This is a genomic window from Planctomycetia bacterium, from assembly GCA_015075745.1.
Lineage (GTDB): Bacteria > Planctomycetota > Phycisphaerae > UBA1845 > UTPLA1 > UTPLA1.
In genome coordinates, this window is record JABTTW010000001.1 from 1,211,098 (window position 1) to 1,326,440 (window position 115,343).

At 60.7% G+C, this 115,343-nt stretch carries 84 protein-coding genes and 1 pseudogene (2 of these 85 only partly in view); 47 read left to right on the top strand and 38 right to left on the bottom strand.

Annotation, left to right across the window (positions count from 1 at the left end; translation table 11 throughout):
- Positions 1 to 445: the 3' portion of a hypothetical protein gene (locus tag HS101_04800; protein MBE7505589.1), read on the top strand. The gene continues 365 nt to the left of window position 1, outside the view; only the last 445 of its 810 coding nucleotides appear in the window; its start codon lies beyond the left edge, outside the window; it ends in the stop codon at positions 443 to 445.
- Here the strand turns inward: HS101_04800 and HS101_04805 are convergent.
- Positions 431 to 658, bottom strand: a complete 228-nt coding sequence (locus HS101_04805; GenBank protein MBE7505590.1) for a hypothetical protein — start codon at positions 656 to 658, stop codon at positions 431 to 433. The two genes, HS101_04800 and HS101_04805, sit on opposite strands and share 15 nt — an antisense overlap.
- Positions 659 to 1,047: 389 nt before the next feature.
- Between HS101_04805 and hflX the strand changes: the two genes are divergently transcribed.
- From hflX to HS101_04825, 4 genes are all read left to right on the top strand, one after another.
- A complete protein-coding gene (gene hflX / locus HS101_04810) occupies positions 1,048 to 2,370 on the top strand; it encodes a GTPase HflX (protein ID MBE7505591.1) in 1,323 nt (440 codons plus the stop codon).
- A 245-nt stretch (positions 2,371 to 2,615) separates the two neighbouring features.
- Positions 2,616 to 3,317 (top strand): PilZ domain-containing protein, encoded by a 702-nt coding sequence (locus HS101_04815; GenBank protein ID MBE7505592.1) that lies wholly within the window; start codon positions 2,616 to 2,618, stop codon positions 3,315 to 3,317.
- Entirely contained in the window at positions 3,314 to 4,096 is a 783-nt protein-coding gene (locus HS101_04820; protein ID MBE7505593.1) for a PilZ domain-containing protein, read from the top strand. The genes HS101_04815 and HS101_04820 overlap by 4 nt, the downstream gene beginning before the upstream one ends.
- A gap of 407 nt (positions 4,097 to 4,503) precedes the next feature.
- Complete coding sequence (locus HS101_04825; GenBank protein MBE7505594.1) at positions 4,504 to 5,049, top strand: hypothetical protein; 546 nt, start codon at positions 4,504 to 4,506, stop codon at positions 5,047 to 5,049.
- A gap of 29 nt (positions 5,050 to 5,078) precedes the next feature.
- Here the strand turns inward: HS101_04825 and HS101_04830 are convergent, their stop codons facing one another.
- Both HS101_04830 and HS101_04835 read right to left on the bottom strand, forming a co-directional pair.
- A complete protein-coding gene (locus HS101_04830; protein MBE7505595.1) occupies positions 5,079 to 7,874 on the bottom strand; it encodes a protein kinase in 2,796 nt (931 codons plus the stop codon).
- Positions 7,871 to 8,455, bottom strand: a complete 585-nt coding sequence (locus HS101_04835) for a sigma-70 family RNA polymerase sigma factor (GenBank protein MBE7505596.1) — start codon at positions 8,453 to 8,455, stop codon at positions 7,871 to 7,873. The genes HS101_04830 and HS101_04835 overlap by 4 nt, the downstream gene beginning before the upstream one ends.
- Before the next feature lie 194 nt (positions 8,456 to 8,649).
- Between HS101_04835 and HS101_04840 the strand changes: the two genes are divergently transcribed.
- The gene (locus tag HS101_04840) at positions 8,650 to 8,934 is read left to right on the top strand and encodes a hypothetical protein (protein MBE7505597.1); all 285 of its coding nucleotides are present in this window, start codon (positions 8,650 to 8,652) and stop codon (positions 8,932 to 8,934) included.
- 108 nt (positions 8,935 to 9,042) lie between these two features.
- On the opposite strand, the gene HS101_04845 is transcribed toward HS101_04840, so the two are convergent.
- The 4 genes from HS101_04845 to HS101_04860 form a co-directional block, all read right to left on the bottom strand.
- Entirely contained in the window at positions 9,043 to 9,810 is a 768-nt protein-coding gene (locus tag HS101_04845) for an ABC transporter ATP-binding protein (protein MBE7505598.1), read from the bottom strand.
- A gap of 19 nt (positions 9,811 to 9,829) precedes the next feature.
- Positions 9,830 to 10,612: an ABC transporter permease gene (locus HS101_04850; GenBank protein ID MBE7505599.1), complete on the bottom strand. Its 783-nt coding sequence runs from the start codon at positions 10,610 to 10,612 to the stop codon at positions 9,830 to 9,832.
- 91 nt (positions 10,613 to 10,703) lie between these two features.
- Positions 10,704 to 13,121, bottom strand: coding sequence for a YfhO family protein (locus tag HS101_04855; GenBank protein MBE7505600.1), 2,418 nt, complete (start codon positions 13,119 to 13,121; stop codon positions 10,704 to 10,706).
- Positions 13,118 to 13,282 (bottom strand): DegT/DnrJ/EryC1/StrS family aminotransferase, encoded by a 165-nt coding sequence (locus tag HS101_04860; protein MBE7505601.1) that lies wholly within the window; start codon positions 13,280 to 13,282, stop codon positions 13,118 to 13,120. Before HS101_04860 ends, HS101_04855 begins: the two co-directional genes overlap by 4 nt.
- 402 nt (positions 13,283 to 13,684) lie before the next feature.
- On the opposite strand from HS101_04860, the gene HS101_04865 reads away from it, so the two are divergent.
- From HS101_04865 to hemL, 7 genes are read left to right on the top strand one after another with little or no spacing between them, the layout of a single operon-like run.
- Positions 13,685 to 14,401 carry a phosphoadenylyl-sulfate reductase gene (locus tag HS101_04865; GenBank protein ID MBE7505602.1) on the top strand — a complete coding sequence of 239 codons (717 nt, stop codon included), beginning with the start codon at positions 13,685 to 13,687 and terminating at the stop codon, positions 14,399 to 14,401.
- Between the two features lie 20 nt (positions 14,402 to 14,421).
- Positions 14,422 to 16,155: an NADPH-dependent assimilatory sulfite reductase hemoprotein subunit gene (locus HS101_04870; GenBank protein ID MBE7505603.1), complete on the top strand. Its 1,734-nt coding sequence runs from the start codon at positions 14,422 to 14,424 to the stop codon at positions 16,153 to 16,155.
- Positions 16,152 to 17,282, top strand: a complete 1,131-nt coding sequence (gene hemA, locus HS101_04875; GenBank protein MBE7505604.1) for a glutamyl-tRNA reductase — start codon at positions 16,152 to 16,154, stop codon at positions 17,280 to 17,282. The genes HS101_04870 and hemA overlap by 4 nt, the downstream gene beginning before the upstream one ends.
- The gene (gene hemC / locus HS101_04880; protein ID MBE7505605.1) at positions 17,279 to 18,946 is read left to right on the top strand and encodes a hydroxymethylbilane synthase; all 1,668 of its coding nucleotides are present in this window, start codon (positions 17,279 to 17,281) and stop codon (positions 18,944 to 18,946) included. The genes hemA and hemC overlap by 4 nt, the downstream gene beginning before the upstream one ends.
- Positions 18,943 to 20,481: a uroporphyrinogen-III C-methyltransferase gene (gene cobA / locus HS101_04885; GenBank protein MBE7505606.1), complete on the top strand. Its 1,539-nt coding sequence runs from the start codon at positions 18,943 to 18,945 to the stop codon at positions 20,479 to 20,481. Before hemC ends, cobA begins: the two co-directional genes overlap by 4 nt.
- Positions 20,478 to 21,461 (top strand): porphobilinogen synthase, encoded by a 984-nt coding sequence (gene hemB, locus HS101_04890; protein ID MBE7505607.1) that lies wholly within the window; start codon positions 20,478 to 20,480, stop codon positions 21,459 to 21,461. The genes cobA and hemB overlap by 4 nt, the downstream gene beginning before the upstream one ends.
- Positions 21,462 to 21,501: 40 nt before the next feature.
- Positions 21,502 to 22,785: a glutamate-1-semialdehyde 2,1-aminomutase gene (gene hemL / locus HS101_04895; GenBank protein ID MBE7505608.1), complete on the top strand. Its 1,284-nt coding sequence runs from the start codon at positions 21,502 to 21,504 to the stop codon at positions 22,783 to 22,785.
- On the opposite strand, the gene HS101_04900 is transcribed toward hemL, so the two are convergent.
- A complete protein-coding gene (locus HS101_04900) occupies positions 22,686 to 24,302 on the bottom strand; it encodes a hypothetical protein (GenBank protein MBE7505609.1) in 1,617 nt (538 codons plus the stop codon). The two genes, hemL and HS101_04900, sit on opposite strands and share 100 nt — an antisense overlap.
- 119 nt (positions 24,303 to 24,421) lie before the next feature.
- Between HS101_04900 and HS101_04905 the strand changes: the two genes are divergently transcribed.
- The 3 genes from HS101_04905 (at position 24,422) to HS101_04915 (ending at position 30,744) form a co-directional block, all read left to right on the top strand.
- Entirely contained in the window at positions 24,422 to 26,155 is a 1,734-nt protein-coding gene (locus tag HS101_04905) for a tetratricopeptide repeat protein (protein MBE7505610.1), read from the top strand.
- 150 nt (positions 26,156 to 26,305) lie between these two features.
- Positions 26,306 to 27,349 (top strand): hypothetical protein, encoded by a 1,044-nt coding sequence (locus tag HS101_04910; protein MBE7505611.1) that lies wholly within the window; start codon positions 26,306 to 26,308, stop codon positions 27,347 to 27,349.
- Positions 27,350 to 27,495: 146 nt separating this feature from the next.
- Positions 27,496 to 30,744, top strand: coding sequence for a hypothetical protein (locus tag HS101_04915; GenBank protein ID MBE7505612.1), 3,249 nt, complete (start codon positions 27,496 to 27,498; stop codon positions 30,742 to 30,744).
- Here the strand turns inward: HS101_04915 and HS101_04920 are convergent.
- Positions 30,714 to 32,351: an alkaline phosphatase D family protein gene (locus HS101_04920; protein MBE7505613.1), complete on the bottom strand. Its 1,638-nt coding sequence runs from the start codon at positions 32,349 to 32,351 to the stop codon at positions 30,714 to 30,716. The two genes, HS101_04915 and HS101_04920, sit on opposite strands and share 31 nt — an antisense overlap.
- 170 nt (positions 32,352 to 32,521) lie before the next feature.
- On the opposite strand from HS101_04920, the gene HS101_04925 reads away from it, so the two are divergent.
- The 3 genes from HS101_04925 to HS101_04935 all read left to right on the top strand — a co-directional run bounded on the left by HS101_04925 (position 32,522) and on the right by HS101_04935 (position 34,798).
- Complete coding sequence (locus tag HS101_04925; protein ID MBE7505614.1) at positions 32,522 to 32,851, top strand: co-chaperone GroES; 330 nt, start codon at positions 32,522 to 32,524, stop codon at positions 32,849 to 32,851.
- Between the two features lie 101 nt (positions 32,852 to 32,952).
- Entirely contained in the window at positions 32,953 to 33,927 is a 975-nt protein-coding gene (locus tag HS101_04930; GenBank protein MBE7505615.1) for a thermonuclease family protein, read from the top strand.
- 49 nt (positions 33,928 to 33,976) lie between these two features.
- Positions 33,977 to 34,798: a BtpA/SgcQ family protein gene (locus tag HS101_04935; GenBank protein MBE7505616.1), complete on the top strand. Its 822-nt coding sequence runs from the start codon at positions 33,977 to 33,979 to the stop codon at positions 34,796 to 34,798.
- A gap of 39 nt (positions 34,799 to 34,837) precedes the next feature.
- Here the strand turns inward: HS101_04935 and HS101_04940 are convergent, their stop codons facing one another.
- From HS101_04940 to HS101_04960, 5 genes are all read right to left on the bottom strand, one after another.
- Positions 34,838 to 36,115, bottom strand: a complete 1,278-nt coding sequence (locus HS101_04940) for a PQQ-like beta-propeller repeat protein (GenBank protein MBE7505617.1) — start codon at positions 36,113 to 36,115, stop codon at positions 34,838 to 34,840.
- Between the two features lie 60 nt (positions 36,116 to 36,175).
- Complete coding sequence (locus HS101_04945; GenBank protein MBE7505618.1) at positions 36,176 to 37,450, bottom strand: serine/threonine-protein phosphatase; 1,275 nt, start codon at positions 37,448 to 37,450, stop codon at positions 36,176 to 36,178.
- Positions 37,451 to 37,606: 156 nt separating this feature from the next.
- Positions 37,607 to 38,785 (bottom strand): acyl-CoA dehydrogenase family protein, encoded by a 1,179-nt coding sequence (locus HS101_04950; GenBank protein ID MBE7505619.1) that lies wholly within the window; start codon positions 38,783 to 38,785, stop codon positions 37,607 to 37,609.
- A 123-nt stretch (positions 38,786 to 38,908) separates the two neighbouring features.
- A complete protein-coding gene (locus HS101_04955; protein ID MBE7505620.1) occupies positions 38,909 to 40,060 on the bottom strand; it encodes an acyl-CoA dehydrogenase family protein in 1,152 nt (383 codons plus the stop codon).
- A gap of 272 nt (positions 40,061 to 40,332) precedes the next feature.
- Positions 40,333 to 41,265 carry an MBL fold metallo-hydrolase gene (locus HS101_04960; GenBank protein ID MBE7505621.1) on the bottom strand — a complete coding sequence of 311 codons (933 nt, stop codon included), beginning with the start codon at positions 41,263 to 41,265 and terminating at the stop codon, positions 40,333 to 40,335.
- 115 nt (positions 41,266 to 41,380) lie between these two features.
- Here HS101_04960 and HS101_04965 point away from each other — a divergent pair, with 115 nt between their 5' ends.
- The gene (locus HS101_04965) at positions 41,381 to 42,772 is read left to right on the top strand and encodes an MmgE/PrpD family protein (protein ID MBE7505622.1); all 1,392 of its coding nucleotides are present in this window, start codon (positions 41,381 to 41,383) and stop codon (positions 42,770 to 42,772) included.
- A gap of 530 nt (positions 42,773 to 43,302) precedes the next feature.
- Here HS101_04965 and HS101_04970 read toward each other — a convergent pair.
- The 7 genes from HS101_04970 to HS101_05000 form a co-directional block, all read right to left on the bottom strand.
- Entirely contained in the window at positions 43,303 to 44,640 is a 1,338-nt protein-coding gene (locus HS101_04970; GenBank protein ID MBE7505623.1) for a hypothetical protein, read from the bottom strand.
- A 438-nt stretch (positions 44,641 to 45,078) separates the two neighbouring features.
- Complete coding sequence (locus HS101_04975) at positions 45,079 to 46,872, bottom strand: hypothetical protein (protein ID MBE7505624.1); 1,794 nt, start codon at positions 46,870 to 46,872, stop codon at positions 45,079 to 45,081.
- Between the two features lie 730 nt (positions 46,873 to 47,602).
- Positions 47,603 to 48,112, bottom strand: a complete 510-nt coding sequence (locus HS101_04980) for a cytochrome c (protein ID MBE7505625.1) — start codon at positions 48,110 to 48,112, stop codon at positions 47,603 to 47,605.
- Positions 48,113 to 48,141: 29 nt separating this feature from the next.
- Complete coding sequence (locus HS101_04985) at positions 48,142 to 49,083, bottom strand: pyruvate synthase subunit beta (GenBank protein MBE7505626.1); 942 nt, start codon at positions 49,081 to 49,083, stop codon at positions 48,142 to 48,144.
- A complete protein-coding gene (gene porA, locus HS101_04990; GenBank protein ID MBE7505627.1) occupies positions 49,080 to 50,252 on the bottom strand; it encodes a pyruvate ferredoxin oxidoreductase in 1,173 nt (390 codons plus the stop codon). Before porA ends, HS101_04985 begins: the two co-directional genes overlap by 4 nt.
- Positions 50,253 to 50,299: 47 nt before the next feature.
- Complete coding sequence (locus tag HS101_04995; protein MBE7505628.1) at positions 50,300 to 52,510, bottom strand: 2-oxoacid:acceptor oxidoreductase family protein; 2,211 nt, start codon at positions 52,508 to 52,510, stop codon at positions 50,300 to 50,302.
- A gap of 554 nt (positions 52,511 to 53,064) precedes the next feature.
- Positions 53,065 to 54,264, bottom strand: a complete 1,200-nt coding sequence (locus HS101_05000) for a citrate/2-methylcitrate synthase (protein MBE7505629.1) — start codon at positions 54,262 to 54,264, stop codon at positions 53,065 to 53,067.
- Between the two features lie 294 nt (positions 54,265 to 54,558).
- On the opposite strand from HS101_05000, the gene sucC reads away from it, so the two are divergent.
- Positions 54,559 to 55,734, top strand: a complete 1,176-nt coding sequence (gene sucC / locus HS101_05005) for an ADP-forming succinate--CoA ligase subunit beta (GenBank protein ID MBE7505630.1) — start codon at positions 54,559 to 54,561, stop codon at positions 55,732 to 55,734.
- Between the two features lie 120 nt (positions 55,735 to 55,854).
- Here the strand turns inward: sucC and HS101_05010 are convergent, their stop codons facing one another.
- Positions 55,855 to 56,733 (bottom strand): class I SAM-dependent methyltransferase, encoded by an 879-nt coding sequence (locus tag HS101_05010; GenBank protein ID MBE7505631.1) that lies wholly within the window; start codon positions 56,731 to 56,733, stop codon positions 55,855 to 55,857.
- 484 nt (positions 56,734 to 57,217) lie between these two features.
- On the opposite strand from HS101_05010, the gene HS101_05015 reads away from it, so the two are divergent.
- Positions 57,218 to 59,914 carry an exo-alpha-sialidase gene (locus tag HS101_05015; protein ID MBE7505632.1) on the top strand — a complete coding sequence of 899 codons (2,697 nt, stop codon included), beginning with the start codon at positions 57,218 to 57,220 and terminating at the stop codon, positions 59,912 to 59,914.
- A 19-nt stretch (positions 59,915 to 59,933) separates the two neighbouring features.
- The gene (locus HS101_05020; GenBank protein ID MBE7505633.1) at positions 59,934 to 60,869 is read left to right on the top strand and encodes a hypothetical protein; all 936 of its coding nucleotides are present in this window, start codon (positions 59,934 to 59,936) and stop codon (positions 60,867 to 60,869) included.
- A 60-nt stretch (positions 60,870 to 60,929) separates the two neighbouring features.
- On the opposite strand, the gene HS101_05025 is transcribed toward HS101_05020, so the two are convergent.
- The 5 genes from HS101_05025 to HS101_05045 form a co-directional block, all read right to left on the bottom strand.
- Positions 60,930 to 62,237, bottom strand: coding sequence for a PQQ-like beta-propeller repeat protein (locus HS101_05025; protein MBE7505634.1), 1,308 nt, complete (start codon positions 62,235 to 62,237; stop codon positions 60,930 to 60,932).
- Between the two features lie 62 nt (positions 62,238 to 62,299).
- The gene (locus tag HS101_05030) at positions 62,300 to 64,150 is read right to left on the bottom strand and encodes a glycosyltransferase family 39 protein (protein ID MBE7505635.1); all 1,851 of its coding nucleotides are present in this window, start codon (positions 64,148 to 64,150) and stop codon (positions 62,300 to 62,302) included.
- A 177-nt stretch (positions 64,151 to 64,327) separates the two neighbouring features.
- The gene (gene aroF / locus HS101_05035) at positions 64,328 to 65,341 is read right to left on the bottom strand and encodes a 3-deoxy-7-phosphoheptulonate synthase (GenBank protein ID MBE7505636.1); all 1,014 of its coding nucleotides are present in this window, start codon (positions 65,339 to 65,341) and stop codon (positions 64,328 to 64,330) included.
- 64 nt (positions 65,342 to 65,405) lie between these two features.
- Positions 65,406 to 65,993, bottom strand: coding sequence for a hypothetical protein (locus HS101_05040; protein ID MBE7505637.1), 588 nt, complete (start codon positions 65,991 to 65,993; stop codon positions 65,406 to 65,408).
- A gap of 59 nt (positions 65,994 to 66,052) precedes the next feature.
- Positions 66,053 to 67,096, bottom strand: coding sequence for an LOG family protein (locus HS101_05045; protein MBE7505638.1), 1,044 nt, complete (start codon positions 67,094 to 67,096; stop codon positions 66,053 to 66,055).
- A 461-nt stretch (positions 67,097 to 67,557) separates the two neighbouring features.
- Between HS101_05045 and HS101_05050 the strand changes: the two genes are divergently transcribed.
- Both HS101_05050 and HS101_05055 read left to right on the top strand, forming a co-directional pair.
- Complete coding sequence (locus HS101_05050) at positions 67,558 to 70,335, top strand: hypothetical protein (GenBank protein MBE7505639.1); 2,778 nt, start codon at positions 67,558 to 67,560, stop codon at positions 70,333 to 70,335.
- Between the two features lie 1,382 nt (positions 70,336 to 71,717).
- Positions 71,718 to 73,037: pseudogene (locus HS101_05055) on the top strand (IS1380 family transposase).
- A 1,314-nt stretch (positions 73,038 to 74,351) separates the two neighbouring features.
- On the opposite strand, the gene HS101_05060 reads toward HS101_05055, so the two are convergent.
- The 4 genes from HS101_05060 to pyrR all read right to left on the bottom strand — a co-directional run bounded on the left by HS101_05060 (position 74,352) and on the right by pyrR (position 76,557).
- The gene (locus HS101_05060; GenBank protein ID MBE7505640.1) at positions 74,352 to 74,561 is read right to left on the bottom strand and encodes a DUF2283 domain-containing protein; all 210 of its coding nucleotides are present in this window, start codon (positions 74,559 to 74,561) and stop codon (positions 74,352 to 74,354) included.
- The gene (locus tag HS101_05065) at positions 74,543 to 74,857 is read right to left on the bottom strand and encodes a hypothetical protein (protein MBE7505641.1); all 315 of its coding nucleotides are present in this window, start codon (positions 74,855 to 74,857) and stop codon (positions 74,543 to 74,545) included. Before HS101_05065 ends, HS101_05060 begins: the two co-directional genes overlap by 19 nt.
- A 183-nt stretch (positions 74,858 to 75,040) precedes the next feature.
- Positions 75,041 to 76,039 (bottom strand): aspartate carbamoyltransferase catalytic subunit, encoded by a 999-nt coding sequence (locus HS101_05070; GenBank protein MBE7505642.1) that lies wholly within the window; start codon positions 76,037 to 76,039, stop codon positions 75,041 to 75,043.
- The gene (pyrR, locus tag HS101_05075) at positions 76,036 to 76,557 is read right to left on the bottom strand and encodes a bifunctional pyr operon transcriptional regulator/uracil phosphoribosyltransferase PyrR (GenBank protein MBE7505643.1); all 522 of its coding nucleotides are present in this window, start codon (positions 76,555 to 76,557) and stop codon (positions 76,036 to 76,038) included. Before pyrR ends, HS101_05070 begins: the two co-directional genes overlap by 4 nt.
- A 275-nt stretch (positions 76,558 to 76,832) precedes the next feature.
- On the opposite strand from pyrR, the gene HS101_05080 reads away from it, so the two are divergent.
- Both HS101_05080 and HS101_05085 read left to right on the top strand, forming a co-directional pair.
- Positions 76,833 to 78,023 (top strand): efflux RND transporter periplasmic adaptor subunit, encoded by a 1,191-nt coding sequence (locus HS101_05080; protein ID MBE7505644.1) that lies wholly within the window; start codon positions 76,833 to 76,835, stop codon positions 78,021 to 78,023.
- 58 nt (positions 78,024 to 78,081) lie between these two features.
- Positions 78,082 to 78,783, top strand: coding sequence for an ABC transporter ATP-binding protein (locus HS101_05085; GenBank protein ID MBE7505645.1), 702 nt, complete (start codon positions 78,082 to 78,084; stop codon positions 78,781 to 78,783).
- 196 nt (positions 78,784 to 78,979) lie between these two features.
- Here the strand turns inward: HS101_05085 and HS101_05090 are convergent, their stop codons facing one another.
- The gene (locus HS101_05090; protein MBE7505646.1) at positions 78,980 to 84,814 is read right to left on the bottom strand and encodes a hypothetical protein; all 5,835 of its coding nucleotides are present in this window, start codon (positions 84,812 to 84,814) and stop codon (positions 78,980 to 78,982) included.
- Between the two features lie 706 nt (positions 84,815 to 85,520).
- Between HS101_05090 and HS101_05095 the strand changes: the two genes are divergently transcribed.
- Both HS101_05095 and gspE read left to right on the top strand, forming a co-directional pair.
- Positions 85,521 to 86,186, top strand: a complete 666-nt coding sequence (locus HS101_05095; protein MBE7505647.1) for a hypothetical protein — start codon at positions 85,521 to 85,523, stop codon at positions 86,184 to 86,186.
- Between the two features lie 242 nt (positions 86,187 to 86,428).
- Positions 86,429 to 88,099, top strand: a complete 1,671-nt coding sequence (gene gspE / locus HS101_05100; protein MBE7505648.1) for a type II secretion system ATPase GspE — start codon at positions 86,429 to 86,431, stop codon at positions 88,097 to 88,099.
- Positions 88,100 to 88,154: 55 nt separating this feature from the next.
- Here the strand turns inward: gspE and HS101_05105 are convergent, their stop codons facing one another.
- The 4 genes from HS101_05105 to HS101_05120 form a co-directional block, all read right to left on the bottom strand.
- Positions 88,155 to 88,580 carry a nuclear transport factor 2 family protein gene (locus HS101_05105; protein MBE7505649.1) on the bottom strand — a complete coding sequence of 142 codons (426 nt, stop codon included), beginning with the start codon at positions 88,578 to 88,580 and terminating at the stop codon, positions 88,155 to 88,157.
- A 232-nt stretch (positions 88,581 to 88,812) separates the two neighbouring features.
- Positions 88,813 to 89,880, bottom strand: a complete 1,068-nt coding sequence (locus tag HS101_05110; protein ID MBE7505650.1) for a hypothetical protein — start codon at positions 89,878 to 89,880, stop codon at positions 88,813 to 88,815.
- 196 nt (positions 89,881 to 90,076) lie between these two features.
- Positions 90,077 to 90,589, bottom strand: coding sequence for a hypothetical protein (locus HS101_05115; protein MBE7505651.1), 513 nt, complete (start codon positions 90,587 to 90,589; stop codon positions 90,077 to 90,079).
- 137 nt (positions 90,590 to 90,726) lie between these two features.
- Positions 90,727 to 92,163, bottom strand: a complete 1,437-nt coding sequence (locus tag HS101_05120; GenBank protein ID MBE7505652.1) for an alginate export family protein — start codon at positions 92,161 to 92,163, stop codon at positions 90,727 to 90,729.
- Between the two features lie 580 nt (positions 92,164 to 92,743).
- Between HS101_05120 and HS101_05125 the strand changes: the two genes are divergently transcribed.
- From HS101_05125 to HS101_05150, 6 genes are all read left to right on the top strand, one after another.
- Entirely contained in the window at positions 92,744 to 93,988 is a 1,245-nt protein-coding gene (locus HS101_05125) for an endonuclease/exonuclease/phosphatase family protein (GenBank protein ID MBE7505653.1), read from the top strand.
- A 1,241-nt stretch (positions 93,989 to 95,229) separates the two neighbouring features.
- Positions 95,230 to 96,090: an acetyl-CoA carboxylase carboxyltransferase subunit beta gene (locus HS101_05130; protein ID MBE7505654.1), complete on the top strand. Its 861-nt coding sequence runs from the start codon at positions 95,230 to 95,232 to the stop codon at positions 96,088 to 96,090.
- 168 nt (positions 96,091 to 96,258) lie between these two features.
- Positions 96,259 to 97,122: a hypothetical protein gene (locus HS101_05135; protein MBE7505655.1), complete on the top strand. Its 864-nt coding sequence runs from the start codon at positions 96,259 to 96,261 to the stop codon at positions 97,120 to 97,122.
- A 1,388-nt stretch (positions 97,123 to 98,510) separates the two neighbouring features.
- Positions 98,511 to 101,918, top strand: coding sequence for a PD40 domain-containing protein (locus HS101_05140; GenBank protein ID MBE7505656.1), 3,408 nt, complete (start codon positions 98,511 to 98,513; stop codon positions 101,916 to 101,918).
- Between the two features lie 171 nt (positions 101,919 to 102,089).
- Positions 102,090 to 102,497: a hypothetical protein gene (locus HS101_05145; GenBank protein ID MBE7505657.1), complete on the top strand. Its 408-nt coding sequence runs from the start codon at positions 102,090 to 102,092 to the stop codon at positions 102,495 to 102,497.
- 202 nt (positions 102,498 to 102,699) lie between these two features.
- The gene (locus HS101_05150) at positions 102,700 to 103,053 is read left to right on the top strand and encodes a hypothetical protein (GenBank protein ID MBE7505658.1); all 354 of its coding nucleotides are present in this window, start codon (positions 102,700 to 102,702) and stop codon (positions 103,051 to 103,053) included.
- Positions 103,054 to 103,136: 83 nt separating this feature from the next.
- Here HS101_05150 and HS101_05155 read toward each other — a convergent pair whose 3' ends face one another.
- Both HS101_05155 and HS101_05160 read right to left on the bottom strand, forming a co-directional pair.
- Positions 103,137 to 103,484: a hypothetical protein gene (locus HS101_05155; GenBank protein ID MBE7505659.1), complete on the bottom strand. Its 348-nt coding sequence runs from the start codon at positions 103,482 to 103,484 to the stop codon at positions 103,137 to 103,139.
- A gap of 53 nt (positions 103,485 to 103,537) precedes the next feature.
- Complete coding sequence (locus HS101_05160; protein MBE7505660.1) at positions 103,538 to 104,131, bottom strand: HAD family hydrolase; 594 nt, start codon at positions 104,129 to 104,131, stop codon at positions 103,538 to 103,540.
- Positions 104,132 to 104,314: 183 nt separating this feature from the next.
- Here HS101_05160 and HS101_05165 point away from each other — a divergent pair, with 183 nt between their 5' ends.
- From HS101_05165 to HS101_05220, 12 genes are all read left to right on the top strand, one after another.
- Positions 104,315 to 105,649 (top strand): coproporphyrinogen III oxidase family protein, encoded by a 1,335-nt coding sequence (locus HS101_05165; protein ID MBE7505661.1) that lies wholly within the window; start codon positions 104,315 to 104,317, stop codon positions 105,647 to 105,649.
- Positions 105,646 to 106,224 (top strand): hypothetical protein, encoded by a 579-nt coding sequence (locus HS101_05170; protein MBE7505662.1) that lies wholly within the window; start codon positions 105,646 to 105,648, stop codon positions 106,222 to 106,224. Before HS101_05165 ends, HS101_05170 begins: the two co-directional genes overlap by 4 nt.
- Positions 106,206 to 107,477 (top strand): tryptophan 7-halogenase, encoded by a 1,272-nt coding sequence (locus HS101_05175; protein ID MBE7505663.1) that lies wholly within the window; start codon positions 106,206 to 106,208, stop codon positions 107,475 to 107,477. The genes HS101_05170 and HS101_05175 overlap by 19 nt, the downstream gene beginning before the upstream one ends.
- Positions 107,474 to 107,713 (top strand): hypothetical protein, encoded by a 240-nt coding sequence (locus tag HS101_05180; protein ID MBE7505664.1) that lies wholly within the window; start codon positions 107,474 to 107,476, stop codon positions 107,711 to 107,713. The genes HS101_05175 and HS101_05180 overlap by 4 nt, the downstream gene beginning before the upstream one ends.
- Positions 107,710 to 109,416, top strand: coding sequence for a sodium:solute symporter family protein (locus tag HS101_05185; GenBank protein ID MBE7505665.1), 1,707 nt, complete (start codon positions 107,710 to 107,712; stop codon positions 109,414 to 109,416). Before HS101_05180 ends, HS101_05185 begins: the two co-directional genes overlap by 4 nt.
- Complete coding sequence (locus HS101_05190; GenBank protein ID MBE7505666.1) at positions 109,406 to 109,825, top strand: acyl-CoA thioesterase; 420 nt, start codon at positions 109,406 to 109,408, stop codon at positions 109,823 to 109,825. Before HS101_05185 ends, HS101_05190 begins: the two co-directional genes overlap by 11 nt.
- A 42-nt stretch (positions 109,826 to 109,867) precedes the next feature.
- A complete protein-coding gene (locus tag HS101_05195; protein ID MBE7505667.1) occupies positions 109,868 to 110,332 on the top strand; it encodes a hypothetical protein in 465 nt (154 codons plus the stop codon).
- Positions 110,333 to 110,424: 92 nt separating this feature from the next.
- Complete coding sequence (locus HS101_05200) at positions 110,425 to 111,468, top strand: PQQ-binding-like beta-propeller repeat protein (GenBank protein ID MBE7505668.1); 1,044 nt, start codon at positions 110,425 to 110,427, stop codon at positions 111,466 to 111,468.
- 286 nt (positions 111,469 to 111,754) lie between these two features.
- On the top strand, positions 111,755 to 112,408 hold the full coding sequence (locus HS101_05205) for a PEP-CTERM sorting domain-containing protein (protein MBE7505669.1): 654 nt from the start codon (positions 111,755 to 111,757) through the stop codon (positions 112,406 to 112,408).
- Positions 112,409 to 112,529: 121 nt separating this feature from the next.
- Complete coding sequence (locus HS101_05210; GenBank protein MBE7505670.1) at positions 112,530 to 113,846, top strand: glycosyltransferase family 4 protein; 1,317 nt, start codon at positions 112,530 to 112,532, stop codon at positions 113,844 to 113,846.
- A gap of 10 nt (positions 113,847 to 113,856) precedes the next feature.
- On the top strand, positions 113,857 to 114,537 hold the full coding sequence (locus tag HS101_05215; protein MBE7505671.1) for an ABC transporter ATP-binding protein: 681 nt from the start codon (positions 113,857 to 113,859) through the stop codon (positions 114,535 to 114,537).
- Positions 114,534 to 115,343 carry the 5' end (the start) of an FtsX-like permease family protein gene (locus HS101_05220; protein ID MBE7505672.1) on the top strand. Its footprint extends 2,628 nt past the window's final position, so only the first 810 of its 3,438 coding nucleotides appear in the window; its start codon is at positions 114,534 to 114,536; the stop codon falls past the right edge of the window. Before HS101_05215 ends, HS101_05220 begins: the two co-directional genes overlap by 4 nt.

Sequence of the window (115,343 nt, forward strand, 5' to 3'; positions counted from 1 at the left end):
GTCGATCGGCGGCCTTAATCGGGCCTTGGCGGCGATGACCATCGTCCTGGGTTCGGGCCTTCTTGGGACGGCAACGGCCGCGATGCTGCTTGGCCACCGATATCTGACCGACACGGGGATGTCGATCAGCCCGCTCAAGCGGATGACACAACTATATCTGGGAATCCTGGCGGTACGCGGCGTCTGGATCGTCGCGGCGAGCTATCCATTATGGGCCGGGGCGTTTGTTCCGCGCGGCGGGTACATGTGGTTCTGGTTGATGATCAGCGTGCGATTCGGGAGCGGGCTTGTCGTCACGGGCGTTTTCGCCTGGATGATTCGGGACTGTGTCAATCGGCGGGCGACCCAATCGGCGACGGCCATCTTCTATCTCTCGATGATTTTCATTTTTCTCGGCGAATTGTCCGGCCAGTATCTGCTGCGCACTGAGTCACTCGCGATGTAGCCGCGCCGCCGGGATGGTATTGGCCGTGATGTTGCTGGACATCGTTCCCTCGGCGACGTTTCTTGGGATCGACGGGGCACTCCGCAACAGCCCGGCGCGGGACGTCACGTAGTTGTCCGCCGTGATCCTTCGGATGGTGAACTTAGAGGGATTCGTGCCGCCATTCTGTCGGGCGATCAGCTCTCGATTGATCCGATGCCGACTTCGGGGCAACGATATGCCGTCCGCCATCGTGAAGCGGTGGCACGTCGATCGCTGCCCGGGCCTCAATCGCGAAGTGGTCAGCCTCGCCTCAGATACCGCAGAGTGGCATGGAATCCACTTTCTCGTGCTGGCGACGCTGAACATTGCTACACTCTTAACATGCTGCAAGACAGCGAGGTTGGATTGAATCGTCCTTTTTCCCGACGGAATCCATGAAGACCTTGTTCAGGCGGGTTCGGCGTGGCTGGGGCCCGCATTGGTCCGCCGGTCGCGCTCAGGCGGCGAATTTCTCAGGTGCGAATTGACCCTTCGTCACCTGTTGCTGTAAGATAACTTTTAGCATGTTCGCCCGCATCTGAACCGGGGGACGGACGATTGCACAGGAATCCATTCAAACTTTGAAACAAGACAGACGCATAGAGACCGGCGTACAGGCAGAGCGAGCCGTGCTTGTGGGGTTGCTCGCGCGCGGACCACACGAAGGCGGCACGAAGTACGATCCGCTCGCGGAGCTCGCCGCGCTGTCTGAGGCGGCCGGGGCGGTTGTCGTCGGGCGCACGCTGCAGAAGAGATCGCGTCCATGTCCCGGCACCTATATCGGGAGCGGCAAGGTTCTCGAACTCGCCGAATACGTCAAGGAAAAGGACGCGGACATTGTCATCTTTGACAATGAGCTGACGCCCTCGCAGATCCGCGAGATCGAGAGAATCTGTGAACGTCGCGTGATTGACCGGACGGAACTCATCCTCGATATTTTCGCGAGCCGGGCACGCACGCATCAGGCCCGACTACAGGTCGAACTTGCCCAGCTTGAATACACGGCTCCTCGACTTCGGGGCATGTGGACCCACCTGGAGCGCATCGCCGGAGCGGGCGGCGGTACGGCGGCCGGCGCGGTCGGCGGCATCGGCACGCGCGGACCGGGCGAGCGACAGATCGAAATCGACCGTCGGATCGTGCAGAAGCGCGTCAGCTTTCTTCGGGATCAGATCGCCCATATCGATCGGCGGCGTGTGCGCGAAGTAAAATCGCGCGGCGACTACTTCACCGTGAGTCTGGTCGGCTACACCAATGCCGGCAAGAGCACGCTGATGAACGCGCTCACCGATGCGCGAACGGTGGTCGCCGACAAGCTCTTCGCGACGCTGGATACCAAGACGCGGCGGTGGGACCTGGGCGGCGGGCAGGTTGCCCTATTGTCTGACACGGTGGGGTTCGTGCGCGATCTGCCGCACAAGCTTGTCGCATCGTTTCGAGCGACGCTGGAGGAGGCGATTCACTCGGATCTGCTGCTGCACGTCGTAGACGCCGCCAGCCACGATGCGGAGAGTCAGATCGCGGCTGTCGAGTCGGTCCTCACCGAGCTGGGTTGCCAGGACATCCCCAGAATTAACGTGCTCAATAAGATCGATCTTGCCGGCGAGGAGTCCGCCCTGCATCTTCTGCGGCTGAGGCTGGAATCGGCAGTTGAGATTTCGGCCCACACGGGCGCCGGTCTCGATCGCCTCGGCGAGCGGATTCTGACCATGATGCGGCATCGATATGTGCGTGTCACCGTTGAGACCGAGGCTGCCAACGGCCGTCTGATCGCCTACATCAGCAAGCAGGGTCACATTCTCGGACGAGAGTATGACAGCGATCTCCTGAGGCTCGACTGCCGCCTGCCTATTCCCGAGCTTCCCCGCGTGGTTCAATTGGGCGGTCAGGTCGTCTCAGAATAGCGCCCCGTCGAACTTGCAAACCACGTTCCCAGCCGCGACCTTCCCGGGCTAATCAGTAGAAGATCAAGTGGGCGGCGGTATGGGCCGAGTAATGATCGCCGCCATCTCTCCCCTTCAGTCAATAGAGACTGCTTTCCGGCGGCAATGAACATCCGTTCGTTGGCCTTATCTCTACGGGCTAAAGAGATGTCGGCACGGGCGGACAATTGATCTTGGGCAGGCCCGACATACAGGGGATCAGTCAGATGAAGGCGAAAATTGTGCTGGATTACGATGCGTCCTTTCGGATCGTTGAAACAGCGATACGTACCCAGGCACAGCTCGTCCTGAGCTTTGCAGAATACCCAGAGCACACGCTTAATGGGTTTCTCATTTCGGGAGACCAAAGCGCCCTGCTGATGGAGCTGACCGGCCGGCCGACCCTGAATCTCAATGACCTGGTCAACTTGCCGTGTCAGGTGCGGCTTTACAGCGATCAGCGATATCAATTCGCATCCGAGGTGACGGGGGCGCCGCAGTGGGGCGAAACGCGGTCGGTATCACTGGTCCGACCGATGGCGCTGTCGGTCATGGATCGTCGGCGGTTTCTGCGTGCGGAGCTTGCCCCGTCGGCCGAAGTATCCGTCGAGTGGACCGATGGCAATGGAACTCACCGCCAGTCGGCGACTCTGCTCAACGTCAGCGCGGACGGAATGGCCGTCAAGATGGACAACAGCGGCTCGCAACAGCTTCATCCGGAGACCCGACTGATCACGGTCTTTTCCTTGCCGGGTCAAAGCAGGCCGTTTCATATGCAGGGGACGCTGGCCAATAAGACGCCTGCCACAGACGACTGTTCGATCGTCGGAATTCAGTTTTCGCGGACACCCAATCAGACTCCGCAACTCGATGCATTGAGACAATTGCTCAGCCGACAACCGGGGCCGGATGTGGAAGTGCATGCATGAGCGACGGGACGATCCTTGATGCGCCATCGGTCATGGCGTCGCTGACCTGGGCGGCGCAGCGGCAGTCCCCGGTCAGCGTTTCGCTGATGACCGAGGGAGGCTGGCATAGCCTTCGATCCAACCTGCTTCGATACGATCCGCAGCAGGGCATTTTGCAAATCATCTATCCCATTGCGCTCACGACGATGGCTCCGCCCGAGATGAATGTCGGCCAGGAGCTGGGTATTTCCCTTCGTCGCGGTCATAAGAAGTGTGTCTTTGTGTGTCGCATCGTCCTTCGGCGTCTCGACAGGACCGACGATGACAAGCCGGTGGACACGCTGCTGCTTCGCGCGCCGGAGGAGGTCCGCGAGCTTCAGCGCCGCGTCTATCAACGCGTCATCATTCCGCGGGAGCGCGTGATTCCCTGCAAGCTGTGGCAAAACGGGCTGCCCAATCGCGAGGCGATGGCCTGGCCTTTGTGCACCGGCCACCTTGCAAATGTTTCGCTTGGGGGCGTCCTGCTGGACATCGCCGGCGATCAGAACCCTCGGCTTAGCGTCGGCGATCTGGTCGGCGTGGAAATCAAGCCTCAATCAGAGGCTAAGACTCTTCAAGTCGAGGCGATGTATCGGCATTGCCTTGTCTCCGGGCCCATGCGGATCGGTCTGGGTTTGCAGTTCATCGGTCTGGAGCATGATCGCCCCGGGCGATCGAGCATCAGCGAGCTCGCGGACTTTGTGAAGTGGGCAAGGCGGCTGAGCAACCCGGACCATTCGCCTCGATTGGACGACGAATAGTACGCCCATCGCGCAAGGTCTGCCGACGTATCGGTGCAATCTGCCGAACCCCCATCGCATCGCGGCGCGAATACAAAGAATGACTCTTGAAATGCGCGCAAAAAAAGAGGATCCGAGCTCGCCGTTACTCGGATCCTCCAAGCCAGGCTGTCCCGCCTAACAGCGGAAGACCCACAGCCTCGCGTTCTATATCGGCACCGGTCCGAGTGCGCTTGAACGGTCCCGAAAACTTCTCGACATTGTGTAATGCAATTGTGTTTTACCGCACTGAATCCGACTTGCAGCGTACGAAGGGGTCCGATAGCTTGCGCAGCATGCGCGAATCCTGCGTAGAATCGGCGCGTGTTGCGACTCTGTCGCCCTGTGCGCGTATCAACAAGCCGTCGTCCGTGTTCGCGATTATTCGGATGACGTGCTGCTTGTGGATCATCACCCAGCACTGTGCGTGTGAGGACGACCTTCCCGCCGTGCCGGAGGAAGCACCGCCGGCCCCCATCTCGCTGGACGTCGAGCACATGGGAGTTTTCAAGGCGGACCGGGAGATTGCCTTTACGAACATGGTGCTGGTGTGGCAACCGGACCCGGCGCAATCGGGACGCTCGGCGATCTCACTGACGAGCGAGCGGCCGATGCCGGACCGATCGCGCGTTTTGTTCGGTAGCTTTGTCGCTGCGTCGTCGTTGGAACGCTTGAAAGAAGAGAGCGCGGACTTTGTCGGCGGCTCGCGGTTGAATCTGCACGGCAACGGCGTCTTCTCGCCGCTGGCCGCATATCAACCGCGTTTGGCTCGATTGGAAATAAAGCGAATCGAATCGGGGAACATCAGCGGGACCATTCACGGCGAGTTTCAATGTTTTCGATTGATGCAGCCATCCACGAAGCCGACCACGGTTGAGGGGGTGTTCGAATTCTCCGCGAAGCTTCTTGACCGAACGGCGCCGGCCCGGCCTTAAGCCAGACGCGGTAAGCCAGCCAAAAACGACTAAGGCGCGGGGTCAGACGCCTTGGAGAGGGTAAGCGCCTCTTCGCATTTGGCATTGTCCCTGGCGAGTTCGTCAAATACGGACAACTCCGACTCGGCGAGAAAGCCCAACTTCTTGCATTCCTCAAATGCCGTAATGCTTTTTCGCAGATGATCGGCGGTCTGCTGCCAATATCTCCGACTCTCTGCGGGCGTATGCGACTCATTCTCGGCCAAGATGGCCGAGGCCTTCGCGATCCCCTGAAAATTGATCGCCCGATTGCGGACGATGATGGCATCGACATTGTCTGAGCCGAGTAATTCCTCGTCGTGTTCGAGCGCTTCGCGATAGAGCTCGATGGCGTCATGCGGACGATCGGTCTCCAGCATCAGGGTCGCGTAGTTGGTCAGCACGACGGCGAGATCGCCGCGCGCCAGGCCGCTCGCCGGATCCTGTCGGTGGAGTCGGCGTGCAATGTCGATGGCTTTCTTGAAGTCCGCATCCGCCTCTTCGTTGCGCTTCATCTCGGATTCGACGACGGCCAGGGCCGCGGCCCCGACGTACACGTCGCGCAGGGCCTGGGCATCGACCTTATCCGCCGCCGCCAGCTCTTCCGACAGGACGAGCGACTTACGCATGTAATCGAGGGCCTCGTCCATTCGGCCCATGTTCTTCAAGGTGCGCGCGATGCCGTCATAGGCGACGGCGATACCGCGAGTTGTGCGGATGTTGTCCGGTTCGGCGGCCGCAAGCGATTCGCAAACCGACAGAATCTCCTTGAAATACCCGAGCGCCTCTTCATCGCGACCCAGCCGCGAATGCAGACGCGCCAGCTTGCTCAGGCTGACCGGCACGTCGAAGGGATATTTCTTTCGCCCTTCCTCTGTAGCCACGATGGCCCGGGCTTGTTTCAGCGATTTCTCCAGAAAGGGAAATGCCTTTTCCGGATGGGCCTGCTGAGAGAGCGCCTCGCCCAGTCGTCCGTAGGCAAATGAGACGTCGCGCCGGGCTTGTATTTCGTCGGGGCGATCCTTGAGCAGATCTTCTGATCGCTTCAGCGCCTCCCGATAAGTCTCGGTGGCCAACTGAATGTCGCCTTTGACCGAGTATGCATCCGCTATGCGGTTCATGGCGATGACGGCGTTTCGGCGATCGACGACCGAATCGGCGCCGCTTGCCCGGGCGGCGTCGTCATAAAGCGATTGCGCCTTCCTATAGCTGGCGAGCGCGCCGTCGATGTCGCCAAGATGAGCGCCGCCTGATCCTCCCTGAATGTCTCCAAGGGTCAAATATGCGACGCCCAACTCCCTCAGCAGGCCGGGTTCCTGTCCGGCGGAGCGGTGCAGTCCGTCGAGGTACTTCAGTGCGGTGGTCACGAGGAGCTGTCGGGCCGGCGTCGCCCCGGGGAGGTCCGCAATTTTGTCGTGGATGTCAAAGATAAACGCATGGGCCAATCCGCGGAGATCATCGAATCGCTCCCGAGCCAGCGCCTCAGCCGCAACCGCCTTGTCACGCTGCTCCTGTGCGATCTGAGCCTCGGCCCGGGCATGTTCCCACAACCGATTGACGTTGCCATACATGAACAGCAAGGCAATTGTGGACCCGCTGACCAGAATCATGAACGCCGCGACCACGCCAATCGCCAGCCGATGTCTGCGCATGGTCTTGCGCAAAACATACCACCCGCTGTCGCGCTTGGCGTCGATCGGCTCCCCTGCGAGGTAGTGCCGAACGTCGCGCGCCAGTTCGCCGGCGCTTTGATAGCGGCGGTCTCGATCCTTGGCCAGCGCTTTGAGGACGATCGTCTCGACCTCCTGATCTATCGGGCAACCCCCGCGGCCGGACCGATCCGCGAGAACGCCGGTGTCCGCTGTCCAGGCGCGGTTGGGTGGCTTGGGGTCCGTCCGCGTGATGTGATGCAGCACATCCACCATCTCACCGACGACCGGGTATGGGTAAGTGCCGGTCAGCATTTCATAAAGCACGACTCCGAGGGCATACACGTCCGTTCGAACGTCCACCTCTTCCGTTTTGCCGCGCGTTTGTTCCGGCGACATATAGGGAAGGGTGCCGAGGACCTGTCCGGACATGGAGACGGCATGATCGACGCCTCCGGCCACGGCCTTGGCGAGGCCGAAGTCGAGAATCTTTGGATTGTCCTCGGCGTCGACGACGATATTTAGCGGCTTGATGTCGCGGTGGATGACTCCCTTTTGGTGGGCGAAGCTGACGGCCTCCGCAATGCGTGCGAACAGGTCCAGCGACTCCCTTAGCGAGGGCCTTTTTGCGCTGACATATTCCTGCAGGCGGTAGCCGGAAACGTAATCCATCACGTAATACTGGCGTTGATCCGAGGTAAGACCCGAATCGAAGATCGCCACAATGCTGGGATGCTTGAGACTGGCGACCAACTCAACCTCGCGATCAAACCTCCGCCGAGAGGCCTGCGATGCGTAGGGGCCCTCCAGCAGAACCTTGATGGCCACGCGCCGCTTGGTGGATTGCTGCACTGCCTGATAAACGATGCCCTGCCCGCCGTGGTGTATCTCTCGAATAATCTGATAGCCTGGAATCAAATCTTTCGGGAGCGGTCCTGGAATGGGCTGATCGTTACCCGATCGGGCGTAGTCTCCCGGTGTGAAGTTCAGCTCGCGAACGCGATCGGCCAGCTTGTCATATTTCTCCCGGAGCGCTTGCACGCGCCCGGCACATGCTTCGCAACCTGCCAGGTGTGCCTCCAGTATGCGTTCCTGCTCGGCGTCGAGATCGCCTCCGTGGTACAGGTTCAGCGCGCTGTCAGTGGGACAACTGCTCATCTCGCCTCTTCGGCCCCGTCGGTGAGCTCGGCCATTCGCTCGGCGAGCCGCTTGGTAATTCGGTACTTGGCCTTGTGAACCTGGTTGGCATTTACGCCGAGTTCTTTGCAGACATCTTCGACATCCCGCTCCTCGATCACATAGAGATGGAATGCCCGAAAGGTCGCTTCCTCGACCTCGGTCCGCACCATACGGAGGGCGTGCTTGAGATGCTCATCCATCCACACCTGATCGAACAACTCTTCGGGATTTGCGTCTTTTGCCTCGGCCACGCGGAAGACCTGGCTCTCGGCAGGGCGCTCATGACAATCTCGCAGCAGGTTGCGAACGCGATTGTTCACGAGGGTCCGCAGCCAACCTTTGAAGCGGCCCTTCTTGGGGTCGTACTCGAAGCCCTCAATGTGCTGGCCGATTGCGGTCATGCAGTGCTGGACCACGTCCTCTGCCTGGCTGTGGTCGAGTCCGCGCATCAGGGCGAACCGGTAGAGCATCGGTCGATAGATGTGGTCGAACTCCTCCCAGGCCGACTGGTCGCGGCGATCACGAATTCGAAGGAGCAGACTGGCACGTGTCGTGTTCATGATGGGCCCATGCCTGGCTCACATTCTATCGCACAGAGCTCTGCAGATCACGGTCTCAATAGAACTAATGGCGCGCAATAAAGAAAAAAGTGATTTGCGAGGCAGAATCCCGGCCGTGCCGGGTACCTGAATTAACCGGCCCGGAGCGATCCGGGTGGAACGAAGTAAACAATCCTCGCAGGGAGTCGATAGTCATGAATGCTCGAAAGAATGGCAAGAATCTGGTTGTCCGCATCGCCAAGTCGTGTTTGTCCGTCGTGCTCGGCGGTGCAGTCATGGTCGGCAGCGTCGGCTGCGATGAGAAACAATTGATGGACCTGGCCCGCGATCTGATCAGCGGCAGCCTGCAAGGTGGTGAAGGCGGTCAGCCGCCCTCGCTCACACCGCCGGGGGACGATCCGACAGACTCGGGATTTCCCGGAACCGGATGGGAGGACGACTGGGGATCCGGTGATTCGTACGATTGCGGATGTTTCTGAGAATGAATTAACGCAAAAAGACGCGGAGGCCCCGGTCAGGATCAGCCGGGGCTTTCGCTTTTTTTTAGGGCAAGCTGAGGATTGACCAAGATCTTCTGCGAACTATGACTATTCGCTGTCGGCCGGTTGGCCAGCGCTGATGGAGGCCAAGTACGCGGCAATGACCTCTTTGGGCGGACCGTCCATGGCGGCATGTCCGTCACGAATCCAGATGGCGCGGTTGCAGAATTGCTCAATGAGCTCCATCGAGTGCGAGACCATGATGACGATCTTGGTGCGCTCAATGAGCGATCGCATTCGGGCGAGGGCCTTTTCCTGAAAGCCGGCGTCGCCGCCGTTGAAGACTTCGTCGAGCAGGAGGATGTCTGGAGAAACCTCGGTCGCGGTGGTGAAGGCCAGGCGCATGGCCATGCCGGTCGAATAATACTTGACGGGTGAATCCGCGAATTTCTGCAACTCGGCAAAATCGAGAATGCTCTCGACACGGCGCGTCATTTCCTTGCGGTCGATGCCGAGAATGGCACCCGCCTGAAGGATATTTTCCCGGCCGGTGAGTTCGCCGTTGAAGCCGAAGCCAACGGTGAAGAGCGGAATCAGGAATCCCTCCTGCTCGACTCGGCCGCTGGTCGGTCGATAGATGCCGGAAAGTACGCGGAGAAGCGTGCTCTTACCGGCGCCGTTGCGGCCCACAATGCCGACTCGGTCGCCGGGCGAGAAGTTGAGCGAGACATCCTTGAGCGCCCAGAACTCAGTGACACCGTTGTCCTGGGACTTTCCGCGCAGCCAATGGATGACCGTTTCCTTGATATTCGGATGACGGTTCCGATAGAGCCGGAAACGAAGGCTGATGTTGTCGGCGCGGATGTATGGATTCATTCGAGATGGGGCCTGCCGGTTATAGGCGGAAAATCACATCGTCCTCGACTCGGAAAAACACGGACAGTCCGACGACAAAGCTCGCCGTGGCAACGACGGTGGCAGTGAGCAAGACAGTCGAAGATGGCCAGACGCCCCGCGCAATCGGGGCGTCGAAAAGTTCCAGCATGTGATACATGGGATTTAGCGCGAAGTACTTCTGGTACTTGTCGGGAATGGCTTCAAAGGGGATCAGGATCGGCGTCAGATAGAACCATGCTCGCATGAACACCGCTATGAGGTGCTCGGCGTCGCGGAAATAGACCACGGCAACCGAAGCCATCGCGCCGAGACCCACCAGCATGATCAGAAGTAGCAGGATCGCATAAGGAAGGAGGGCCAACGGCGGTCCAGGCTTCATGCCGAGAAACAGAGCGATCGGCAATAAAGCAACAAGGGCCAGGAGCAACTCAACAAAAGCGAACAGGATGGTCCGCATTGGGAAAATGAGCTTGGGAAAGCGGTACTGGCGAATGTAGTTCTCGGATTGCAGGATCGAACGACACCCGCCCTCGATCGAGAGCGAGACACAGGTCCACGGCAGCAGCGTCGCAAGGAGATGCAGGGTGTACTGGCCCTTGGTGCCGGCGAAGAGGGTCGCAAAAGCGGCGGATATGACCACGAGCATGAGGAGCGGGTTGAGCAGCGACCAGAGGAAACCGAGGACGGAGCGGCGGTACTTCACCTTGATATCTTCAAGGAGAAAGTTCTTGACGATGGTCCTGGCGCGAATGATTTCGTGAAGTCGACCCGCAAGGGTCATGGTCCATGCTCCTCGCGGCTGACATCTTCGCCGCGAAACGCATGATTCGCCAGGGGCGAGAGAGTGTCAAGCCACGCAACGCGCAAGGGCGTCAGGCGGCCGAGCGTCGGGCGCCGCGAATCAGATCTCGGCAACTGATGGCACCCCACGCCACGAGCAGGAAGAATCCACCGGCGTATGTGGCCCAGCAGCCGATGGCCAACGAGCGCGGCGCGTATTCGATCATGACCTCGTGCGCCCCGGGCGAAATGGGAATCGCCTGGAATGCAAAGTTCGCGCGACTGATGGGTTCGACGACGCCGTCAATTGTTGCCCGCCATCCGGGCCAGTAGGCGTTGGAGATGAAAAGCCATCGCGGCTTGTCCGTGGCGACGGAGAGCTTGATGCGGTCGCCCTTGTAGTCGTTGATGCTCACGACACGCGTGCCGTCGAACGGCGCGGCCCCTGCAGCAGGCGCGGACGTGGTTTGAGGCTCGACCGAGTCGAAAAAGTGCACGACCTTGGAGGGATCGAAGTCTTCGGCGATGACGGCGCGGAGGACGTCGCCCTCGCGCTCGTGCGTCACCGCTTTATCAACGAGAAACGCGCGGGGAAGGGGGTCGGGGAGTTCGTAGTAAATGGCTTCGCCGATACTCCTCGTCGAGACGGGCCGCGGCGCACCGGGTAGCGTGAACTGTTCCCACGAACGGTTATCTATAACGTATCGCACGCCGAACAGTTTGTATGCCGGGAGATCGAAGCGCCTGCGCAGCGCCGCGGCGGATCCAGCGTTGTGAAACCGCGGATAATCGCCGGGCCGGATGTGACGAAGGCTAAACAGCTTCTCGAACTGGGGGGCAAAGTTGCTGGCGAGTCCCTGAAGGACGTAAGCGTTTTGGGGGACCATGTCGCCTGAATCCCAGCCCCATAACCCCTCAGCGGTTTCACTGTAAAGCGAAAGAAATCCCGCGAGCGGGTGGCCGCCGAGCTTGGGTGAGTAGAGATCGTAGCGGTAGGGTCCGCCGGCGCTCATCGGCTCGGTAGACTTAACGGCAAGTGCTCGCCGCCGCGTCGCATCAAGGCTGCGGCTGTCGGTGTTAACGCCCGGGATGTTGGAGTTGGTCGTGGCAAGTTCGATGAAGAAAACCAGGAGCAAGAGAATGCCTGCAAACTTTCGACGGATGCTGCCGACCCGATGCGCGGCGGCCAGCGCGCCGACGGCGAACGCCGCGAGGAGGAATGCGGCGGCAAGCGTGGACTGCGTGCGAATCAATGCGACTGCCTGCTCGGTTCCGAAGGCTGCCTGTAAGACGACGAGGATACCGAGCAGCGCCGCGACGATGATCGCGTGCCGACGCCAGCGAGCGGGCAGGTCAGGCTCCGTCGATTGCAGGATGCGACCGACTCCCAGAGCGACCAGCGGCAGCAGCGCGAGCTGTGTCACGCCCCAGGCATTCATCACACCGCGAATCAGCTTGTAGCCGGGCAGGGTGCGCGAAGCCCAACGGCCGATGAAAGTCGATGACTGAAACCCGAGGACGAAGAAAATCGCAGCAACGCAGATGAGCACGATGGGCCATGCCCGATAGCGACCGCGAACAGCGAATGTGGCAAGGAGAAGCGGTACGACGCCGATGAACATGGTCTGGTCGAGCGTGGGATCGCCGAGGTAGCCCATTTGCGGGAAGAGAATCTGTCCGACGCCGCGAAGGTCGAGGGGATAGAACCACTCATCGTAGCTGCCGCGAATGTATTGGCCGCCTGCTTCCAGGGCCGGGAGAATGACTGCGGCGGAGATGATGACGTAGCCTGCGCCGAGGATCGCTATGCGGGCTAAAGTTTGCCCGAGAATCATTCGCCAGTTGCCGCGAGAAAGCAGTGCTCGCAGGACGATGAGCGTTGAGGTGCCGATGACGGCGAAGTAAACGATGTATGAACCGGCGAGACCGCAAACGCCCAGCAAAATTCCCGCAGCAAGGGTGTGCCGCAACCAGTCTCGGCGATAGCTACGGATGAGGCTCGTAAAGATCCACGGAAACCATGCGAACTGAAACACAATCGTCGAGTGCTGCAGATGGCCGCAGAGATAGCCGCAGCCGAAGAAGAAGACGCCTCCGAAGACGGACGAGAAGCGGTCGCAGCCAAATGAGCGAGCCAGTCGGTATGCGCCGATGGCGCCGAATAGGATGTGGGCCAGCGTGTACCAGACGAATCGCTTGATGGAAAATGCGTCGCCGCCGACGTAGAGCAATTTGTGAAACGGATAATAGAGTCCGGTCTCGGGGATGGCGCAGTGGCTCATGCCTCCCCAGAACTGCGGCAGCCAGAGTGGGGTTTCGCCGTTCGCATTGAAGAGTGCATTGCGGGAAAGCATGGCATAGTGCGGGCCCTGAAAGTCGTAGGGAAAGGCCCGGGCGGCGATCATGTAGGGTGAGTAGAAGCTCACAAACAGGAGCAGCAGGACGAGCATGGGCCAGACATGTCGCCACGGCCCGCGATTCGAAGCAGAAAACGCGGCAGGCCCGGTCACGATTGACGTCCTCCTGTCATCAGGACCTGTCGGGTATCACTGATGACGAACTCGACTTCTTCATCCGTCATCTCAGGAAACATGGGAAGACTGATACAGCGATCGGCCATGCGCTCGCTGATGGGGAAGTCGGCGTCGGGTTTTGATTCGCGATGGGGCATGGGACCGGTAATGGCGGGCGAGGTGCGATCGAGCGTTGGCGATATCGCCTCGGGACTCACGGAAAGTAGTTTGCGGGCAGGGCCGCCCGGCCGCAAGTGATCCCAGCGGAGCGAGGCAACCGCAGTCGTTTTCTTGACCCCTGCGTGACGAATGACTACGATAGGTCGATCATGAATGCACGGCTATCGCCTATGAATGTTTGCGGTCAATCTGACTCAGCCGTGCCGATGATCTGCGCCCGTTGCTGCTGCTGTTGTTGTTGTATTAAGTGTCTGGGAGGAGCCTCCTGACGGCAGCAGTGCACCGCTGAATTGACAAGCGATTCGCAATGACTGACGGCCCTCAGGATAGTTCCTGAAAGGGCCGTTTTTATTTGGCTCAAGCAGGCGGGAGTTTGCACCGTGGGATTACCAGTGCTACCGAATGATGGCAAGCCGGCGCGGCTCGGTGAAGCGAGCGGTCCGCAGGAGCTTGTCGCCTGGAGCCTTCGCCATTTCGCGGGCAGACGGATGGAAATGAGCACCAGCTTCGGCATGGAGGGCTGCGTGCTGATCGACATGTATGCCCGAAGCGGGCAGCCGCTGACAGTTTTTTATCTCGACACGATGTTCTTTTTCCCGGAGACCTATCAACTGCGCGATCGGATGATTGAGCGATATCCGAACCTGACTTTCGTGAATCGCGGAACGACACTGACGCCGGAGGAGCAGGAAAAAAAGCACGGCCCGGAATTGTGGAAGACTCAGCCCGATCTCTGCTGCAAGATTCGCAAGGTCGATCCGATGCACGGCGCCTTGGACGGGGTGGACGTTTGGATCACGGCGCTGCGACGGAGTCAATCCGAGACCCGGGCGAACATTCGCGTGCTGGAATGGGACTGGAAGTATCAGGTGCTCAAGTTGAGCCCGCTGGCGGCATGGAGTCGCAAGGATGTCTGGAACTACATCAGGGAGAACGGCGTTCCGTACAACGAGCTTAACGAAAAGGGGTACCCGACGGTGGGGTGTACACACTGTACGATCCCGGTCGAGAATCTGATGATCGGAGATTACAGCCGCGACGGTCGTTGGGCGGGTTCGGCGAAGAAGGAGTGCGGGCTGCACGGTGAAGGCATCTGACGACGGATGGAGAGAGTCTCATGGCTGAAGAAGGCGCCAAGAAGGAATCGAGGGTCGAAGGTTATAAACGCGACAGCCGCCGTCTGCGCGGAACAATCAAGGAAACGCTTGCCGGGCCGGCGACGCACTTCGAAGACGCCGACGCCAATCTGCTGAAGTTCCACGGGTCCTATCAGCAGGATGATCGGGATGCACGGCGGAGCCTGCGCGACAGCGGTCAGGGCAAGGCCTACATGTTCATGGTGCGCCTGGCGATACCGGGCGGGGTCGTTTCCCCTGACCAGTATTTGAAGCTGGATGAGCTGGCGGACGTCTGCGGCAACGGCTCGTTGCGCGTCACCTCACGTCAGGGTTTCCAGTTTCACGGCGTGTTGAAGGAAAAGCTCAAGGAGACGATTGCCGGAGTTAATCGCATTCTTCTGACGACGATCTCTGCGTGCGGAGACGTAGAGCGAAACGTGATGGCGTGTCCCGCGCCATTGGCGGACCAGCCGCACGCCCTGTTGCGACAGACGGCGCGCGATATCGCCGTGCAACTGCGACCGGCCAGCCGGGCGTATTACGAAATCTGGCTGGACGAGGACGAACTCGTCAACACGCAGGAAGATGAGCCTTTTTACGGCGACGCCTACCTGCCTCGGAAATTCAAGACGGCGATCTCGCTGGACACGGACAATTGCGTGGATATCTACAACAACGACTGCGGACTCATCGCCATCGTCGAGAACGACAGCATCGCGGGATTCAATCTCGTCGCCGGCGGCGGCATGGGCATGACGCACGGCAAGGCGGATACGATCGCTCGACTGGCCGAGCCGATCGGCTTCGTTGAGCCGGCGAATTCCGTTGAGGCGGTGAAAACAGTTGCGGCGATCTTTCGTGACTCGGGTAATCGAGCGGATCGACGACATGCACGCCTGAAGTATCTGCTGCAGGATCGCGGCGTCGATTGGTTCATGGAGGAATTTCGTAGGCGAGTATCGTTTCAACTGGCGCCGTCCCGGGCACTTCCGCCGCCCAGCTATCACGACCATCTGGGAAAGCACGCACAAGGCGACGGCAAGTTCTTCTACGGACTGTTTATTGAGAACGGGCGGATTGCGGACCGCGACACCGAGCGTATGCGCTCGGCGCTGCGAGCGATCGTGCGTAACTATCGCCCGGGCCTTCGGCTCACGGCGAGTCAGAACGTCCTGCTGACAGATCTCAGTGAGCAGGCAATCGCGGGAGTTGAAAAGACGCTCCGAGATCATGGGGTGCGACTCGTTGAGGAGTTGTCCGCGGCACGGCGATACTCCCTGGCCTGTCCGGCGCTTCCCACGTGCGGCCTGGCCGTGTCCGAGTCGGAGCGGCTCATGCCGACGCTTATCGATCGCTTCGAGGCGGAACTGGCGTCGCTTGGCCTGCGCGACGAGCCGCTCACGCTTCGCATGACGGGCTGCCCCAACGGCTGCGCGCGGCCCTACACGGCGGATATCTCGTTCGTGGGTCACCGGCCGGATGTGTATAACGTGTTCGTCGGTGGAGGGATGCCGGGAGACCGCGTGGCGGATCTCTTCGCCGAGGATGTCGCAACGGGAGATCTCTTATCCACGTTGCGGCCGCTACTTACGCGATGGTCAAAAGAGCGGCAGCCAAACGAAAGCCTAAGCGATTTCTACCAACGGCTAGCCGGTGTCACATCCCGTCGACAATTCATTACCGGCAGAGAGACGCCGACAGCGGGCGGATTGTCTCTGACGGTGCTGCCATGATTGAACGATTGCTCTACCTCGGTGCGACGCACAAGACGGCGGCGCTGGCCGTGCGTGAGCGACTGGCACCGGGGCTGGATCGCATCCCCCTGCTGCTTGCCGGCGTGCGGCGACACGTCGATGAGGCCGTGATCGTTAATACTTGCGGTCGCTTCGAGTTGTACGCGGTTGCTGGTGATCGTGCGCGGCACGAATGGCTAAGTTGGCTTGCTAGTGCAATGGATCAACCCTCCACGTCATTGGCGACTACGTTACATGCTCGCACGGGAATGGACGCGGCGGCACATGTCCTTCGCGTCGCGGCGGGATTTGAGTCTCGCATCACGGGAGAGGATCAGATCCTCGGTCAGGTGCGTTCGGCATTCGTGACCGCGACGCAAGCGGGCTCGATTGGGCCGATGCTGTCCGCCCTGTTTCGGGCGGCGATTCATGCAGGCCGGCGCGTGCGATTCGAAACTGGCTTGGGCGGCGGCGCACGGTCTTTTGCGGGACTCGCGGTTGAGACCTTGTCGGCTCACTTTCGCGACCCGGCATCGATCAAAGTGCTGGTGATCGGCAGCGGAAGTCTGGCGCACGATGTGGCCGAGAGATGCCGCCGAGCGGGGGTTCGAGAGTTTCACTTCGTGAGTCGTCACATTGATCGAGCGCGGCTGATGGCGGCAGAGTATGGCGGAATCGCCCTTTCGCTTGACCGACTTGCGGAATCGGATATCGCGGTCGATTCGGTGATAGCGTGCGCAGGCGCGCGACAGGCGTTGGTCAGGACGAATCTGGCCGAAAGGCTTGCCGCCGGGCGACGGGATAAGGAGCATCCGCTCTTGATGATCGACCTCGGCGTGCCGCGCAATATCGACGAACATGCAGGCGCGATCTCGGGCATCTTGCTGCGCGATCTGGACATGCTGGGCGGGGTGACGAGTGCACACGCGGAAGAAGTCGCGCAGGCTGAGGCGATTCTCGTTGAGGAACTGCGGCGCTTTCGATACTGGCTCGCCGGCCGCAGCGCCGCGCCGAGAATCGTCCGTATGCTCGCCAGCGCGGAAGGACTTGCGGCGGATGCCGCACGGCAACTACGTCGCGATCTACACGGTCCGATCATTCGTTTGAAGGAGGAGGCCGCGGCGTGAAGCGACGGGCGCTGATTCTGGCCGCACACGGCAGTCGGCACGAGCCGGCTGCGAACGCAATGCTGCGCGCGTGGGCGGAGGAGATCAGGCGCCGAGGGGGATTTGACGATGTCATCGCGGCGTTTCATCAAGGAGAGCCCCGATTTTGCGAAGTGCTTGATACGATTGAGTCGGACGAAGTTGTCGTCGTGCCGGTGTTGACCAGCCAGGGTTTTTACTGTGACGAGTTTTTGCCGAAGGAGTTGAGTAAGAACGCGCGTTACGCCGGCTTGCGATTGACGATCACGCCGCCCGTCGGCGTACATCCGGATAGCCAGGCGCTCGTTGCCAGACGGCTGGATGAACTCGCGAGGCGGTTCGATGCTGATCCAGCGAACTCATCCGTCGCGATTGTGGGGCATGGGACGAAGCGAAATCCGAAGAGCAGGGTCGCCACGGAGGAGCTTGTCGAGGCGATTCGGCGCACCAGCCAATTCGCCGACGTCGCCGCCTTCTTCCTCGACGAGGAGCCGGGCATTGAGCAAATCCCGACTCGGCTGAGACATCAGTCGATTCTCGTCGAGCCCTTCCTGATCAGCGGCGGGCATCATGCAAATCGAGACATTCCCGAGAGGCTGGGGATCGAGCCGGCGGGCAAACTTCCGTGCGCGGCGCGCCTCGCCGATCGCACGATTGTTGTCGATTCATCCGTGGGAACAGATATTCGCCTAATTGAAGTGATTGAGTCACTGGCGCGTCAAGCAATTCAATCGCCCCCGCTTCGACTGGGGACACGCGGCAGCCGGCTGGCACGCTGGCAGGCGCAGTGCGTGGCTGATCTGCTTCGCGCGCGCGGGACGCAGGTGGAGATTGTCGATATCTCCACGCTGGGAGACCGCATACAGGATCGGCCGATCGACGAACTGGGCTGCGATGACCCGTTCTCGGCTGACATCGAGGCGGCACTCGATGCTGGTGAAATCGATTTCGCGGTTCATAGCATGAAAGACCTTCCGGTGGATCGTGCGATCGACGAATTCGGGCGGTTGGGCGTTGCCGCGGTTCTGCCGCGCGGGGAAGTGACGGAGTCGCTCGTTTCAGGTGATCGCAGGACGCTGCGCGAATTGCCGTCTGGCGCGGTCATCGGAACAAGCAGTCCGCGGCGGGCGGCGCAGCTCTTGGCACAGAGGCCCGACCTGGTGGTCAAACCGATTCGCGGGGCAGTGGATGACCGGGTCCGGCAGGTGATGGCCGGGCGGTTTGACGCGGCGATCCTGGCAACGGCGGGACTGGCGCGGCTTGGGCTGCTCAGCGATGCCTGCGAGGAATTCTCACTTGAGACGTTCGTGCCCGCTCCGGCGCAAGGGGCGATGGCGATTCAAGCGCGCCGCGACGATGCCGAAGCCTGGCGGCTGTGCGCGGCATTGGACGACGCGGCAACGAGAATGGCGGTGACGGCGGAACTGACATTTCTTCGGCCTTATGAACATGATGGCGAATGGGTTGCAGCCGCCCACGCAACTATTGAAGCCGAGTGCGTGACACTTCGGGCGAGGCTATTGTCGCACGATGGGCAGCGAGTTGAGGATGTGCGCGTGAATGCTATTGATCCGCTTGAGGCCGCCGCAGAGGCGCTGCGACTATTGGCGCTGAGAGTCACCCAGCCGGAGGAGTTGCTGCGATGAGCACCGCTCGCGGCATGGTGTATCTCGTCGGCGCTGGTCCGGGTGACCCCGGGCTCATTACCGCGCACGGCTTGGCGCTGCTTCGCCGGGCGGATGTCATCATTCATGACAGACTCATTCCGCATGAACTCTTGGTCGAAGCCCGCGCCGACGCCATTGTCATCGACGCGGGAAAGGCGCCGGGCAATCACAAATTGACGCAGGACGAGATCAATCAACTGATCGTCGAACATGCCGAGTCCGGCAAGAGTGTTGTCCGGCTCAAGGGCGGCGACCCGTTGGTATTCGGCAGGGGATACGAGGAGTATCTCGCGTGCCGCCAGGCGGGGATCGAGAGCGAGATCGTGCCGGGCGTTTCAAGTGCGATTGCAGCGCCGGCAGCGGTGGGCATCCCGATCACATTTCGCGGCCTGGCCCGGAACTTCATCGTGGTGACAGCACAGACGGGGACATCGGACGGCGAGGAGAGTCTAGATTACGACGCCATGGCGAAGATGGACACGATTGTCGTGCTGATGGGTCGGTCGATGATCCGAAACCTTGTCAGCGGGCTGATTGCCGCGGGCAAGAGTCCGGCAACGCCGGCGGCCTGCATTCAGGAGGCCACAACGCCGCGACAGCTCGTTGTTTCCGGCACGCTGGCCGACATTTGTGATCGCGCGGACGCCGTGGGAATTGCCGCGCCGATGGTCATGGTTGTCGGGCAGGTTGCGCAATATGCCGTTATGCAGGGCGGATTCGAATCGTTCGGCATTGGTGAGCGTAGCGAAGCATTGCCGCTTGCGGGCCTTCGTGTCGTCGTAACCGGCTCGCAGTCGTTGAATAGGCGACTGGCGAGCATGCTATCAAGCCGGGGGGCATCGGTGATCGACTGCCCGTTGATTCGCATTCGATATACCTGCGACGCGGTGCAGCGGGATCGCTGCTTTGGAATGCTGCCGGAGTTTGATTGGGTCGTCTTTGCATCGGTTCATGGCGTGCGAGGGTTTGTGCGCGCCATGCGCCTCAGCGGGCGAGATCTTCGGCTGCTGGGGCGCGCGAAGATTGCCGCCGTCGGCAACGCGACGGCGAGGGCCTTGCGACGGGCAGGCCTGAATCCGGATCGCGTGCCGACGGAGCAGACCGCGTCACGGCTCGTATCCGAGCTTCGTGATGACGTAAGAGGCCGGCGCGTGCTTTTGCCGTGTGGCAATGTATCGCGGGATGAACTGCCAGTCGGCCTTTCAAATGCCGGGGCGATTATCGATCGACTCGTGGTCTACGAAAACACGCACGTCGTGACGCCCAAGGCACGCATTGAAAGACTGCGAGAGGGCTTTGACTCCATCATCTTCGGCAGTCCATCGTCCGTCGAGCGATTTGCAGCGTTGAAGATTGAGCTCGACCGCGCCGTTGTTGCGTGCATTGGGCCGACGACGGCTGAGGCCCTGCAATCCATCGGTCGAACACCTGATATCGTGCCGCGAGACTACTCCGTCGAAGGAGTGATCGAGGCCATGACTGAATACTTCCAGCTACAGAAGGTGGTGTCGTGAGCGATCAGCCAATTCACCGATTTCGTCGTTTGCGTAATAAGCCTGCGATGCGGGACATGATGCGTGAGACGACGCTGTCCATGAACGATTTCGTTTATCCCCTGTTTATCGCCGAGCGATCGCAGGATGTCGGGCCGGTCACCTCGATGCCGGGCGTCGTCAGGCACTCGCTGGATGGCCTCGATCGGGAAATCGAGCAGATCGCATCGCGACAGATACGATCCGTGCTGCTCTTCGGCATTCCAGCGAACAAGGATGATCGCGGCAGCGGTGCATATTGGCAGGACGGCATCATTCCGCGCGCGGTCGATCGAATTAAGAGGTTACGGGAAGACCTGATCGTCATCGCTGATGTGTGCCTCTGTGAATACACCGACCACGGACATTGCGGCATTGTTCACGGTGAGCAGATCGAAAATGACGAGACTTTAGAATTGTTAGCCTCGGCGGCGATTGTTTACGCCGAAGCCGGCGCGGATGTGGTCGCGCCCAGCGCCATGATGGATGGACAGGTGTCCGCCATTCGCGCGGCACTCGACAGGTCGGGCCATGATGATACCGCGATACTGTCGTACGCCGTGAAATACGCGTCGGCGCTCTACGGACCCTTTCGCGACGCGGCGGCGTGCGCGCCGAAGTTCGGCGACCGGCGGAGCCATCAGATGGACCCGGCCAACATGCGCGAGGCGCTGGCGGAAGCGGAAGCAGACGCGGTCGAGGGCGCGGACATGCTCATGGTCAAACCGGCCGGGGCCTACCTCGACGTGATTGCCGCGGTCAAGGAAAGACTGCCCCGCTTGCCGCTGGCGGCGTATCAGGTGAGCGGCGAGTACAGCATGATCAAGGCGGCGGCGGCCAATGGCTGGATTGACGAACGCCGAGTCGTGCTCGAAACGCTGACCGCCATCAAGCGGGCCGGCGCGGACATTGTCATCAGCTACTTCGCCAAAGACGTCGCGGACTATCTTGCGGATCGTTAGCCGCTCGCGTCGCAGACCCAGGCCCATTACCCTCTTGCGAATGTCTCATTCCGAAGAACTATTCCGTCGCGCAGTTGGGCTCATGCCCGGAGGAGTCAACTCCCCGGTTCGTGCGTTCAAGAGTGTCGGCGGGACGCCCCGATTCATCGTCTCCGCGCGCGGCTGCCGACTGACGGACGTCGATGGTCGGCAATACATCGACTACATCGGTTCCTGGGGGCCGATGATCCTCGGGCACGCTCATCCGGAGGTGACGGAGGCGCTCGCTCAGTGCCTGGCAAATGGCACCAGTTATGGCGCACCGTGCCCGGCGGAGGTGGAATTGGCCGAGGAGATATGCCGGCGCATGCCGTCGATCGAGCGCATCCGGTTCGTGAACTCGGGCACCGAAGCGGTCATGAGCGCCATTCGCCTGGCTCGGGCGGCGACGGGTCGCACGCACATCGTGAAGTTCGAGGGGTGCTATCACGGTCATGCGGACTCACTACTCGTCAAGGCGGGCTCCGGCGTGGCGACATTCGCTTTGCCGGATTCACCGGGCGTTACGAGTGCCTGCGCCGAGACGACATTGATTGCGCCGTTTAATGATCTGGCCGCCGTTGAAGAACTCTTCGAGACATTCCCCGAGAAAATCGCCGCGGTCATCGTTGAGCCGATCGCCGGCAACATGGGTGTCGTGCCGCCGGCATCGGGCTTTCTCGACGGACTGGGAAAAATTACAAGCTCCGACGGGGCGCTGCTCATTTTCGACGAGGTGATGACGGGGTTTCGCGTTGCGGCAGGTGGGGCTCAGAGCATTTACGAAGTCAGACCGGACCTCACGACTATGGGCAAGATCATCGGCGGCGGCCTGCCGGTTGGGGCGTACGGTGGACGTGCGGATTTGATGGACATGATCGCACCGGCTGGACCGGTTTATCAGGCGGGCACGCTTTCTGGCAATCCCCTGGCGATGACCGCGGGACTGACGACACTGCGGCAACTCGATCAGGCCGCATACGCGACACTCGATGCGAGGTCAGCAGAACTTCAGCAGGGACTTGAATCCCTGTTGCAGGAGCACAGTGTGCCCGGCGTCGTGCAGCGTGCGGGCTCGATGCTGACGTTGTTCTTTTCCGATCAACCGGTTCGTAACTTCCACGATGCGAAGTCGTGTGAACACCGCCGCTTCGCTGCATTCTTCCACGAAATGCTGGAGCGGGGCGTACACTTGCCGCCCAGCGGCTATGAGGCATGGTTCGTGTCGTTGGCGCACGACTCGGCGGCCATTGCCGAGACGCTTTCCGCCGCGCGCGAGGGATTGCGCAAAATTGCGGCGGGATAGGCGGCTTTCATTTCCCTCTCGAGTACCGTTCCCCGGCGGATGAAGACATATCGCGCGGCAACATTCGCACCGCTTCGCCATGTTGGCTCATCCAACCAGGCGTACTCGAGCTGGAACTGACCGTCCGGCAACACGTCCCGCCAGCCGCTCAATACGTTGGTCATGAGGAAGTCGGGTCGATGTGACAGGACATATTTCATGTCCCATTTGCCGAAGGTCGGCTTCGACTCACCATTTCGGGCGATGTAGGCGTCGGTGAGGCCAGCCATATCGATGATGCGCACGGCCGGAGCGTAGTAACCCAACCTGCCGAGTACGTCAGTGGCGGCGAGCAGGTCCGGCTGCCGCGAACATTCAAGAAGTTTCGCCAATTCGAAGTCCGGTCGCACCGACGGCACGGGAAGGTTTCGCTGATATGAAAACAGTGGAGTCGTCAACACCAGTCCGACGACAGTCGCGGTGACGATGGTTGACCTCATCGGCGGCAAGGACGTGCTGGCCCGTTTGACGGCGAGCACCGCGCCCCAGCAGGCGAGGATGACAAGGATCGGTAAATACGGCGTAAGGAGCCGGTAGGACGCCATCCAGTCGCCAAAGTTGTAAACCGCTACGGCGCAACCCTGCAATGAAACGAGGGTCAAGAGCATCGCCGCCGATCGGCGTGATCGGGCGAGCAGAAGCGGCAGGATGCAAAGCAGGGTTGCCAAACCCAGGGTTGATGCGAAAAATCCGGCCACGTAAGCCATTCCCGATTTGTTCAGCACCAGCCCCGGCATCTCAATGATCGACGCGCTCCTGAGCTGCGCGAACATCGCACTCTTGGCCAGGACGCTGTTCGGCGTCCACGCGCCGTAGTAGCAAAGGCGAAATGTCAGTAATCCCATCAGTGCCAAAAGCGCCGGCGTTATCAGTCGGACCCAGACAGCCGGCCGCGACCTGTCACGTCGACTCCGCGACAGGGCCAGGCAGACAGCAGCGACAAACATAAGCGCGAATCCCTCGGGTCGTGTCATGCCTGCAACGGCGATTACCAGCGACGCGGAAAGATAGCGACGACCGATGAAGAGCGCCGCCGCCGCGGTGAGACAGAGACTGAATAGACCGGTCTCAAGCCCCGAAAGCGCCGAGCTGCAAAATGCCGTGGCTGTCGAAAGAAGGAGCCCGGCCGCCGCGCAGGCAGCCCATGACTTGGTAAGGCGCCAGGTCTGCCACGCAGTTAGAATGACACATCCCAGACATGCCGTCGCGCCAAGTGAGCGCGTCCATGCGACGGGGTCGGCCCGAAGGAGCATGCCAAGGGCGGTCAGCCAGACCCAAAGCGGGTTCGAATAGCCCTCCACATGCTCGCCGACATTAAAAACGAGGCCGTTGCCGCTAATCCACTGGAGCGCGTAGCGATACGAGATGAATGCGTCATCGACCACGATTCTCGGCAGACGGAGAATGTGCAGCGCCGACAGCAGACACATGCCGACCAGCGCAAAACCCAGGAATCGACCGCGATGTGTGCGCATCATCTTTTTTATTCGGATACCGGCGCGGCGGACCTAAGCCTTGAACCCGTCTGGATTAGCGGACCGGCGCCGGGCCGTGAGGGACGTTGGACAGCCCGCGATCGTCGTGGAAGAATGCGGGCGTGTCGAAGAAGTCCGAAAAACGTCGATCGCCGGAAGCACCAAAGAGGGCCCGTAATACGCTGCGGGGGGGTGATCCGATTTCGCTGCCTCCGATCAGAACAACGGCCTTCCGGCAGTTCAGCGTTTCGCTGCTCATCGCGGCGGCGGCCGTCATCTGCTATTGGAACACGCGCGAGTACGAATTCGTCCGGTGGGATGACACCGGTTACGTGATCGGTAACCCCCTGGTGACCGGTGACGGTGGACTCAAGTCCATCTGGCTCGATGTTTTCAGAGACAAGCCGGTCAAGCTGTACTACCCGCTTGTGTGGACGTCGTACTGGATCGAGTATCAGTTCTTCCGGGATTCACCGGCCGGCTATCACATCGTGCAAATGGTATTGCACGCACTTGCATCCGTCGCCGTTTTTCTGGCGATTGTCTCGCTGGGGGCGCCGCTCCTGGCTGCGGCGACCGCCGGGCTCCTATTCGCCGTCCACCCGATCAACGTTGCGTCCGTCGCATGGATAGCCGAGAGAAAAAACACGCTCTCCGCGATTTTCTTCTGGGGCTCGCTGCTCGCTTATGTTCAATTTCGGCGTAGCGGGGGAATCTGGCGATACATCGCGGCGATTTTGGCGTTCCAGTTCTCGTTGTTCGCCAAGACGGCCTGCGTTGTGCTTGCGCCGATCCTTCTCGTGACCGACCGGCTGCTTGATGGGAAGTGGACGGCAAGGGCAATCGCCAGAACCGCGCCATTCTTCGGCCTGGCACTGACGATGGGACTGCTGACCGCGAGCGCTGAATCGCAAAACCGAAAGAGCGGAGAGCCGTTGGAGTGGTTGCTGCGCCCTTTCGTCGCCGCCGCGTCGCTGGTTCATTACATCGTTAAGACGATCGTCCCACTCGACCTGGTACCCGTTTATCAACGATGGCCCGCTTCGCTTTCCGAGCCCAGGTATTGGATCACCTCTGCAGGCGTTGCCGTGGCATGCGGGCTCGTCTGGAAGTTCAGGCGAAGACTCGCGCCGCTTGCATGGTGGAGCATCGCCGTCTTTCTTCTGGCCCTAGGGCCGGCATTGGGGCTGATTCAATTCAACTTCCTGCAGTTCTCATTTGTCTCCGATCACTTCGTTTACTTCGGCCTACCCGGCCTGTTGCTCATCGCGGGACTCTTGCTTGAGTACGCTGCGGGCACGACCGCCTCGCCCGGAACCGACTCGTCTCACCCGACTTGGCTTCAAAGTCCCGGAATTCGGCGCCGCGCGGCATGGATGATGCTCTTTACGATCGCAGCCATACTCGGCTGGCTCACAATCCGACAGAATCGCATCTGGAAAGACCCTGAGTCGTTCTGGACTTACACGCTCGATCATAACCCCGACTGCGTCGCCGGCGCCTTTAACCTCGGGAACCACTATTACCAGAAGAATGACTACGAGGCGGCGATGCCGCGCTACGCCCAGGCCGCCAAGATCGATCCCGAAATGATCATTTATCAACGAGCATGCGCGCGGTGCAGCCGGCAACTCGGTCGGGTGGATGAGGCGATCACTTACTATGCGAGGACCATCGAGAACCACACCAAAAAAAACTCGCGCGGCATTAACGACCGAATCGAGTTTGCCAATTACCTGCTCGCGCTGAACAGGGTTGCCGATGCACAGCGAGAGTTTGAGGCCGTGCTCAGGATTCAGCCGAACAATCAGGCCGCAGCGCAAGGGCTGGACCAGGCAAGGTCGCGGCAACGATAGTGCCCCTCGCGCCTGATTCACTCGCCCCCTGTTTCCCGCGTAATTGCCGCCTTGGCATTCTTTTTTTTGATGCCGCGTTAGCCGAAGCTTCCTGGTTCAGATATAATGCGTGGCGGGCAAGCCGAATCCGCATTCCGACAGAGGTCGACCATGTTTAATCGCGCGCGCCCTGCGACCCTCATAGTGCTCTTAGCCGCCGCGCTCGTAGCGGTTACTCAAGCCGTCACGAATGGCGACGATTCGGCGGGCCTGCGGACCCGCTCGGGGCGCCGCCCCATTTTTCTTTGGCCACCGGAGAAAAGTACAGAACAAAAAACCGAGCTTGGGGTCCCGATCACCCTCGGCAACTGGACCTATCGCGCTTTTCGCGCGGGAACGGCCCGTGACGGCGTGCCGTGGGAACTGATCGTCACCCCCGCTGGAAGTGGCGAAAGCGAGTGGAAAAAGGGCCAGGCCCTTGCACCATTGCCCGGCCTGTCCGCCGAGCGAAGCGGAGCCGACAAGCCGCTTAAGGACGAAAATGCGATTCCCGTGATCGAAATGCCCGACATCCTCTGGAAGAAATGGATGTCACGTGAGTTGCACGATGTCGTTGGCATCCATTTTCACGAACTTGTCACCGACGACCATGCCCGCATTCTCTTTACTTTGCACAAGGTTCCGCCCGATCTGCCGGACGGCACGGCGCCTGAGTCGGAGATATACGGTACGCGCATCGAGGCCACCCTGCTGGCGCCGGTTCAATTCAATCTCGATCAGACCGTCGTTGCCCGAGCCGATCCCCTCGACAAGAACCGTGTCGTGAGTCGCGGTGAACATGAACTCGGTCATGCTCAGCTGTCGCAGTCGGTGATCGTTGCCGTCATCAGCGGTCCACAGGACTGGGACCCCACGCGCTGCATCGGCCGACGATCGCGCATCGAGTATTACTGGAAGCGCGAGCAGATCGGTCGCTCGTGGAGCGGGTATCGCGACAGAACGAGGAAGATTCTGGCGCTACGCACGTCGATCGTTCTGGTGCCGCCAACCCGCTGGTCGATGATGCTGCCGATTCCACCGGAGCGGGTCACGCAGAAGCACATTCAGTCGTTCAACGACAGTATCGTTTCGGTGGCCCGGCAATTCGCCGAAGCCGATCGCCTGGCCCAGGAGAGATTCCACGCCGAGCACGGGGCGTTCGAAGCGGCCCCGTAAAGAGTTAGATACTTTTCAATACGGGTTTTCTGAGTTTGGGAATGGGCCGAATTCCCGCTACAATGGGTCAATAAATCGTTTTTCCTACGCAAACCGGGGGGCGGCTTGGTAACCAGCCGATGAGCCGATTGTTGAGGGGCCCTGCCATGACCCGAGCGAGTATCAAGTTCGCAGTTTTCCTAGTTGTCGCCCTGGCCTTCGGCTTCGTCGAAGCACCGTTGGGGGCCGCACCGACGGCCGTCGAGCATACGCCCGGCGCTCAGGCGTTTTCCCAAGCGCCGGACGTTACGCAGCGCGAGCCGGAAACGCCCCGTGAGGCCGACGCGGTTGATGTCTATTTTCGAGTCTCGTTTCAATTCGCCTACGACCGCGTGGCGATCTACTGGACCAACGACGGCAGCGAACCGGGCGGCAGCTTCGGCGTGGGCACGGTCGGCACTCTGGTTCTCAGCAACACAGGCGGTCAGGTCACCTTCGTCACCAATGAGAGCACGATGGAAGGTACGCGCGACTGGTGGAAGGCGACATTGCCGATGTCCGCGCGCGAGTATGCGCAGAATATCAAATATCGCATCAGCGCCTGGGACACCGGCGGCGGCGGTGAGGTCTTCGCCAATGGCGGCGCAAGCTACTCATACGTCAACAAGCTTGCATGGCCCGGCGCGGGGGCAGGCTCGCCAAACCCCGGCCTAGGGTATCCACCGGTCTACTTCTGGAAGGAAGAGGCCATGGTCGGCAACAACTACATCAACCTGATGCTCGACCAGAACGGCACGATCTTCGACATCTTCTATCCCGGCGCGGGGGCATGGCTCGGCGTGGCGACTAAGAACGAGGGCTATGCCGGCGGCAACGACACCTTCCCACCGTTCACCAGCGGCCGCGGGCAGATGCACGTCAATCAGGTGATGTGTGGTATCCGTGTGGATGGTCTGACGTACTGGATGAGCAACGAGAGCGGCCTCGGCTACGACAATGTCGCACAGGCATACAACCCTGACTCAAACACGGTGATCTCGTCCTCTCGGCTTCACGGCGGGGGCAACAACATCGCCGTTCAGCAGTACGACTTCTGTCCCAAGGGCATCACCTTTCCGAACGATCTCGACGGCAATCCAAATCGCGGGTTGTATGTGAAGCGGATGATTCTGACCAACAACGGCCCCTCGACGAAGGTGATTAACTTATACGCCTATGGCGACTTCGCGATCAACGGCGGCGACGGCTCGGACGCGATGTATCAGGACGGGGGCGCGGCGCATGGCGCGATGGTCGCATTTGACAACGCAGGCGGCTCGGCGATCAGTCGCGGAGAATACAATCCGCGCTTTGCACCGGACGACTACCCGAAAAATGTCTCAGTCTTCCTCGGCACGGCCCTGAAGAAGTGCGCCGGCGTTGGCGATTCCGCCGGCACCCCGGCGACCGATTCGTGGCGCGACACAAGCGCCGACAACGGCCAGGGCTGGATCGGCATGCAGCTCACGCTGGACCCTGGGGTTCCTGTCGAAGTCGATATGTGCATCGCGGGCGGCTTCAAGCAAGGGCTGTTCGCGGACGTTGGCGATCGACAGATTCGCCCTGCGCTGGATTGGTTCTTTGCGAACTCGATGTCGAGCGTGATGGGTGACACCGACGCCTATTGGCAAAGCTGGCTTAACGAAGGCGTGCTACTGGATACGCCGGACACGACTTATGACGAACTATTCAAGCGCGGGCTCCTGGCAACAGCGCTGCACCTCGACGGTGTGAGCGGCGCTGTGGCGGCGGGCTATCACAACGGTGCGTATCCATTCTGCTGGCCGCGCGACGCGGTCTACGCGGCGGTCTGTCTGGCCCGTGTGGGACATCTGCCCGAGGCGGACAAGGTTTATCAGTGGATGCGTGACGTGGCCTATCGCGACAACGAATCGTGGGGCAAGGGATTCTGGAAGCAGAAATACACCATGGACGGCCATGTCGTCTGGCCCTCGCCGCAGATCGACGAAACGGCGGTCTTTCCATGGGGTGTTTATTACCAGTACTTGATCACCGGCGATCTGGCGTTTCTGAGCAGTCACTATGACGAAGTGCGCGACGCCGCGTTTACATGCAGCACGAGTCCGGGAGATGCGGGTCTGCATGCATTGCTGAATTACAACGCGACGGAGCGGCTGATGTGGAGCAACAACGTCTGGGAGGATCAATACGGGTTCTTTATCTACTCGAATGCCAACGTGGTGCGCGGCTTACTGGATGCGGCAGCCATTGCCGGAGCGTTGGGGAACAATGCCGACTCGCTGGATTTCGGCAATCGCGCGGACACGATCCGTAGCGGACTGACCGACAAGCTCAACGCCAATGCCGAGGTGACCGACATTTCGCAACTGGGCATCGTCTATCCGTTCAATATCTTCGGGGCGACCTCGTCACAGGCCGCCAATTACATCGACCGCGTGAACGGCGTGGCGAATGACACAACCGGCAACAGCCACCCGCTCGTCAATTTCAATGACGACTACGGCTGGTTGAATCTCATCAATCGCTATTGGGGAGATTCATATTGGGGCGACGGGAGCCCTGCGTCACCGTGGGGAGCCGGCCCGTGGTTCCTGAGTACGCTGTGGTACGGACTCTACTACGCGGAGCGCGCCGACCATACCGGCGACAAGGCCGACATCGACAATCACAAGTTCCGCATCGATCTGTGCATTGACGAGCTGGGCCCGATCGGCTTCGGCGCGGAGCAGATGGCGCCGGCGTGCAACCCGTGCACCTGCCCGAACTGCGGAAGTCTCCTGTATCCGGGGCAGACGGATTTCGTATTGCAGACGGCATGGCCAAACGCCTGGGAGTCGATGTCGACGTTTGTCGATGCGTTGATGGCCTTTCTGGACTACAAGCCGATGGCGCCGACGGACAGCTTCATCATCGAGCCGAACCTGCCGACCGGCTGGAACACAATGACGTTTAGCGGGCTGCGACTGAAGGACAAGCGATTTAACGTACGATGTGACGAGGAGCAGGGGCTCAACACGCACACGCTGACCAATGTAACCGGCGGTACGCTTCACTATACGACGCAGCTTCGCGTGCCGACGTCGGCCAACGTCTTTGCAGTAACGGCCGATTGCCAGTACGTCGCCGCGGTTCTTCATCCAGCCAGCGGACGATTGCAGATCAGCGGCACGATGAACGCCGGGCCGGGCAGCGACACCGTCATTCGGGCTTACTATGGGCTGCGCGGCGATTTTGATCTGAACGCGGCGGTGGACATGGCCGACCTGCCAGTATTTGTGAATGTGCTGCTGGGGCTCGACCCGGACTGCGCGAACAATCCCATCGCGGACATGGACGGGGATTTTCTCAACGACGGAGGCGATATTCAGCCGTTCATCGACGCCCTTCTGCCATAGCGGCGAACGGTGCAAAGCGGGATAACCGCCATCGCGCAGATGGGAAGCAGGAATCCCTGGCCGCAGAGGTTTGCCTGCGCATCCGGCAAGACAGCCGTGTGCAGTGTTTGAGGTTGCGGCGACGGGGCGGATGAGTCCGGTTCGATGCCGCGCCAAGTCACGTTCACTGCGTCGGCGGAAACATCGATGACCGCGTAGCCGAACTTGTTCGGCTCGACAAAGCGCAGCCCGTTCATTTCGATGATCTTGTTTCGCAGAAAATCGAATCCGAGCCCGAACAGCAGCGTTCCCCGAAACTCCGCCCCACTGACGCCGGCGAAGCCAGCGATGAAATCGCCGATCTCATTTTGCAGCGTATCGGTCGCGATGGGCCCGGCGATGATTTCAGGCACCTTGAAGCACGGCGAGAATTCCTGGCGGATGGTGTTGCGCAGGAAGTAGGTGACATCCGGGTTGTACACGCTGGCATGAATGTCCGCCGACATGAGGACGACGCCGGTGATGCCGTTAACGTCAATATAACGGAGCAGGTCGTATCGCTCGGCGACATAGCCGTCCCAGCGGTCATACGGGATGAACAGAAGCGATGTAAACGGGACGGAGCTAAGCACGAATTTCCAGGTAGCAGTCGAGTTCTTCAGCCCATTCTTGAGCCACGCCAATTGCTCTGCGCCAAGCATGGATCGGGCAGGATCCGCCAGGCGAGTGATCGTCTCGATCTCCAGCGTCGGCAACAAAAACGCCCGGGGATCGGGCCCACCACCCTCGCGGCCTACGTCGCGCGAGCGGTACTGTCGACAGTCAAGGATGAAGAACTCGGCGAGCGAGCCGTAGCGCACGGAGCGATAGATGCGTGATTCGTCACCGGCGACGTCTTGCGGACGGATGGGCATGTAGTCGAAGAACGCGCGATAGCCGGCCTGTCGCTGCGCCTCGGTGATATGTGCCTCGAGGTCGCCCCCGTCATAGTCGTTCGCTACTTCGTGGTCGTCCCACTGAACATAGGCGGCGCTGGAGCCGAGGAGGGTCTGCAGGAACGGGTCATTGCGATTTTGAAGGTGCTTGGCGCGATAGCCCTCCAGATCAGACGCTCTCGGGATGCCGCCCGCGACTCCGTCAGCGTAGGCCGTGTCGCCCGCCCAGAACCAGATGTCCGGCTGCTCCTGGGCAGCCTTGCCGAGGACCTCAAATGGCTGATGAGCGGCGTTGGAATCACCGGTATAGACGAATCGAAACGGGCGTGCCGCGTCGGCGGCCGGCACCGTGCGAAAGGAACCGAGCGGGCTTACCGCTGCGGTCGCCAGATCGACAAACCGGTAAAAGTACAGGGTCGCCGGTGTAAGACCATCGACATCGACCTTGACCGTGCCGTCGCTGTCGGGCGATCCGGTGACACTGACAGATTGGAGAATTATCGAGAATGCCTGGTCAGAGGCGATCTCGAGCCGAACCTCGCCGGGCGGAGTCGCGCGTGTCCAGATCATCGCCGTCGTGTCCGTCACATCGCCGGATGCGACGCCCTGAGCGAAAGGGCTCTGTGCCTCGGAGGGCGAAACGAGACCGACAAGGGCAAGGAGAGTCAGGACGGCGGTAAGGGCGTTTTTCAAGGTTTCTGTCCCGTTTTCAGTGGTGTTGCCGATTGTAACTGGAGGATGGATTGCGGCCAATTGACTGCCGCAGTCGCCCGGACCCTCGCTGTAAAAGCAGCGGGAGAGCCGCTATGATCTAAGAAGTGGAGCGACTCAATCAGAGACCTCCCATTCCACGAGAGCAAATTATGAGCCGCGAAGAGGCCAAAACGCGAACACCGAAGCTGGAGACTGTGGAGCCGATCGGCAAGCGCGTCCTCATTCGCAAGGATGCCGACAAGAAGCAGACCAAGGGCGGTATCCAGCTTCCGGACAACATTGAGATTCCGACGATCACCGGGCGGGTCGTGGCCGTGTCCACCCAGGTGGACAACGACGAGGACTTTCCGCTGAAGCAGTACGACAAGGTACTGTTCAATCCGAAGCACGCAATTCCGGTGGATTTTGAGGGCGACAATCAACTCTTCGTCGTCCCGGTAGAGGATGTCGTCGCCGTCTTTCGCAAGGCAGGCGCCTGATTCTGCCCCTGCCCAGAGTGCCCCCCCGAGTTACACCTTCAATCAACTGCCTGGTCACGGTTACAATGCTCCCTTGAACTACTTGTTCGAGGGAGGCGGCAATGACCATTCGCAAGTACGCCGTTTCTGGCCGGAGACCTTCTCGGCTTGTTGTCATTCTGATCGCCTTTGGGCTGACAGCGTCGGCAACCGCAGTCGCGTCGGCCGCGGTGATGGGCGCGAAGAAGAGTAAGGTCTACCACACTCAACCGGATCGCTGCGGCGCGGCGAAGACCATCGCCTCGGGTAATCGCGTCTTATTCAAGTCCGTGCAAGAGGCGGAGACCGAGGGGCGAAGACAGTGCAAATCGTGCGCGCGGATTGAAGAGAAGTTAAAAGAGGAGGCGTCGAAGCCGAAGGAGCCGGAGACGCCCCCCGGTGATGACAAAAAGTCAGAGCCGCGGAAGACTGATGCGGAATCCGGCAAGGGCAACGAGGCCGGCGGAAAACAAAGTCAACCGGCAGGCGACGAAAATGCCGAATCGGGCATTGTAGAGACCGTGAAAGTTTCGCGCGTTCTGCCCGGTGCAACGCTGGAACTGGAGGGCGGCGAGCGCGTGCGACTGACGGGGATCGGCGCTCCGATTAACGGGCAGCCAACCGCGCGAGAGACCCAGAAAAAACTTGAAAAGCTGGTGAAGGGTCGAAAGGTGACGGTCGTATGGGCCGCCGAGGACGAATCCATTCGCGATCGGTACGGCCGTCGCGCGGCGTATGCAGCAATTGGATCCGACCGGGAAGACATCGGCGGGACGCTGATCCAAGAAGGCCTCGCATGGGTCGATCGCTCATCGGACTTCTCACAACTGAGTGAGTACTTGCGACGCGAGGACGACGCGGCCTGGGGGCAGCGCGGCGTCTGGAAGCGTCTAAAGGGGAGCCATGGCACGGCCAAGGTGATCGTCGGCAAGTTTACGCGAGAGTATCATTCGCCGTATTGCCCCCATGCGACGCTGCTGACTGAACCGGCGACAATCAGCGTCAACGAAGCGAAGGGGCGCCGCTTGGCCCCGTGTGAGTTCTGGCGGCCGGAATAGTCAAAGGTCTCGCGATCTGTCGCGACGAATCAATGGCAGTAAGGATGACATGGCGAAATTAAGTCGATCACGCAGGACGGGCGAGACGCTCGACATTTCCAAATTGAGGCTCATCGGGATGGTTCATCTGCCCCCCCTGCCCGGCTCTGCGGGGTCGAAACTGAGCATGTCGGCAATCATCGACCGGGCAGTCATTGAGGCGCGGCAATTAGGCAAAGCAGGATTCGACGCGGTCATCGTTGAGAACTTCGGCGACGTGCCCTTTGCGGCGGACCGCGTTCCGGAAGAGACAATCGCCGCGATGAGCATTGTCATCGCCCAGGTTGTGCAGACGTGCGGCGTGCCGGTGGGCGTCAACGTGCTTCGTAATGACGCACTATCAGCCTTGGCCATCATAGCGACGACGGGGGCAGCCTTCGTCCGCGTGAATGTGCTTTCCGGCGCTTACGCCACAGATCAGGGCATCATTACGGGAAAGGCCAATGAGGTGCTGCGGAAGCGAGCGGCGATCGCCCCGCATGTCGGCATCGCCGCGGATGTGCATGTCAAACACGCGACACCGATTAGCCAGCCGGATATCACCCTGGCCGCCGAGGAGACGGCCCATCGGGCGGGCGCGGACGTGCTGATCGTCAGCGGAACCGGCACCGGCAAGGCAACCGATCTTGCCGCCGTACGCCGAGTCAAGGAGGCCGTCCCGAAGACGCCGCTATGGATCGGCTCGGGCGTGACTGCCGAGACGGTTTGTGACTATTTGGACATCGCGGACGGGTTGATCGTCGGAACGGCTCTGAAGCGCGGCGGGCAGACAACGGCAGCGCTGGATGAGAAGCGGATTCGCGAATTCGTCCGCGCCGCGAAGCGCGTATAGACTGCCTTTAGGCAAGACGATCACCGTGGCCGCCGAGGATTACTCCTCCCCGCCTGCTTTCGCCGCGCCTTCGATGCGAAGATCAAGGCAAACCACCGTGGTGTGATCGCGGGCATACAGTAAACCGTCCACGAAGACCGGTACGGTCCAGCATCGCTCGCCTTGTCGCTGCTTGGTCACTGTCTGCCACAGCGAGCGCGTGTTTCCCTCAAAGATGCTCGCCGTGGAGATCGGCTCAAAGCCCACAGGCGAAGCCTCGGCAACTTGCAATTCACCCGATTCACGGAGCAGGAACAGGTACCGCCCCACCGCGAGCATGGGACCGTGGACGATGCGCCGCTTGAGCCATTCCACCTTGCCGGTGGCGAAGTCCACGCATTTGAGGCCCGTCTCGTCACAGGTATAGATTTTTCCGTCGATCAGAATCGGCGTCTGGAATTTGTTTCGTAGCTTGAGGCTCTTCCAGAGTTCTTCGGCGGCGAGATTGTCTCCATCTTTCCGCAGCTTAAAGAGCGCCGCGCCGTAGCCATAGCCGGAGCTGATAAGCAGTCGGCCGTCGTGAAAGATCGGCCCGGCAACGTTGACGCCTGAGTGTGAAGGCCAGGGCAGCCGCAGGACCAACCGGCCGGTATCTCGCTCAGCAATGAGAATGCTCTCCGCCATAAACCCGCAGATGTAGCGCTTGCCCTCGAAATCGAATGGATATGGTGTGGCGTATCCCGCCGGGTCGTCCCCGCAGGTCCACACGAGTTTGCCGGTCGTCTTGTCCACCGCTCGAAGCGAGCCGTCCTTGCCGCCGGCCGTGAAGATCGCGAGATGGCCGTCGATCAGAACCGAGCCGGAATAACCCCAGTGCGGCTTGCCGTGCAGCTCGTACTCCCAGACTGTCTCGCCCGTCGCAGCATCGAAGCAGAACACCCGGGCGTGCGACCCCATCATGTAAACGCGATGGTCGCTCACGGTCGGCGTCGCGCGAGGGCCGTGGAGATTCGGATCGGGATCGGTCATCTCCGGCTCAAAGGGACGCTCCCAGATCACCGCGCCGGTGACCGTGTCGAGACAGATGACGGTCTGCTGCTTGTCCCTTGTCCCGCCGGTGTAGAGCCGGCTGCCGACGATGGCGAATGAACTGAAGCCCGGTCCGACTTCGCGGGACCACAACTTCGGCGGTCCTTCACTGGGCCAGGTCTTCAGGAAGTTGGTAGCCGGGGCCGCACCGTCGTATCGCGGCCCGCGAAGGTGCGGCCAATCTCCGGCGTTGAGACTCGCGGAAGGAGTGGCAATAGCAAGCAGGCATGCCCAAATCGGCGTTCGCATGGCGAACATCGTATGAGTGAGGAAAAACCCGGTCAAACGGCGGGCGACTTCGCCCCGACCCTAGTGCGTGCCGACGATGTCGAGAATCACCATCGACGCGTCGTCCGCCTCAGAAAGTCCGCCGGGCAGGGTGTCGAGTATCTCCGTGAGCTCGGCTCGAAGCTCGTCCGGGTCGCCTACCAACTTGGCTGCGACATTCGGCTGGAGGCATGGCATCGCGGGCATGGGCGGGCGCTGCTCGATCAGGATCGACTCTAGACCGTCGCTGTAGAGAACAATTCGCTGGCCGGGCTTGAGCATGATGGATTCATCCGTGAACTGCTGGCCGGCGCAGAGACCGAGCAGGCTGCCGTCACCATGCAATTCGCCGATGAGCCCGGAACGGTCGATGAGCATGGGCGGCGGATGACCGGCGACGGAGTAATCGAGTCGCAGTGTCTTGCAGTTGATGATGCCGTACCAGCCGGTGATGAACTGCGAATCGGGCAGGCCCTGTGCGGCGAGTTGATCGTTCAGTGCGCTGAGCACCTCGGACGGCCTGGCAATCACATAGTCATTGCCATCGATACGCTTGGGCTGGATAGCATGCTTGATGTACATGGTCAGCAGCCCGGCGGCGACACCGTGCCCGACGGCATCGGCAAGATAGAAACCGTAATGATTCTCGTCGAGCCGAAAGATGTCGAAGATGTCTCCGCTGACCCATGTGCAGGGCCTGAAGAATGTCGAAAATCGCAGCGGCCCCGCGGCAACAAGATCGCGCGGCATGAAGTCGCGCTGCAGCCGCGAGGCCAGGCGAAGCTCGCGGTCGATGGCGTCGAAATGCTTGTGCAGGCTTGTATGCAGGCGATGCATGCCGCTGACTTCGCGGGCGAATGCCTGAAGTGCGGGCTGAAACTGCGTGACCGCGAGGATGGCGCCGCGGAGGACGTCCATTCCCGAGTCCACGGGCAGGCAGACGAAGCCGACACCGACATTGGCAAAGCGGTCAGGACGCGCGGTAAGGACAATGACTCCGATTTGAAGCTCGCCCAGGGCCGCGAAGCACTCGCTGAGGCGCTTGCGATCGCCTGTCGATTCCGCTTGTTTCGCTTCGCCTGCGTCGATCCAGATGGCGACATCGAAACCGGGAAGCGACCAACCGGCGGGAATCTCAGCCGGAAGTTCGACCAATCGGGCAGCGCAAAATTCGCTCGCCGCCGACAACCGGCCCGCGACAACTTGCGCCGACGTCCGATCACCCAAAACGGCGATCCGGTATATCGGACTCCGCAGCAGACGGTCCGCTGATTGACCGGCCGTCGTGACTACTCGAGTGGTTGTCGTGGTTGCCATTTGACTTTCAGCCGATAAGTACCGCCGCGCAATCGATGCTGCGTTGTTACTTCGGCTGGGATGAATGGCAGGTTCACTTAGCGAATTGAAGCGTCCCGCGATGGGGACTCGGCGTGCCGGGTTTGCCGGCCGGCCACGTCCGAAGGCGGATAGCGATTAGACCTCCGCGACCCGCTCGGGGTGGGCCGCCAGCGTCTCGCCGATGGTCATGCGCTGCATCTCGCTGGTGCCCTCGTAGATCTCGGTAATCTTGGCATCGCGGAGGTACCGCTCGACTTCACTCTCGCGGCAGTAGCCCATGCCGCCGAAGATCTGAATCGCCTGATTGGCGCAGAAGCTGGCCGTCTCGGCGGCGAAAAGCTTGGCCATCGCAGGAATGTGCAGCGAGTGGCCCGCCTGTCCCTTGACCCAGCAGCCCTTATAGATCAGGGCTCGACTGGCGGCGATGCGTACGGCCATGTCGGCGACCTTCCACTGAATCGCCTGAAACTCCGAAATGCTCTTGCCGAATTGGCGGCGCTCCAGGGCATACTTCGCCGAGCGATCGAGCGCAGCCTGGGCAATACCAAGGGCCTGAGCGGCGATGCCGAGTCTGCCGCCGTCGATGGCGGTGAGGGCAATCTTGAGGCCGTGGCCGCGCTCGCCGAGCAGGTTCTCGGCGGGGACCTTGCAATTCTCGAAAACGAGCTCGGTCGTGCTGCTGCCGCGGATGCCGAGCTTGTCTTCGTGCTTGCCGACGGTCAGACCGGGTGTGTTCTTGGGGACGATGAAACAACTTGAATTGCGCCGGTCCCCATCCTCTGTACGGACGAAGAGAAGGACGATGTCAGCTTCCGAGCCATTCGTCACCCAGAGCTTCGTGCCGTTCACAACCCACTCGTTGCCCTTGAGGACGGCGCGACATTTGATCGAACCGGCGTCGGAGCCGCTGCCTGCTTCGGAAAGGGAGAAGCAATTGAGCCACTCGCCGGATGCCATGCGCGGCAGCCACTTCTTCTTTTGGGCTTCAGTGCCGAACTTAAGTATCGGGTCGATGACGAGGGAGTTCTGAACGCTGTTGATGACGCCGACGGAAGCATCGGCGTAAGACAGTTCTTCGACAACGATGGCCGACGCAAGCGCGTCCATGCCGGCGCCGCCGTACTCCTCGGGGACGCAGATGCCTTGATATCCCATTTCGCCAAGCTGCTTGATAACCTCGTGGGGAAACTCGCCCTTGATATCGCGCGCCATCGCGCCCGGCGCGATGACGTTTCGGGCAAAGTCGCGAATGCTGTCTCGCAACATGCGATGGTCTTCATCCAACTCGTACCCGAATGCGATGACGTCTTCCATGGTCGCGGCGTCTTCCTTCATCATGTTGCGGCCTTCAGAGGTATATGTTCGTTTCCGGTATTCGCAGTCGAACCGCCCTTTGTCGCGGCTTGGTTATTCAGATCGAGCAACACTTCGGCCTGGTTAGGCGCTGAGGCGTTTGAACTCCGCGCGGGCAATGAGCATTCGCTGCACTTCGCTGGAACCCTCGCCGATCTCGCAAAGCTTGTTATCGCGGAGCAGTCGCTCGACGCAGACATCCTTGGTATAGCCGGCGCCGCCGAAAATCTGAATGGCATCCCAACCGACCCGGCTGGCCATCTCAGAAGCGAACAGCTTGGCGATGGAGGACAACTCCTTGTCCGGGCGGCCGGCGTCATGGGTGCAGGCGGCCTGACGAACGAGCAGTCGAGCGGCCTCAATCTGAGTTTCCATGTCGGCGAGCTTGAACTGAATCGCCTGGTGGCTATGAAGCGGCACGCCAAAGCTCTTTCGCTCGGCGGCGTAGCGCACGGCCTCCTCCAGGCAGCCTCGCGCGAGACCGACCGAGAGGGAGCCGATGGTGACGCGACCGCGATCGAGAACGCGCAGGGCGTCGATGTATCCCTCGTTCAGCTCACCGCACAGATTCTCGGCGGGGATTTCGCAGTTCTCGAAATTCACCGGTACCGTGTCGCTGGCACGCATGCCCATCTTGTCTTCAGGCTCGCCGATGATCAGGCCGGGCGTTCCCTTCTCAACGAGGAAGGCGGAAATCGTCCGGGCCCCGCGCTCGGGTTTCGTCCGGGCAGTGACGACGAAAACGTCGGCGCGCTTGCCATTGGTAATCCAGAACTTGCGACCGTTGATGACCCAGCCGGCAGAGGTTTTCTCGGCGCGGGTGGTCATGGCCTCGGCATCGGTGCCGCATTCCGGCTCGCTGAGACACCAGGCGCCGATCGCCTCGGCGGAGGCCAGCTTGGGGAGCCACTTCTGCTTCTGCTTATCGTTGGCGGCAAGGCGAATGTGCGTCGAACAAAGGCCGCTGTGCGCCGCGATGAAAAGGGCGGTCCCGCCGCACCACCGGGAGATTTCCTCGACGACAACCGTCATGCCGAGAAGGCCCTGACCTGAGCCGCCGTACTCCTCTGGGAAGGAAACGCCGAGGAAGCCGACCTTACCCATCTCACGGGTGACCTCATCCGGCAGCCACTTTTCCGCGTCCCATTTTCTGGCGTGGGGCGCGATCTTTTCCGCGGCGAACTTACGCGTGAGATCGCGAAATGTCGTCAATTCGTCCGAAAGCGTGAAATTCATGTCGTCCTGCTCACAAGATAGAAATTCTGCAGCCGGGATCAGGCATCGAACCCGACAAATCCTCCTCCGATATGTCCTATCGGGTGAGGTTTGCATAATAAGGTTCGCCGCAAGGTGGGTCAAACGGGGCGACTCAATGGAACTTGCGATGGGACAGATGATTAGAGCGAATATGGAGCAGCCCGCGACGGCTTCTCTACCGCGAGTTCAGGGTTTGTGAATTTGATTCTCGCCTCAAAGAAAAAACGTATTACCTGCACTGATTTTGAGGGTTATCGCTCGTAAAGCCGAAATCCCTTTCCGCGAATCTTTTCCGCTCGCCATGAAACCGTGTCGGGATCCTGCCCCAACAGGATCGTCCAATCGCCATCAGACGTCTCTTCGAGCAGAGATTCCTTGTTGACCATGTTTTCGTAGGGCAGGAGGTCATACGCCATGTTGTAACGCAGGCCGGCGTGGGCGCTCGTCGGTATGAGATCCGCCGGAAGAATCGCCCGCTTGCCGCCGCCCTCAAGGATTACCCCCTGCTGATGCCGCGTGTGGCCGGGAAGAATGCGCGTCGAAATGCCTTCGGCGATCTGCGCGTCGCCGGACAACAACGTGAGAAGGCCCGACTGTTCCAGCGGCTCGAGATTCTCCCGCCGATATGTGCCGGTCATAACGGCATGGCCCTCGACTGCGTCGTCCCACTCGCCGCGCTGAACGAAATACCGAGCTTTCGGAAACGTCGGCTGCCAGCCGCCCTGACCATCGGACATGGTACCGCCACCTGCATGATCGAAATGAAGGTGCGTGAGTATCACAATGTCGATCGACTCTCGATCCACCCCGGCCGCGGTCAGCGAGTCGAGCAGCCAATGCGACCCAAAGCTGAAAAACCCATGCTCCTTTTCCGCGTATTTGGCGTTCTCGCCGCAGCCCGTCTCGATGAGAATTCGGGCACCGGACGTCTCGACAAGCATACAGCTCGTCGCCAGCGGAATCCGGTTCTGCTCATCAACCTGAACGGCTCGGGCCCACACCGGCTTGGGGATAATGCCGAACATGGCCCCGCCGTCCAGCGAAAAGGTGCTCCCATCCAGGACGCGTATCGTCAGGTCACCGAGATGAAGCGTCGGCGGCGTCGGGGTCGGTCCCTGTCTGGCGGCAAGCGGCATAACCGCGAGTCTAATCCCGCCGCGCCAATCGAGCCACCGAAAACGCATCGGCCGATCGCTTCGCGGAATCCGGCCGCCGTCGATATAATCCGCCGCTCACGGCTCCGGCACGCGCCGGGCATTCACGCTGAGAGTGACCAGGAAAACCACACGGAATCACATCATGCTGCTGGCTGAAAAACTCGCTCACTGGACAAACAAGCTCAAATACACCGACCTGACCAAGGACGCGATCCACGAAACAAAGCGGCGCTTCATCGACTCATTGGGCACTGCCCTGGGGGCCTACGGGTCGAAGCCGGCAACGATCACGCGAGCAACGGCGACCGCCGTGCCCTACCCGAAGGGCGGTTCCGCCATCGTCGGCACGATGGCGCGTACGACGCCCGATCTCGCCGCGCTGTGCAACGGGGCACACATCCGCTACCTGGACTATAACGACACATACCTTTCGAAGGAGCCGGCCCATCCTTCAGATAACATCGCGGCCACACTCGCCGTGGCACAGGCCGCAAACCGCCCCGGCAAGGACCTCATCCTCGCAACCGTCATCGCATATGAAATCCAGTGCCGGCTCTGCGATGCCGCCTCACTTCGGGCTCACGGCTGGGATCACGTCACCTATGGGGCATTCAGCTCGACGCTGGGCGCATCCAAGCTATGGGGACTCACTCCCGATCAGATGGTCCACGCACAAGGGCTGGCCGGCGTCTGCAACATCGCAACGCGCCAGACGCGGACCGGTCAGATTTCCATGTGGAAGGCGTGCGCTTTCTCCAACGCCGCTCGAAACGCGGTCTTCGCTGCAAACCTCGCGCGGCAGGGTTTCACCGGACCCAATGAGATCTTCGAGGGGCCCAAGGGCGTATTCAAGATGCTGACGCGCTGCAAGTTCGACGTGGCACTGGGCTCGAAGAGCGCCGGCTACATGATCAACAAGACTTACATCAAGTACTGGCCCGCGGAGTACCACGCCCAGAGTTCTATCGACGCCGCACAGCAGATTCGCAAGGCGTTCATGGCCGACGGGTACAGTTGGAAAGACATCCGCAAAATGGACATGGAGTCATTCGAAGCGGCGGTGTCGATCATCGGCAGCGAACCGGAGAAATGGCGACCGACGAGCCGGGAAACTGCCGACCACAGCATGGGATACATGACCGTAGCCGCGCTGATCGACGGAGATGTCACCCGCGATACCTTCTCCCCGAAGAAGTTCACCAACAAGAAGTACCTGGACTTGCTCGACAACACGACCATCGTCGAGGCGAGTGACCTTAACAAGGGCTACCCCGACGGAATACCGAACCGGCTGAAAGTTCGCATGGCCGATGGGAAGGTTTACGAGAAGACGGTAAAGTACCCGCGCGGCCACGCCGGCAACCCCATGTCCGACGACGAGGTCGAGACGAAGTTCCACACACTCGCCGAGGGCGTCATCCCCACCAAGCTGCAAAACCAGTTGCTTTCTCAGTTGTGGTCGCTGGACAAGGCCCGCGACGTACGAAAGCTCTGGAATTTCAAAGTGTCCGGCAAAGGAGTTCGAGCACACTGATCGAAGGAATCACGCCGTTAATCATGCACAGGCCGGGTAGGAGCCGGGCATACGAACCCACGCGGTAAATCCGGGATCAACAATCACACAAAATAGACGACGGCCGTTGAAGCTCTCACTTCAACGGCCGTCTGTCGTATATCGATCTGGACTTGAGTCGATTCTTCTCTAACTAGAGCGGCTTGCGCATCTGCGTAGCGTCCGGCGCCTCTGCCGGACGTGAATCGCAAGGAACATTTCCTGATATACAACGCTGCATCAACGCGCAATCTGCCATAGATTGTTTTTTTATTCGGTCGTCTCGGTCCTGGGGGTCGCCGCTGTGATAAGAGGCGTCATGAAATCCGATGTTTGACATGCCGATACACTCGGGAGCGGAAACGGAGAAGAACCGGCCGCTGCGGCCGGAGTTCATGTTGTAGCGGGCATACTCATAATGCCATGTCCCGTTTCCCAAGTCTGTGACACGGCGGCCGAGTGTCATGCGACCGTCGCCTGGGAAGTCGATGTACGTGAGGGTGACGGAGGCACTAACAGCCGCTGTTCAGCAGGCAGTCACCGAAATTGGGGACATCGTCCAAGTTAATAATGCCATCGCGAACGGCCTCGACGTCGCCGGCGCACAATTCCTGAAAGGACGGACCACCGAAGAGCAGCCGGTCAACAAAGATCTTGATGTCCAAGCCATCCACCACGGCGTCGCCGTTCAGGTCGCCATTGATGCAGGGATACGGCGTGACGGTCTGTGCTGTCGCCGTCGAAGTCGTACCCGGCTTGAAATAGCCAAGCGTCACCGTCCCCTTGCCGGCCCAGGGCGCGACATCGGCATCAAAACGGAAATTGTAAAGCGTGCCCCAGCGAAGCGCATTGGCATTGGCGTTGACCGAAAAATCCTCGGTCGACCAGGTCACGCTCGAATTTGCGACGACCGGCGGCCAATCGGTGCCGTCGTAGTTGACGTTTCCGGGGCCGTCGCCGTCGTGGTAATCCACATCGCGAAACTCAATGTTTGTAATGTTGGCATCGGGACGAATGGGAATGGAAACTGATCCGATGGACCGGTCGGAATTGAGATTCTGTACGGCGTATTCGTAGTGGTAGATTCCCCCGCCGAGGTTCGTGGCTTGTGCGGCAACGATCACCATAGCGGTCAGCCCCCCGTCTTCCTGGGTAACAATGTCTACCTCGCTGACGGTGGGGTCGGTATCCTTCCAGGCCCTGATACCGGCTTGCTCTCTCTGGGTCGAACCGATCGCGGTAAAGCTCCAGGCGGTACCGCTGCCGGTCACCGAAAGGGGTCGATAAGAGGCGTTGTTATTCTTGTGACCCGCTGAGGCATCGTCGGCGGCGATATACTGTCCCTCACCAAAATAGCGCGTCGCATTCACATCGCCCGAGCCGTTAGAAACTTCAAGGTCAACGATCTTTGCCTGGCAGCGGCGAGCGACCGGGCCGGAAAAGCCCGGGTTGGCCACGGGGTGGATATGAACACCGGTCGTCGGATTGACCTGCCACTTAGGGCCCAGACTGCCCTGTCCGCCGTTGCGACCGGACGCATAAGGGTCTGAACAGCCGACCCCAAGGGCGTTGCCGCTGGTTCCGGAGCAAGAGGCACAACAAACATGGTCGCTCAAAGCGTAGAATCCGTGCTTGAGCCAGCTCTGTCCAAGCTGCTCAAAGCGGCGGGATCCATTGACCAGTTTCATTCGAAAGATGTTCTGACCGATCACCGGGTGCATGTTGCTCGGCTGGTCAATCCAATTGAGATTGACGTTGCCCAGGTTGCAGGAGGTGGTGCCCATCGAGAATGCCTCGATCCCGCTCGCGCTGTTGTAGTTCGAGACGGAGTCGTGGGATAGGACACCCACGACGACATCGGGGCCAATGGACTGTGTGGGTGATCCCGGACAACCGGAGCCCAAAGCCGGGCGAGGTTGAAGAACGACCATTGCAGCGATAACAACACACGAAAGTAAGAACGATCGAGTAACCGGCTGGGACATTCTGCGCCTTTCTTTTGAAGAGATGTGCTCAAGCTTGCTTGAGCGACGAGCCATGGCGGAGTCGACCACGCAGCGAACATATCCATCGGAATGATGGATCGGTTGGCACATGCGCAGTGGTTTGTTTGGACCTCCCGCCGCTAAAAAATTAACTCGCAGTGTTCCAGTGTACCATGCCGATATTTCCCCATCAAGCATTTTTGACGAATCTGAGTGGCAATTCTCGGACCCCGAGCGGCGCGAATTAGGCGATAGCACACAGTATGCGCGGAAAAAATAATCCTTGCGGATAATTTCGGCCGTTCAACGCGTCGAATTTCGGACTACGCTGGTCCGAGCAGTGGAATATGCCGAAACGGCGCAGTGGATCGCGCCGAACCGTCGCTGGCTTTCTCCGCAGAGGATCGTCTCAACCTTCACTTCAGGACCGAGTTCCTGGGTGAGCCGCTCAACGGCGATTTGGTCATATTCCTCGAAAAACCCGCCCGAGCCGGGCATCAGGAAACTCACCGCTGTTTGAATTCCGTTGATGTGGTTAAGGCCACGATTCTCTTCGGCCAGACTTGGTATAGGCACGATCTTAAAGCGGACATCCTCCAACTTCTTCAGAAGTGCTCGGCGTGCCGCGTCTCGCCTGCGGATGGCCGAGAGGTATTCATCGAATTGGGCATCGCCCGTCGAATTGCCGGCCGGTCGCGATTCCGCTTCGGCGAGATCCATGGCCAGTAGAAAGGTCTGAAAGTTACCCACCCCGGAGTCAACTGTACCGGCGCTGAAATAGTCGCAGAGCGCCTCAGGGTACTGGCCCATCCTGACCGCAGCCGCATTCAGCCGCGGTCTGGCGATCGCGAGAAACCCCGACAAGCGGCCCGCCTCCAGGTGCGCGATGCATTGGGCGAACTGCTCGTCACTCAAGACCTTTGCCGCGTACAGGGCCTTGGTGCTGATTCGCAGAATTGTGCGAACGGCCGCACCGGTGTCGTTGACAAAGGCGGTGAGTCCGTCTTTGCGAGCACGAACCGACAATTCATAATCGATGTGATATGAAACAGCCGGCAGAACGACGACAGCATCGGCGTCGAATTCCACTTTGAACGCGTCAATCACCTGATCCGCCGTCAGTCCCAGCGCGAAATTACGAAACACCTCGGCCTCGCCGATGAGCAGGTATCGCCAACCCATCTGCGGATCGGCGACCAGCATGAGATTCCCGCCCTGGAACAGCAGGGGCGATTGAACGATTGTGTGGCCGGACGCCTTCAGCCCTCCCCATAAATGGCTCTCGCCCGGGGCAAAGATACTGCCTTCTTCGCCACGGCTGGCAAATCGCGGAACGATGGTCGCGGGCTCGGGGGCGGATTCATCCGTCGATTGGTAGAGACCAGGTTTCCCGTTGTCCTGGGCCCATTCAGAAACGTCGAATGGCTCGGCAATCACAGTGAGCTGATCGAGGCGCTTAAGCGGCCATAGCCGGGCAAAACCAAGCATCAACTTGAGTTGGTCCTTTTCGATGCTGACGACGAAGCGCGCATCCGGTACGGCACTGGACAACTGACGAGCGATGTCGAGCGAACTGCCGTCTCCCACTCCCCGCCAATAGTCGCCGCGCGCCAGTTGAAGCCGAAAAAGGGCGATCTCGCCCTCACCGGACTCCGTCGCCGCCCGGAATCGCTGTTCACCCTTGTAGAATTGGAATGGAAGATTCTGAACCTCGTCTCCGATCTGATCGGCAGTTCGCCGTGACATCAGAAGGCCAAGAACATAGCGGACGATCGTGTAGTCATCATCCGGCCCCGCACCGGGAATCGGAAAGTACCTCAGCAGATCAACCGGCATTCCCACCTGCCTCAAAACGGCAAGGTCCTCCGCTTCTCCGCGGCTCAGATTCGCCGGACCGATGATGGCCAGGACGTGCGTAAGCGTCTTTAAGAGTCCGTCGCGTGCAAGACGCGTGGTGACATGGTCCGCCGCCGCCCGCAGATACGGCGCCGAATCTTCCGCCGGAAGCGCATAGGGCCAGGCAGGGCCGGCATCATCCACGACGGCGCGATAGCCAAGGAGCGAAGGCCGAGCCTCGGGAATACTTGACCAATACACGCTGGCTGCCCCTGATGGCGCGTGGTGAACGATCTTGATTTCTGCATCGACGGGAAGCCGAGAGTCCTGGCCTGCAACTGCCGGAGAACCTGCATGAAGCGGGGCGACACTCAGGAACATCGGTATAGCTATGCAGACCAGGCTAACGCATGCGGCGAGTGTACTGATTCGAAGGCCCCCGGCATCAAACCGGGAAATCGGATGGTAACGAACGCGTGCAGTCATGATCCCGCCTTTCCCCGTCGTGCCAGAAGGATGCCGGAGAAGACAATGATCGCCACCGCGATCCAGATAGGCAGGTAAGAGACGGCGGGGGATCGCCGAACATGCGACGGTTGAGTTGTTCCGCGGGGTACGGCCGTCGAATCCCGGACTGGGATGCCGTCTTTGGTCTCGCGGACGACAATTCGGAATTGCGTTTCAAACGCCGAGCGGATCATTCGGTCGGCAACGCGATGCAAGTACTCATCGGGCAGGTTTAAGACATCCAGCGTGTGGTTGCCAACGGGCCGAGAACGCAACTCTTCTACAACCCTGGAGGCAAACGGTGTAGGCGATGGGCCCGGTTGTCCGGCGGCGACGCAGGGCATCCATAGGGATAACAGCAAGACCAGATATAGCCAACGTCTCATCACAACTCCGCAAGGCGCGGCATCATACCACGCCGATCGGAAGACTATCCGGTCAGTAGTCGGCAGGAAAGGGCGAGAGGGGCCCGGGTCAAACTCAATCAGCGAACAGTCGAGGCAAGAATCGGGCCGCGAAACGATGCGTGGCAGGCATTACAAGTGGCGATGATCTCGCTCAGCTTGGTACCAACGGCTGCGGTATCATTTCTCTGGGAAACCTCGACCAGGTCAAAACATTGACGTTCCATCCTGGCTGCGAGGCGATCGAAGACGCGGCGACTCTCATCGTTCATTTCATTGTTCTTGAAAAGGTGTGGAATCAATCGGGCATCCTTCGATAGAGCGGCCGCAAGCCGCGACACCCGTTCCATGTTCTCGGGCATCTCACCCATATCGGCGCGATGTGCACGGCGGTCCAAATTAAGCTCGCAAAGCTCTTCCATGACCGCGCGGAGCCGCTCGCTGTTGACGACGTGCAGACCGTGCTCGTCGTCTGCGGGGACCAGGGAAACGGTCGGCGCGGAAGAGCCGTCGGAACACGTTCCAATTCCGAGAAAGGCGATGGCGATAAACGGTATCAGGCACTTACATGTAGTATGCGGATTTTTCATGGCGTATGAAAACTCAGAAAGCTTCAATCTCAAACGAGCCGGTCTCCCACGTTGTTCTCCGTCAGACCATCCTTATTATCGGCAGGAAACATCTTTGCCATCGCGTCAAGATGCGTCCACTGGAGGTCGATTTCGCGCCTGATGCCCGCCAGATCCATCGACGAACGCGTGTACCTTGTTTGACGCATCGCATACTCTTCAAGCGGTACTCCGTCGGGTCGAGCGTTGATACGGTAGCGCAAACCATCGAAGATTTCATAAAGGGGGAAAAGTCCGCATCCCACCGCGTGGCGGACGAGGTCAACGCTCTCTTCGGCTTCCGACTTCCAACCGGTAGGGCAGGGCGAGAGCATCACCATAAACCGGAATCCTCGCACTCGGCGGGCGAACCTCACCTTCCGAAGGAAGTCGTCCCGATGGGCGACGGAAAGGGTAGCGGCGTACGGTATGCGGTGGGCGGCCATGATCGACATGATGTCCTTTTTACGCTCGCCCTTTCCGAAGGGTGACGTGGTGGTGGCGATGCCCATTGGGGTAGCGCTACTTCGCTGGCCGCCCGTGTTTCCATATATCTCGTTATCATAGCAGATGTAGATGATGTCCTCGTTACGCTCGGCCGCTGCGGAGAGGGTGGCGATCCCAATGTCGAAAGTGCCGCCGTCGCCCGCCCAGCAAATGACGGGAGCATCTTCGTCGCACAGCCGCTGCACTGTGCTCAGGCCGGTAGCCACCGCGGGACTGCTCGCAAAGGTCGTTGCGACGACGGGGGCGCCGTAAGCACTGCCCGGAAACGCGCCGGCGGTAACGATTCCACAGCACGCTGGAATTGCCATAATGGGCTTCTCACCGCCCAGTCCCTGGTCGAGAAGCTGCAGGCCGAGGGACATCCCGCAGCCGGCGCAATTGGTGTTCCCGCAGCGAAGAAGATGTTCGCCTTGGATTTGCAGGCTTCCTGTCAACGTCTGGGTCATACAGTCGCCTCCTCCCAGATCGGTTCTGTTTCCGATCTGCGGGCTTCCAGGTCGTCGATGATTCCCTCGATGATCTCCGGTGTAACGTCGCCGCCCCCAAGACCGACGATGTAATCCTGCAGAATGACGTCCCGGGGACCTCGAAGGCTCGCGGCCGCTTCCTGCCAGAAGATTCCGCCGGAGCCGGGAGAGTGGTTCCGATCCAACACGCCAATGCGCTTAGCCGTCGTGACCGCGGCCCTGAGTTCTTTGCGCGGGAATGGTCTGAACTGCTTTACTTTAATCATTCCGACGCGTCGGCCGCGCTCGCGCTGCCGGGGGATAACGCGCCGCAGAGTGCGGGCCATCGTATTGCACGCAACGACGATCGTATCGGCGTCATCAGTTTGAAGGGTCGTCAGGGGGCCATCCGGACGGCGCCCGAAGACCTTTTCGAATTCGTCAATGGCCTGGTTGAGAACTTCGGGAACGCGTTCCATCGCGATCTGAATCTCGCGACGATGGTGCGCTGTTTCTCGCGGCCAGGTAAGCCCGCCGACGGTGACCGCCTTTCCGGGGTGCAGATAATGCGGCACCTTGCAGGCGGGAAGATATCGATCGACCTGCTCCTGCGTAGGCAGTTCAACGACCATTTGAGTGTGGGAAATGATGAATCCATCCATCGCGACCATGACCGGGAGGAGCACGCGAGGATCTTCCGCCACGCGAAAGGCGAGGAGAATGGTGTCGACGAGGTCCTGATGGGATTCGGTGTAGAACTGAATCCATGCCGCATCACGAAGAGCGAGGCTGTCGCCCTGATCCACCCAGATATTCCATGGCGGACCGAGTGTGCGGTTGACGGCGATGAGCACAATGGGGAGGCGATAATAGCCGGCGGCGAAAATGTTCTCTGTCATGTATGCCAGCCCGTTGGCGCTGGATGCGGTGAACGAGCGGGCGCCGCCCAGGGAGGCGCCGATGCAAACGCCCATGGCGGAGTGTTCCGATTCCACCGGAACGACGCGACCTTTGGTGAACGCAAAACTACTGAGATACTCAATGATCTCGGTCTGTGGCGTGATGGGGTATGCGCCGGCACAGCAGCCCCGTGCCGCGCGATTAGCCTCCCCTGCAAGCGCCAGTGTCTGACCCGCAGCGTTATTGCCTGTTACAAGTGCTCTAGCCATTCGGCACCTTCATTTGGTCGCATGAGCGGAGTGACGCGATCGTTGCGTTAAAGTTCCGCCATATAGATCACACCGCGCGGACACTGCGTCGCGCAGATGCCGCAGCCTTTGCAGTAGTCGTAGTCAAAAAGATATCCGTCGCCGTCCCGGCGGAGGATCCCCTCGGGGCAATACTCCACGCATCGATCGCAACCGTTGCAGACGCCGCAACTCATGCAACGGGCCGCCTCGAGCATTGCGTCGGGCTTGTTGTCTTCGTACCCCAGGCGGACTTCTGAAAACGTATGCCGTCGTGTCGTGGCAGATAGATGCCGGCTACGGTAGGCGGGGACCCGGGAGAAAACATGCATGTGCATGGCATCCGGTCCCGCCACCCCTACCGACTCGGCCGCCCCCACGGTTTCGTCGGAAAGCGTGCGATGAATGTGCTGTGCGGCGCGACGCCCGTTACCAATGGCCGCGGCGACGGTACCGTCATTCGTCGCAAAGTCGCCGCCGACAAAGATAGGCGAACCCGAAAGACCAAGCAGACGCGTGCGATCGGAGATCTCCGCTCCCTCGGGCAAAATTGAAAGATCGGAGGACTGACCGAGCGCAAGAATGATACGGTCACAAGGCAGCTCGAACTCGTTGCCCTCCGCGACTTCCGGAATCGGCTGACGACGACCGCTCTTATCCGGTGGGCCAAGCGTCATTCGTCGGCAGGAAAGAAGCATGGAATCTCTGACTTCACGAAGCCGAACGGGCGCGACCAGTTCACGCAGGGTGACGCCCTCTTCGAGAGCCTCGTCGATTTCCTCGCGGATCGCAGGCATCTCCCGCCGGCTTCGTCGATAAACAACCTCCACCGCCGAGGCGCCGACGCGCAGCGCCGAACGTGCTGCATCGATAGCGGTGTTTCCGCCGCCGATGACAATCACGCGCTCGCCTCGCAGGGCCACTTTGTCATGCTTGATGCGATCGAGAAAGTCGATGCCCTCAATAACCCGGCGGGAATTTGCAGGACCCAGATCGAGAGATCGAATCTGCTGCAGGCCGGTGGCCACGAATACGGCATCGTACTGTCGCGATAAATCCATGAGGCGCGCGCGGTCGACCTGCGCTTTAACGTGAAGATTCACGCCATGCTGCACGACGTAGTCGATCTCCGCATCAAGCACTTCCGGCGGCAGGCGATATGAAGGAATGCCGTAGCGAAGGAGACCCCCGGCCTCTTCAGCACCGTCAAACGCGTCCACGCGGTAGCCGAGCTTCGCCAGATGATACGCCGCGCTGAGCCCGGCGGGTCCGGTACCGATCACCGCGACTCGGTGCACACGCCACGGCCTCGACGGTTTCGGGCGAGTCCCCTTGTCGGCGGCCGCCCGCTCAAGGTCTCGAATCTGCACGGGCTCATCGAAGATCGCACGATTGCACGAATCGATGCAGGGCGCGGGGCAGACTCTGCCGCAGACTGCCGGAAGCGGTGTGGTCTGCAACAGCGTCGAGAGTGCCTCGTCGTAGTCGCCGCGCCGCAGGCAGCGAACCAAGGACTGAATGTCGTTTCCCGCTGGGCATGCATGCGAGCAGGGCGAAAGCAACTCATGTCGGTGCGGTTGGCGGTTCGCCCACGATCCCGTACGGATGGCCGACTGCTCGCCCACGTGTTCGTCGAGCAAGTCGATGGGCGGCGGCTTTTGAGGTGCCCGGCGTGTTTCAATGGGCGTGCCCGGAAGCTCTATTCCGCAGATCGCGTCAAATGCCTCGCGGGCCGCGCCGACATTCGCCCCGTCAAAGCGCAGATCGCCCAGTGAATCGGCAACCGACTCCCACGGCTCGCCGAGGATTCTCAGAACGGCGCCCAGCATGGTCGTGTTCACGATCGGGACCGACTTGGTTCCGAGCTTGTGCTTGATGGCGATGCCCGTGGCATCGATGGAGGCCACGTGTCGCCCCGCGAATTCCGGACCGAGGCTCTCTGGGTCTTCAGGGGTGTTAAGGATGATCCAGCCGTCCGGTTTGAGACCCGTGAGAATCGACGGGCTGATGAGTGTGCGATCGAGGACGATGACGTGATCGGGCGTTCGAACCTGATTGTGATTGACTATTTCGTACTCGTCGACCCGGACATAGGCCTGAAGCGGCGCCCCTGATCTTTCCGCTGCATAAACCCCAAAGGCCTGGGCAAACTGTCCCCGAAGGAAATAGGACGTGGCGATGAGCTTTGCCAGCGTGACGCCGCCCTGCCCGCCACGGCCGTAGATGGTCATTTCGATCATGCTGCACCACCGATTGGGTTGGTATCTCCGCCCCGCGCCGCCCAGGAGAAGCCTCCCCAGTGAGAGTAAGCAATGCGACGCGGGGGGCCGACACTTGGAGACACGGCAAACGGCATGCCGCTGAGGCTCCATATCGTGCCTAAAGGCCGAGCATTCGTCCCGATGCGATCCTCTCCACCCTGAAAACGGGCGGTTCAGAAATCCTCAGGGCGGGCAGACCCGTGATTTCGCGGGGTCGGATGCTGAACTTCCCTCAACGCATGGAGAATTGAGGGCAGAAACGGCTGCGGAGGGGGTACCTGAAATGACACGTGATTTTGCAGTCCGGCCGGTTTTTGAATTCGTGCCAATAAACAGGAGACAACAAACGGGAGATTGCCATGAGCGCCAGACGAATTCGACAAATCCGAAGGGCAAGCCAAAGGCGGTCGGACAACCGAAACGGACTCGGCGTAAGCGAACTCTTTACGGCCCCGCCGAAGGACGCACGGGTAATTCTCGAGGTCCGGGATCCGCGATTTAAGAGGTATCTGCTTGGATATTAAGCCGCGTTGTTACCGCTGGTCGATCGGAACGACCTTCAGGTCCGTCGGACCGTCGTACACCGCACGCGGCCGGAAGATGCGGTTCTCCGGCAAATATTCCAGCACACGGGCAGCCCATCCGGCAGTGCGGGACACGGCGAAGATCACTGGGAAAAGCGGGGTCGGGAAGCCCAGCGCGTGATAGACGATGCCGCTGTAGTAGTCCACGTTTGGATAAATCGGCTTGCCCTTGGCCTTCATCTCGCCCAGAAACAGATTCTCAACCTCGACCGCCGTTCGGTACAGCGACTCCATGCCCTTTTCTTTACAAAGCGCCTCGGCGTGCTTCTTGAGAACGAGCGCCCGCGGGTCATACGCCTTGTACACCCGGTGCCCAAAGCCGATGACCTTTTGACCTTTTGCGATTCGATCGGCGACCCAGGCGGCGGCCTTCTCGGGCCCGCCGATGGCTTTCAGATCATCCAACGCTGCCTCGTTTGCCCCGCCGTGCAGCGGCCCGCGGAGTGAGCCGATCGCCGCCGCGATCGTAGAGTACATATCCGCCAACGAGCTGTGGACGACCATCGCGGTGAACGTCGAGGCGTTCATGCCGTGATCCGCCTGAAGAATCAGGCAGATGTCCATGAGCTTCTCGGTGACCGCGGTCGGGCGCTCTCCGGACATCTGATAAAGATAATTCGCGGTGAACGACAGCGAAGGATCGGGCTGGATGATCGGCAGCCCCCTGCGCGCTCGGGCAATCGCGGCGCCGATGCTCCGCGTGCGTGCCATGATTCGAATGGCAATCTCGGTCTCCATCTCGACGGCGTCCGCGGCATTCGACACGCTATGCGTAACAACAAGCGAGTCCTTATCGAGACAGGCAAGAGCGGCAACCGCTGCCTGTAGTACATTCATCGGATGCGCGTCGCGCGGCATGGACTCAATAAACTTGATGATGACATCGGGCAGATCGCCGCTCTTGGCGAGACGCTCACGAAAACCGGCGAACTCCTTCTTATTAGGCAGCTTGCCGAAGATGAGGAGATAGGCGACTTCATCAAATGCGCAATGATCGCTGAGGTCGGCAATGTCGTAGCCGCGATAGTTGAGGTGACCGGCCTCGCCATCCACGTAGCCGACCTTGCTGACGTTGGTGATGGCGCCTTCGAGCCCTCGACCCAACTCAATCGTGCAGGGGAACTCAACTCGGCCAAGGAACTTCGGCATCTGGCTAACCTCTGTTTCGGAGGGATCTCATCGCTGCAATCTCGCACACAGTATAGTGCCTTTACGCAAGTCGCAAAACACACGGCCATTTCGGGGCGATGCAGCCTTCTCCAACCCGCCCCGGCGACGATCGGCGCAGTTTGCAAACAGCAAGCAGCTCCGCTTCTCCGGAGCCCGACGGCTTTTTGCAACACCGGGCCACGCCGTCTAGGATATCGGCTTTCCATGGCCGGCTGATTTGCTTGTGCCGGCCACAGACCTTCGCACGAGTACCGACCATCTGGAGTGACCACCATGAAAGTCCACGAATATCAGGCGCGACAGCTTCTCGCGGCCGCTGGGGCGCCGGTCCCCAGGTTTGAAGTCATCGACTCACCCGATCAGGCATCGTCAGCCATCAAGGCGCTGGGGGGCGGCAAGCTGGTCGTCAAAGCACAAGTCCATGCCGGCGGACGAGGCAAGGCCGGCTACGTCATCCTCTCCGACAACCAGGCCGAGATCGAAAAAAATTGCGCGCGGATGCTCGCCGAGCCCATGGTCTCCAAGCAGACCGGGCCGCAAGGCGTCAAGGTGCGAAAGATCCTCCTGGCCCCGGCCGTCGAGATCGAGAAAGAGTACTACGTCGGCATGGTGCTCGATCGGGCCAAAGGCTGCCCGGTCATGATGGTGTCGAAGGAAGGCGGCGTGGAGATCGAAGAGGTCGCCGCCAAGAACCCGGACGCCATCGTCAAGGAATGGCTGCACCCGCTCCTGGGCTTGCAGCCGTATCAACTCCGGCGGCTCACGACCGCCCTGGGACTCGAGGGCGACCACGCCAAACAGGCGGCACGGACGATGGACGTGCTCGCTCGAATCTACCTGGAGAAGGACTGCACATTGGCGGAGATCAACCCACTGGTCCTGACCAAGGGGACCAACGGAAAGCCCGGCGAGATTCAGGCGATCGACGCGAAGTTCAGCTTCGACGACAGCGCCCTCTTTCGTCACGCGGACATCGCGGAGCTCTTCGATCCGACCGAGGAGAACCCGAACGAGATCAGGGCCTCGAAGCACAACCTGAACTACATCGCCCTCGACGGAAACATCGGCTGCCTGGTTAACGGCGCCGGTCTGGCGATGGCCACCATGGACATCATCAAGCTCCACGGCGGAGACCCGGCGAACTTCCTGGACGTGGGCGGTAGCGTCACCAAGGACGGCGCCATCGAGGCATTCCGCATCATCCTGAGCGACGAAAAGGTAAAGGGCATCCTCGTCAACATCTTCGGCGGCATCGCCAAGTGCGACGTCATCGCCGACGCCCTCATCCACGCGGCTCGGGAAATCGGCTTCAAGATTCCCGTCGTCGTGCGGCTCGAAGGCACCAACGTCGACAAGGCCCGGGCAATGCTCAAAGAGGCGGCGATCCCGCAGCTCATACCCGCGGCCGACCTAACCGACGCGGCGAAAAAAGTCTGCGCGGCGGTCTAAACTTGTCTTTTCTGTTGAACCCCGACGACTCCCGTTGCAAATAGGCGACAAGTGCTTTGCCGACGATTATCGCAGCTCTTGGGCCGCAGATACGGATCGTCACCGTGTCGAGTTTCCAAGTTACCGAACTCGGCGCAGTTGAGGATTCCGATCGTCTATCCGCCGCAGTATCACATACACCATCGCAGAAAAATATCGACCCACGATGGGAACCTTGGTCACTAGGTCGGAAATCAACCCAAGTGGCTGATGCCTTCTTAGTTGCGGATTCACGTTGATGAAGTCTATCCTGAGACCTGCTTGGCGAATGTAACGGAGCCATTCGCTGTATTTCATCTTGTTCAATCCGCCCACAATATCTTCAAGCCGCTCTGCCGGGTCTGTCGGCCGAAAGCACTCCCGCCTCAGCCGCATCAAGGCCTCTTCAGAAAAGATCAACCCCCGCCAGGGAATGGGAATTCGGAAAAACGCATTCAGATGATCGCCCCTTGGGGCCTGAAACGGCTCGAAACTGAGTAACGCTGCGCCGCCCGGCTTCATCAAGCCCGGCAAACTGGCCAGCAGCCGGTCCGGTTCGTTGACATGCTCCATGAAGCCGAGACCAAAGAGGATGTCGAACTTTCGATCGGTCTTCCACTGATTCACGTCGGCACAGTAGAACTCCGGGCGATTACCACTGAGGAGCCGCTCGGCAACGATTTTCGCCTCATCAACCTGTCGTGGCACCACTTCGACGCCGACGACATCTCGCACGCCGGCATCAGCCAGGGCGATCGAGAGTCGCCCCATCCCACATCCGACATCCAGATAACTGAGATTGGGGTCAACCTTCAGCTTTCCGTCAAAGTACGTGTGGATGACTTTTTGCAGGTGCGCCCTGGCATCCGCAAGTGTATACGAGGACTGCGCCGCACGTTCGTTCAGTTCGGCCTCAGTCGCACGGTTACGCGTATGCGTGAAGGGCTTCAATAAGAAGTAGTCAATGGTCTGACCAAACATTTTGATACTCTGCTGGGAATCCCGGTCGCGGCGATTATAGCATATTTTTTTTTGTCCAATAGATGCCTGATGCCGGCGATTGATGCCCTATCGACTCGCCTTCATACTTCGATCTTGAAACGCTCAAGTGCAAAGCCTCATGCAATGTACACCACGAACTGCGACTTCTGTCACCAACCGATTTCCATCACACCTCCATCTTCATTGCCTCCCGAGTCGCTCGACTGCTGCAAGGGTGCCGCTTCGTTGCCGTGGCCACCCAGGTTCGTGGCAAGACCGGGAAAGTCAACTGGATGCTTGCTCACTTGGGCATCGCGCTGCGACTTTCATGGCTGATTTGCATTGCCCGGGCCGTTTTGGCTACGATAGGATCATGCAGGGGTGGGGCAATCCGTCGTCACTTGATCCTGACTTGACGCAGCTCCCGTCGAATAACATTCCGTTCTGCTCGTGCGCTCCACGAGAACGAAAGGACACCGCTTCCATGAGTTCAAGACGCCTTGCCGGCTTCGCATTGATCGTTGCCTGTCTCATCCTGTCTCCGGTCGCCTCGAAAGCCCAACCCGCCGCTTCCATCAAGGCCGGTCCGTCGCCTCACAAGGAGCAATTCGGCGATCCCTACCTCCCTCCGGATACCTCACCCGGCGCTCCGCGCGCCACCACACCGCGAGCACCCGCAGGAAGTGTCCAGGTCAACACAAACGCAATGGGACTGAACATCCCGAACGACGCGGCCAACGAGCCCTCGTTAGCGATTGACCCGTCTGACCCGAACCGGATCGTGATCGGCTGGCGACAGTTCGACAACATCGCCTCAAATTTCCGGCAGGCGGGCTGGGCCTATTCAAACGATGCCGGTGCGACTTGGACGTTTCCCGGTGTCCTGCAGCCCGGCGTGTTCCGCAGCGACCCCATCCTGGGAGCGGATGCTTTCGGCCGGTTCTTCTACAACAGTCTGCAACAGAATTTCTGCATTGATGTCTGGCGCTCGCTCGATGGCGGTGTGACCTGGCCGATTCATCCCGATGCCGTCGGTGGTGACAAAGCCTGGATGGACGTCGACCAGCGAGATTACGGCTACGGCGCGGGCCATCTCTATCAGGCCTGGAGCACCGGCGCGAGCTGTTCGGGGCCCGGCACCTTCACCCGATCCACAAACGGCGGCCTCTCCTGGGAACCAACCCTTTCAACGCCGCTCCCGTCGGTCTTCGGAACCGTGGCCGTCGGACCCGACGGCGAACTCTACATCGGCGGCGTGGACGGACCGTTTTTCTTTAATCCGGACTTTGTCGTACTCCGCTCGTCCAATGCCAAAAACCCCAACGTGACGCCGACCTTCGACGTGGTCGTCACCGGTAACTTCCTCGGCGGCGCGCAGATCGGCGGCGGCGGCCCCAATCCCGACGGCCTCCTGGGTCAGACATGGATCGCCGTGAACAAAACCGCCGGACCCAATCGCGGCCACGTCTACATGCTCGCCTCGGTCCAACCCGCCGGCGGCGATCCGCTCGACGTACGCTTCACGCGCAGCACCGACGGCGGCCAAACCTGGAGCCCGTCAATTCGCGTCAACGATGACCCCACCAACAACGGGGCCTATCAATGGTTCGGCACCATGTCGGTCGCCCCCAATGGACGCATCGATGCGATCTGGAATGACACGCGCGATGACCCGTCGAACCAGTTGTCTCGAGTGTACTACTCCTACTCGACCGACGAGGGTGTCACCTGGACGCCCAATCAGGCCATGACGCCGCAGTTCGACTCCATGGTCGGCTTCCCGAATCAAAATAAAATCGGCGACTACTACGATATGGAGTCCGATCTGACGGGTGCGAGCCTCGCATATTCAGCGACGTTCAATGGAGAGCAGGACGTCTATTTCATGCGGATCACGGTGGACGACTGTAATACCAACGGCATCAGCGACGTCGACGACATCGCCAACATGACCAGCGAAGACTGCAACGCCAACGGCGTGCCCGATGAATGCGAAAATGACTGCAACACCAACGGGATCGCCGACGCCTGCGACATCGCAGCCATGACCAGCGAAGATTGCGACCTGAACGGCCATCCGGACGAGTGCGAAGTCGGCGGCCTTCTTGACTGCAACACCAACGGCAATTCAGACCTGTGCGACATTTACACCGGCGTAAGCCAGGATTGCAACGGAAACCAGATCCCCGACGAATGCGACATCGCGGCCATGGTCTCCGAAGATTGCAACACCAACGGCATCCCCGACGAGTGCGAGCCGCCCGACGATTGCAACACCAACGGCATCGCGGACATTTGCGACCTCGCCCAGGGCACGAGCTTCGACTGCGACAATGACGGCATCCCGAATGAGTGCCAGCTTGACGGAACGCATGTCCTCTTCTCTGAAAACTTCACGTCGGGGCTCCCTGTGGGATGGACGGCGACAGGGCTCTGGCACACGACGGCGGCTTGCCCGAGAGCCGAGCCGTGCGAAGCCTCGCCGTGGGCGTATTACGGCATCGACGCCGCCTGTAACTTCAGCACCGGTGCGACAACAGCCGGCGTCCTCACCGCGCCGCCGATCGCCATCCCCGCCAACGCATTGCAGGCCACGTTGTACTACTGCTCGGCCTACGGCGGCCAAAGCGGCAATTCAAACGCCAGCGGCATGGACTGGGCCTGGATCGCCGCTAACGGCATCGAGGTGGATGACGTCAGTGCCGGACTCTCGCAGCTCACCTGGGAAACTCGTGCGGTCGATCTCTCCGCATTTGCCGGACAGAACGTAACGCTCACGTTCAATTTCGATTCGCGCGGCGCGTTCCTTAACACCTTCCTCGGTTGGCAGTTCGACGGACTCCGGCTGGAAGCGGTGCTTCAGGGTTCCTTGGACTGCGACGACAACATCGTGCCGGACCTCTGCGAAATTCAGAACGACCCCACATTGGACTGCAACAACAACGGTGTACTGGATGTCTGCGAAGGTCCTGTTGTATGCGTCTGCCAGGGCCTGCTCGGCGATGTCGACGGCGATTCCAACCGCGATGGACTTGACATCGGCCCGTTCACGGCGTGCTATCTGGCCGGCGTGCCGACGACGCCGAGCTGCGGCTGTGCCGACATGGACGCCAACGGAGTTGTGGATGATCTGGACGTCGATCTCTTTGTGGATTGCCTCCTCGGGCTGGGTTGCCCGTGAGTCGCGGAGACTCACTCGAATGACGCCGCGATCGGTTTGTTTCGCCGTTGCCCTCTGGGCGTGCATCATCGCTGCGCCGGTGCAGGCGGCTGATCCGACCACCCAGCCAACGAGCACGACCGCACTCCCGAAGGGATTTAAGCCGCACGTCACGAGTGTCCCAGGCGGCAAGGTCGACTGGGCGAGCGGCCACCTGCTCGTCGAAGGCATCGGCAAAGCGCGCGGAACCGACGAACAACAACAGCAAATGGCGGAGCGCGCGGCCACCGTCGTCGCGGCACGAAACGCGCTCGCCCTCGCCGCAGGCATTCAGATCAACCGGTACGGTCGCTTCTCCGACGTCCGCGACGGCACGGTTCAAATTGAGGGACTGCTCAAGGGGCATTTGGCGGTCGACGTAAATTGGGACCCCGCCGCGAAGCCGCCGAGTTGCACGATCACGCTGAGCGTTCCCTTATGGGGAATCAAGGGCCTCTCAGCGACCGTGTTTGAAGAGGAGCGGCAACGGGCACGCTCAAGCGCTCATATGCCGATCGCCGGTTCTCAAGGCACGAAAGCGAGCGATGACGAGTACTTGCTCATCGACTGCCGCGGGACACACATTGAACCGTGCCTGTTCCCGATCATCATCAATTCCGACGGCAGAGTGCTGTACGACGCATCGGTTCGCCGGCAATACCACGGCGGCATCCTGCAGACCGTTCGCTATGTGGAACTCGATGACCAAACAGCGTCAGGTGCGACATCGCGCCCGGCCCTTGATACCGGCGATCACCTTCATGTCTTCAAATCGCAGGCACTCAAACGGTCGAGCAAGACCGACATCGTCCTGGGCCGGGGAGACGTCTTGCGCATCGCAGATGATGCCCGGCTTTCTGAATTGCTTCGCGACGGTCAGGTGCTTGTGCTGCTTGATCCGGCAGCCGCGGCACAAGCAATATCGCCGACGCGCTAATCTGCGTTCGCAGATCTGATTCCCCGCTCACCCTTAATACGCTGACCCCGACCTTGCGCGCTACTTCTGCGACAAGTCCGCGCAGACGATTTCCTCGTCATTTCTCGCAAACACATGCCGATCGGCGAAGGCCGGATGCGACCAGCAAACGCCGCCGCGTCTTGAAGGAAGCTGGTCCCGCGTCGGCTTGATCAGCTTGGCACGACTGACTTCCTTGAAGCCCTGCGGCGACAGGCGGCTGATGATGAGTTCGCCCTTTTCATTGAACATCCACACATCGTCGCCATGTTCGACAAAATGAATCGTCGCCCATCGATCGTGTGGTACGGCCTCGGCGCTTTCCCAGACCCGATCGCCGGTAAGCAAATCGAGACAGCGCAATTCGCCGTAACTATCGACCCCGTAGATGTACTCCCCCTTCAGATATGGCGTGGAGTTAATCGAGTGCAGCGCATCGGTCTTCTGCTCGCTCTCGCCCGCTCGCTTCCAGACCAGTTCAGCCGTCGGTTCCTTCTTTCCAAGCCGAATCAACATGGAACCATCAAAAAAGTTCGACACGAAAATATAATCGCCACGGTGAACGGGCGTCGCAATCCCGATGACCATCCGCGTCGGCGGGAACGGAATACTCCAGTACAACGAGCCGTCCGCGGGATTCAAGCCGACGACATTCGCACCGGTATAGCAGACCAGCACGCGCCGCCCGGCCTGCTCGATGATGATCGGCGCGGAATACGATGCAGGATCCTTCAAGGCGTGCCACACCTCTTTCCCGCTTTTTCGATCAAATGCGACGATGTCGTACTCGCCCTCGCCCCCGATCTGCAGAATGACGAGGTCCCTCTCAATCAACGGCGCGCACGCCAGCCCCCAGATCGGCATGCGAACTTTGTACTCCGCCAAAACATCCTTTTGCCAGTGAATCTTCCCGCTTGCGGCATCGAAACAGAAGAAGTTCCCCATGGCCCCCAACACATAGGCCCGGCCGTCGTGGACGGTCACCGACGCGCGCGGACCGGCGTCGTAGCCGATGTCCTTGTAAACGCAGTCGTAATCGTGGCTCCAGATGGTCTTGCCCGTCTTGGCATCGAAACAATGCACGCGCTCAACCTGCTTGGGCTCGATCAGGCGATCGGTGACATAGACTCGCCCATCGGCCACGGTCGGCCCACAGTATCCGCCGCCGATCTTTGCCCGCCAGGCGATGTCGAGCTGGGGCTTGTCGAAGCGCGTAACTACTCCCGACTCGCGCCAGACCCCGTCGCGTCCCGGCCCGCGCCACTGTGGCCAGTCGTCCGCGAAGGTCGCCGTGGAATTTGTCGGAACTGCAGCGGCTAAGGCCAATAGGACAATGGCGGTCGATCGCATAATGGCTTCTCCGTCGTGTTATGGCCCTTCAGTTGAATGTAGCGGCTCTCTCCAGCCCGAGATCATAGCCGGTGACGAGGTAGTTGGCACCACATGCTTGCATACAAAGGGCGCCGCCCAAAGTGATGCACGGGATTACCATCGCGACACTTCTCAACAGCGGATAACGATGGATCTACGTTCTCGTTCGTGATGACCAGCCAATCCTCGCCGTCCTCGCCGATCTCACCGCGATCGAGGCTGAAAAGAATCCGCGACGGCGGGCGCATGATACTCATAAGCAATTGGTAGTCCTCGCGCTGCATCACCATGTAAACCGTTGTCGACCCTCTTAGCAGATCTAAAATACGCGCCGCCACCATCATGCGAAGATCGTCTCCATCAGCGCGGTCGCGGTGCTCGGCAATGAGACGATACGGATCAACCACCTGCCGCAGTTCGCGGCCGCCATAGAAGGTCACTCTCCCGTCCGGCCGGTTACTCGCCCAGTAAAGCGGCGTGGCGTCGTCGATGCCGGCGGCATGGAGCTTCTTGACCAGGGCCAGTGGATCGTCGATGTTGGACAATTGCGGCCCCATCAGACACCAGGTGACGGCAAACGCCACCAGCGACGTCAGGCCGATCCCCACAAGACTTCGCCGGCGAAGGCCGCGGACGAACCATGTCGCCGACAACGACAGACCGATCAGGATCGCGATGCAGATCACGATTCCCTGCAGAGGAGCCGGGCCGTGCCATTCTTCGGGGTACATCTTCGGCAGAAGAAACCACCCGACAATCGGGATCGACGCGATGATCGACAAGATCGCCGCAAGGATGCCCCACATCAGTCGCGCATTGAACTTCTCCGTCCTGAAGAACAGCCGCTCAAGCACGACAGCCAGCAACAGCGAGCAGCCCGGCACAATCGGAAGGATGTAATAGGGCTTCTTGAAGCTCATCATCGTCGCAAACAAGAACGGGACGACGACCCAGCACCATGCGTAGATCAGTGGCCTGCGATGTCCCGAGTATTTCCGAAGGAATGGCGCTGCGATCGCCTCCGGAAGCGACAGACACCACGGAAGCAGCATCCCAAACAGGATCGGGAAGTAGTAATGCAGCTTGCCCCACTTGCATCCCGGATAGCTCCCCCTGGCTCGATCGAGAAACTCATAGTCCCAGAGCCGCCACGCATAAGGCTCCCTCCCGGCAACGAAGATCATCCACGGCAGGAACACTAACAAAAACAGCGGAATGCCCCACCAAAGACCGTGACGGCGCAGTGACATCAAAAAACGCGACCCAAATTCCCTGATCCCCTTCATCAATGCCGGCCCTATGGTCGCCGGTCCGCCCGCGGCCACAAGCCGAATACTTCGCTGGGCCCACCACCAGAACGCGATGGGCAGGCAAACCATGGCCATCGGCATCGGCCCTTTCGCCAGCATGGCCAATCCCAGCGCGATATAAAAGCGAATCAGATGCGACCGCCCTTCTCTCGGGCTCTCGGCCGTCTGCGAGTACCAGAACTCCGCAAAGGCCCACGTGCACAACAGTGTCAGCATCGCCTCGGCCGTGGCGTTGACGCTGAACAGAAGCATGCCGAACGAGGTCGCAGTGACGAAGGCGGCGATGTCCGCCGTGCGAGTGTCGAACATCCTTCGCGCAAGCCGTCGGACAATCAGGATGGTCAGTACGGTTGCCGCGAACGAGGGCAGCCGCGCAGTCACATCTGTGACGGCGTGTCCAGTCATCGAATCCGTTGGAAAAAACTCCGACAGTGTCGCCACCGTCCAGGCGGGCAGCGGCGGCTTCACCAGAAATGGCGTGTCCAGGTAATGAGGTACGAGCCAATGATTTGAATCGACGATCTGCCGGGCAGTCTGCGCGACGATGACCTCGTGATCCGCGAGATGCGGCCCTTCAGTCAAGAGGACCGCTCCGAGAGCGAGGAAAGCCGCGAGACCGATCAACATCGTTGACGGTGCAAAAAGGCGGCTATCCGCCAAGTCAGCATTCTGAGTCGAAAACGTCAGCGAGATATCTCCGGAATGGAGAGGAAGTTCCCTGGATGATCGGATCACTAGACACGTGGGGTGTTGTTGAGGTTAGCGCCGCTTCGCGCGCCATTCCGCCAGCTCCGCCATTTCGACGGCAAGCTGCCGGTAAACCTCAAAGGAAAGGGCCTGCTGGCCGTCGGAAAGGGCCTTGTCGGGCTGTGGATGAGTTTCGACCATGATGCCGTCGGCGCCAGCGATGACTGAGGCACGAGCGAGCGGCGGTACCGCCCAACTGATGCCCACACCGTGCGAAGGATCGGCGATGACCGGAAGGTGGGTGTAATGTTTGATTAGGACGACGGCCGACAGATCAAACGTATTTCGGGTCATCGTCTCAAATGTACGAATGCCACGCTCGCAAAGGATGACCTGATAGTTCCCCAGAGCGAGAAGGTACTCAGCCGCCATGAACAATTCCTGCAGCGTGGCGCTGATGCCGCGCTTGAGCAGGACCGGCTTGCGGATCCGGCCCGCGGCCTCAAGCAGCGAGAAATTCTGCATGTTCCGCGCACCGATCTGGAGAACGTCGGCCACCTCGGCGACTGCGTCCAGTGTCTCGCTGTCCTTGACCTCGGTCACGATGCGCAAGTCGAAGTTCTTCTTCACCTCGGCGAGAAGCTGAAGGCCCTCCTCCTTCAATCCCTGGAAGGCATAAGGCGAAGTGCGCGGCTTGAACGCCCCGCCGCGAAAAAACCTCGCGCCGCTGGCGGCGACAAGCTCCGCCGTCTTGAAGACCTGATCGCGCGACTCCACCGAGCATGGGCCCGCCATCACGGCCAATGAACCATCGCCCACTTTCGCGCCGCGCACGTCCACAATCGTGGCTTCCGGCTTGACCTCCCAACTGACCAGCTTGTACGGCTTTGAAACCGGCACGCATTCCCCGACGCCGGGCAGTAGTAGGAATTGCTCCGCGGATACCGCCCCCTGGTTGCCGGTAATACCGATCGCCGTTCGGATCGAGCCGGGTATCTCGTGCGGCTTGTAACCCAACTCCTCAATCCGTTGACAAACGGCTTTGATCTGGGCGGGGGTCGCGGATTTTTCCATCACGATCAGCATGGTGTTCTACCAGTCGGCCCGGCCGCCCGATGCCTGCCGCCATAAACGAGTTTCGATTCGTTGATCATTTTTGGGATGGCGCCGTTGACGGCTCTTCTCGGCTAAGGCGTCGCGCATAGCCCTCAATGTGCTCCCAGAGCGATCGCTCCTTATCGTCGGACTGGTCAAGGTCGTGTCGATTCTCCAACTCGTCCTTAACCTTCCCGATCGGCCAGTGGCAGTATCTTAGTCGGTAGGCGGCAAGCACCGCATTGGATCGCTGCTTGCCCGCAGCGCAGTGAAAAAATACCGGCCAGTTCGCCTCATCCGCGACCGCCGCGGCGGCCCGATCCATGGAAACATAGTCGCCGCGGCCGTTGCCCGGCATCGGAAACCGATACATTTTCAGGCCGAGCCGCTTGGCCTCGGCAAGCATGGCCGCCTCGTTCTCACGATCGGTCGGACCCGTGAGACTGACGATGGTCCGAACGCCCTTGACCCGGCTCAGATACTCGATATCCCCGACGTCGGGAAAGCCGCCGCGGTAGATCTTGCCGGACTCGACTTCGACAAAACGCCGCGGAATGTTGCGCAGCTCCAACAGATGCGGCATGGCGATGGTCGCGGCCGGCGGAACGATCAAAAGCAGAATGAGCAGGATGGTTCGTCGCATGATTCGCGATCGGCGATCGCTCGTTGCCGGGCGACGCCGCCAGGTTTCTCCGCGCCGCCTCAGTGCGCCGCCGCGATGGAGGGCGTCCCCACGGTGTTGATGTAGTTGATCATCTGACGCAGGCGACCGTGTGATCGCCGGTTGAAGTTCATCACCAGGCGTGGCTTCTCCGGGACATCATCGCCCTCTTCCGGCAGCGGACCGGTCAGCTCGATGGACCCGCTGCTGATGATGTCGGAGAACTGCTCCTGAATATGCAGGATTGCTTCCTTCGGAAGCGATTCGTTCAGCCGAATAATTAGCGTGTCTCGCACATACCGGTAGGAGTGAAATCGCCGGTAAAACGTCAGAATCTCCTGAACCGCCACCTCGACGTCGTCCGTCACCTTGATCAGGTTCATATCCTCGGCGCTGATCATGCCGGTGTGGAGGAGTTCGGCCTTCACGTACGTCCGCCAGTGTTGCCAGTAGGTTCCGCCCGGCGCGTCCACCATCACGATGGGAACCAGGTTCGCCTTGCCGGTCTGCACCAGCGTCAGCACCTCAAAGCCTTCGTCCTGCGTACCGAAGCCCCCGGGAAACAGGACGACGGCCTTGGCTTCCTTCGTGAACATCAGTTTTCGCGTGAAGAAATACTTGAAGTTCACCAGCTTCTTGTCGTCGGCGATGATCTCGTTTGTCTTCTGCTCGAAGGGCAACCGAATCGCCACGCCGAAGCTCGCTTCGACGCCCGCGCCGCCGTGGCCGGCCTTCATGATGCCGTCGCCAGCCCCGGTGATGACCATCCAGTTCGACTCGCGCATCCGCTGGGCGAATTGAATCGCCTGCAGATACTCCGGCGCGTCTTCCTTGGTCCGCGCCGAGCCGAAGATGGATACCTTGGGAATATCTTCGTACGGAGCAAAGGTCTTGAATCCGTACCGCAACTCGGCAAGGGCCTTGTCCACCAGCTTCACGTCGGCACGGCTCGTCGCGTCGCGCGACATCCGGCAGACCGTCTTGATCATGCTGGCGTAAAGGTCGGAATCGAGGCCCGGCGCGTACTTGCGGACGAATTCCTCAATCGCCGCGTCACGGGCCGCCCTCTCCTCGGTCGTCAACATGCTGGGCTCACTGGGCGGGGGAACTTTGGCTTCGTTAATCACTTCAACTCACCTCAATGCATTCTCTTTTTCGCAAACCGAGCGAGTATAACCGCACTGGGCCGAAGGGCCAAAGGCCTCGTCGCCGTCACGAGCAGGATGCACATGATCGCCTCCCCGGTAAAGCCACGCGCAAATTGAATCGGACAATGACCTTACAGCGAATCCCTCGGTCGGGGTCGGTTAGCCACCATGACACGTTATCGGATGAGACGGAATTCGCAATGTGTTCACCTCGTCTTGGCCTGGGCTGTGACCGGCTCGGCTACGGGTCACCGGTCCGACATCCGCCGAGGGTTCATTTCTTGGGGGGTGCTCGTTTGACGCACCGGCCGATGTCGGGGCGCTCGCGGGTGTCCCCGGTGCGGAGGCAGTAGTACGATGTCTCGAAACCGTCGTCACTGTTACGGGAGAAACGGCACATGCAAAAGACGCTTCTCGTTCGATTCGCGGCTTTCAGTCTCGTCCTCGGTTTGTCCGGCTGCACGGAGCCGCAATACGCCGTCGCCGAACCGGCGGAGACAACCGTCATCGTCACGCGGAACACGACGCCCGTCGATCAGACGCCCGACCCGAATCGCCTGCTTAAGGCCAGCGATCTCAAATCGCTTTCCTGGCGAAGCATCGGCCCGGCGAATATGAGCGGGCGTGTCGCGGCGATCGCGCAGATGCCGGGCAGCAGCAAGTCGTTCTTCGTTGGCTTCGGCACCGGCGGGCTGTTCAAGACGGACAACCACGGCACGACATTCGCGGCGCTCTTCGAGAAGGAGGCGACCGCTTCCATCGGGTCCGTCGCAGTGTGCAAGGCGGCATCCGACGAGGGCAAAGACGGCGAAGATGAGAAGCTCATCGTGTGGGTCGGAACCGGCGAAGGGAACGGGCGCAACTCGTCGTCGTGGGGGGCGGGCGTCTATCGCTCGACCGATGGCGGCGGGACGTGGGAGTGCGTCGGGCTGAAGGACTCGCACGATATTCCGCAGCTCGCGGTGGATCCGCGGAATCCCGACGTCTGCTACGTCGCGGCGCTGGGTCATCTGTGGGGACCCAACGAGGAGCGCGGCGTCTATAAGACCGACGACGCGGGCAAGACGTGGAAGCCGATGTTGCAGATTGATGAGAACACCGGCGCTTGCGATGTGCGCATCGATCCGCAGAGCCCGGACACGGTTTATGCGGCGATGTACATGCGGCGGCGGACTGCGTGGAGCATGATGAGCGGTGGGCCGGAGGGCGGCATCTACAAGTCGACCGACGCCGGAGCGACGTGGAAGAAGCTGGGCGGCGGGTTGCCGCCGCAGACGGGTCGCATCGGGCTCGACATCTATCTGAAGAACCCGAAGGTGCTCTACGCCGTGGTCGAGTCCGACGTCGGGGGATCGGGCGTCGACATCTTTGACAATCGCCAGACTTCGGGCGGGCTCTTTCGCAGCGAGGACGGCGGGGATAATTGGACGCGGGTCAGCGAACTCAACTTCCGGCCGTTCTACTTCTCCAAGGTGCGCGTCGATCCGGTCGACGATAACCGCGTGTACATGCTCGGCTGGGGCCTGGCGATCAGCGATGACGGCGGGCGTAACTTTCGCGCGGGCGGGGCGAAGTTGCCGCACGGGGATATGCACGAACTGGTCGTCGATCCTGCGGACAACGAGCACCTGCTCATGGGAACGGACGGCGGCATCTACACCTCCTTTGACCGGGCGAAGACCTGGGTCTTCCACAACAACATCGCCGCGGGCGAGTTTTACAACATCGCCTTCGACATGAGCGACCCCTACCGCGTCGGCGGCGGCCTGCAGGACAACTGCACCTGGATCGGCCCGAGTGCAACCATCATGTCATCCGGCTCCAGCGAAGTGGCCGCGGCCGAGGGCGTGACCGAGGGCGGCATCACCAACTCGGATTGGCGGCTGCTGTGGGGTGGCGACGGCTATCACGTCGCGTTTGACCCGACCGACAAGAACATTGTCTATGGCGAATGGCAGGGCGGCGAGGTCGGCCGTATCCATCTCGACACCGGATTCCGCAAGCGGATCAAGCCTTCGCCGAAGGAGGGGCAGGAGCGATTCCGCTTCAACTGGAACAGCCCCTTTTTCATCTCGCCGCACAACCCCACGACGCTTTATCTCGGCGGCAATCACGTCTTCAAGCTGACGGACCGCGGCGATCGGTGGGAGAAGATCAGCCCGGACCTTTCGACGCGGGATATTGAGAAGATCATGACGGTGGGCAGCGAGGCGGAGACGCACGGGACGGTGGTGTCGCTGGCGGAGTCGCCGCTGGCGGCGGGCGTGCTCTGGGCCGGGACGGACGACGGACGCGTTCATGTGACGCAGGACGACGGCGGATCGTGGCAGGATGTCACGCCGCCGCAGACCGAGGGCATGTACGTTTCGAGAATCGAGGCCTCGCACCACGACCGCGACACCGCCTATGTCTCGATCGACGGGCATCGCAGCAATCGGTTCTTCCCGGTGCTGATGGTGACGACCGACGCGGGCAAGACGTGGACGCAGATCACCGGCGAGGGCGATGGGGCGCTGCCGGCGGATGAGGTCGTCAAGGTGGTCCGCGAGGATCGCAAGAACGCCGACGTGCTTTACATCGGCACCGAGCGGGCGATGTTCGTCAGCATCGATCGCGGGGGGCACTGGGTGAAGCTGAACGCCGACAGCCTGCCGACGGTGGCGGTCGATGACATCCAGCAGCATCCGCGGGAGATGGACCTGATCGCCGGGACGCATGGCCGATCGATCTATATTCTCGACGATGCCACGCCGCTGTCGCAGCTTACGCCGGACATCGTTCGCAGCGAGTTTCACCTGTTCGAGAGTAAGACCGGCAGGCCGCAGTACTACCTCCCCTACGAGGGGCTTTGGGGCGATCAGATCTTCCGCGCGCCGAACCCGCCGAAGGGAATGCAGATCAGCTACTGGGTCCGCGACTTCAACCACGAAGAGGTGAAGATCACCATCGCCGACTCGGCGGGCAACACCGTCCGCGCCTTGTCCGGCTCCAGCGCGCCGGGCATCCAGCGCGTGCTTTGGGACCTGCAACCGGAAAAGCACGACCGACTTGAGACACCGGACACGGGGCTGGGCATTCTGCATTTTGTCCCGCCGGGCGATTATAAGGTGACGGCGACCTTCGGCGAAGCGAAGTCGGAGATCGCGATCAAGGTGCTCCCGCCGCCGGGGAAATAGTGCGGCGGGTCCGTCAAAACCCAGGTGACAATAGGCGAAAAAAGTCGGCGCGAACGCTTGTAAGTCGTTTATTGATAGTGGCTTGCGGCGGTCGTGATTTTGGGTGAAAAACGGCGCCGGGGCGCGGGGATTGTGTCTCACCTTCGCGAGTTGAGTGACAGCCGGTATGGCACCGGTGAAACGCCGGCGGGCAGGCGCCGACTGTAGCGCTGACTTTTGTGGTTGGCGGTGCGAAAATTGATTCTCGCGCCCACGCCGCCGCGAGGCCTTTCCCGCGCACATCAGTGCGAGGTGAAAACCCGCTTCCCTGCTTCTGGAGATTGCCGAAGACCTGCAAAAACCAAGGTGACATATAGTGACACACGGGATTTTTTTCGGTTGCAAGTCTTGTGGCGGACATGTGTTGGGGCGACTCGCGTTTTGGGTGAAAAACGGCGAGAAACGGCGGGGGCCGTACTTTTTATCTGCGATCAGTTTGATGCGTATGCCGGGCATGTGGCACCCCTTTGATGGGCGGCGGCAGTGGAGTCTCTACAGGTAGACTTGCTCCCTGTCCGCGCGGGGGAGCGGTGATCGCGCGTGCCGGGATACGACCCCGTTGGGGTCGATATGGATTGGGGGCTTGCTGTCGTACAGGGGCGATGCCCCTGCCTACTGACTTTTGGCCCTACGGGCCGAGGCTGAGTTCGCTCGGAGTCCTGCCCCGTGTCCGCGCGGGGGAGCTTGAGGGAGGGTTTCTGCGACGTGGATTTTCGGGAATCCAGGGACAGGATCAGGGGACGAGGAGCTTCCAGTATCGGATGACGACGAATAGGACGGCGAGGACGGCCGCGCCGATGAGTAAGATCAGCGGGGTGTTTCGGTCTGCCCATAGGAATCGCAAGGTGAATTACTCGACAATCGATTTAATGGCCGGGAAGATGTTTATGATCGTGCAGAGCAGCATAACACCTGTCATGATTGTGATCCACCAAGTGTATCGCAGCATGGCCTGGGTCTGGCGGTCGAGATCGCGTAACTGCCGTGGCGGTGCGTCGAGTAGAATTGTAGCCTGTGGCCGCGATGAGTGACAAACGACGAATGTGGATGAGGCGGCTTGGGATGCTCGGGCTGGCCAGCTCCGTAGCGATCACGGTTGCGAGTGCGCTTTCGTTCAACAGATACCCGGCGTGCTGGATTCGGGGACTGAGTATTTGTCTGATCAATGGCGGATTATGGGTGCAGGACGATCCAACGAACAGGCCCTTAGCCCGAATATTTCATCAGGTCGGCGTTGAATAGGAATAGAAAAAGCCTCGAAGCCTTGTAGACTGGGGTTTCTTAAGAACATTCCGGTCCATAGGCAGGGAGGCTTTTTCGTGACAGACTGTAACAGCAAACCGATGTTCTTTTCCAGTCTCGGCCGCAAGAAAATCGTGGCCGATTTCACAGGCGGAACGCTCACCTCAGACGCCGGGGGTCTGCTGCTTCGGGAGGTCGAGCGGCGTCTGGGCCTGGTCGATCAACTGGCCGGGGTCATCAACGACCCGCGTGATCCGGCCCGAATCAACATGACCAGCGGGTCATGCTGGCCCAGCCGCATCTTTGCCATTGCGATGGGCTACGAAGATCTCAACGACCATCAAGCCCTGCGGAGCGATCCCGTGCTGGCGGTCCTGACCGGGCGGCCGCCGAGCGCGGATGAGCCGCTGGCCAGCAGTCCGACCTTGTGCCGGCTGGAGAACCGCGTCACGCGCGGCGACCTGGCACGAATGTCGCGTGTGCTGGTGGAGCAGTTCATCGCGTCCTATGAATCGCCGCCGGAGGAATTGATCCTCGACTTCGACGCGACCGACGATCCGATCCACGGCAACCAGGAAGGCCGCTTCTTCCACGGCTATTACGACCACCACTGCTTCCTACCGCTGTATGTGTTCTGCGGCTCGCGGCTGCTGGTCTCCACCTGCGGCCCAGCAACATCGACGGGGCCCATCACGCCTGGCCCATCCTGAAGCTGCTGGTGCAGCGGCTGCGACAGGCGTGGCCCGGGGTGCGGATCATCGTCCGCGGGATTCCGGCTTCTGCCGCCGGCGAATGATGAAATGGTGCGACCGGCACGGCGTCAAGTACGTGCTGGGCCTGGCCCGCAACACCGTCCTGGAGAAAGCGGCCGAGTCCTTCATGCAGGCGGCCGAGGCCCAGTTCGCCACCACGCAGCAGAAGGTGCGGAACTTCCACGAGATCGAGTACGCGCGCAGACCTGGGATCGCCCGCGCCGCGTGATCGTCAAGGCCGAGCGGCGGCTGGTTCAGGGGCCCAACGTTCGATTCGTGGTGACCAACCTGACCGACCGCACGCCGAACGATATCTACGACGGTCTGTACACGGCCCGCGGCGACATGGAGAACCGCATCAAGGAGCAGCAGCTCGGGCTCTTCGCCGATCGCACCAGTTGCCACGCCTTCCTGGCCAATCAGTTCCGGCTGCTGTTGTCCTCGGCGGCCTACGTCCTGGTGGAAACGCTGCGCCGCACGGCCCTGGCCGGCACCGAACTGGCCGAGGCCCAGGTGAACACCATTCGCCTGAAACTCCTCAAGGTCGCCGCGCGGGTGGTCGTCTCCGTGCGCCGCGTCGTACTGCGACTGTCGAGCAGCTGCCCCCTGCAGGACCTGTGGCGATCCCTGGTTCCACGACTCCGCCTGATCCCGCCCGCCCCATCATGACCCGAAAAACAACCTGATCACCGCTTGGGGGTAAGGGGGCCCTGCGCGCTCCAACCTCCACCTTCGTCCCTCCGCTCACGCACAAAGCCGAAAAACTCCGTCCATCACCATTCGAAGATCACTGATGAAATATGCGGGTTAGGGTTTGTGATAACCCGCGTTGATGTCGTTAAAGACGTCTTCGGTGCTCTCTTGAATGTATGGTTTCGACTTCCCAGAAGCCGAGACGATGGAACGATCTACATTCCGCTCGGTTTGCCAGTGGTGATGCTTGCGGGTGTTTCAACAAGTGTGATCTGGAAGACCCGAAAGCGCATCCCCGAGGGGCATTGCCGGCAGTGCGGATACGATCTGACCGGTAACGAGAGCGGGGTTTGTTCGGAGTGCGGGGCGAGCGATAGGCCCGGGCATGGGGCCATGGATTAATCGCGGATTCGAGCACGCGATTTGATCGGGGGCATTTCGTTCGCCCTTTCGGGCGGTGGGGAAGAAGAGAGAATAATTGGGGAGCCTGCTTTCCAGAGGTTGAAACCGTCTGGCAACCATCGTGCGCCCTGCCGGGCGATAGGCGGAGGATGACTTCGATCGCCTGCGAGGGGAATCAAATCTCCAACGCCCCTGCCCGGGGCTTGTTAGACATCTCAACACTTTACCACGGGTTACGCATCGCCCCGGCCTGCGGCGTGGCGATGCTCCACCCGCGGTTACATTCCGTTGCCCCTATCCGGGGCTAAGCGGGGGACGCTGCTTCGTGTGCGGGCGAGCGTCGATGCGGTTCAAGCAGCCGTGAATGAGTCACGGATGCGGGCACGCGATTGAACCGGTGGCATTTCGTCCGCCCTATCGGGCGGTGGGATGAAGAGAGAATAATAGAGGGACCTGCTTTCCAGAGGTTGAAACCGTCTGGCTACCATCGTGCGCCCTGCCGGGCGATAGGCGGAGGATGACTTCGATCGCCTGCGAGGGGAATCAAATCTCCAACGCCCCTGCCCGGGGCTATTCAGACATCTCAACAGTTAACCACGGGTTGCGCATCGCCCCGGCCTGCGCCGTGGCGATGCTCCACCCGCGGCTACATTCCGTTGCCCCTATCCGGGGCTAACCGGGAGTCGCTGCTTCGTGTTCGCGCGAGAGTCGATGCGGTTCAAGCAGCCGTGAATGAGTCACGGATCCGGGCACGCGATTGAACCGGTGGCATTTCGTCCGCCCTACCGGGCGGTGGGGAAGAAGAGAGGATGTTTTGGGGGGCTGCTCACCAGAGGTTGAAACCGTCTGGCTACCATCGTGCGCCCTGCCGGGCGACAAGCAGATGAATCAGTTCAAGAGGAATTCGATTGGGGAAGGTGATTTGATGGAACTGACTTTGAGGATGGAGAACCCGATGACATTGCCCTGATCGTCAATTTTCTCCATGATGCGGTCGTCCTTGGTTTCGCGGAAGTAGCCGGGGCGGGAGCGGTCAAAGATGACCTCCAGGAAATCCCCCTCGGGATCCAGCCAGATACTTACGGACTTGGCGGCCATAGGACGACTCCCTGCTTGGGCTTGTCAGTCAGATAGGCGGTCACCACGAATGCATCATTCCGTTCGTGCTTGACCACCACACAAAGCCACTTATCGCCGACGCGCGTGCCCAAGTAATAACGGTAGAAAAGCTCGGCCTGCGGGTCACTGATAGATTGTATCACGGTTTGCGGGTTTAACAAAGTTTCGGCGATAGCCGAGTCGAATCCCGCCATCTCGGGGTGCTGATGGATGTGGGCCAATCGTTCGTCGGTCAGACGGATGGCGAGGCCTCGATAATCAGTGATGATTTTCACGGACGCAGTTTCCTGGGTTCGACGGTCGCCTCATCGACGATGCGGATTCCTTCGTCGAACAGGGGTGGAATCATAATGCGTAGGCCCTGAAGTTAGAAATGTTTGCATTCCCGGAATGCGTGGGTGAAAGCAGGGGCTCTCATACCACCGAGGGAAACGGCCATGCCGCAGGGCAAGCGTGTGTCAGGCCGCGCCGTCGGCGGCTTGTTTGCAGAGGAACATGACGGCCATGCGGATGGCGAGGCCGTTGGTGACTTGCCGCAGGATCGCGCTGTTGGCGCCGTCGGCCACCGCCGCCGACATCTCGATGCCGCGATTGATCGGGCCGGGGTGCATGACGAGCACATCCGGCCGGGCGCGCTTCATCCGCTCGGAGGAGAGGCCGAAGAGCCGCGAGTATTCCTGGAGGCTGGGGAAGACGTTGGAGCTGATGCGCTCGCTCTGGATGCGGAGCATGTTGATGACGTCGAACTGGCCGATGACCTTGTCGAAATCGTGGGCGATCTTCGCGCCCATGCGCTCGAAGGCGCGGGGGACCAGCGTCGTGGGCCCGACGAAGGTGACTTCGGCGCCGAGCTTGAGCAGGCCGTGGAGGTTGGACCTTGCAACGCGGGAATTGGCGACGTCGCCGACGATGGCGACCTTGAGGCCGGCGATGCGCCCCTTGACCTGGCGGATGGTGAAGATATCGAGGAGGCCCTGGGTGGGGTGCTCGTGGCGGCCGTCGCCGGCGTTGATGACGGAGCAGCTCACGTTTCGGGCGATGAGGTGCGGGGTGCCGGCGACACTGTGGCGGACGATGAGCAGATCGACGCCCATGGCCTCGATGTTGCGAACGGTGTCGCAGATGCTTTCGCCCTTGGAGAGGGAGCTGGACTCGGCGGTGAAGTCGAGAACGTCGGCGGAGAGGCGCTGGGCGGCGAGGACGAAGCTCATCTTCGTGCGGGTGGAGTCCTCGAAGAAGAGATTGACCACGACGCGGCCGCGCAGGGCGGGCACTTTCTTGACGCTGCGCGTGGAGACATCCTCGAAGGCCAGGGCCGTATTGAGGACCAGCTCGATCTGCCCGGCGGAGAGGTCTTCGATGGCGAGGAGATGTCTGTGCGGCCAGACGACGGCGTCAGGCTCCGGTGCTGCGGCGACGCGTTTGGTTGGTTCGGGCATGTTTTGGGTCCTGGTCATGGGACGATCTCCACGAGATCGTGGCCGTCTGTTTCGCGGAGCGACACCGTGACATGTGCATCGTCGGAGCCGGTGCAGATGCCGACGAAGTCGGGCTGGATCGGGTATTCGCGACCGCCGCGATCGACGAGGACGACCAGCCGGATGGCCTTGGGACGGCCGAGGTCAATCAAAGCGTCGAGGGCGGCGCGGACGCTGCGGCCGGTGTAGATGACGTCGTCGATGAGAAAGAGAAATCGGCCGGCCACGTCGAAGTCGATCTCGGTTGTCCTGACGACGGCGGAGGGACCGATCTCGGCGAGGTCGTCGCGATAGAGGGTGATGTCGAGCGAGCCATAGGCGACGTTTGATAGTCCGCAGTTTTCGAGAAGGGGCATCAATCGTCTGGCGAGCTTATCGCCGCGGCGACGAATGCCGACCACGCCGACCGGACAGCCGGCCGGAATGGACGCAGCCATTTCACCGGCAAGACGTTCAAGGGTTTGCCGAATCGCGTTTTCGTCAAGGAGAGTTTTCATCGGGCTCCTTAAGTGAGCTTTAGGATACGCGGCGGCGGCGGCAGGATCAACGCAGGCAGCAGCGAGGTCGCGATGATGTTCCGGCGCGTTGCTGGCGACGCTGACGGCTGGGCTGCTATAATCCACGCCCCGAGCGTGAAATGACGATTCACAGGGAACTTGGCGCGTTGGCAGAGTAGTCCGGCGCGAAGGTCGGCGTCTGGCCGCAGGCCCCTTTGAGGTTTCCACGTCACCGCAGGCATCCATTACAGAGAGACACGCACAGCGGAATCATCATGAAAGCCATCGGAACGCTGATAATCATTGGGGTGCTGGTGGGCGGCAGCTACTTCGGCTACGCAAAGTTCATCGCCGATCAGCAGGAACCTGGGTTTGTCCTTGCGCCGCTCGATCGCGGCGACATCATTCAGACCGTCTCGGCGACGGGGACGATCGAGCCGATTACGAAGGTGATCGTCGGCTCGCAGGTCAGCGGAAGAATCATCAGGTGGCACGCGGACTTCAACGATCGCGTGACCGAGGGCTTCGTCCTCGCCGAGATAGATCAGGATCGCTTCAAGACGGCGCTCAACCAGGCGACGGCGGAACTGGCGCTGGCCCGGGCGCGGGAGGAGGAGGCGCTGGTGCGATTCAAGGACGCGCAGCGCGAGGCCGACCGCATCCAAAAGCTGTCGGAGACCAATACCGCCAGCAAGAATGAATTCCTGGTGGCCCAGGCCGCGGCGGAGGCGGCGCAGGCGGTCTGGCACGGGACACAGGCCTCGGTGGAGGCGGCTCAGGCGCAGCTGAATGCGGCATCGGTTGATCTTGATCGCACGATCATCCGCTCGCCGATCGACGGGGTGGTCATCTCGCGGACGATCGACGTCGGGCAGACGGTGGCGGCATCGCTTCAGGCGCCCGAGCTGTTTCTGATCGCCAATAAGCTTGAGCAGATGCAAGTGAATGCCAACGTGGCCGAGTCGGACGTGGGCTTGATTGAAGAGGGCAAGCATGCCCATTTCCGGGTTGATGCCTATCCGGACCGCGATTTTACGGGGACGATTTCGCAGATTCGATACAACGCGACGATCGTCGATGCGGTGGTGACGTATGTGACGCTGATCGAGGCGGAAAACGACGATCTGGCTCTTCGGCCCGGCATGACGGCGAACGTGACATTTGAGGTCGCCAAGGCGGAGAAGGCCGTGCGGATTCCCAATTCTGCGCTTCGTTTTTCACCGATTCCGCCGGATGCCTCGGGACGAGGGGGGAAATCGAGCCGGATGGCTCCGTCGCCGACCGTATGGATTCTGGACGCCAAGGGCGAGCCTCAGGCCGTACAGGTCGAGACGGGTCTGAGCGACGGAACCTACACAGAACTCGTCGGCAGCGCGCTGGCGGAGGGCGACAAGGTCATTACGGAGCGCAACTGGCGCGGCGGGCGCGGCGGCGGTCGGTCTGATCCGTCCCGAACGATGAGGTGAGGCGGTCTTGGAAGCAACAGTCGAATCGGTAGCCGCCCCACCTCGGCACACGGGAGTCATCATCCGTGTGCGCGATATGTACAAGACCTATCACATCGGCGAGATCAGCGTGCCCGCGGTCCGCGGGGTGAGCCTGGAGCTGCTTTCGGGGCAGTTTGTCGCCATCATGGGGCCGAGCGGATCGGGCAAGTCAACCTTTATGCACTTATTGGGCTGCCTGGACCGGTGCGACAAAGGGCAATACGAACTGGGCGGGGAGGACGTCACCCGGCTGTCGAAGAAGGAGCTGGCCGCCCTGCGAAATCGCAAGATCGGCTTTGTGTTTCAGAGCTTCAATCTGCTCTCGCGGACGACGGTGCTCGACAACGTGGCATTGCCCTTGAGCTATGCAGGCGTGCGGCGCAGGGAGCGACGAGCGCGCGCGGCGGAGATGCTGACGCTCGTCGGTCTGGGCGATCGGATGATGCACCTGAGCAACCAGCTTTCCGGCGGCCAGCAACAGCGAGTGGCGATAGCGCGAGCATTGATTACGCGGCCGATGATCCTCTTGGCCGACGAGCCGACGGGCAATCTCGACAGCAAGACGGGCATTGAGATCATGGCGATTCTGCAGAAGCTCAACCGCGAGACCGGGTTGACGATCGCGCTGGTGACGCACGAGCCGGACATCGCGGAATACGCCGAGCGCGTGGTGACGTTTCGCGATGGCGAGATCTGCTCGGACGTGACGAACGACGACGTGCGGATCGCGGGCCATTGAGTCAACGCTGAGTCACCAGGACTCCACTTCATAACAACAATTACAAGTTGCAATCCTGAAGGGGGCTGTCCGCGCCGTGGTCAGGCGGCCACGTAGAGTGGAACAAAGCAATCGCCGGACCAGTAAAAAGAAATCGGCCCCGCCGGCAGTAGCTGACGGGGCCGATTGAGTTAACAGAACCTATCGGGCAACTCTCTTACGGCTGCTCGATAGACAGGGTGAACACGCCGTCCGGCGTATTGTTGCTCGGGCCACCCTTGGTCTCACCCGTGATTCGGAGGAGGAACTGGGTGTTGGCCGGGAGCAGGTTCGGGGCCTGTCCAGGAGTGACGCGGAGTCGCGGCTGGCGTCCCTGGAAGAACAACTGGTTGGTTCCAAGGCCCGTCGGGCAACCGTCCGCGTTGCAACCACCATTGACCGCAATCTGCGAATCGCTGGCGGAGGTAGCGGGACAACCCATTGCACCACTGGTGGTCTTGTGGACCGAGATCGTTGCGTCGAACGTTGTATTGATCGTGCACAACTGGAAGATGGTCTCACGAGCCACGGGTCCCTGAGTCCAGCGGTAGTAAACGTCTCGTGCGTTGAATGCCGCCGAACAGCCGGCGTTTGAACCCGGATCGGCGGTTGCGCCGATCGTGGTACCCGCGATCGGTCCCTGAGCACCGACACCAAGGTTGGTGGCGTTGGCACACTGATCGTTCGCGGGAATCGGCGCCGCCGGGAAGGTACAGCCGGCGGAGTTGAGGTTCATCGGACCCAGGCACCATGAGAGGTCGCGATCCAGCAACTGGTAATTGAACGCATCGCCACCGGCCGTCTTGGTGATGGCTGAGCGCTGGTTACCACCCTCGTTGGAAGTTGACCAGAGGAACACGCAACTCGGATCCACGTTGACCTGCTGGATCTCAATCCAGAAGCAGGCATTCGGCGTCAGGTTCACGACCGCGTGGTTGACTTCGTACTGGTACTGGACACCACCGTTCAACACACCTTCGGGGTTGCCGAGTGTATCGAGCGCCACGCTCTTGAGCGGCGTGACCATGAACGGTCCACCGACAATGCTGGCCGTATTCGGCAGGTTGTTCGCACCGTTGCTGTAGTACGTGATGACGAAGTTCTCAGTCTGCACCAGCGGGCTGCAGTCCTGAGTACCTGAGCGGTGGAAGCCGCGGAAACAAACCTGGTTGATGAAGTTCGCGCCGTTCGTGAAGACGGTGCGGAAATCGTCAGCAACCTTAGCGGCATTGTCCCCATCAGCGACGTAACCGCCCTGCTGCAAGCCGTTGATCAAATGCGGCAACTGGCAGCGGCTCACACTGTTGCAGATACCCGTCGGGCACTGCTGCGAACAATCCGCACCGGCTGTCCAGATACCATCCTGCTGGCGACAAGCAACCTCGGTCACCATGGAAGTGCAGTTGCCCTGGATGCAACAGCGGCCTGTCGGACACGGACAGCTTGCACCGCTGGCCCAGATTCCGTCGAGGGCCTGCTCGCACGTTGCCTGGATGGTACTGACGCACTGAGTTATCAGTGCCTGATCCAGGTAGCAGCAGCGGCCGACCGTGCACGCCGGATTGACCGGCGAACAAGTGCCGTTTTCGTTCCATTCGCCGTTGAGCACGGCAACGCAAACGTCTTCCGTGGTAACCTGACAATCAAGCGTCCCAAGCGGCGGAACGTCGTAGCAGCACCGACCGGTGGGCTTGCCACATCCGTCCTTGGCGATTCGGACATTCAGGCTGAATGCCAGATCTCGCTGCTGAACGTTGGCGGGCGTGCATGCCGTGTAGTCCGACGGGAGATCGTTGGAGGCCGGGAGGGATGTTACCGCGTGGCGCGTGTCGCCCTGCGGTGACTGCTCCCAGAACCACTGGCAATCGTTGACCGGGGTGTTGTTGGTGATTTCCATCCACATCGGGACGCCCGCGGTTACGGCAACCGGGGTGACGAGGGTGGCGGTGTAGAAGAACTCGGTGGCCACGGCCGCCGGCAGAATGATTCCGCCTCCGGTGGTGACGCGTGTCAGGTTCGTCGCGGTCGGAATGTGCTGAGGCGCACCGATCGCAGTGCCCGGACAGCGGTTGGCCGTGGTCTGGTAGAACTGAACATGGAAGCAATCCGGATCGGCGGCGACGCAATCGTCACCGGCAACCTGGATGTAGGTGCCCCACCAGCAGATGTTGGTGATGGTACCGGTCTCGAGCGGCACGAAACAATCGGCGGCGCGGCCGGACCCGGACACGTCGAGGTCGCTGAGCGACGCGCCGACGTTGTCGAAGGGCGACTGGGTCGTCGAAGGATCCGAACAGGTCGGGGCGAGGGTGCAGACCGGCTTGTTCGAGGTGACGAGCAGGTTCACAAAGGCCGGAAGATCGGTCAGTGCAATCGAACCGTCGCCATTGATATCGCCACGACAGAAGTTCGGGGCGAAGCATCCGAGGAAGTCATCAAAGACGGTCGGCGGGGTGAAGAGGACACTGATCCATTTCTGGATGTCCTTACCGTTGACCTTGCCGTCGGCATTGAGGTCGCCGGGGCAGCATGTCGTGAGCTGGCTAAACGGCTCACAAGAAGCCTCGACGGAGTACTCAGAGCTGCAATCCGTGTTACCCAGTCCTCCGAAGACCGACGGGCGAATTCGCAGGTAGTAGGTACCGGCACAAACGGCCGCGGTGACTTCGAGGGTCGACGGCGTTCCGGCAGGCGGATCACAGGCAAAGTCAACGCTATCCGCAGCGAACAGGAACAGATCAGTGCAGTCACCACCCTGATCCGCCAGAATGCCGAGTTCAGCGGCGAAGGCCGAGCTCAGCACGCGCCAGCGAATCGTTGACGGCTGGGTGACCGTCATGCGGAACCAGTCCTCGTCGCGATTGACGAAGCGAGCCGTTCCGATACAGGAACCGCCGGAACCGGTGCAAGGCTCGCCGTTCGGACAGTCGATGGGATTGTCACAGGGGAACGGCTGCTCAAAGTTACCCGCACGACCACAGATGACCACCGGACCGCCCGAGCAATCAATGTCCGGACCGTTGAAGGACGGCGGCGTCGCATTGCAACCACCGTTGTGAAGGTCCTGGGGATTGGGGTCGCTCGTATCGGCACAGATGACGTCGTTGCCTTCCTGCAGCGAGCCGCCCGGACAGGACGTCGGACAGGTGAAGCAGGCAGCGGTCGTCGTCACGGTCAGCATGATCGGGGCAGGGGCGCCGGTCGCGTTGGTGACCGGGTCGAAGACGACACGCGGCGAGTCGCCGTAGAAGAAGTCATTGTTGAAGCCACCGGTACCGCCGAGGGCGATGTAGATGATGGAACCCGGCGAGAGACCCGGGCCGCCGCCGATCGGCAAGCACAAACAGGAATTCGAGGTCGAATTCAAGCCGCCGTAGCAAGCGGCGGCGCCGAGCGCGCCGTCAGCCGACGACTCGGTATTGGCACAGTTGTCATTCTGAAGGATCAATGATCCGAGGTCACAGTCTCCATAGCGCTCGCCGGCGCCTGGAGAATTCTCGATCGTGCTGTAAATGGCAAGGATCGTGTTAAATCCCGTCGTGCCGCAGGTGTCGATGACGACAGCGCCGCTGGCGGGCAACTCGTACTTGACATAAAGCACATCGCTGATGCTTCGGGTCAGCGTGCCGGAAGTACCGACAAGCGCGTTGAAGTCCAAAGCCGTGTAGCAAGCATCGCCAGGGCCGGGACAAGGATCGGTCTTGCAACCCGCCACCTGCTCGGAAACGGCCGGATCGCCTTCATTGAAGTCGGCTGCCGGTCGCGGGTTGCCGCCCATACCGATACAGGTTCCTTCATCCAGGGTGATAGAACAGGTGCCGTTGGCAAAGCAGCAACGACCGGTTTGGAGTGAGAACGGCGAGCTTCGCGGGATGAAATCGACGTTGAAGACGCCGTTTCCACGACCTGCTGGAGCGGTGCCGGCGCCGCCGATTCGAACCTTGATGCAGTCACCGGGATCAAAGAACTGGGCGCTTCCCGCTTCGATCGGGAGGGTAAGGTACGACAACGAGTTAAACTTCAGGGCCATCGAATCGCTGGCCAGAATGTCGTCGTTGCAGGTCGCCTGCGGGGCACCGCAAAGGCCAACGCCGCAGTTGTTGACCTGATTCGGCTGACCGTAGATGACAACCCAGGTGTCGAAATTGGCGCCCGCGGTGCTGATCACAAGGTCACCCGCGGTGACGGCGGTGCCATTGAAATTGGTCGGAATTCGGTAGTTGTAGAAGACGTCGGCGACGATCTGGGCATTGGGCGCCGCGAGTTCGCCAATGGGGCAATCCGCGGGGATGTCCGCACCCGGGTGGGCGGCGAGATCGTCGGTGGTGGCCAGACTGGAGTTGTAAGTCACCGAGGCCATGACGCCGGTGATCTGAATCTTGTTGCCGCAGGTATCGTTCGGGGGAACGCCCGGACAAGTCAGGCCCTCAACGGCACAGGTGGTGCCGTCGCCGAGGTAGAAGCCGCCCGCACCGGCGCAACCGATTTCCGGTCGCTCGCTGCAACCCGCCATCGAGGAGTCACAGCAGGCGCCATTGGGAAGGTTACAGGGCGAACAACTGACCGAGATGCGATACTTGGTGTTGCAAGGAATGCCGGCCAACACGTCGGGACGGACGCGGAGGATCCAGGTTCCGGGCGGCAGACATCGCGTGACCGAAATCGGCTCGCAAGAGCGGGTGCTGTTGGCGAATTCGAGAAAAGCGAAGGCCGCCGTCGGGCACGTGGCGGACGGTGCAGCGCCTCCGTTGTTCATCAGCGAAATCTGCATCGGCAGACGACCTTCGACCGTCGCCGTGATCTCAGTGAGCTGAGTCAGGGTCAACAGATACCAGTCATTGTCGCGGGCAACCGCGGGACCGGTGCAGGTATTGCTATTGCATGACTGCCCGGGAACACAATCAGCTTCTACGTTGCAGAAGGGAGCGTAGTTTCCGGAAGTCGCACAGATGGCCTGGCCGCAGCTAATCGAGGAGAAGGCAAATGGCGACTCGAGACAGCCCTGATTGAAAAGGTCGTGATATCCGCTGGAGCAGACGGCTTCACCTTCAGCCGTTGCGCCTGCCATACAGACAGCGTCAGAGATACACAGGTTACAGGAAGGATCGGCGCCGAAATCGGCACAGGCTCCGGGCTTAAACACGTTGACGGTGTTGACGATACAGGCGGAACGAGCGACGCCATCGGTGCAGGTACCCATGCCGCCCATGTTCACATCACGATTGCAGCAGGCACCGGGATCTCCGTCGGTGGCATTAATCTGGACGCTGAAGGCGGAATAGGGACTGCCACCGAAGAAGAAGAAATTACCGTTGCAAATCTCGCCTTCCGGATCTGAAAGATCTTCGACGACGAAGAGGTCGAGCGAGTGGCCCGCCGCGGGATAGCCGCCGATGCTCCAGAACGCATCGTTCGCCGGTGGCGGGGTCGACATACCAACCCAGACGAAGTCTTCGTTGACGTAAACCGGAGGATCAAAGAAAAAGGTTACAAGCTGCGGCGGATTGGACAGGGTGATGTCCTGAGTCGCCGAGAAGAGCAATTGCGACTGGGGACTCTCGGGACAAATCGGACTCGTGTTTCCGGAGAAAACGCTCACGGTGACCGGGGCGAGAATGCCCGAGTTGTTGATACCGCCGAGAATGAGGTTCATGCTGCAGACGAAGCGTGCGGTTCCCGTCAGGTAGACGTCGTCGTCAACGCGATCGCCGTTGTTATTCCCGAAAACAAAGCCGCCGCCGGTTCCACCGCCCGGAGCGTAAATGGTGTTCTCGCAAGGAGGAACCGTGCAGGTCGTCACTGCGCCGCGAGGCGTGACAACCGGCTCGGCCGTCGCGGGCATCGGCAGGTGCTGGACCACCTCCGCTAACCGAGGCTGAATTTCAAATTCGGTCGTCGAACTTGCCGGTGATGAGTCCTGCGGTCCTGCCGCAAGCACCCGCGAAGCTGTGAAACCGCACAAAGCCACCGTGGCCAGTACGGTTGCCGCGAACCAATTCCTTCGAATCTCCATCGATCCTGCTCCTTCTGTTCGGAAGATACCCTTGCATTCTCGCATCAGGGAAAAATTCAGCTCGTTCCTCAATAGACGAAAGCTAGACGCGCGAGAGACCACAGGGTGTCCCGGCGTCCAATGTGATTCCTATTATTTGATAATTCCCGACTAAGCAATCCGTTCCCCAAACCGCCCCTGCAGGAATCCGATTGTTCGACTCCGCCCAGACACCCGACATTTTGCGAACTGCGACAGTGAAGGGTCACCGGAGGCGATTCGCGTAGCTGGGATTGAGTAGGTGAGGAGAGGTTGCCGCGAGCGGCACCGAACGAACAAAATTCCTTGCTTTCTCGGGTGAGGCTTCTTTTCTCGGCTCGCTCGCCATCGTTTGGCTGATTCACATAGTACCTCATTTGCCGTGTTCCAGTCAAGACCTATCGGCCCTAAAATCGACATCCAATAGCCACTGTCCGGCTATTTCGACCGGTAAAAAATGCACGTGCATTCCCATAAATGAGGGCAGCACTTGCGCGAAGAGTGGCTCGGGAGGGCAAAGCTCAAGTCCGCATGGAGCGGGCTTATTCGGAGCAAACCCTACGACCGGAAAAATTGGACCCGCCAGTACTCAAAGGGTCCATTGGTGCGGAGGCCGTGAAAAATGAAGGTCGACCGAAACAGTGACCGACCGGCGAATTGCCGTATGGTCACAGTCCGATAGCATGGGGTGAACGTGAACCATCCGATCTCACTTCCCGCTTTGACACCCCGCTCGATGGAGGAAATCTCCGCCGTCGCGCGCGTTGTGCAGGCGAATCTCGTCGCGCTTCGCGTGGCATGGTGCAAGCGCGCCGGCGTCTCGCCTGAGACCCACGACATCAAGACCCCCCCGCCGGGTCCCGTTCGCCGTTGTCGCGAGTTGCTCATCCCGCGCGAGGTCATCGCGTCGTATGACGATCAGGACATCCAGCTACGTCTCCGCCAGGTGTGGGGCGAGTTTTGCGCGTTGTGCTGGTTGTTCCCTTTCGTCGATCCTCAGGACCCAATTGATTTCGATGCGCTCAAGCCGGAGCAAACGCTTCGTTGCCTCGGAGAAGTGGGCAGCAAGCTATCTGAAGTGCAGACCGGGCTATGGCGGCTTCGCCATGAGCAGCGGCTTCGCTTCGACCCGACCGCACCGGCCGACCCGGCGTTCCAGCGCGACCATTCGCTGGCCCTTTCCCAGTCGATGACCGTTTTCGGCCGGCACATCTCGGTCTGCGAGAACTTTGAGATATTGACCTGCGCCTGCGAATATGCGGGGATGCTGGCCGCCCTGCGCTGGGCGACCGACGATCGCTGGGCCTGGGAGGGGCCGGGGATCATGGATGTCGCCTTGCCGATTCGGCCGTAACTTATGACGATATAGGGATTAATGGCTGATTGACCAACGATCCGAGCCTGGTTTTTTCAGGACGCGTTTTTGGCAGGCTTCGGGGAATATCAGACCCAAACGAATCTTCCGCAACCGGATATCTGATAGAACATAGGACTTTAATAGAGTTGTTGCGCCTTGGGGATGGTCGGCGAGTACTTGTGGCGTGAACAGCGCCTGCGATCATGACCCTGGGGCGAGCTTTCTAGACTGGATAAGGCGTGAACCTCGGCGACATTCTCATCGAAAGAAAGGCGATCAGCGCGGAACAACTTAAGTCCGCGAACGATCAGTGCGGGCCCACCGACCGGCTCGATCGGGTGCTCGTGCGCCTCGGCTATTGCACCGAGACCGCCGTGCTCGGGGCCCTCGGCGAGCTTTATCACTTCGACGTGGTCGATCTGACCAGCGGCGACGTGCAGGTCAACGTCGAACTTCTCCGCAAGATGCCGTCGAAGCTGGTCCATCGGGCCAAGCTCATCCCGCTGGACCGCGAGAACGGCTCGCTCCGCGTCGCCACGCCGGACCCCTTCCAGATTTACGCCTTCGACGAGCTGCGCATGCTCTGCGGTCTCGAAGTAAGGCCGGTCCTCGCCAAAGAGAGCGAGATCAACGAGATCATCAAGAAGCACTTCGGCGTCGGCGGCGATACGGTCAGTCAGCTCATCGACGAAGACGGCCTGGAGGTGGTCAGCGATGTCGGCGAGAGTGCCGGAGACCTGGCACAGATGGCCGCGGACGCCAGCGTCATCAAGCTGGTCAACGAAATCCTCCTTGAAGCCATCAACGAGCGGGCCAGTGACGTCCACATCGAGCCGTATGAGCAGGACCTGAAGATTCGCTATCGCGTGGACGGCATTTTGCGTAATACGAATGTCCCGCCGCAGATTCGCCAGCTCCAGGCGGCCATCATCAGCCGCATCAAGATTCTCTCGAACCTCAACATCGCCGAGCGGCGCGTCCCGCAGGACGGCAGCTTCAAGATCAAGGTGCACGGGCGCGAGATCGACCTTCGCGTCAGTATCATCCCGATGGTCTTCGGCGAAGGCGTGGTCATGCGTATCCTCGACAAGCAGTCGATTCTGCTTTCGCTCGAGGACATCGGCTTCGACCCGGAAATGCTCCAAATCTACCAGCACGTGATCAGCCAGCCGCACGGGATTTTGCTCGTCACCGGCCCCACCGGTTCGGGAAAGACGACCACGCTGTACGCTTCGCTCAACAAGATCATTTCCGATGAGATCAAATGTCTCACCGTCGAGGATCCGGTGGAATATCATCTCGAAGGGATCAACCAGGTCGGCGTGAATCTCAAGGCGGGGCTCACCTTCGCAAAGGGCATGCGAGCCTTCCTTCGTCACGATCCCGACGTCATCATGGTCGGTGAAATTCGAGACCTGGAGACGGCCGAAACGGCGGTGCAGGCGTCGCTCACCGGCCACCTGGTGCTATCCACGTTGCACACCAACGACGCTCCCAGCGCCACGACGCGACTATTGGACATGGGCGTCGAGCCGTTCCTTGTGGCCAGCAGCGTGGAGGCCGTACTCGCCCAGCGACTTGTCCGATCCATCTGCAAACATTGCAGAGAGGAGTACACACCGGAAAAAGTCGATGTGCCGCCGGACTTCAACTGGCAGGGCGAAAAGCTCTTTCGCGGCCGCGGCTGCCGCGAATGCCGGAGTTCCGGCTATGCCGGCCGAAAGGGCGTCTTCGAGCTGATGGTGCTCAACGACGAACTGCGGGAACTCGTCCTCCAGCGGGCCTCTTCCGGCAAGATTAAGAAGGCGGCGATCTCCAACGGAATGATCACACTCCGGGACGACGGCTGGCTGAAAGTCCGCAAGGGGCTCACCACGATCAGTGAAGTCGTGCAAGCGACCAAGGGGTAGCCAGTGGCTTCGCGTTTTTCTTGAGCCTGAGCTTCTTCGAATATCCGAAAGCGACTTAGTTCGGCGTATTGGGATCAGCCACCGTGCGATCGCGGACGATGACCCATTGCCCTTCGATCTGGCGCATGTGCAGGTAGAACCGGCCCGACTTGACGCCGTCTGAGAGTTCGAGCCGGTACACGCCGGAGACCTCGGCCGTGTCAGGCGTCGGCCGCGCGACCGTCAGCCGCGAGAAGCTGAGCTTTCCCATCTGTTCGGGCGTCGCATAGCGCGACTTGTAGCGATCGAGGGTCGCCTGCCAGCCGTGCGTATCGCCGTCGGGCGTGGAGAAGACCAGGTTGTCCGACTTCCAGTAGCCCTTCATGAAGCCGTCGATGTCGCCGACATTCCAGGCCGCCTGCTGCGACTCCAGGACGCTTGTAATTTCCGCGTAGTCGGGAGACCGGCAGCCGGAGGCGCAGGCCGCAAGCGACGAGAGCACGACAACAAACTTTCCTGACCATCGCGTGTTCAAAATGGGGCAACCTCTCTGTCGGCCTCGCGAATCCCGCATCGTCGGATCGCCGCTCTGGATGCGCACATGAACAGGCAATCAGACCCGCGAGGAAGCGGAGTTAACCTACGGTAACTCAAAGCGCGCCAAAAGAAAAAGGCCGGCCGCATCGCAGTTGGATGCAGGCTCGGCCTTGATGAGTCGTGAATGAAGAGGCGACTTACCGGCGCGTGAAATTGCCGGCCTGAATCGGTGTGCCGGGCTTGCACAAGCCGCCTGTCGGTGTGCCGCAATCGCGTCGCAGTTGCAACTTGGGCGGGCCGCCGAAGATGCCGGGCAGGCCGCCTTGTCCGACGCCGAAATCGCCGCCAGTCACGTGGCGAATCTGCGTCGAAGTCTGAAGCACGCCGGTCAGGTTATTTCCACTCTGGGGATTTGTATTCAAATCCGTGGTGGTCAGGCCATCGCGCTGGGAGGGACCGCCCATGAAGCCGGGTGTGTTGCTGCCCACCGGCAGGAGGAATCCGACGCCGCCGTGGTTGTTCAAGAGAGTGAACAACTGGTCGACGCCCTTGAGACCGTAGATGTCGTTGACCATGACCTCGCGATCAAACTGCACGTTATCGATCGCTCGGATCATCTGGTGTGTGATCCACTGGCCGGGCGTCAGGAAACGCGAATTCATCCGGCTGCTGCCGAATGCGCCGGACTGGTTGATGATGCCCTGCACGAGTCCGCGACCGTTGGCGGTCAGGAACATCTTGAAGCGGCCGTCGGCCTGCACTTCAAAGCCAAAGATGTCGGTGCCTTTTTTACTCAGGGTCGCGGTCGGCGCTTCGATCTCCATGTCGCTGCGCGATGTGCCCTCGGCCACGCCGGCCTTGATCGCGCCGTATTGAATCTGGATGCGCGAATGGGCGGCCCCGTCGATCATGGCCAGCTCACCGACGTTGATGAGTGTCATTTGCTCAATGAGGATGACTGTGGGTGGATCGGCCGGGCGTGCGACCATCTTGATGCGGCTGCGCGTGGGCACGCGCAACTGCTGGCCGGCGCTGATCGTTTGTCCTTTGGTAACCGGGGTCCAGCCTTCCTTCAATTGTGCATCCGTGCCGGTCGGCGAGACGGCGACCTTGCCGCCGACCTCGACGACTTCGTACACAAGCTCACCGGTCTTGACCGCGGGCTGCGAAGCCGCGCCGTCGCCGGCCTGCCCCATCACGATCGAAGGATCAAAAAATCCTGCTGTCAGGCAGAGTGCGGCCGCTGCCAGAAAGTGCTTTGTCATATCGCGTAGCCCTCGCTCGTCCTAGCGCCGCGGTCGGTTTTCGCGTCCGCGGCAAATCCAGCCGGAAATCCGGCTTCTTTCCGGTCCACTCCAAAAAATACGATATCATGCGGCCCTCGGCCAACGCATTTTCCCCCGCTCGATCAATTTGGGGCCTATGGCGATCCTAAACCGCTTGCAATATAGCCACTTATGCCTAATTCGGCGAAGGCGGCACGATCAACTCGCCGTGCTCATCGCGGTCGCCCTCGTCGGTCAGGTCGATGTTTTCGGACTCGTAGAGCCCCTTCTCCATCATCAAGGCGTCCGCCTTTCGCATCAGTCCGTGCAGGTCCGCCCCGGTTACGTACTGGTAGTCAATCATCTCGTCCACCATCCCTCGGTAGATCAGCTCGCGTATCGCGTATCGCCGATCACCCAGACCCCAGGAACCAAACAGGGTTGCGTTCACGCCTCCGGAAATCTTGCATATCCGGCAAACCATGAAAGCCAACGAGCCGGCGTCGATCACGTTCTCCGCCTGGAGATTCCACGCCGCCCTGGCGATTCCGCGCGATTCCAGTTTCTCCTTCCGTTCGGCAAATCCCTGCGATGTATCCTCGCCGTCCGCGAGAATCAGCATGGCCCGATACGCCTCATCGACGGTGATGAGCGGAGCCCGGGCAAGGTACACCTGGAATCCCTGATCATCCAGTTCGGCCGGGTTCACCTCGGGTTCGCTCTGCCGTGGTTGCGCGCAGCCGCAAACGAGAGCCGAGACACTAAGGATCATTGCGAGGAAAAAAACGCGAGGACGGAAGCACCCGATTATAGGCGCCGCCCAGACCCTGAAGTCCAATGATTCCATTAGAACGACCATGTCACGCCCGTGAGGAGAAACGTCCGTGTCGTTTGATCGGAAAATGCCGAGCCAGGAAAGAAGGTCCCGAAACGGACTGTCCACGATAAGTCACTGAAAATACGATAGTTGGCGTAATAGTCCATTTCCCATCCGAGGTAGCCGGAACGCTCATCGGCCAGGACGTCGCTGACCGCCGCGACGCTCTTATTCTTGTAATAGAGATAGTAATCCGCCCCTAATTCGAGCTCTTTGGCCGCTTCAACGTCGGGCAGCGGGCGGAAGGCGCCGCCCAGTCTCCAGATGTGGATGTTCGAGAGTCGCGGGGCAAAAGAAAGGCCCGTATCGCGGAAGCCGAATCCGGAAAAGCTTCGATCGACGTAGTCGTTTCGGTTGCCGCCCTCGGCATTGGTCGGGCTGCCGAGGCGATTGGAGTCACCGCTGGCAAACATGTACTCCGCCGACAGCACCGGCTTGGTCTTGTGTCTGAAGTAGTAGTCCAGCTTCTGATCGAAGGCCCAGGCCTTGATCTCGTCGGTGTAAAGGAAACGTCGGTCACCAAAGCTTGAGCCGCGTTCTATGACCCACTCCGTGCCGTAGCGCAGATTGTCAATCAACTCACCGGTCGATCCCCAGCCGATATAGGCCGAGTTGTAGTCGTAATTCTGAAGAAATCTCGGCGGGTCTTCGCTGGTGCTGTCGTTCTGCCATGCGACGTATGCGAACGGCTCGTGCTTGTCCCAGCCCTTGTAGCGCTCCTCGATGATCCAGAAGTCTCGATCGCTGTGATCGGCGACGGGCCTGCTGCGATCGATATTCGGCGTGCTGGAGGGCGTGCGGCCGTAGATGAAAGTGGTCTCAAAGTGCGCCACTTCGCCCTTCACCTGGACATGGTCCAGCGGCAGACTGATAGCGTAGCCCGTTCCGGCATTGACCAGATCGCGCCCGACTTTCACCTTGAACTCGTAAGGCGCCTGGTTCAGTTCATAGAGGCGCAGGGCCTTGGCGAAGTCGAACTCGTACCATCCGCGCTCGAGATTGAACCCGTCGAGGTCATCTTCGTTTCGCGTGAAGCTGTCCCCGGCGTTCCAATCCAGATAGGTGCCGCGCCCGCGAACGTAGCCGGTATGAATGCCGCGATCGGCGCTCAGCGACGCCCACAGGCGAAGCTCGTATTGTCGGAGCGTTCGGCTGCTGTTGAATCCGTCATCGAACAGGAAAAAGTAATTGTTGAACCAACCGCCGTAATCGACCCGAAGCCGCTGCGAAACGGGCAGTTCGCGCTGCACCTTCGCATCGTTTTCGCGCGTCAGTGCCCGCTGTCTTTCCAGGAATGCATTGGAGGGGCCGGAATCCAGGGCCATCTGGCCCAGCGAGGTCGTGCCGAAACCGTGCAACACAATCGTCGCACAGGCGAGAGTTAAGGCTGTTCGACGACGGTGCAAAACCCTGCCTGCCTCCGTGACTCAGTGCCTCGGGTAAACCGTTTGCCGGGCCCACACATCCCGTTCGCGCCGGCAAGCCCGGCACAGACTCAACTCGGCATCGTTGTCACTCTGCGTCGATTCCGCAAGACCACCAGATAGCGAACTACCTGATGCGTCGATATCGTCACCCGTTGACCTTGTGCTACAAAGCACTTGCGCTCGACCGCCTCGGTGGTGGCACCGCGGAAGCGATAGGGTGCCCCAATCAAAGCATTGTTCCCGACGCCCCGACCATGACCCTCAGCGTTTAGAAGTCCTCGGCGGTATGCGTTCTCAGTGCTGATATTCCGGTCTTCGGGGACAGATGCCATGTGCTGATCGGAGGCCGCGGCAACCGTGCCGCCGTCATCCTCACCGGGAGACGAACAGCGGCGGGCCACTTTCGGGCGCAGCGACTCCGACACTCGACGGATCGGGTGTGCGGCGAACCTTTCTGCTACAATTGCCGCTCTTGCGCCTCGGTCAGCCGGCGGTACGGTTGGCGGCCGGAGCCGGACTGTGTTCCCGAGTTCGAGAATTCGTAAGCGGAGACGACCCGATGATGCGTGCATGGCGGTTTGCGTTCCTTTCGGTGCTTTTGACTCCCACGATCCTGTGGGCTGGTGATGAAATCCTCCCGTCCGACGCCGGTCTTCCGGTTGTCGATTGGAAGGAAGCCCCGAAATATATGGACAAGGAGGTCATTGTTCAGGGGCGTATCGTTCAGGGTCGCAACATCGGTCGGATCACGTTCTTGAATTTCGACAGCGCCCGCACCTTCACGGCTGTCGTGCATAAGGAGAATTACAAGAACTTCACCAAGCCTGCCGAACAGGTGTACCCCGGAAAATTGGTGCGTATCCGCGGCATCATCAGCGCCTACCAGGGCAAGCCGCAGATCGACGTCTCCAGGCCCGAGCAGGTGACGATCCTCGAAAAGGAACTGCCGCTTCGGGAGGCCCCGACGCACAAGGCCGGCGAGTTCAACGGGACGGTCACCGTAGCGACGTTCAATGTGCTCAATCTTTTCGATGAATACGACGACCCCTATCACGCCGACGAAGGAACGCCGGCCAAGCCGAAGGCGGAACTGGAGCGTCTCGCGGCAACGATCCGCAAGGTGAATGCCGACGTGATCGCCCTCGAAGAGATTGAAAACAGGGGCTATTTGGAGCGTTTTAATGCCGCCATGCTCGCCGATCTCGGCTATCAGCACGTGGTCTGTTTTGACAGCAACGATCGGCGGGGAATCGACTGCGCCATCTTGTCACGGCTGCCCGTCGGGCCGGTGACGTCGTATCGCCACCTGCAATTCAGCGACGGCTCCGGCGGACAAATGTCCTTCAGCCGCGACCTGCTTCGGGCCCGCATTGAGCCGCCGGACTGCAAGGCATTCGATCTTTTCGTGATTCACTACAAGAGCAAGCGGGGCGGCGCGGCGCAGACGGAAAAGGCCCGGGTCGCGGAATGCACGAAGACACGGGAGATTTTCGACGAGATTCTCAAGGATGATCCGAAGGCGATGTTCCTGATCTGCGGCGATTTCAACGACACCTTCGACAGCAAGCCGCTGAAGGTGCTGCGTGGTGCCGGCGCTACGGCACTGGTTGATTTCACGAAGGAACTGCCCGAAAAAGCCAGCAGCTATAACCGCATGCGGAACGACAGCGTGATTGATTTCATCCTCGCCTCGCCGGCCATGGCAAAGACTCACGTCGTCGGTTCCTACAAGATCATTCCCGGAACCGTCGAGACCGCCGGCTCGGATCACAACCCGGTCGTGACGCAGTTCAAGCTCCGGTGACAATTTTTTGGGGGTCATCGACCGATTTTGCGATTTTTTTCACGAGGAATTCTTCCTTTTCAAATTGGCCGCGCGGGGCCAGAACGGAGGCGTTTTGCGCCCGTTCCCCAGGTTGGATGCTGCGATCGCAAAAAGCCTCTCATCTGCAACTTCATACTCTTCATAAGATTAGACTTCGGCAAGACTTGACCAATGGGCGGAAGATACTGCCGACCGGGCCGGTTCGGGGTGCCTCACTTTCGCTCGGCGGGTCCGGTAACAGGGTAGATTCCCGCTTCACGATGCTGAAAACCTATTGACAGGGAAAAGCACGTCTAGCTAAACTCCGCCCTCTGCATCGGGCGATATTGCCTGATAAGCCTCGTCCTTTAGGCGCGGCAAGGCCGAGGCCCTTGCAGGTTGGTCGGGATTCGTTCCCACCGGTCAACTCTGAGATGGGCCTCAAATGTGGAAGTCACCGAATCAACGGGAACACAGTAAGAAGTGAGGAATTGCTATGACGTTGGATCTTCTCATTGGTGCGTTGATCGGTCTCATCGACCTCAACCCGCTCCTCGACCTGATCTTCACGCCGCTCTCCTGGGCGCTGCTCTTCTTCCGCGGCTAAGCCGGGAACGAGCTGATCTGGTCTGAATGAATTAGAAAGGGGGCCCGTGTGCGGCTCCTTAACTGGAACGTCCTTTTTTTAAGGAAGGATAGACATGACGATTGATCTTTTGATTGGTGCGTTGATTGGTCTCATCGACCTCAATCCCCTGCTCGACCTGATCTTGACCCCGCTCTCCTGGGCGCTGTTGTTCTTCCGCGGCTAAATCAACCGCGTTTGAACGGAACCTAAGGAATTAGGTTCTCAAGATCGTTGCGACGGGTTTGGGTGTACCTGCATCTTGCAGGGCGCCTGCTTCGAGGTGGCCCATCGCGATTAGGACGGGACGTGCCCGCTACACCACGATACGGGCTCTTGATGGGCATGGCTCGTGTCACCTCGAATCGCCCCGGTCGTCTCTGACGGTCAGGGCATGACAATCTGCTTCTGCTAGCAGTTGCAGGACCTGCACGTGAAATCGCGTTCAGGTCCTGTTCTTTTTTTACCGCCCTGCGTTTGCTACCCCCCCCTTTCGATTCCCCCTCTTTCTCGCCTCCCCCGGCTCATGTTCTTCTACTCCTGCCGTCCTGCTCGCCTTCCGGGGGTGTTTCGTGCGGCGCCCTTTTTGAACTGGCGGCGGCGGCGGTATAATCGCATGCGACATCGCGGCGGCCCTTGCACGCTGCGAACCACTCTTAGGATTGATCGCGCTATGGCTAAGAAAGTCGAAGTACCCGAAGGTCTTTGGATGCGCTGCGACGGCTGCGCGAAGATGATCTTCAAGAAAGTGCTTGAAGAGAAGCTTCGGGTTTGTCCGGAGTGCAGCTACCACTATCGGGTGGACGCCCGGACACGGGTTCAGCAGCTTGTCGATCCGGAGACGTTTGAAGAGACGAATCCCTCGCTTGTATCCACGAACCCGCTGGGCTGGTCGGACAGCACGGCCTATCCGACGCGCCTGGCCAATGCCCGGGAGAAGACCGGCCTGTCCGAGGCGGTGCTGACGGGTCGGGCCTATATCAAGGGCCGGGCCGTCGTGCTGGCGGTGATGGACCCGTTCTTTGTTATGGGCTCGATGGGTTCGGTGGTGGGCGAGAAGATCACGGCGGCGATCGAGCTGGGGACGGACGAGTCGCTCCCGGTGATTATCGTGACCTGTTCGGGCGGGGCGCGGATGCAGGAGGGGCTGGTGAGCCTCATGCAGATGGCCAAGACCTCCGCGGCCATTGCCCGGCACGATGACGCCGGCGGGCTCTATATCACTGTGATGACCGACCCGACGACGGCGGGCGTCGCGGCCAGCTTTGCCTTTCTGGGGGACGTCCTGATCGCGGAACCGAAGGCCATGATCGGCTTTGCCGGGCCGCGGGTTATCTGGAACACGGTCAAGGCCGAGCTTCCGGAAGGATTTCAGACGGCCGAGTTCATGCTTGAGCACGGCTACGTCGATCGGATCGTCGATCGGGTCAATCTGCGGACGGAGATTGCCCGAATCATCGACTACTGCGGCAAATAACGGACAATATCCCGCGATTTTACTTCGGACCTGGTGAATCCCGACAAACTCCACCGAGGCACGATGAGTCGCTATAATTGATTGCGACGGGATGGGTCCCGGCAAACCGGCGAGCCCCCGAGCCTGATTCATCCCGACACGCGAGCGCACACCCGAAGGAGACCTCCCATGAGACTCGCAACGACAAGACGGTATCCAATCTCCGCGTGGGCTTCGCTCTTCGCTGTCGCGGCGGCCTTGATCATCGCCAACGCATGTTCCGCGCAGATGACGGGCGGCGGTGGAGGCGGCGGGGGCCGGGGCGGCGGACCGCGCGACCCAGGCGGCGACACGTCTGACGATCGAGCAACCGGTTCGGCATCGGGCTGGATCATGAAATACACCGGACCCAAGAAGGGGGACCCCGAGGATGTGCTTGCCTATTTTACGGTGAAGCCGGCGACGGGGCGACCGGTGAAGCTGCTGGTGCTTCGCGACGACCCGGTGATGATTGAGCTGGGTGACCGAAAGGACTTTGAACCTGAGGAGTACGCAGACGTCCTGATCAAGGGGCTTTACTGCAAGTGCACCTGGAAGGTGACGGATCGGAAGAAGAACCCCGACGACAAGAAGACGAAGAAAATAAACGTGCTCTCGCGGGTGACCTTTGACAGCCTGGAAGTGACGGGGAAACTGGAGGAGATTGGCGACGATCTCGTGGTGATCAAGGGCAAGCCGATCAACGATCACCCCTGGCCCGACGCGCCGCCGAAGAAGGACAGCCCTCGAGGCGACAAGGGCAATGTCAAACCCAAGGTGAGCAACAAGAAGCTGAAGCTCCGGGTCTTTGACGATGTGACGAAGTACAAGGACTCGGCCAATCAGGCGATTGAACCGGCCGACTTCGAGCTGAAGCAGGACGTCACCGCAATGGTGGTCTACGGCCGGAGGGGCGGGATCGTCATCGATCTGAAATCGCCGATCAAGAAGGAAGGCCACGACGACGGCGGCGACGATCGGGACGGCCGCGGCGGCGGCAAGCCGGGCATGTAGCTTCAAGTTCTTTTCTTCAACTTCCATTAAATTCACTCTGCCGGAAGGTCCGCGCGCAAAAATTGCTTCGCGCGGAGGGCGGATTGAAGGGGGAAACGTCGAAACGTCGAAACGGTGCGCGGCGGCGGGGTTGCGTGGGGGCATTCGAGAGGGTCCAGGTGAATGCAGAGGCGGCGGTGCTGATTGGGTCGGCGCTTGGCGTTGAATGCAATTGGGGTCCGGATTTTCTGGTACCGCTTGCTGACGCGCGCGGCTCGGATCGGGGGGCGGCGGCGTTCGCGTAAGTCTTGTGAAATCGAAGGTGACATAAGGCGCGGAAAGGAGCCGAGGGGTCGAGGGCGAATGCAAAGGGGATGACACAGGGCGATGCGAGGGCCGATGGTGGGCCATCGCCAAACGGCAAGCCGCTTCGTTGATCGCGCGTAACTGCTTCAAAATGGAAGGTGACATATAGTGACACACGCGATTTTTTTCGCTGGCAAGTGTTGTGGCGGGCTTGTGTTGTGGCGGGCTTGTGTTGGGATGGAGCGCGGTTTGGGTGATTTTTGGCGAAAAGGACCTGAGACCTGGGGCCTGAGGCTTGAGGCGCGGCGGTGATGGAAATTTGCCGGGCCGGGTGGGCGCGGGATGGGGTCCGAGGGTGGCAGGCGCAAGAGTGGGATTGATGGCAGACATCTCATAGTTGATATTTGCTCCGTGTGCGCGCGGGACTGACTTCTCATTCCCTTCCGATCAACGTAACAAATCCATTTGCTCCGTGTGCGCGCGGGGCTGACTTCTCATTCCCTGCCGATCAACGGAACAAATCTATTTGCTCCGTGTGCGCGCGGGGCTGACGGGTTTGGCGCAAGCCGGGCTGAGGCCGGCGGGGGAGAGGGAAAAAGAACGGGTGGGTGTGGGCTCTTCATCGCCAGTTGAAACTGGCGGCAAACGCTGTTCGGCTGAAGCCGACCTTTTGGAAGGTGACACGGAGGGAACAGGGGCTTGGGTTGCGAGGAGCTTTGCAATCCCGCACCTGGCTCATGCGATTCATCACGCGATCGGGCCTCTTTGTTTCTCGCGGCTTGCTGACGGCTGAAAGGGATTCACCCTCCGGCCGTTTGATCGTAGGATACCCACCGATTGGCCGAATGTCGTCTCGCGCTTATCTGTCCAAACGGCGATCAACGGACGATTCGGTGCAAATCCGCGTTGCATAGGGATTTGCGAGGGCGACGTATTGCCCGGGGTGGTCGGGATCGCGCGTCCTCGCCACCCACTAGGGGTGGCGCTACAGAGGAGCCGCACGAGGATACGTGGCCCCGCGTGTCGGTGCGGGCGTGGTGGTGGGCAGAGCCCACCCTACTTGTGAGGCGAAGAGAAGCAAACTCATACTTGGAGGTAGATACGTGATTTCTCGATTCCTGCGGATTCATCTTGCCGTTCTTGCCCTTGCAACGAGTGTCGCCGTGGCGGCACCGACGGATGCGCATCGTCCGCACGCCGGGATGCTGCGCTTCCCGGATGTGAGCGCGACGCACATCGTCTTTGCCTATGCGAACGATCTGTGGATTGTGTCGCGCGAGGGCGGTCTTGCGCTTCCGCTGGCAGGTCCTCCGGGGCAGGAGCTTGCGCCGAAGTTCAGCCCGGACGGGAAGACAATTGCGTTCGTGGGTAATTACGAGGGCAATCGTGATCTGTACACGCTGCCGACGGGCGGCGGCGTATCGCAGCGCGTGACGTATCACCCGTCGACAGAGCAGCTTTGCGACTGGACGCCGGACGGCGGGCTTTTGTACATGACGAGCGGCTTCGCGGGATTGCCTCGGCAGCAGCAGCTTTACACCGTGCCGGTGACGGGCGGATTGCCGACGCAGGTGCCTGTGCCGTATGGGGCGAATGGAGCGATCAGTGACGACGGCACGTGGCTGGCTTACACGCCGCACAGCCGGGACTTTCGCACGTGGAAGCGATATCGCGGCGGCATGGCGACGGATGTGTGGCTGTTTAATCTGAAGACGAACGAGTCGAAGAAGATCACGAACTGGGAGGGCACCGATACGCTGCCGATGTGGCACGGGAAGACGGTGTATTACCTCTCGGACGCGGGGGCGGAGCATCGGCTGAACATCTGGTCGTACGACACGACGAGCGGCAAGACCGAGCAGGTCACGAAGATCGCCGACTATGACGTGAAGTGGCCATCGATGGGGCCGGGGGCGAACGGGCAGGGGGAGATTGTCTATCAGAAGGGGGCGGAGCTTTTCCTGCTCGACCTTGGGACGAAGGCGAGCAAGGCGGTCACGGTGGATATTCCCGGCGATCGTCCGAAGCTGCGACCGAAGCAGGTGGATGCGGGAGATTTCGTGGGGTCGTGGAACATCTCTTCCACGGGGAAGCGGGCAGTGCTGGAGGCGCGCGGCGATATCTGGACGGTGCCCGCGAAGGAGGGTGCGCCGCGACGACTGACGCGGACGAGCGGTATTGCGGAGCGCGACGCCATCTGGAGCCCCGACGGGAAGCAGATCGCGTATCTGTCGGATGAGACGGGCGAGTACGACGTGTATGTGCGGTCGGCGGACGGCAAGGGCGAGTCGCGGCGGGTGACGGCGGACGGCAATTGCTATCGGTATATGGATGGCTGGTCGCCGGATTCGAAGTACGTCACGTTCGCGGACAAGACGGGCGCGCTTTATCTCTGCACGATGGAGAGCGGGGCGACGAAGCTGATTGACAAGGACCCGTGGACGAATCGGCTGGGCGCGGCGTGGTCGCACGATTCGCGGTGGATTGCGTATTCGCGGACGGGAGATAATCAGCAGGGGGCGATCTGGCTTTACAACGTCGAGACGGGCGAGAAGCATCAGGTCACGAGCGGGATGTTCAACGACAAGTCGCCGGCGTTCGATCGCAAGGGCGAGTTTCTTTACTTTGCGAGCAATCGTGAGTTTTCGTCGCCTATTTATGAAGATCTGGGCAACTCCTGGGTTTATGCGGAGATGGATCGGCTGCACGCCGTGCCGCTGCGGAAAGATGTGAAGTCTCCGCTGGCGCCGAAGAGCGATGAGGAGAAGCCGGAGGAAAAGGACGGCAAGGACAAGAAGGACGGCGACGAGAAGGACGGCGATAAAGCGGATGAGAAGAAGGACGCCGAGGAAGATGGCGAGGAAAAGGGCAAGGATGACGAGAAGGACGGAGAGAAGGATAAGGACAAGAAGAAGGACGACAAGCCGGTGGTCATCGACCTCGACGGCTTTGAGGCGCGGGCGTTTCAATTGCCGGTGGAGCGCGGGAACTTCGGCGGATTGTCGGTGAATGACAAGGGGCAGTTGATGTACATTCGATCGGGCGCGCGCGGGCGGCCGGATTCGAAGGCGTCGCTGCGGCTCTTCGACATGAACGACGAGAAGGCGGACAAGAAAGAGGAGAAGACGGTCGCCTCGGATGTTCGCGGATACGGCATCAGCGCCGACGGGAAGAAGCTGATCGTGCGCAAGGAGGGCAAGTCGTTTTACATCGTCGATGCGGCGGCGGATCAGAAGCTGGAGAAGGGCGTGCCGATGGCGGGGATGGGGATCGACGTCGATCCGCGCGAGGAGTGGCGACAGATCTTCAACGAGGCGTGGCGACTGCATCGCGACTTCTTTTATGTGGCAAACATGCACGGGGTGGACTGGCCGGCGGTGCGCAAGCAATACGAGGTGATGCTGGCCGATTGCTCGTCGCGCGAGGGCCTGACGTACATCATTGGGGAGATGATTTCCGAGCTTAACGTCGGGCATGCGTACGTGCGCGGCTCGGGTGATGGCGAGAAGGAGCCGAGCGTCGCCGTGGGCCTGTTGGGCTGCGACTACGCTCTGGAGAACGGGGCTTACCGGATCACGAAGATTTACGAGGGCGCGCCGTGGGACAGCGATGCGCGGAGTCCGCTCAAGCAGCCGGGCAGCGTTGTGAATGAGGGAGACTATCTGCTGGCGGTGAACGGCGTGCCGGTGGATGAGGCGCGCGATCCGTGGTCGGCGCTGGAGGGGATGGCGGGCTTGAACGTGACGCTGACGGTGAGCGAGAACGCGACGCTGGATGACAAGGCGCGCGAGGTGGTCGTGAAGCCGGAGGGCAGCGAGGCGGGGCTGCGGTATCGGGCGTGGATCGAGAAGAATCGGGCCTATGTGGCCGAGAAGACCGACGGGCGGGTCGGTTACATCTATGTGCCGAATACCGGTGTCGACGGTCAGAACGATCTGGTGCGTCAGTTTTACGGGCAGGTCGATCGCAAGGCGCTGATCATCGACGAGCGGTGGAACGGCGGCGGGCAGATACCGACGCGGTTCATCGAGCTGCTCAATCGTCCGAACACGAACTACTGGGCGCGGCGCGACGGCAACGACTGGCCGTGGCCGCCGGATGCGCAGCAAGGGCCCAAGTGCATGCTGATCAACGGGCTGGCGGGCAGCGGCGGCGACATGTTCCCGTGGCTGTTCCGGTTTAACAAGATGGGCAAGCTGATCGGCATGCGCACGTGGGGCGGGCTGGTCGGCATCAGCGGCAATCCGTCGTTTGTCGATGGCGGTGACACGAATGTGCCGACGTTTGGGTTTTACGAGAATGACGGGACGTGGGGCGTAGAGGGTCACGGCGTCGACCCGGACATCGAGGTGATCGACGATCCGGGCAAGATGGCTGGGGGGAAGGATGTCCAACTGGACGCGGCGATCTCGCACATGCTGGAAGAGCTGGAGCGGAATCCGTATACGCCGCCGAAGCGGCCGCAGGCGCCGGATCGCAGCGGGATGGGGCTGAAAAGGGAAGATCAATAGCAAAGACTGAATGGAGCTATTCAGGCGGCCGGAGCGTGCATGGGAACGGCGTCTGTTTTTCGTGGAGGAGATGCTCACAACAAGGCTCCCGTATAGCATCTAAAGTTGATAAAAGTGTCCTGGTTTGGACTCTCGATCGGTTAAGCGGGTACAATAGGCATCGTCATGTGGATGCAATTGATCTTGACGTGGTCGGTCATTCTGTATCCGCCGCTGGTGCAGCGGGCGGTTGACGCACATCTGCGCGCCGCGGGCGAGGCGAGTGAGACCGATTATTGTTGCTGCGTTTCTGTTGAGCCAGACTCGGGCTGCTGTGTTTTTATCTGCGTGGGTGCTGCGTGCGACGGGATGCTTGCCTGCGCGCCGACGCCCGTGGCTCCGACAGGTCCGAATCCGCATTCACACCTTCAGGTCGCCGGGGCGAACGAGAAACGGCCGCAGGCCGAGCCGACGCCCGTTGTTCGGTTGATCGCACATCTCGTCGAATCGGAGCGGCCGTGCTTCAATCGTGCGGCATCGACGCCGATTCGCGCGTCGGGCTTGTCCATCCAGTCGATTCTTTGTGTCTGGCTGAATTGATTCACACCCCAGCGCCCGTGCTGCGCGCGCGACGCTCAGATCGAATCCAACGATTGAACTGAGGTCATGCCGCCATCAGGGGCGGGCAACGATGCTGCGCATCCCGTTTACCTGCTCTGCGCCGACGCTCGCGGAATGCGGCGTCGGCCGGAGTTTCGATGTAATTTGAATTAGATAGACAGAATTGATTTGGAGAATAGTCATGAACTGGAAGAATCTGTTTGTGTTCGCGATCATCGGGATCGTCATGATCGGCGCGACGTTTACCATCTCGACGGCCTCCGGCGGCGTTAACAAGTCGATGCCGGGTTGCATTGGGGATGACGCGTCATGCAAAGCGACCTGTGACTCGGAGCAGGCATGCAAGGTGGCGGCCTGTGATGCAGACGCCTGCGCGCAATGCGAATGCTGCGAGTCGTGCGAGGACAGCGAATGCTGCGTGTCCTGCGAGGACTGCGAATGCTGCGAAGACTGTGAAGAGGACTGCTGCGTTGTCGTGTGCTGCGACGGGGAGGATCTTCCCGCCTGCTGCGGCGATGATGATCCGGATGCCTAGTCAGAGTTGGTAGTTCTTCCCGGTCGGGCCGTCCTTCAATAGGGGCGGCCCGACCATTTTTTTTGGCGTCGTTGACGCGAGGTCTATCGACGCGACGCGCTGAAGCAGGTCAGGGCCATGAGCTGGAAGCCGATGCCGGCGAGGAGGCGGATGGTGGCGGTGGTGGCGGCGGCGGCGAGGGTTTCGGGGGTGGCGTCGATCCAGGCGAAGAGGCCCCAGCCGATCGAGCAGAGGGCGAAGGCCTGGGCGACGGCGCCGGCGAGTCGGGCGATGGAGAAGTCTTCGTGCTGCTGCTCACGACGGAGCATGCGGATTTCTTCGAGGATGGATTCGAGATGTACGTCACGCTCGGGCGTTGAGTCGCCGTGAAGCGGGCCGGGGCGCATTGATGGGGTCGTTGTCGGTCGCTCTGCTGGCCCTGCATCGTTCATCGATTAACTCCTCCTGTCGCCGGTTCATGAGACCGATCCGCAAAGCGAAAGAATCACGTCCTGAGCGAGAAGGACAATACTATCTCGACGGCGGAGGGCAAGTCCGGCGCGACATGATCGACTTCGTGGGCCTTTGAATCGGCCCTGCCGATGAGAATCGTCCGGCAGCCCGCCGCGCGGCCGGCCTGGATGTCGCGGGCGGAGTCGCCGATCATCCACGATCGACTCAGATCGATTTTCAAATCCTTTGCCGCCGCGAGGAGCATTCCGGGCCTGGGCTTGCGGAGGTCGCTGTCACGGCGGTACTTCTCGACGATGGCCTCGTCGCCGGGCAGGTAGGGGCAGTGGTAGATGGCGTCGAGGGCCGTTCCTTCGGCTTTGAGCAATTCCATCAGGCGAACATGAACGGCCGACAACTGGGACTCGGTGATGCGGCCGCGGGCGAGGCCGGATTGATTGGTGACGACCACGGCGAGGTAGCCGGCAGCGCGGAGTTTCGAGATCGCCTGGCCGACGCCGGGGAGGAGGAAGACCTGTGACGGGTCGTTGATGTAGCCGGGGTCATCGATGAGGGTGTGATCGCGATCGAGGAAGACAGAGGGGCGATGGGAGTCGTGATGGCTGGGTTGGGCCGTGTTGGAGGTCATGGATTGTTGCGCCTGATTCTAATGGGCCTGGGCGTCAGCGTATCGGCGGCTTCTAAATGGTCCACCCATGGCAGGATTTACCGCAAGGAATGGTGGGCAGCCGCGTTTTTTACTAGGATAGGTCATTCACACTGCCCCGGCCCCCGATTTGGGTCATGCTTTTGTGCCTGAGGTCTCCGCCCGATGGTCCGACTGCCGCAATATGAAGACTCCGCCGTGCCTGCGAAGCCCACGGAGGTGGGGAGCTATTTCGTGGCGAATTATCCTCCGTTTTCGGTGTGGCAGCCGGAGCAGGTATCCGAGGCGATTTCGGCCCTGAACACGCCGAGCGAGCCGGACAGGCCGCTTGGACTGTACCTGCACATTCCGTTTTGCCGGAAGCGGTGCAAGTTCTGTTATTTTCGCGTGTATATCGACAAGAACGCCGACGAGGTGGACGCCTATACCGATGCCCTGGGGCGGGAGATCGGGCTCTATGCCGAACGGGCGGGTCTGGCGGACCGGCAGTTTGAGTTCGTCTATTTCGGCGGTGGGACGCCGTCTTTCCTTTCCAACGAGCAGCTTCGCCGGCTCATCGAGAAGATTCGGCGGCACTGGAACTGGGACGCGGCGCGGGAAGTCACCTTTGAATGCGAGCCGGGCACGCTCAAGGAGAGCAAGCTGGCGGTGATCCGCGAGATCGGGGTCACGCGGCTGTCACTGGGCGTGGAGCACTTTGACGACGAGGTGCTGGAGACCAACGGCCGAGCCCATAAGTCTCCGGAGATTTTCAGGGCCTACGACTGGGCGCGGAACACGGGCTTCGCCCAGATCAACATCGACCTGATCGCCGGGATGGTGGGAGACACCGACGCCAAGTGGACAGCCACTGTTGAGAAGGCGGTGGCCCTCGATCCGGACAGCGTGACGATTTACCAGATGGAGCTTCCGTTCAATGCGGTCTTTTCGCGTGAGGCGCTGACGGCCGGCGGCTCCACGCCGGTCGCGGACTGGGAGACGAAGCGTCGCTGGGTGGATGAGGCCTTCCGCCGATTTGAGGCAGCGGGCTACGAGGTATCCAGCGCTTACACGCTGGTGAAGAAGTCGCGGCATGCGGGATTCATCTATCGAGATTCGCTGTGGCACGGCGCGGACATGGTCGGCACCGGCGTTGCCTCGTTTTCGCATTTCGGCGGGGTTCATTACCAGAATGCCGATCAGTGGGCCGACTACATCGGGGCGATCGACCGCGGTGAGCTGCCGATTTCGCGGGCGCTGCGTGTGACGGACGAATCGCTGATGATTCGGGAGCTGATCCTGCAACTGAAGACCGGCCAGGTCGATTCGGCATATTTTTTGAGCAAGTTCGGCGTTAAGATCATGGACCGATTCCGCGAAGCGATCGCCGGGCTTCGCCGGGACGGCTTTCTACATGAGGCCAACGGCGAACTTCGCCTCAATCGTCAGGGCATTCTCCGCGTCGATGCCCTGTTGCCCAGATTTTTTGAAGACGCCTATCGGGATATTCGCTACACATGAGTTCACCACAACAGCTTCACGCTCAGACCGATCCGCAGGCCGCGTTATACGAGTTTTGCTCCCAGTTTCTCGGGAAAGACGTCGATTTATCCGGGGCAACGGTCGTTACGTCGGCGGAGATGCCCCGCGTGTATCGCCGCCTGCTGGTCCACAACGAACACATGACCGAGACGCTGCGCGCTCATCACGGCGAGGACGTGCGACTGAATGTCATCAGGGTTGAGTCCACGCCGCCGATCTACCGCCGCTACATCAGCCTGTTCCTGCCGGAGGGCGATCGGGTGATCGAGTTGGGGATGATGAAGATCGACCTTCGCTACGCGACACAGGACGTCCGGCAAAAGATCGTGGCCCAATCGGCGCCGCTTGGGGAGCTATTGGTCAAGGCGAAGGTGATGCGGCGCATCGAGCCGAAGTGGTACTACCGGTTCGATCGATCCTGCAAGTTTCTGGACGACTTTGGCGACGATCAGATGACCGAGGCTTATGGGAGACTGGCCACGATTTTCTGTGATAATGCACCAGCGATCGAGTTGCTGGAGGTGGTGACGGATCGATGGATTCGGGAAGCCTGAGCAACCATTACGACGTTATCATCATCGGCGGCGGCCCATCCGGGACGACGGTCGCCACGATCCTCGCGGGCCACGGCCGTCGTGTGCTCGTGCTGGAGCGCGGCAAATTTCCGCGCCATCACATCGGCGAATCGCTGATTCCCTACACCTACTGGACCCTCAAGCGCATCGGCATGCTCGAAAAGATGAAGGCCTCGGACTTCACGATCAAGGAGAGCGTGCAGTTCGTCAGCCCGAGCGGGAAGGACTCGTCGCCCTTCTTCTTTTCCGACTGGGACGCCGACGAGTGGACGCGCACCTGGCAGGTGGATCGGGCCCGATTCGATCAGATGATGCTCGATAATGCCCGGGAGCATGGGGCGCAGGTTGTCGAACAGGCGAGTGTCCGCGAGGTGCTCTTCGAGGGCGATCGTGCGGTGGGGGTGAGCGTCGTCATCGGGGGGCAGAGTCGTGAGATTCGGGCGGCGGTTGTGGTCGATGCCTCGGGACAGTCGAGCATCATCGCTCGCAAGCTGAAGCTGCGCTACGGCGATGAGAAGCTCAAGAACGCCGTCATCTATTCGTATTACAAGAATGCGCTGCGCGATGAAGGTCGAAACGCCGGCGCGACGCTGGTGATCGCCCTGCCGGAGTCGGGCGGCTGGTTCTGGTTTATTCCGCTGGCCGGCGGCATCACCAGTGTCGGCGTGGTTGCACCGCCGAACTATCTGTATAGCGGTCGCGGGGACGATCCGGCCGCCATCCTCGACGAGGAAATCGCCAAATGCACGGGCCTGGCGCGGCGCATGGAGCATGCCGAGCGGACGGCACAGATTTATACGACGTCGGATTTTTCCTACCGCTCAAAGCGCTGCGCCGGAGACGGCTGGGTGCTGGTGGGCGACGCCTTCGGATTTCTGGATCCGCTTTATTCTTCCGGCGTGATGCTGGCCCTCAAGAGCGGCGAACTGGCGGCGGACGCGGTGCATGAGGCCCTGACGGCCGGCGATACTTCCGCGGCGCGGCTTGGCAGGTTCGGCGGGCATGTCGCCGAAGGGATGCAGCGCATCCGCATGCTGGTCTATGCCTATTACGATCCCAAATTCCGCATGGGGGCGTTCGTACGGGAGTTTCCGCAGTTCAAGGAGCACATCACGCGCATCCTCATCGGTGACGTATTCAACGATGAGGTGGCCGAAGTCTTCAGCGCGATGAAGGGGCGCATCGACCTTCCCGAGGCGATCCGGGTGGAAGAGGGCGCAGCAGCCGGATGAGACGCGTCGTCATCGGACTGGTCGTGCTGCTACTCGTCGCTCATCAGGACTACTGGGCCTGGGATCGCATTCAACCGCTGGCCTTCGGCATCGTTCCCATCGGGCTGATGTGGCATGTCTGCATTTCGATCGGGGCGGCGATTGTCTGGGCCCTTGCGGTGACATACTGCTGGCCCGCTGACGTGGACGAGCAGGCCGCGGAGGGGATGCCGCCGACGAGGGATACCGGCGGATGATTCTCGCTGCGCTGAACAACGGGCAAGTTGTGGTCGCCGTGATCGTTGCGTACCTCGCGCTGCTGCTGGGCCTCGGGGTTGTCAGCAATCGGTTTTTCAGGGGGACGGCCGCCGATTATTTTCTCGCGTCGCGCGGGATCGGGTCGTTTCTGCTGCTGATGTCGCTTTTCGGCACGACGATGACGGCGTTTGCCCTTGTGGGTTCCACCGGGCAGGCATTCAAGGACGGCATCGGGGTTTACGGGCTGATGGCTTCGTCGTCGGGGATTGTCCACTCGATGTGCTTTTTTCTGGTGGGGATCAGGCTTTGGTCGTTCGGCAAGCGATTCGGCTACACCACGCAGATCCAGTTTTTCCGCGATCGATTTGAGTCCGACAAGCTGGGGCTGGTGCTGTTTCCGATTCTCGTCGGGTTGATCGTGCCGTATCTGCTCATCGGTGTGATCGGGGCCGGGGCGACGATAGAACGGGTGACGGAGGGGGCGTTTCCGACGGTGTTCCCCGCCCACGGCGTCGGCGCGGCGGCGGTGCAGGCGGGAGCGATTCCGTTCTGGATCGGCGCGGGCGTTGTTTGCTGCGTGGTGCTGATCTATGTGTTCTTCGGCGGCGTGCGCGGCACGGCCTGGGCGAACACTTTTCAGACGCTCGTTTTCATCATTCTCGGTCTGGTGTGCTTTCTGGCGGTGGCCGATCGCTTTGGCGGGATGCGCAGTGCCACCGCGATGGTGGCCGAGCGGAATCCGGAGAAGCTCAGCCGGACGGTCGCGGAGGATGGGCCGCAGGTGCGCTATCGCGTGGACAAGGCGCTGTTTGAGAAAAAGCTTGCCGCGTGGGAGGCCGTGCCGGAGTTTGAGCGCGGCGCCAAGCCCATACCGCCCAAGTCGCCCGTCACGATGAGCCGGGTCTATTTCCTTTCGTATCTGCTGATCCCGCTTTCCATTGGGATGTTCCCGCACATTTTTCAGCATTGGCTGACGGCGAAGTCCGCGAAGTCTTTTCGGCTGGCGGTGGTGGCGCACCCGATATTGATTTTGCTGGTGTGGCTGCCGTGCATTCTGATGGGGGTGTGGGCGACGTCGGCGATGATCGACGGTCAGCCGGCGATTCCCTACGGGTTTGCCAATCCGAACGCCGTGCTGGGGAAGCTGGTGGCCGATCTGCATAGTAATCTGTTACCGGGTTTGCTGACGGCGGGGATTCTGGCGGCGATCATGTCATCGCTGGATTCGCAGTTTCTCTGTCTGGGGAGCATCTTCACCAATGACATCGTTGCGCACTACATCGGCCGCGACCGGTTGACGGATCGCCAGCGCGTTATCACGGGGCGCATCTTTGTGGTGATCGTCGTGGTGGTGAGCTATCTATTGGCGCTGACGCGGCCCGGCGGCGTGTTTACGCTGGGCATCTGGTGCTTCGCGGGCTTTGCGGGGTTGTTCCCGCTGGTGATTGCGGCGCTGTATTGGCGGCGGGTGACGAAGGCGGGGGCTTATGCCGCCATCCTGACGACGGGGGCAACGTGGTTTGGGTTGTTTCGCGCATCGGGCTGGGCGGGCGATGACGACTACATGTACATGGGGGTCCCTCCGGTGGCGATCGTCGTCGGCGCATCGGCGCTGGCGCTGGTGGTTGTGTCGGTTTTGACGAGAGCGCCGACGGCGGCGACGATTGAACGATTCTTCGGAAGGACGGCAGATGCTCGCTGAGTTCAAGATGACGCGCCGGGTACAGTTTGTGGACACCGACACCGCCGGCGTCATGCATTTTTCGAATTACCTCCGCTGGATGGAGGAGATCGAGCACGCCTGGTTCCGGTCGCTGGGGATGAGCGTGATCCAGCCGCACGCCGTGGGGACGGTGAGCTGGCCGCGCATCATGGTGAGCTGCGAGTATTTCGCCCCTGCGCGATTCGAGGACGTGCTGGAGCTTCATCTCGAATTGATGTCGCTGAGCCACAAGTCGATAACCTATGAAGTCACCTTTTACAAAGATGGGATCAAGGCGGCCCGCGGCCGCATGAAGGCGGTCTGCTGTCGAACATTCGAGGGTGGACGATTTGAGTCCATCACCATTCCCGCGGACATTCGCGAACGGATGCTTAAGAGCCCGCAGTGAGCCTCGTTCGGGCCGAGTCGGGCGGATAACTGGAGACAAATCATGAAACAAATGCTGCCTTACCTTTTCATTCTGATGGCCATCGTTTCTTGGGGGGCTTATGTCCCGACGATTCATCACGGCCAGCTTGGCTTTGGCGAGCCGAAGGGACCGCTTCGCGCGTTTCTGTTCGTCGGTCTGGCCTACTGCCTCGTCGCGGTGCTGATCCCCGGCCTTTTCATCATGGGCGGGGCGGAGCCAGCGAGCTTCCCGATGAAAGGGATGTCGCTATCCACGCTGGCCGGTGTCTTTGGAGCGCTCGGGGCCCTGGGCGTGATCTTCGCGCTGAAGACCGGCGGGAAGCCGATCTACGTGGCGCCGCTGGTGTTCGCCGGCGCGCCGATCATGAACGTGATCGTTACGATGTTCTGGGACAAGCCGGCGAAGTCGCCGTCGATGCCGTTTTATTTCGGCATCGTCCTGGCCGCGGTCGGTGCGGCCCTGGTCCTGCGATATAAGCCTGCATGATGACGGCGGTACCATTTCAATTTGTAGGGATTTGGCTCGGCCTGTGCGTCGGGTTTGCGCCGCCGTCGACGCAGCCCGCATCGGATTGGCCGATGTTTCGGGGGAATCCGCATCTGACGGGCGTGGCCACGGGTCGGCTGCCCGACAAGCTGGAGGCGCTTTGGCGATTTGAGGCCGGCGACATCATCGAGTCCACCGCGGCTATCGCCGACGGGGTGGTCTATGTGGGTTGCGACGACGGAAAGCTGTATGCCCTTTCGCTTGCAGACGGCAAGGCCCGCTGGGAGTTCGATACCAAGATCAGCGTCAAGTCTTCACCGACGGTCCACGACGGGCTGGTCATGTTCGGGGACGGGGACGGCGTGATGCACGCCCTGGACGCGCGGGACGGCAAGGAGAAGTGGTCGTTCAAGACGGAGGCGGAGATCATCTCTTCGGTCAACTTCGAGGGCGATCGAATCGTTTTCGGGTCGTACGACGGTTCGCTTTATTGTTTGAATCGGCGCGACGGGAAGCTTCAATGGAGGCACGAGACGCAGGGCCGCGTCCATGGCACGCCGTCGATCGTGGACGGGCGTGTGCTGGTCGCCGGTTGCGACGAGCGGCTGCACGTCGTCCGGCTTGAGGACGGAAAGGTCGAACGACAGATCGAGATGGGCGGCGTCTCCGGCGCGTCGGCGGCGGTGGAGGGCGATCGGGTCTTTGTCGGCACCTTCGGCAACCAGGTCTTCTGTTTCGATTGGCGGACGGGGACGAAGATCTGGGTCTTTGAGAATCCGGATCGCGAGTTTCCTTTCTACGCATCCGCTGCGATCGGCAGCGGGCTCATCGTCATCGGCGGCCGAGATAAGTCGCTGCACGCGCTGGACCGGACGACGGGCAAGGAAGCATGGACGTTCAACGCGCAGGCCCGTATAGACTCGTCCGCGGTGATTCTGGGCGACCGAGTTTTTTTCGGATCGGGTGACGGCAATGTGTATGAAGTTGATCTCGCGACGGGCAAGGAGCGGTGGCGGTTCGACACCGGCGCGGGCGTGGCGTCGTCTCCGGCCATCGGCGAAGGGCGGCTGGTGATCTCGGCGGATGACGGCGTGGTTTATTGCTTTGGGGCCGGGAAGCGCGATGCTCGTCCCTGAGCTTGGTGGGTTTTGCATATTCTGAGAGCAGGCGCGGAGAAGCGTGCATTTAGCAATCCGTGAAGTCGGTTGCCGGCACTCGTTGAATAGGGCATCGAGGTGGGGATCTGCCGGCTTGGAATTCGTTTTTCCGAGCCACATAATCCCCCTTGTTCTTGCTGTATTGCTCTCTGACGCGATAGCCGCCGCCGGGTATGGCGGAATCGGCCCAGTGCCATTATTCTGTTTGCATCGGTTGACCGGAAAGTTCGGCGAGCCCGACAATAATCTGAAAGGAGACATCTGAATGTCATTCGTATCCAAGATCGCATCGACTCGATTCGTGCAAATCTGTGCATGCTCGGCCGCCTTGTGTCTGGCGACGGTCGCAAAGGCTGACCTCATCTCGCTGAGCGCCACCCAGAACCCTAATCTGGAGAGCAGCTTCACCTTCGACTTCGGCGCGTTCGGCGGTCCGCGATCGGCGTTGATCTCGCAGACAGACTTCGTACTAAACATCGATCCTGCCGCGGCGCCGGGCAGTTCCGCCGCCTTTGCGTCGTACTTCCAGACGGTCGATTCCATCGGCCTGCCCAATCCGCAGGGCGGCGCGGATTTGCCGACCGGCGTTCTCAATATCTCCATTGAGGAGTCGTACGGCGGCACCTTCGACGAGCTGAGCGGCATGGTGACGACGAGCGACCTTTACAAGATCGAGTTCTCCGGCGACCTGTCGGCCCTCGGCATCTTTTCGCCGGTCTTCCTGCCGGGCGAGTCGGTCGGTCAGGTGGATTTCGACACGCCGAACTCCGGCGCGATCACCCTTAACTGGGACGGCATGGGCAGTATCAGCGGTATCGACTTCGCTTATGTTTGTGCCACGAATACGACCTTCACGCCCGAGCCGGCCTCACTGGCCCTGCTGGGCCTGGCGGGTCTGATGCTTCGACGACGTCGGTAATATCCGCCCGCGGATTTGGCCGCGACGGATTCTTTGAGAATGTGCAAATCATCGGCGTGCGGTCCTTTTCCGAAGGATCGCACGCCGATTGTCTTGCGCCTCCTTATAATCAGGCGTCGCCATGAAAATCGCTTATCTCACCGCCGGGGCAGGGGGCATGTACTGCGGGAGCTGTATGCGCGACAACACGCTCGCCGCCGCGCTGATTCGCCAGAAGCGCGACGTGGTGCTGATCCCCATGTATTCGCCGATCAAGACCGACGAGCCGTCGGTCAGCACCGAACGGGTCTTCTACGGTGGGATCAACGTCTTCCTTCAGCAGAAGTCCTCGTTGTTTCGGTTCGGTTCGCGTCTGCTCGATCGCGTTCTCGATGCGCCTGCCGTCTTGCGACTGGCGATGCGCCGTGCGGGGGCGACGACGCCCGAGGGGCTGGGGCCGCTGACGATTTCCATGCTGCGCGGCGAGGACGGGGCCCAGCGGCGAGAACTGGACAAGTTGATCGAGGGCCTGGCGGCCTATCGCCCGGACGTCGTGCATCTGCCTGACGCACTCTTTGTAGGCCTTGCCCGACCGCTGCACGAAGCGCTCGGCGCGGCGATCGTCTGCACGCTGACCGGCGAAGATATTTTTCTCGACGCTCTGCCGGCGGGGCATCGGGCGGAGGCGCACGATCTGATTCGTCAGGCGGCGCCGGACGTTCACGGATTCATCGCCGTATCGCGTCACTACGCGAATTACGCGAGCGAGAACTTCGGCGTGCCGGATGATCGGCTACACCATGTCCCGATGGGGATTCGCATTGAGCCGCACGAGCGTGGAACGGAATCGGCGGGGGCTCGACCGTTTACGATTGGATACCTGGCGCGAATCTGCCCGGAGAAGGGGCTGCACGTTTTGTGCGACGCCTTCATCGAGCTGCATCGGCGGGGGCGGCCGTGCCGATTGCGCGTTGCGGGCTACACGCCGGAGTCGAGCAAAGGCTACGTCGCGGAAATCGCTGAGAAGCTGGAGAAGGCGGGTGTTCGAGAGTCGGTGGACCTGCTCGGCGAGGTCGATCGCCGGGGGAAACTCGAACTTCTTCGATCCTGTGATGTTTTTTCCGTGCCGACGGTCTATCGGGAGGCCAAGGGCATTTACGTTCTCGAAGCGATGTCGCAGGGCGTGCCGGTGGTGCAGCCGGCGCATGGATCATTTCCCGAATTGATCGAGGCGACGGGAGGCGGATTGCTGTTTCCGCCGAACGATGTTTCGGCACTCGCGGATCGCATGATTGAGTTGATGGACCAGCCGGAGCTGCGAGATCAGCTTGGTTCGCGGGGCCGGCGAGGGGTCGCTGAGCTGTATCATGAGGATCGGATGGCCGAGGGGGCGTGGAACGTATTCGCCAAGGCCGTCGATTTGCGTCGTTCGCTCGTCGAATCGAGTCAATCCGCGTAGGATGCAGGCCATGTCACTGGCGCTCGATGCCAAGTCGATCTGCAAGCAGTACCCGACGCGATCCGCGCCGGTGATCGTCCTGCGGGATGTGTCGCTGAGCCTGACCGAGGGCGAGGCGGTCGCGATCGTGGGGCCATCGGGCTGCGGTAAGAGCACGCTGCTCAATATTCTCGGCACGCTGGAGACGCCCACCAGTGGTGAGGTGCAGCTCGACGGCAGGAACCCGTTCAGCCTCGATGAGCCTGCGCTGGCGGCCTTTCGCAATACGCACGTCGGGTTCGTCTTTCAAGATCACCATCTGCTTCCGCAGTGCAGCGTGATTGAGAATGTGCTGATTCCGACGCTGCCGAATGACGGCGCCGCCAGGCTTACCACGCGGGCCGCAAGGCTGCTCGATCGCGTGGGCCTCTCGGCACGGCTGGATCATCTGCCCTCGGAGCTGTCCGGCGGCGAGCGACAGCGCGTCGCCATTGCCCGGGCGCTAATTAACAGCCCGCGACTTTTGCTGGCGGATGAGCCGACCGGCAACCTCGATCGGTCTTCCGCCGAGACGGTCGCGTCACTTCTTCTGGAATTGCAGAAGGAGGAAGGTACGACGCTGATCGTGGTCACGCATAGCACGTCGCTGGCGGATCGGATGCAGAGGTGCTTCGAATTCTCCGACGGTCGTCTTGAATCGCGCGCCGCATGAACGCCGCCCTTCTCACGCCCAGTACCCTTCGCCGTCGCAGCCTGAGGTTTCATTGGCGCGCAGGCCTTGCCGTCGTCTTCGGCACGATGGCGGGGGCGGCGGCACTGATCGGCGCGCTCTTTGTCGGTGATTCGATGCGCGCCAGTCTTCGCGAGCAGGCGTTGGCACGGCTGGGGCCGGTGGACTACGCGGTGGACGGCGGGCGGTTCTTCGGTGAGGCGCTGGCCGAGAAGTTCGCGGCAGATGGCGATCTGAAACAACTGATCGAAAGCGCGTGCCCTCTCGTGACGCTGCGGGCGTCGGTGACGAACGCCTCCGGGGACGCGCGGGTGAACGGCATCCAGACGCTGGGGGTTGATGAACGATTCTGGCGGATGTTCGGCGACGATGATGCGACGCTGGATGGTCGCGCGGTGATCCTCAATCAGCCGTTGGCCGATTCGCTGGGCGTTCGCGCCGGCGATGACGTGCTGCTTCGATTGCCCAAGCCCGGCGCAGCGCCGCTGGAGACGCTGCTGGGCCGCCGCGATGACACGATTGCCTCGCTTCGATTGACGGTTGGGAAAATCATTCCCGCGAACGGCGCCGGCGCATTCGCACTTCGACCGCAGCAGGCGATGGCGCGAAATGCCTTTGTTCCGCTGGCGACGATGCAGAGGGCGCTGGGGCAGGCCGGGCGCGTGAATGCGATGCTCGCCGTCGCGAAGGTCGAGCGGGATCGGCCATCCGATCTGCACGAGACATTTTCAAAGCGTCTCGACGCGGCGGTGACGCTCGTCGACCTGAATCTTTCCATCCGCGTCAGC

Coding starts and splice junctions, on each gene's coding strand:
- HS101_04815 (MBE7505592.1), top strand. CDS start 2,616: ATGAAGGCGAAAATTGTGCTGGATTACGATGCGTCCTTTCGGATCGTT.
- HS101_04820 (MBE7505593.1), top strand. CDS start 3,314: ATGAGCGACGGGACGATCCTTGATGCGCCATCGGTCATGGCGTCGCTG.
- HS101_04825 (MBE7505594.1), top strand. CDS start 4,504: ATGACGTGCTGCTTGTGGATCATCACCCAGCACTGTGCGTGTGAGGAC.
- HS101_04830 (MBE7505595.1), bottom strand. CDS start 7,874: ATGAGCAGTTGTCCCACTGACAGCGCGCTGAACCTGTACCACGGAGGC.
- HS101_04835 (MBE7505596.1), bottom strand. CDS start 8,455: ATGAACACGACACGTGCCAGTCTGCTCCTTCGAATTCGTGATCGCCGC.
- HS101_04840 (MBE7505597.1), top strand. CDS start 8,650: ATGAATGCTCGAAAGAATGGCAAGAATCTGGTTGTCCGCATCGCCAAG.
- HS101_04845 (MBE7505598.1), bottom strand. CDS start 9,810: ATGAATCCATACATCCGCGCCGACAACATCAGCCTTCGTTTCCGGCTC.
- HS101_04850 (MBE7505599.1), bottom strand. CDS start 10,612: ATGACCCTTGCGGGTCGACTTCACGAAATCATTCGCGCCAGGACCATC.
- HS101_04860 (MBE7505601.1), bottom strand. CDS start 13,282: ATGCCCCATCGCGAATCAAAACCCGACGCCGACTTCCCCATCAGCGAG.
- HS101_04870 (MBE7505603.1), top strand. CDS start 14,422: ATGGCTGAAGAAGGCGCCAAGAAGGAATCGAGGGTCGAAGGTTATAAA.
- hemA (MBE7505604.1), top strand. CDS start 16,152: ATGATTGAACGATTGCTCTACCTCGGTGCGACGCACAAGACGGCGGCG.
- cobA (MBE7505606.1), top strand. CDS start 18,943: ATGAGCACCGCTCGCGGCATGGTGTATCTCGTCGGCGCTGGTCCGGGT.
- hemL (MBE7505608.1), top strand. CDS start 21,502: ATGTCTCATTCCGAAGAACTATTCCGTCGCGCAGTTGGGCTCATGCCC.
- HS101_04900 (MBE7505609.1), bottom strand. CDS start 24,302: ATGATGCGCACACATCGCGGTCGATTCCTGGGTTTTGCGCTGGTCGGC.
- HS101_04910 (MBE7505611.1), top strand. CDS start 26,306: ATGTTTAATCGCGCGCGCCCTGCGACCCTCATAGTGCTCTTAGCCGCC.
- HS101_04915 (MBE7505612.1), top strand. CDS start 27,496: ATGACCCGAGCGAGTATCAAGTTCGCAGTTTTCCTAGTTGTCGCCCTG.
- HS101_04925 (MBE7505614.1), top strand. CDS start 32,522: ATGAGCCGCGAAGAGGCCAAAACGCGAACACCGAAGCTGGAGACTGTG.
- HS101_04930 (MBE7505615.1), top strand. CDS start 32,953: ATGACCATTCGCAAGTACGCCGTTTCTGGCCGGAGACCTTCTCGGCTT.
- HS101_04935 (MBE7505616.1), top strand. CDS start 33,977: ATGGCGAAATTAAGTCGATCACGCAGGACGGGCGAGACGCTCGACATT.
- HS101_04940 (MBE7505617.1), bottom strand. CDS start 36,115: ATGCGAACGCCGATTTGGGCATGCCTGCTTGCTATTGCCACTCCTTCC.
- HS101_04945 (MBE7505618.1), bottom strand. CDS start 37,450: ATGGCAACCACGACAACCACTCGAGTAGTCACGACGGCCGGTCAATCA.
- HS101_04950 (MBE7505619.1), bottom strand. CDS start 38,785: ATGGAAGACGTCATCGCATTCGGGTACGAGTTGGATGAAGACCATCGC.
- HS101_04955 (MBE7505620.1), bottom strand. CDS start 40,060: ATGAATTTCACGCTTTCGGACGAATTGACGACATTTCGCGATCTCACG.
- HS101_04960 (MBE7505621.1), bottom strand. CDS start 41,265: ATGCGTTTTCGGTGGCTCGATTGGCGCGGCGGGATTAGACTCGCGGTT.
- HS101_04965 (MBE7505622.1), top strand. CDS start 41,381: ATGCTGCTGGCTGAAAAACTCGCTCACTGGACAAACAAGCTCAAATAC.
- HS101_04980 (MBE7505625.1), bottom strand. CDS start 48,112: ATGAAAAATCCGCATACTACATGTAAGTGCCTGATACCGTTTATCGCC.
- HS101_04985 (MBE7505626.1), bottom strand. CDS start 49,083: ATGACCCAGACGTTGACAGGAAGCCTGCAAATCCAAGGCGAACATCTT.
- porA (MBE7505627.1), bottom strand. CDS start 50,252: ATGGCTAGAGCACTTGTAACAGGCAATAACGCTGCGGGTCAGACACTG.
- HS101_04995 (MBE7505628.1), bottom strand. CDS start 52,510: ATGATCGAAATGACCATCTACGGCCGTGGCGGGCAGGGCGGCGTCACG.
- HS101_05000 (MBE7505629.1), bottom strand. CDS start 54,264: ATGCCGAAGTTCCTTGGCCGAGTTGAGTTCCCCTGCACGATTGAGTTG.
- sucC (MBE7505630.1), top strand. CDS start 54,559: ATGAAAGTCCACGAATATCAGGCGCGACAGCTTCTCGCGGCCGCTGGG.
- HS101_05010 (MBE7505631.1), bottom strand. CDS start 56,733: ATGTTTGGTCAGACCATTGACTACTTCTTATTGAAGCCCTTCACGCAT.
- HS101_05015 (MBE7505632.1), top strand. CDS start 57,218: ATGAGTTCAAGACGCCTTGCCGGCTTCGCATTGATCGTTGCCTGTCTC.
- HS101_05020 (MBE7505633.1), top strand. CDS start 59,934: ATGACGCCGCGATCGGTTTGTTTCGCCGTTGCCCTCTGGGCGTGCATC.
- HS101_05025 (MBE7505634.1), bottom strand. CDS start 62,237: ATGCGATCGACCGCCATTGTCCTATTGGCCTTAGCCGCTGCAGTTCCG.
- aroF (MBE7505636.1), bottom strand. CDS start 65,341: ATGCTGATCGTGATGGAAAAATCCGCGACCCCCGCCCAGATCAAAGCC.
- HS101_05040 (MBE7505637.1), bottom strand. CDS start 65,993: ATGCGACGAACCATCCTGCTCATTCTGCTTTTGATCGTTCCGCCGGCC.
- HS101_05045 (MBE7505638.1), bottom strand. CDS start 67,096: ATGTTGACGACCGAGGAGAGGGCGGCCCGTGACGCGGCGATTGAGGAA.
- HS101_05050 (MBE7505639.1), top strand. CDS start 67,558: ATGCAAAAGACGCTTCTCGTTCGATTCGCGGCTTTCAGTCTCGTCCTC.
- HS101_05060 (MBE7505640.1), bottom strand. CDS start 74,561: ATGGCCGCCAAGTCCGTAAGTATCTGGCTGGATCCCGAGGGGGATTTC.
- HS101_05070 (MBE7505642.1), bottom strand. CDS start 76,039: ATGACCAGGACCCAAAACATGCCCGAACCAACCAAACGCGTCGCCGCA.
- pyrR (MBE7505643.1), bottom strand. CDS start 76,557: ATGAAAACTCTCCTTGACGAAAACGCGATTCGGCAAACCCTTGAACGT.
- HS101_05080 (MBE7505644.1), top strand. CDS start 76,833: ATGAAAGCCATCGGAACGCTGATAATCATTGGGGTGCTGGTGGGCGGC.
- HS101_05090 (MBE7505646.1), bottom strand. CDS start 84,814: ATGGAGATTCGAAGGAATTGGTTCGCGGCAACCGTACTGGCCACGGTG.
- HS101_05110 (MBE7505650.1), bottom strand. CDS start 89,880: ATGACAAAGCACTTTCTGGCAGCGGCCGCACTCTGCCTGACAGCAGGA.
- HS101_05125 (MBE7505653.1), top strand. CDS start 92,744: ATGATGCGTGCATGGCGGTTTGCGTTCCTTTCGGTGCTTTTGACTCCC.
- HS101_05130 (MBE7505654.1), top strand. CDS start 95,230: ATGCGACATCGCGGCGGCCCTTGCACGCTGCGAACCACTCTTAGGATT.
- HS101_05135 (MBE7505655.1), top strand. CDS start 96,259: ATGAGACTCGCAACGACAAGACGGTATCCAATCTCCGCGTGGGCTTCG.
- HS101_05145 (MBE7505657.1), top strand. CDS start 102,090: ATGCAATTGATCTTGACGTGGTCGGTCATTCTGTATCCGCCGCTGGTG.
- HS101_05150 (MBE7505658.1), top strand. CDS start 102,700: ATGAACTGGAAGAATCTGTTTGTGTTCGCGATCATCGGGATCGTCATG.
- HS101_05155 (MBE7505659.1), bottom strand. CDS start 103,484: ATGAACGATGCAGGGCCAGCAGAGCGACCGACAACGACCCCATCAATG.
- HS101_05160 (MBE7505660.1), bottom strand. CDS start 104,131: ATGACCTCCAACACGGCCCAACCCAGCCATCACGACTCCCATCGCCCC.
- HS101_05165 (MBE7505661.1), top strand. CDS start 104,315: ATGGTCCGACTGCCGCAATATGAAGACTCCGCCGTGCCTGCGAAGCCC.
- HS101_05170 (MBE7505662.1), top strand. CDS start 105,646: ATGAGTTCACCACAACAGCTTCACGCTCAGACCGATCCGCAGGCCGCG.
- HS101_05175 (MBE7505663.1), top strand. CDS start 106,206: ATGGATTCGGGAAGCCTGAGCAACCATTACGACGTTATCATCATCGGC.
- HS101_05180 (MBE7505664.1), top strand. CDS start 107,474: ATGAGACGCGTCGTCATCGGACTGGTCGTGCTGCTACTCGTCGCTCAT.
- HS101_05185 (MBE7505665.1), top strand. CDS start 107,710: ATGATTCTCGCTGCGCTGAACAACGGGCAAGTTGTGGTCGCCGTGATC.
- HS101_05190 (MBE7505666.1), top strand. CDS start 109,406: ATGCTCGCTGAGTTCAAGATGACGCGCCGGGTACAGTTTGTGGACACC.
- HS101_05195 (MBE7505667.1), top strand. CDS start 109,868: ATGAAACAAATGCTGCCTTACCTTTTCATTCTGATGGCCATCGTTTCT.
- HS101_05200 (MBE7505668.1), top strand. CDS start 110,425: ATGTTTCGGGGGAATCCGCATCTGACGGGCGTGGCCACGGGTCGGCTG.
- HS101_05205 (MBE7505669.1), top strand. CDS start 111,755: ATGTCATTCGTATCCAAGATCGCATCGACTCGATTCGTGCAAATCTGT.
- HS101_05210 (MBE7505670.1), top strand. CDS start 112,530: ATGAAAATCGCTTATCTCACCGCCGGGGCAGGGGGCATGTACTGCGGG.
- HS101_05215 (MBE7505671.1), top strand. CDS start 113,857: ATGTCACTGGCGCTCGATGCCAAGTCGATCTGCAAGCAGTACCCGACG.